We start from the raw sequence: 115343 nt of genomic DNA, 5'->3' as shown, positions 1-115343 counted from the left end.
CAAGACATATTGCTGAAATGCCGTATACGCTTCGGCTGTCGGTGTTTCGTGCCCAATCGCAATATTTTCCATCCCATCATCGCCGATGATGCCGCCCCAGAGTGTGTTATCAAGATCCAAGACAAGACATTTTTTATTTTTCCCCAGAACCCCCTTGATGATCTTCGCCAGACCAAGAGAAACCTCGGGGATCACATCGTAACTCATCGCAAGTTTATACGCATAATATTGAAAACGATCGTGCCACTTGGAGAGTCCGATACGCGATGCAAGCCCATGTAAATCATGCAGATAGAAGTTGTCATGTGTTGCGGCATAGTCGGCAAAGCTCTGATTAAGACGCTCAATAAAGCGGGTCATCCCATGAGTCGCGACCGCATCCAGACTACCGATCCCGGTCTCGTACGAAAGCTCCATATTGTTCTGCAGGATGACCGCAGAGGGATAGCGCGCAGACAGCTTCTCCCAGATCTGCATAAAGCGTTTCATCTCTGTATCATACTTCGCCGAAACGGCATCGCCGTCATCACCAAGTACGGGTTTCTCCAAAAGATTGACTACACTGGTAAAGACGATAATAATTTCCGGTTGAAACTCTTCCAATTCCGAATTTCCGAAGACAGCATCCTCATAGTACTTATTGTATTCGGATTGATAGAACTGCGGGCGAATCCCCGCCTCCAAGAGAAAAAGCTCCAAGATATTTTTGATGTCATCGGTTGTCGATCCCCCGAGGATCGCAATGCGCTTATCGGTATACCCAACCTGCTCCCGTGCCAAAAGATCCCGGCGGATGCCCTTCTGTCTGCGCATCAGCAAATCGCTGTCATACGGATAGGTAAAGATTTTCTGTAAGTCCATAAGCATACACCACCGCCTGTAATAATCGGAGCTCATTTCTCGCGAAAGGAGTCCGCGCCGTTTTTCCAATATTTTTTTGACGTTTCCGTTCGTAATAAACAGCAAAACACTACATATCTTTCAAGGCAATATCGAGCTTAGAATACCATAGAAGTCCCCCCCCCGCAAGACATTTTTAATATTTCATGTGACCCCCAAGCGGGATCGTTCTCGACGATTGTCCTGTGCCGTGTAAAGCCACATACAAATGCCAGACATTTTTGCGCAAACAAAAAGCTGCCGTACGAATCTAGGTAGGATTCGTGCAGCAGCTTCCTATGCCATAACGGTATGTCAGCGGACGAAGAAGCCCGCCAGTTTCATATTTTCATCGTAGGTAAGGCGGTAGACGACGGCGGTCGCCTTGTAGCCCACGGCGAGCTCGCAGATGACGTACCACTTGTCGCCCTCCTTGCCCGCCGTCATGAGCGGCTTTCCGACAGCGCCGCGCGGTCCCCACTTCGGTGCGAACTCCGCCTTTGCCCCCGTGACCTGCTCCGCCGTCAGATGCGGACGCAGATCTGCGGTTGCCTCCGCCTGAAGCCCGGTGATGTCGTCCTTCTCAAATCGTGTGATCGTCGCCATCACGTGCTGCTCGACGACCTGCACATCAAACGGTGCCTGCTCCTCCGCCGACTGTTCTGCAGCAGGTGCCGCCGTCTCTGCGGCATACACGGGAGATGCGGCATACGCGCCGCCGACGATCAGAGCTGCGGCAAGCGCACGCGAGAGTTTACGAAACATCATAAAATACCTCCTAAAAAACCAAAAAGAGCCTGATACATCAAAGCAGATGAATCCTACTTTACACACGAGAAGCACGCAAGCGACTCCACGCACTCGACCGTGACCTCGCGATAGAGAGCCTTGAGCCGTGCCTCAAGCTGTTCCTTCGTATCGTACGGCGGGGTGAAGAAGCCCATGCGCGTATAGAGATGCTTCACCACGAACTCCGTGCGCGGATTCCCGCCGAGCACGAAGACCGAACCCGTGAGCCGTCCGCCGGGGCGCAGCACGCGGTGCAGTTCGCTCCACGCCGCCTCCTTGTCGGGGAACGCGTGAAAGCCGTTGATGGAAACTGCCGCATCGAAAAAATTATCCTCGAACGTCAAATTTCCGACATCGCCCTCCACGAACGCGACATTGTGTACGCCAATGGCATCCGCACGCGCCCGCGCCGCCGCGAGCATCGCGGGCGAGTAGTCGAGGCAGGTGATGTCCGCATTCGGCAGCTCCGCATAGACGGGCAGCGAGAGACAGCCCGTCCCGACCGGCACTTCGAGCAGCTTTCCCTCGAACCCCTCGTGCGCCGCACGCAGGGCAAGCCCGACATAGCGGCTCACCCCGCTTCTGTCCAGTCCCCACACGAGCCGCGAAACGAACTTGCCCGACCACGTCGAGTACGTCATCATCCCGTCGTACAGATTCGCGAGCCGCCCCACCGAATGATACGCCCCTCGGATCTTCTCATACCGCCGCAGTTCTTCGTCCATCATGACACCCTTTCTCACCATCATCGGATTGTATTCTAGCATAAAATGCGTGCGGGTTCAAATCCCTTCCTTATGGACACGCTCCCGATTCGGTGGTAAAATTTAAGAAGTTACTGAATTTTGAAGGAGAGATCACCATGCACGCGCGTTCCTACCTCACACTCATCCTCGCGGCTGCACTCGCAGCACTCACGGGCTGCGGCACGGACGCGGCAAAGGAAGCACCGCCGCCGCTCGTACGCACGGTGACGGTCGGCGATGCCGCCGCGGCGGAGGGCGGTTACACGGGCACGGTACGCGGACGCTATGAAACGCGGCTCGCCTTTCAGGTCGGCGGGCAGATTCTCTCACGCAACGTGAACGTCGGCGCACACGTCCGCGCGGGCGATGTCCTCATGGTGATCGACGCACGCGATGTGCAGCAGCAGGCGAATGCAACAAACGCCGCCGTCTCCGCCGCACGCTCACGCTACGAGCTCGCACGCACGGAACGCGCACGCTACGAGCAGCTCTACGCCGCACAGGCGATCTCGGAGGCAATGCTCGACCAATACCGCACAAACGAACGCGCCGCCGAGGCTGCGTACCGTCAGGCAGTCGCGCAGGACACGGCGAGCCACAACGCACTCGGCTACACGAACCTCGTCGCGGGCGCAGACGGCGTGATCTCGAACATCACGGCGGAGGAGGGACAGATCATCGTCGCAGGGCAGACGGTCATGACGCTCACGCAGGAGGGCGAGCGCGAGATCGAGATCGCCGTGCCCGAGAGCCGTCTCGCAGAGGTCTCTGTCGGTATGCCCGCAGCCGTCGCCCTCTGGGCGAACAGTGCCGCCTACACGGGTACACTGCGCGAACTCTCGCCCGTCCCCGATGCGGCGACACGCACCTATACGGCGCGGATCGCGCTCACGGACGCGCCCGCTGACCTCCCGCTCGGCATGACGGCACGCGTCCGCCTCGGTACATCCGTCCAAGACGGTGCTGCCATCCCCCTCTCCGCGCTGTATCAGACGGGCGATACGGCGCAGGTCTACGTGGTCGAGGACGATGCTGTGCATCTCGTCCCCGTCACCGTCACGGCGTTCCGCACCAATGATGCCCTCGTCACAGGGCTGCCGCAGGGCGCACGCATCGTGACGGCGGGCGTGCACCAGCTCCACGAGGGAGAGAAGGTGCGGACGAAATGAGAAACCTCACAGAGCTCTCCCTGCGCCACCGCGCACTCGTCTGGTACTTCATCATCGTCTTTGCCGTCGGCGGCATCTTCGCCTACAATGCACTCGGCCGCATGGAGGACCCCGCCTTTACCATCCGCCAGATGGTGATCTCCGCTGCGTGGCCGGGCGCAAGCGCGGAGGAAATGCAGGAGCAGGTCACGGACAAGCTCGAACGGCGTTTTCAGGACACCCCGGGGCTGAAACAGATCCACAGTGAGACCCGCGCAGGACAGACCACGATCTACGTCCAGCTGCGCGACGATGTGGATGCGTCGGAGATTCGCCCGACGTGGCGCGACGTGCGGAACTTCGGCGAGGACGTAAAGCGCGACCTGCCCGATGGTGTCTACGGCCCCTACTACAACGACCGCTTCGACGATGTGTACGGCTCGGTCTACGCCATCACGGGCGCGGACTACAGCGATGAGGAGCTGCGCAGCATGGCGGAGGACGCACGCCGCCGCATCCTCGCCGTCCCGAGCGTGCAAAAGGTCGAGCTGATCGGCGTGCAGAGCGAGCGCGTCTACGTCGAGATCGCCCTCGAACGGCTCGCGCAGCTCGGCATCCCCCCGACCGCCATCACAGACGCACTCGCGGCGCAGGATGCGATGGCAACGAGCGGCAGCATCGAGACGGAGAGCGACACCGTACAGCTGCGTGCCTCGGGCGTGTTTGAAAACATCGAGGACATCCGTGCGCTCCCGATTGCGGCAAACGGGAAAATCTTTCGTCTCGGCGACATCGCAAGCGTCGAGCGCAAGGCAGTTGACCCATCCGAGCCGCGTATGCTTTACAACGGTGCGCCCGCCGTCGGCATCGCCGTCTCGATGGAGGCGGGCGGCAACATCCTCGCCCTCGGTGAAAACCTCAAAGAACTGACCGCCGCGATACAGCAGGATCTCCCGCTCGGCGCTGAGCTGCACGAGGTATCGAATCAGCCCGCCGTCGTGCAGCACTCCATTCACGACTTTGTCGAGACGCTCGCACTCGCGATCCTCATCGTCCTCGGTGTCAGTTTCCTCTCGCTCGGACTGCGCACGGGGCTTGTCGTCGCGGGCTGCATCCCGCTCGTCCTCGCCGGCACGTTCGTCGCCATGTATCTGCTCGGCATCGACCTGCACAAGGTTTCCCTCGGCGCACTGATTATCTCGCTCGGCCTCTTGGTCGACGATGCCATCATCGCCGTTGAGATGATGAGCGTCCAGCTTGAGCGCGGCATGGGACGCTTTGACGCCGCGTGCTACGCCTTTACCCAGACGGCGAAGCCCATGCTCACAGGCACACTCATCACCTGCGCGGGCTTCATCCCCGTCGCATTCTCCAAGGGCATGGCGAGCGAGTTCTGCGCCGCACTCTTCCCCGTCATCGGCATCGCCCTCGTATTAAGTTGGGTAGTCTCCGTTATGGTCGCGCCGCTCTTCGGCTATTATTTGATTCGCGTCAAAAAAATGGAGGAGGGCGTGCACGATCCGTACACGAGCCCCTTCTATCGGCTCTTTCGCCGCGTGCTCACAGCATTTCTCGCACACCGCGCCGCCGTCCTCGTCGGCACCGTCCTCCTCTTTGCCGTGAGCCTTGCGGCATTCCCGCACATCAAACAGACCTTTTTCCCGCCCTCGCTGCGCCCCGAACTCCTCGTGCGCCTGACCCTGCCGCAGGGCGCATCCATGCAGGCAACAGCGGCGGAGGCGGATCGCCTCGCTGACCTCCTCGCTGCGCACAGCGACAAGATCCAGAACTATGCCGCCTACATCGGACGCTCCACACCGCGCTTCGTCCTCACCGTCGATCCGAAGGCAGACGCGGCGAACAGCGCCCAGTTCGTCATCACCGCGAACGATACCGCCGCACGCGAGGAACTTGCCGCCTTGATTGCCGCCGCACGCAGCGACGAACTCTCGGGCGTACGCGTCACCACGCAGTACATCCAGACGGGGCCGCCCGCCGACTTCCCCATCATGCTGCGCGTCTCTGCACCCACGACGGACGAAGTGCGCCGCGTCGCCGAGGAGGTCGCCGCCATCACCGCCGCCGATCCCGCCGCGACGAACGTCCACCTCGACTGGACGGAGAAATCCAAGACCGTCCGCATCGACTTCGACAAGGACAAGCTGAAACTCTACGGGATCAGTGCAAAGGCAGTCAAGCAGATGCTCTACACCGAGCTGACGGGCGCAAAGGCGGCAGAGTTCTACACGGGCGACCGCAATATCGGCATCGTCCTGCGCCTTGCCGAACGCGACCGCACGAACATCGAACACCTCAGCGAACTGCCGATTGCCACAGCGGGCGGCAGCGTTCCGCTCGCACAGATCGCCCATCTTTCCTATGGCGCGGAGGACGGCTTTATCAAGCGGTACAATCTGCGCCCAAGCATCATGGTACAGGCGGAGGTCAGAGAGGGCGAGGGCAACGATGCCGCGCTGCGCATCTACAAAGCGACCGAGGAGCTGCGCCGCAGCCTCCCCGCCGGCACGACCATCGAGACGGCGGGCGCGCTCGCGGACTCCGCCGACTCCATGCACTACCTCATGCAGCCGCTGCCCGCCATGATCTTTATCATCATGACCCTGCTCATGCTCCAGCTCGGCAGCATGGGCAAGATGACGCTCACCCTCCTCACCGCACCAATGGGGCTCATCGGCGTTGCGTTTGCTATGCTCGTCACCGACTCCGCGCTCGGCTTCGTCGCCTACCTCGGCGTGCTCGCCCTCTTCGGCATGATCATCCGCAACTCCGTCATCCTCATCGACCAGATCAAAAAACATGAGGAGGAGGGTGAGCAGCCCTTGGACGCCATCATCGACTCGGCCGTCCTGCGCTTCCGTCCCATCATGCTCACCGCCGCCGCCGCTATCCTCGGAATGCTGCCGCTCATGCGCAGCATCTTCTGGGGGCCCATGGCGGTCGCCATCGCCGGCGGACTGATTGTGGCAACGGTGCTGACACTCTTGGTGCTCCCCGTCATGTATGCCGTCGCGTATCGGGTGAGGGAGTAGGTGGTCAGAGCCATCAACCACGAAAAAGGAGATCATTCCATGAACATCCACACAGACACCATGATTTCCATGACCGAAGCAAACCAAAATTTTTCCAAGGTCGTACAGCTTGTCGACGAAAAAGGAACTGCGGTCATTCTAAAGGACAATACGCCGCGCTACCTCGTTATCGACATCCGGCAACTCGGACATAGCGAAACCTTGCCGGATGCAGACGTGCTTGCCGTCTCTCGACAGCTGATGGAACAAAATAGGGCAGCTTATGAGGTGCTGGCACGATGATCCGCCTGACAAAAGGGCAGGTGCTTCAGATGCACGCAGAACTGATTGCCGCAACCGGCGGCAGCAGTGGTATCCGTGACGAAGCACTTCTCGACGCCGCCTTGGCAGCACCGTTTATGTCCTTTGGCGGCATGGATCTCTATCCGTCCCTTGAACAAAAAGCCGCACGCCTCGGCTATGGTCTCATCAAAAACCACGCCATGATCGACGGGAACAAACGCATCGGCGCACATGCCATGCTCGTCTTCCTTGCATTAAACGGCATCCGTCTGCAATACACACAGGAAGAACTCTACACCATCATCCTAGATGTTGCCGCAGGAAAAAGCCCGCAGGAAAATCTGCGGACTTGGATCGAAGCACACAAAAAGACCTAGGGAATCGCTGATAAATTCAGCTTGCGTCTCTTGATGCATCTTTTTCGTCTGCACTGTACCCTAGCATCTTCCACATAGTTTTATGCGTAGATTTTTCCTCCTTGTTCGAACGAAAAATCTACGCCAATCTAACGCCTTCATTTTATCAGCAATTCCCGTAGAAAAAATCTCCCGACCGTTTTGGCCGTCGGGAGATTTTTATGTGCTGCATTCAATTTTTCTCATACGGATGGATAATCAGCGCACCGTCCTTGTACTCGCCGATGTAGATGTCCTTCACTGCGTAGCCCGCCGTGCGCAGTTCGGCGTTGAGCCAGACGCGATCCTTTTCGATGAGTTCGAGGATGTCCTCGTCCACCTGTCCGTCGAGGATGAGCGGATAGCGCGCATTCTGCTCACCGTACTGGATGACGGTGAGCTGTCCGTTCGGCTCGAGGACGGCACGTTTCACGTCTTTGATGTAGTAAACCCCCGCCATGCGGAGTTTCAGCGTGATGTCATGCGCGAGCATCCCGTGCCGCATACACTCATCCATGAGGATCTTGCCGCGCTCGATCAGCACGGCGGGACTGCCGTCGACGAAGTCCTTGATCGCACCGCTGTTCATCTTGAGATATTTCAGAACCAGCACGAGCAGCGTCCACGCGACGAGCTCGAGGAGGAAGTCAATCACGGAGATGTCACTGTTGTAGATAACACCGCCGATGATGCCGCCGAGCACGTAGTTCTGCACCTGATCGGTCGCGGACGTGGGGGCGAGGTTGCCCTTGCCGAGGAGGTTGATCTGCACGATGAGACAGAGCAGACCGAGCGCGAGTTTTGCGAGTACCAGTGAGTAGTCGATCATCTCAGTCCTCCTTATCTACGATCTGTATATCCCGCCGCAGGAGGTGCGTGCGTTCATACTGAAACGAGGTGTATTCCGCATTGAAATGAATCACGTAGAACGTCCCCTGCACATCAACGAGCATCCCCTGTTTCAAATACGTCGAGTTGGTGCGGATCTTCTGCACGGGCACGTCCAGATCCATGCTGAGGCTGTGGAGGAACTGCGCCATGCGCGAGGTCGCCTCCACATCGCTCTTCGTACGGTTGTAGTCGTTCCACTGCACGCCACCGAGGAATGCGACCGTGAGGAACAGAATGACGATGAGGTCGCGGTAGCGCGTCGCAAGGCGGTTGCGCAGATACTTCACACTCACGAAGAGAAGCGCAGCGAGCGCGAGGAATGAAAGCGCATACCAGACATTATCGCCGAACTGGCTGTGCGCCGTGATATAGTCATAGGTATAAAAATTCAAGAAATCCCCTCCTTTTCCGCCTGTAGATTACTACGGGCGGTACAGCGCGTCAAGTGTTTCATCGTGCAAATATGTATTCTGTATGCGATTTTGTTTTCCCTGCTCCATCTGCTATAATATTGAAATTATCCGCAGAGATAACGGAGGCGCAGACCTCCGCAGCGGATAATGGAACAGTTTTCTGTGTATGATGGGATGTTCTTCCACATCCCGGCGGGAGTTGAACGCCATGAAGGGTGAGCTGTATATCAAGGAAAAGCGGTGCAAGGGCTGCGGGATATGTGCAGCGTTCTGTCCGAAGAAGGTGCTTGAGGTGAGTCTGCTCGGCAAGATCACGCCCGCCCGCCCCGAGGACTGCATCGCGTGCGGGCAGTGCGAGATGCGCTGTCCCGATTTTGCGATATTCGTAGAGAGGAGGGCGTGAGATGGCGGAGACGAGTGCAAGGCTCATGCAGGGCAACGAGGCGGTCGCCGAGGGTGCGATTGCGGCAGGTGTGACGTTCTTCGCGGGCTATCCGATCACGCCGTCCACGGAGATCGCGGAGCAGATGGCAAAGCTGCTGCCGCGGATCGGCGGCACATTCCTCCAGATGGAGGACGAGATCGGCGCGATGGGGGCGATCCTCGGCGCGTCACTCGCGGGTGCAAAAGTGATGGACGCGACGAGCGGTCCCGGTTTCTCGCTGAAACAGGAGCTGATCGGCTATGCCGCCTGTGCGGAGATCCCGTGCGTCGTGGTAAACGTGCAGCGCGTCGGCCCCTCGACAGGACAGCCGACCGCGCCGTCGCAGGGCGATGTGATGCAGGTGCGTTGGGGCACGCACGGCGACCATCCGATCATCGCGCTCACGCCGTGGAGCGTGCGCGAGGCATTCGATCTGGCGGTGATGTCCGTGAACTATGCGGAGCGGTTTCGCACGCCCGTCATTCTGCTGATGGACGAGATCGTCGGACATCTGCGCGAAAATGTCACGCTCCCGACGGCGGACGAACTGGACATCTATCCGCGCCGTCTGCCGAAAAAGACGCGCGCCGAGGGCTATCAGCCCTTTGCCGTCGGTGATGATCTCGTGCCCGATGTGGCTCGTTTCGGCGACGGCTACCGCATCCACGTCACGGGGCTTCTCCACGATGAGACGGGCTTTCCCTCGGGCAGCCCTGCCGTCACGGAGCAGCTGATCCACCGTCTCCACGAGAAAATCAATCGTGTGGGCGAGGGGATCATCCACACGGAGGAGCACTTCATGGAGGACGCGGAGTACGCCGTCGTCAGCTACGGCGGTACGGCGCGTACAGCATACGAGGCGGTACGCGCGGCGCGTGCGGACGGGATCAAGGTCGGCTTCCTACGCCTCAAGACGATCTGGCCATTCGCGGATGCCGCCGTCGGACGGCTCGCGGCTCGCGTGCGGAGCATCCTCGTGGCAGAGCTGAACTATGGACAGCTCGTGGGCGAGGTCACGCGCGCGGCGCACGGTACGCCCGTCCGCCCGTGTCTCAAATACAATATGCTGGACTTCACGCCACAGGAAATCACGGCAGCGATTCGTCAGATGAGCGAGGAGGTGCGGGCATGAGCACGGACATGAATGCACGCGCGGAGATCCGTCGCAGCTTCGAGCAGTATTTTCGTCAGAACCGCCTGCCCCACCTCTGGTGTCCCGGCTGCGGCAACGGCACGGCACTGAAGTGCATTGCCGAGGCGATTGAGGGGACGGAGGGCTTTACGCAGGACAACACCATCATCGTCTCCGGCATCGGCTGCTCCTCGCGCGGCTCGGGTTATATGGACTTTGACACGGTACATACGGCGCATGGACGCGCAATCCCATTTGCCACAGGTATCAAGCTCGCACGTCCCGAGTTAAACGTTGTTGTCATTACAGGGGACGGCGATTGCACTGCCATCGGCGGCAACCATTTCCTCCACGGCTGTCGGCGCAACGTCGATCTGACCGTTGTGCTGTTCAACAACAACATTTACGGCATGACGGGCGGGCAGTCCTCGCCAACGACCCCGCCGGGCAAAATGACGACGACCGCACCATACGGGACGATCGACCGACCGCTCGACGCGTGCCGCATCGCCGAGGCGGCGGGCGCGACCTACGTCGCACGCTCGACGGCGTTCCACGTCAAACATCTCACGCAGATGATTGCGGGCGGGCTCAAAAATCACGGCTTTGCCCTCGTCGAGGCGATGGTGCAATGTCCGACCGCCTACGGGCGCAAGAACAAGATGGGCACGCCCGCCGCGATGCTTGCGTGGATGCGCGACTCCGCCGTCATGAAGGCGGCATGGGACAAACTTCCGCCCGAAAAACGCACGCCGGAGAAATTCCCCATCGGACTGCTCTATGAGTGCGCGGGCGAGGAGTACGGCATGGCGAACGCCGAGATTCAGCGGCGTGCGGGAGGGCTCTGATATGCAGAAGGAACTTCGTCTCTCAGGCTCGGGCGGACAGGGTGTCATCACCGCCGCCATCATCTTTGCCGAGGCGGCGACTGCGTGCGGAATGAATGTCGCACAGTCGCAGTCCTATGGCCCCGAGGCACGCGGCGGCGCATCCCGCTCCGAGGTCATTGTGAGCGACGGCGCGATCTATCATCCGCACGTCGAGCACCCCGACATCGTCCTCGCCATGACACAGGCGGCGGCGGACAAGTATGCAGTTGACCTCGATCCCGCGACGGGCATCCTGATCGTTGACAGCGAGCTTGTGCCAAATGTGCCGCAGGCGGCGCACGTCGTTTCCATTCCCATCACCACGCTTGCCACCCGCGAGATCGGCAAGGCTCTCTTTGCGAACATCGTCGCGCTCGGCGCGATCACGCGTATCTCGGGGATTGTCCCCCTCGATGCGGTCAAGAACGCCGTTGCGAACCGCGTTCCACCGCACACCGTTGAGGCGAATATGCGGGCGCTGATGGTCGGATACGAGGCGGCAGAGAAGTAAGGTGCTTTTCCGAGCATGACAACCCCCGCTCACATTTTCGTATGTGGGCGGGGGTTCTTGTACTCTCACAGATCTACATCGTTGTGTTTTCGTTTCAGCTGCCGGCACGCCTCGGTGTTCATGTGGTCATAAACATCGCGTGACATATGCTCCCTTAGGAACGCTTCATAGTATGCGCCGACATTGCAGCGCAGAGGACGCTCCATATAAATGCGGCACAAATGCGTTTCATCATCATAGTATCTACACACACCATCGCCGCGATCCAGATCACGATAGATGTCGCTTCTCCCGACGGACTGACAGCAAAGCCCGCAGCGGTCACAGGAAAAACTCACCCCCGCACGCCCGGCAGACTGAACACACGAGCAGAGTTCGGGTCAAGCGTCCCGTCCTCACGGCAGAGCGGTGTGTCTATGATAAGCTTGAGTGTTTTTGCTGTCATTGCCACTGCTGCAATATGCTCCTGTTCCTCACGCGCAAACGATCTCCAGTCCGTCCCTCGGCGAGCTATAATCCCCTTCATATCACGGATCCCAAAGGAAAAATCGCCGTCCATACGAAAGAGCAGATCCGTAATCTGTTCCCCCCGCTCACGAATCGCCGCAAGTAGACTGCATGATTTGCTGCACTTTGCATTGAACTCCTCAACCTTTGCGTAGTGGGTCTTTGCCTTGCTCATCGCCTCATCCGCTTTGTTGTTCAGAAAGTACGCGCCCACGAGAAGCGCAGGGGCGGCAACAATGCCACCGAGCACCGCAGTCCCACCCGCAATGCCAAGCCCACCTGTTGCAAGGCTTCCGCCCCCGAGCCACGCAAGCGTCGCATTCGTTGCTGCCGCACCACCGAGCGTACCGATTGCCGTCCCCGTCGAGGCTGTTCCGAGCATTCCGACTGCACCATACGCGCCGAGCGCAGTGATGCCACCGCCCGCAAGACCTCCCCCGTAGCCCTTGCTGAGATCAAGTGCTGTAATCGATGCCTGTTCCAACTTGCGAAGTTGGTCACTTTGCGGGGTAAAATCACGCAGTTCATCCAAACCAACTGAGTTTTTGAACTCCACATTCTTCAGCTTTCGGAACGAATCGAGGAATACACTCATATTGTTGGACAGAATATGAACCTTGGTGCTCCCCAGTTTGTCGATTGCTGCACTTGTCGCCTGTTGTTCCCTCTCACAGCGGCTTTTTGCCGAGGCAATCAGACGATCTCCCTTCTCTCCAAGTTTTTTTGCCTCGTCCATCGTCTCCTTTGCGGCAAGTCCTCCAACAACGCCCATACCGCCAACGACAGCAGCAGCACCTAAAACCAAAAATGGAAGTGGCATAATAATATCCTCCTATAGTTCAAATGCCCTTGAATCATCGCTCATCATCGCATCAAATTCATCAAAACTATGGTACTCGATGTCTTTCCCATATGCCCCCGCAATCTGCGACAGTCCGGCAAGCATCCCGTCGATGTCTGCATTCTGCGACGCACGCTCCATCTGTGCAAAGCCCGCATCGACCTCGGAGGAACGCCATGCAAACAGCTCCGCTACCGCCGCCTCGAATGCCTCCCGCTCCGCGTTCATCCGTGCCATCGACGCATCTGCCGCCGCACGCACGCGTTCGTATTCCTCGCGTACAAGATTGGCACGATCCATTGACTCTTTGAAACTGTGATAGAGTGCGCCGGAGACTGCCGTGCCGAACATCGCCCCCACAGCCGCCCCGACAAAGGGGATCGGAATGAGCGCCTGTCCGACCGCCGCCGTATAGCCCGTCGTGACGGTACTCACGCCGCTCGCCCCGAGTTCCAGAATACACTCCTCGGTTGTGATTTCCCCGCTCGCATATTTCTTGAGCGTTTTGCCCGTTGCCATGACGGCGGTGACGACCTTGCCGGGTACATTCGATTTCACGAGATTCTGAACGAACGGCGAGGACGATGTCGACAATGTGTGTGCTACGACCGACACACCTCCGCCAATGACATAGCCGGAGACTGCCGCGCCGCCGGTATCGGCGGCAATATCCTTAAGTGCCTCTGTCGGTGTCTTGTCCCCTCGGATGACCGCCGCCATATTATCCATCGTCGAGAGTGCGGCGGTCACGCCGCCTGCCTGAATCGCCGTCTGCGTTCCTGCACGGTGAAACGCACCCGCGACATTTTCTACTTTGTCGCGGCGTATTTTCTCGTCGATATGCTCCCGTGCCTTTTTGCTGTCGCTGCGTGCGTGAGCCTTCCCCTTCTCATCGATGCGGATGCCTTTATCCTCCAGATATGCCGTATCATCGACAAGTTCTTCATTCGTACGGCTGCGCTTGGCATTGTTGACCTTTCGCGAGGTGACGCGGATATTTTCGTCACTGTTTGCCGCATCCCGCAGGTTCTCATTCGTAACCCACGCATCATCCTTGTACGTTTCGTGCACGCGTTCGATGGGGATGGTGTGATCCGCCTCCGCCAGATGTTCCTGCCAGTGCTCCCCATACTGCCCCTTCGCCTCTTGCTTGCGCAGGACAAGCCGCTCCCCCGTATAGGGGTCATGCACCTCGCCGCCCTTGAACGCCTCCGTCTTTGCCGACACTTTGGCACGGGGGCTGTCATAGAGCTTGCGGTTACCCGTATACGCGGAGGGTTTTTGATATGTTTCTCCAAGAGCCCGCAGACTCTCGCTTACGGATTCCCCCGCCTCTGTCGCCGCCGCAGCGGCCTGTCTGCGCTTTTTCTCCTCCTCCGATGCCATACTTTCGTGCCCCCATCTCAGCCGAGAATCAGTGCATTGACCCGGTCTTGTATGTCGAGATAGCTGCGGATCAGTTCCTCGGCACGCTGAATGTAGTCCGTATCCATTGCGAATACCGTACGCAGTTCCTCAACAAAACGCCGCTCATCCGCCGAGAACTCCTTGTCCACATGAGCAAGTCCGAGCAGCTCAAAGACGATGATCTTCTTCTCGCGAGCATCGCTCGATGCGGCGAGTTGCTGCATGAGTTCCTTCGGATCGCTCACAGCATCCGCGCTGTCGCTCGCAATCTCCAGTTCCTTACAATACTGCTCCACCATCGCCCTTTCATCATCGGTGAAATGCCCGTCCGCATGGCAGAGGGACTTGGTCAGAGACAGAAACAACTGCTTGTTTTTTTCGGCGATAAGATGTAAGAACATGGGATTTCCTCCTTCGATAAAACATCAGCGGCGATAAGTTACGATGCAATCATCCTCATTTCCATTTGAACTTGATTGCAATTTTATTTTAACATAGCCCCCCCTAATTGCAATACTTATTTAATTCTAATTATAATAAAACAGCACCCGGAAGATGTCCAAGTGCTGTTTTATCTTGTTTTACGCCGATCTTACTTCACGCCCGCACCGTCGAGAGCCGCGCGGACGCTCTTCTGCGCGTGGCAGAGTTTTTCCATCTCCTCATCTGCAAGGCGTACCTCGAATGACCGCACGATACCGTCCTGACTGAGCATACGAGGGATGGAGAGAGCCACGTCCCTCATGCCGTACTCACCGTTCATGACGGCGGAGCAGGGCAGAATCGTGTGCTCGTTGTAGAGAATCGCCTTGATGAAGCGGCAGGCGACCATGGCGATGCCCGTATTCGTGAAGCCCTTGAGGTTGATGACATCGTATGCCGTTTGGATGAGGCTCTGCTCGACATCATGCCGGTTGAGTTTTTTCTCAAAGTGGAAATACTCGTCGAGATGGTCGATGCCAAGCCCCGCGCAGTTCACCGTTGACCACGCGACAAAGGCATCGTTGCCGTGCTCGCCGAGGACGTAGCCGTGGATGTTCTTCGGATCCATCGCATAGTGCTCGGTGAGGATGTAGCGGAAGCGATAGGTCTCAAGCATTGTGCCGGTGCCGAGGATCTTTTCACGCGGATAGTCGAACTCGGTCGAGACGACGTAGGTCGCGACATCGAGCGGGTTCGTAATCATGATAACCATGGCTTCCTTCGTGTATTTCACGATCTCGGAGAAGATGGAGCGCATGATTTTCGTGTTCGTACTCGCGAGCTTCAGACGGTCGGGCGTCTCGCCCGGCAGGATGGAGGGTCCCGCCGTGATAACGATGAACGCCGCGTCGCGGCAGTCCTCGTACGTCCCCGGATGAATCTTGATGTTCGTGCAGTACGGTGAGGACATGGCGTGGCTCGTGTCCAGTGCCTCGCCGCGTGCGCGATCCATGTCAAGATCGATGAGCGCGATCTCCGAGGCGAGCTGGAAATCCGCGATTTTGTTGAGCACGGCAGAGCCGACGTTGCTCGTCCCAATGATAACGACTTTTCCCCTGTTGACCGACATAACGATTACCCCCTAAAAATGCAAAAAAGTCCAAACGCAATGGTATGCGCTTGGACGCTATGAACTCATGACGAACTGTGTGGAAACCAGCCGTTTCATGATGGATTGCACTTCTTTTCAGTAGGACATTGCCGCAGGATTTCCTGCGCCATCATAGTAGCACCGCAGGGAATCATTGTCAATGGATTTTTCACGGGGTTGGGCGTGTATACAAAAAGGTTTTTATTGTCGATTCACCAATATATAAGAACCCCCGCCTGCAGTCACCAACTCTAGGCGGGGTTCTTATAAACCACGTTTGATGAGGGGCTGACCGTTTACCGACAGCACCTTTTTCTATGTCCATTATACGATGTTCGGCGTTTTTCGTCAACCCTTGTCCGACGCTGCATTATAGACATCCTTGAGCAGGGTTTCCTTGCGCAGGCTGCGGCATTCGCACGCACTCTCCTCGGCGGGGACGCTGCGGATCGTCGCGAGAAGGATGTCGCCGATCATAGGCGCGTCGTCGTAGAAAATCTGCGTGAGCGTATCGTGCGACCACGGGCGGATGCCCTCGCCGTAGTTGACGACAAAGTACAGCCCCGCATAGCACGCGCCGATCTCGCGTGCGAGGTAGACCTCGGGCGCAAGGCTCTGCCCCACGATGTCCGCGTGCCCCTTCAGCATGGCAATCTCGGCGGGGCTCTCGAAATGCCGCCCATCCGTGACGGCATAGATCCCGCGGTCGAAGATGCGCCCCGTATAACGCTTCCTCGTTTCCTCAATGAGCCTCGTACGAAGTTCCGCGCAGAGCGCGTCGCGCATCACGAGTAGATAGCGCCCGTCGAGCATGACATCCTTGCGTACGGAGAAGTCAAGATAGTCGTCGGGGATGAGGAAGTCGCGCGGGTCAAGCAGCGGGTTCACCGTCCCCACGCCGCCCTCGGAGAGGATGCGCCGCACGCCCGCCTCCCGCAGTACCCAAAACACCTGCCGCGACGCATCCGCACGCGTCACACCGCTGCGCCAGCCGTGCATACGGCACGTCAGCACGCGCCGTCCCGCGACGGAGAACAGGCGGAACGCGGGGCTCTCGCCGTAGGGGGTAGCAAAGTGCAGCCCGTCCGCGAGGATCTCCACATCGTCCGCCATCGACGCACGCGGGAAGTCGCTCGACAGCGTCCCCGAACCGCCGATGATGGCATATCCCGCCGCAGGAACCTGTTGCTCTGCCATACTAAAACCTCCGTATCACGCGATAGCGCGTGTCACGCTGCGCCGGCTCCCTGCCCGCGCCGCGAATCAGATCAATCATCTTCTTAATCGACATATTGTACCGCGTCCCCGCCGCACGCACGACGTTCTCCTCAAGCATGATGCTCCCGAGATCGTCCGCGCCAAAGCCGAGCGTCAGCTGTCCGATACGCTCGCCCTGCGTGACCCACGATCCCTGTATATGCGCGACATTGTCCATGTAGAGCCGCGTGACGGCAAGCGTCCGCATATAGTCCCAGCTCGACGTCTTTTCCCCGCCGAGCGCGGTATTGCCCGGCTGAAACGTCCATGTGATGAACGCGCGGAAGCCGCCCGTCTCCTCCTGCAAACGGCGGATGTGCTCCATGTGCTCCACGCGCTCCGCCATCGTCTCACCAAAGCCGATGACCATGGTCGCAGTGGACTCCATGCCGATCTTGTGCGCCGTCCGCATCACGCGCAGCCAATCCTCGGTCATAATCTTTTTCGGTGCGATGAGCCTCCGCACGCGGTCGACGAGGATCTCCGCGCCGCCGCCGGGGAGCGAGGCAAGCCCCGCATCCTGAAGCCGTCGCAGCGTGTCCTCAATCGTAATGCCCTCCTTTTCGGCAAAGTACAGAATCTCCGTCGCCGTGAAGGAGTGGATCACGATGGAGGGATAGCGGTCACGGATCGCACGTAGCATATTTTCATAGTAGGAAAGCGGCAGATCGGGGTGAATGCCGCCCTGTATCATGACCTGTGTCCCACCTGCTGCCGCCGTCTCGCCGACCTTTGCGAGAATCTCCTCCATCGGCAGGAGGTAGCCGTCCTCCGCGCCCACCTTCGTATAGAACGCACAGAAACGGCACTCGTTCACACAGATGTTTGTGTAGTTGATGTTGCGGTCAACGATGAACGTCACCGTATCGCCGAACCGCCGCCGCCGCTCCGCATCCGCCGCGCGTCCGAGGTCGATGGGGTCGCCGTGCGTGAGGAAGTCTGCCGCCTCCCGCTCCGAGATTCTCATGCGCCCTCCCCTGCCGCAATCGGCTGATAGAATGTGTCGCGCTCCACAGGCACATAGCCCGCCTCGCGGATCATCGCGTCAAGCTCGCGCCGCGTGATGCCCGTCTGCGTCTGTGCGCCCGCCGCGTGGATGATCTTCTCCTCACCGATCGTGCCGTCGAGATCGTCCGCGCCGAAGCCGAGCGCGAGCTGTGCAATGGGCTGCGTCAACATGACCCAAAACGCCTTGAAATGCGCGACGTTATCGAGCACAAGGCGAGAAAGGGCGAGCATCTTCATATCCTCCCACGAGCCGACACGTGCGAGCTTCCGCTCCGCGCCGAGCGCCGTGTTCTCGGGATGAAACGGAAAGAGCATAAACGCCTGAAAGCCGCCCGTCTCATCCTGCAAATCACGCAAAGCAAGCAGATGGTCAATGCGCTCCTCGACCGTCTCGATGTGTCCGTACATCATGGACGCATTTGTGCGGATGCCGAGTTCGTGCGCCGTACGCATACAGTCGAGCCACTCCGCACGCGTTGCCTTGTTCGGGCAGATGATTGCACGGACGCGGTCGGACAGAATCTCCGCGCCGCCGCCGGGGAGGGACGACAGCCCCGCCGCCTGCAACGTACACAGAATGTCGCGGACGGAAGTCCCCTCCGTCTTTGCAAAGTTCACAACCTCCACGGGCGTGAACGCCTTGATGTCCGCGTGCGGAAGTGCCGCACGCACCTGCCGCACCACGCCCTCGTAGTAAGAGAAGGGGCGGTCGGGGTGCAGGGCACTCACGATATGGATTTCCGTCAGATGCGGCGTTTTTTTCGCCAGTTCCAACACGCGCGCGACATCGTCCGTTTCCATAATATAGCCGCGTGCATCGCCCTGCTCCACTTGAAACGCGCAGAGCGGGCAGTTCGCGCTGCATATATTCGTGAGGTTGATGTGGCGGTTCACCGTATAGTAGACGTTCTTCCCGCTCGCGCGCTCCTTCGCCGCACGCGCCCACGCGGCAAGCGCGAGGAGATCGTTCTCCTCGTAGAGGGCGAGCGCATCCTCCCTCGTCAGCCGCGCCCCGCGCTCGGCGGCGGCACGGGCGTTCTTTCGATCAGACATGAAAATTTGATTCCCCACAATTCAAACACATTATGAGCATCCAGCTCGTCTAAACAGGGACACTGAATCCCGTAACAAATGGCGGATTCCATACCGTTGTAAGATTCCCCGGCACACGGCAAAGAGTGCCGGCAAGCTGACTGAAGCTGCTATGATCCGCGATGCGGAAGCGGCAGAGCGACATCAGCTGCATATCGACATACGCCTCTCTCCCGCGATTCCCGTCCACAACCGTCAAACGATTATGAATCCCTGTAAGTCCCAACTCCTCCGCGTGCTCCATACAATAGGCGAGATCATCGGAAAACAGGAAGAAACGCTGAATATGAATCAGCCGAGTCAGATCCTCAATCGCCTTTCGGAAATACTCCGGCGGATGGGAACGTCCGAGCGCAGCCATGTCGCCACGCCGCACATGGATCGCCGTCGCATTCTCTGCCGCATGGATCTCCTCCGCCATGCGCGCCTGCGCTGCACGTGGGAACGGTGGAAACGAAAAGATCGATAAAAACAAATCCTGTATCCCCTCATAAAAGATAGGATCAATCCAGTATCCGGCAAAGTAAATGTTCTGCTCCCGCGGCAGTCCCAGAATACGCTCCGTATCCCTGCACGCCGCCGACATGATCTCTCCCGCAAAGAGAAAAGTCTCGGCCTCCTCCTGCTGAACGCAGCGAAGCGAAAGTCCGCCCTCCCGCAGCTGCTCAGGGATAGACATTCCGCATTCGCTGCGTTCGACCATCTCCGCCCACACATCCGGCGTAAAGTGTTCGCTCAGACGAGGCAGCACGCCCTGCGGGAAAAAGAGAGGCACCTCAAAGCCCCCGTGCACCACATCCGCGCCAAAAAAGGCAGCGTCGTCAATCACAACGCGTGCGCCGTTCTGCGCCAGATAAAGGGCAAAGATGTATTGAAACATCTGATTGCCGAGCCCTCCGTTCAGCATCACGATCCACATACAAGCCGCCGCCTTTCTCTCCTTACAACACTCCCGCAAGTGTACCAAATGCGGCAGGATTTTGCAAATTCACACCGTATTCATCCAAGTCATTATCTCCATTGGGGGTATGATACGCGTACGTTTCTTCAATCTTACCCGAAAGTCCTATTGAAGCCGTATTTCATCTATATTATCATAAAACAGGTGAATATTCCCACAACAAGAATCATGGAAAGGAGCCGATCATGACGCTTCCCCACCAATGCCCCGATTGCGGAACACCGCTCGGTTACAAGGGACTTTGCTGGCGGTGCAAGACGGCTGCGAATCGCCGTGCGGCACTCGCATGGACGCCCGAGGAGGTCGCGGCAAAGGAACAGGAGATCATCGCGCAGATCGAGGATGTTCCCGATGATTTCTGGTATCTGCTCTGCTGTCGCGGACGGCTCGTGCCGGAGATCCCACGCGCGGCACTCGCGGCGCGTTCCTTCTGGCCCTCGGCACTCTACTATCACGCCCCCGCCGATGTGCGGGACGGACTGATCGCGGCACTGATGGAGACGGATGCCGCACATGAGGCGAACGAGCTTATGATGTGCCTCGGTATGCAGGGAGATGACCGATCCCTTGCGGCACTCCTCGCACTCGAACGTGCACCGCGCCCGTGGCGCGGCAAGCTGCACGTCGATCCATCCGTCTATGCGCAGTGCGGCGGTTGGACGTTCGACGCAGAGGGACGGCGATGCACACTGAACTTCGATGCCTGCTATCCGCTCGTACACGCTGCATCGGAGGAGGAGCTCCGTCGCTCGCCCGTCCGCATCGCCCGTCCGCGAGAGGAGCACTGCCCGCACTGCGGCTGCCGCATGGCGGATGTACTCGTCCTGGACGGACGGGACGCACGGCTGCACTTCCTCGGTATCGACGGCATCCTCACGGCGACCTGCTGTCCGAACTGCGTCGCGTATGCAGAGCCGATACTGAGTCGCTACGCCCTCGATGGCGGCAGTACCGTCCTGCCCTACGAGAACACGGATCCTACCATATACATTGGCGAGGAGCTTGCCGCGATCTTTGAAAACAAACTCATCCTCGGTGCGGCATCCGTCCCACAGTTCTACGGCGCACGCTTCGAGGATGTCTGCACACTCGGCGGCTTTGCGCTCTGGTGGCAGGACTGGGAATACACTCTATGCCCCGACTGCGGGCAGCCGATGAAGTATCTCATGCAGATTCACTGGGATGCGCTGACGGACTATATGGAGGGTTCGCTCTACATCGAGTTCTGTCCGGACTGTCAGATTGTTTCCATGCAGCATCAACAAACATAAGGAGTTCCACAATGAAAAAAATTGGCCGAAATAACGCTGCGCATAAAAAGAAAGCCCCGATGCCAACGGAGGTCTATACCGAGGAAGAACTGGACATCGTCGAGAGTCACATCGAAAAGCACTTCGGCGCATACGCGAACGTCTTTCACGAGATCGTCTCGCCGGACATCCATCTGGACATCTGCATCGTCGATCCGACCGAGGAGCGCAACTACTATATGCTCGTCACCCTTGGGATGGGCGCGCACCGCATGAACGTCCCCGAAGAGCTCGCCGAATACAAGCTCGAACGCGCAGAGCTCATGATTGCACTGCCGCCCGACTGGAAGATTCACGAAAATGACGAGGAACACTACTGGCCGATCCGTCTGCTGAAGAGCCTCGCGCGTCTGCCGATCGAGGACGATACATGGCTCGGCTGGGGACACACGATCAGCAACCGGGCTCCCTATGCCGAAAACACCAAGCTGACGGCAGCGCTCCTCGTCAGTCCGCAGCGCTGCGGGCAGGACGGCGATGTCTGCGTCCTGCCGGGCGGCGACGATGTCAATTTCTATCAGATCATCCCGCTCTATCGGGACGAACTCAACTACAAGTGCGACCGCAGCGCCAAAGAGCTGCTGAACATCTTTGGCGAGCGGCACGTGGGCTTTGTCGTCGATCCACAGAGGCGCAGTGCGCTCGCGGGCGAGGACTTCGACGATCTCGTGATGGACAATGCAGAGTGGCACCTCGACAGTCTGCGCAAAAAGAAGCTCCCCGTCGATGAGATCGAGGCGTACAGCCACATGGCGGTCTACCTGCGGTGGTGCATCCTGCATGATCTGATGGCGGACTGGTTCGTCCGTCAGTATGCGGCAACCATCTCTGCCGTAAAGGAGCATCCTGCCGAGACGGATCTGCGCCCCTTCCTCCGCGACGAGCTGCACGGTATTCTGATGCGCGGCTTCTTTAACGAGGAGGGCACGGCATTCGCGCGCTACTATTACGACGGCGATGCCCCCTCCTTTCCCTCGGACATCGACGATCATGCCCTCTCCTACTTCGGCGCAACGCAGTATTACTCCGAAGAATTTGACGACGAGGCATATCTCTTTGTCCCGTTTGACGAACGGCTCTATCGCGAGATGGCGGCGATCATCGAGCGGCGATGGGACGCGTGGAAGCGCAATGGCTGCAAAACGAAAGGAAATGCGGAAATGAACGAAAATGAGGAACCAAGCGACGTTACTGTGGCGATCATGCAGTATCTGAACTGCGGCAGGGCGGACTGCTCCCTGACGTACTTCCCGCCGATGGAGGACGACGATCCGATCACGGCGGCATACGGCTATGCCGTACGGCGCGGCGTGTGCGATGGATTCGTCCCCGTGCTCATTGTACCGAGCGATACGCTCTGGGAGATTCTGACGATGAATGCGGGGGCAGAGAAGGGGGATTTCGAGGACTACGATTTTGATGCGGAAGCGGTGAAAAAATACCGCGAAAAAATTCTGTCGGAATCTCTGCCGGACGGCAAGGCGACTCTGACGGAGCGGCTCGGTGAGCGGTTTGAACAGAACCGCGCGGAAACATCCGATGAAGAGGAATCTGCCGCCGACTGCTTTATCAGCTACTGGGACTACGAAACGCAGGAGACGCAGCCGCTCATTCTCGCCAAGATTCCCGTCAAGAATCCGTGGGAGGTCTTTGCCTATCTGCCGTTCGGCGGGTGGAACGACTGCCCCGATACCGCCGCGCTGATGGCGGTGTCGAAATACTGGCACGAGCAGCACGGTGCGATGCCCGCCGTCCTCACCTATGACACGCTTGAGTACAGCGTACCCGCGCCCATTGCGCCCGCGCACGCCAAAGAACTCGCAGTGGAACAGTATGCGTTCTGCGCCGACATCGTCGAGCAGGGCGCACCTGGTACAACCGTCGGCAAGCTCGCAGAGCGTCTGAAAAAATCAAACATCTGGTATTTCTGGTGGGATTAATTATGACACTACTTGAACAGTGCCAACGCTGGCACGAGAACGAAGAATATCAAAAGATCATCACAGAGATCGAGGCTCTGCCAAGCGAGGAGCGCACACCGGAGCTCGACAGCGAGCTTGCCCGCGCCTACAACAACGCGGCGGGCGCAGAGGATCGCGCCTATTTTGAAAAGGCGATCGGTCTCCTCGCGCCGCACGCAGACTATTTCAAGGGGGATCATCTCTGGAACTTCCGCATGGGCTATTCCTACTACTATCTCGACCGTGAGGACTGCGCCCTCCCCCATTTTGAGGCGGCGCTCGCCGCGCTCCCGGACGATGCGGACACCGAGCGTATGATCGAGAGTTGTCACAAGGGGCTTTCCCTGCCGTTCTTTCAGCGACCGTTCCGCATCCGCGTGCAGGAGGCGTGGGCGGCGTTCGAGAACATAGAGGCGGATCTGCGCGCGCTGATGGACGCGGAGGAGGATCGCGGTGAGGAGCTCATCGCGCGGTGCGAAGCTGTCCTGCGCATCGCCCTCTCCGATGCAGCCTTCGAGATGGGATGCGGCGGGGAAAAATACGAGCTGATCCTAACGCCCGAAGGTACGCGTGTGAAACTCTTTCCGCTCGTCTATTTCGCGCGCCATGCCCCCGCCTCCGTGCGCGAGCACTGGGACATCCACGTCGGTCGCACCGCCTCTCTTGGTGCCCTGCGTACGGGCGACTACAGCATCGAGAGGAAGGATGTCACGACCTATTTTACGCGGGAGGACAAGGGGATCGCCCTCATGGTCTACTGCGAAAAGCTCCTGCCGCTCCTGAAGGAGGACGAGAATCGCGCATGGTGGATGCTCTCCACGCTCGTCGATCAGGCGCTCGGCGAGATTGCCTCCATCCGCCTCATCCATGATTTCGAAGTCCTCGATGCGCCGCGGGAAGAGCCGTCGATTCTACTGGCGGATTTGCCAAAAGCACTGGAGGAGGCAGGGTTCTCCCTCGCGGGCGATGCCGAGGACTATCTGGAGCACTCCTATCTCGCCTACGAACGCGAGCCGCAGAACAGTTCCGATACGGACTGGCGGTTCGATGTCTACACGGGCAGTACCCGTCTGCCCGCCATCCTCAGCGCCTATACGGAAAACGATCCGGCGCTCGCGGATATGTACCATGCGGACGGGATTGCGGCGGGCTTTCTCGCCTATCCGCTGACGGATGAACTGCGCGCGGATGCGGAAGCTCCCCTCGCGTTTCGCGATGCGCTCATGACGGCAATCGAGAGGGATACCAAGGAATTGGATGCCGTGACCTTCCTCGGCGGCGCGACGGGTACGGACTGCGGCTATCTGGACTTTCTCGCGTGGGATCTGCACGCCGTCCTCTGCGCCGCCGACGACTTCCTCCAAAAGACAAATCTGCCGTGGGCGGTGTTCCACTCCTTCCGACGGGACGCCAATTCCGTCAGCATCTTGGATCGCACAGAGGAGGAGAACAGCGCGGAGCAGGAAAGCCCCGCCGCCGCGAAATCCTCCCTGCTCTCCCCTGCGGCGGTCAAGAAGATGGAGGCGATGGACGACGGCTCGGAGGGCTATTTCTACAAGATGCTGTACTATCTGGAGCAGTATATCAAGAACGGTGTCATCAAGGGGAATTTCACACGCGAGGAGGCACGCGCCGATCTCGGCATCGCGCTCTGGTATGCGTATGCGTGCAACAACATTGATGACTACGAATACTACTATCGCACGACGCAGTGGATGCCGCACGCCGAGAAAAATGCCGGCGGCTGCGGGACGTTCTACTACCGCTATGCCGTCGCGCTCATGTACTGCGGGCGGCTTGAGGACGCACTCCGCGCGGCGGAGAAGGGCGCGTGCGAGGAGCCGGACTATCCGTGGACGTATTTGCAGCTCGGCAAGCTGCGTGCGCATTTCGGCGACCGTAGTGGAGCGCTCGATGCCGTGGCGAAAGGGCTTGCGCTCGTGCCGGACGATCATGAATTTTTGACGCTAAAGCGCGAGATTCATGCGGGCGCGACGATTGAGCAGATGTCCTACCACTGGATTGATCCGGACTTTGACCGCGAACTTCAGGAGGCGGCTGAAACAGGGACAGAGATGGGCGAGGATATGTACGAAAAGCAGCGTGCTATCTCCTGCATGACGGTCAGCGAGGAGGGGCTTGCGTATTTCCGGCAGCTCTTCCGCCCTGATCCGAAGAACTACAAGAAGGATGCGCCCTATTGCAGCTTCGACTATCCCGTGGGCGATACATCCGTACGGCTCGTCTTTCACATGAACGAGGCGGGTCTGTCGAAGCGCAGTCCCGCATGGCTGCGCACGCAGAAGGAGCGGCTCGATGGCGGCGCTTGGCTCAGTCACACGGATGAGGCGGGCACGGGCACACTCACCGCCGTGCATTTCGAGCTCGACAATCAGGTCACACTCGAATATCAGTACCCGTGGCAGGAGAAGAGTGTCTACATCCCATTGGACGAGGACGGCAATCCGAGGGATGAGGAGTAGAGCATACAAAAAAGGAGGCGCACGCCTCCTTTTTTGATGTCAGCTATCGTATGGAGTGGGGTCTGCCGTAATCTCAAACGGAATACGCCGGTCTTGTACGACCTTTACCGCAAACATCGTGAACGCATCAGCCATAGTCAGCCCCATCTTGCTGCAGGTCTCCTCCATGTTTCGCTTGAGATCCGCGTCCATTGAAAAACAAAGCATTTCTTCTGCCATATAAAATCTCCCCCTTCTTCATAATCCCAGTTCTTCCTCAATCAGTACCAGTTCCATCGGGCGGTAACTCATCTTCTTGTAGTGAATGGTGAGGGCGTTGCAGATGCGCTCCAGTGCAGCGCAGTCATAACAGCGCGTGCCATCCTTCGCGCAGGGCGTTTTCTTGCCCTTGCGGTGCGCGTTGCGCGGGGCGGCGATGCGGTGGATGCGCTCGATCCCCGCCTCGATGTCGGGGACAAGCTTGTTGATGCCGACGACGAAGTAGGTCTTTTCATGTCCGAAGAGCGAGCCAGCGACACGGTTGCCCGCGCCGTCCATGTTGAGAATCTGCCCCTGCTCGGTGATGGCATTTGCCGAGAGCAGGAACACATCTGTCATCAATGCCTCGCGCCCTGCGGCGAGAAATGCCTCGATGCCGCCGACGTGCCCCGCACGCGGCGGGTCGATCACCTCGTTGTGCTCGCTCAGACGCTCGTAGAGCGAGAGCGCACGCAGCGTCTCGGAGTCGCCGAAGCCGACACGCTTGCCGCGAATCTCAGCGGCGAGGTAGTCCGCCGCCGCTGTGCGCCCCTCGAACCGCGAAACGTCGTAGCGATTCCGTCGGAACGCCTCCATCGTGCGCACAATGCGCTCCTCATAAACTGTGTCGGACATTGTTCCCACCTCCTTTGTAACTCCATATCCCCTGATGCCAATGTGTCACGAAGCGAACCCGCTCCCGCTCAATACACCTCGATGATATTAAAGTTCGAGTCGCACGCGGCGGGTGTGCGTCCGATCTCACGGATCACGCGGATGATGTGATCCTCCGAGAGGGCGCGGGGACTCTTCGCGCCCGCGTCGTGGAGAATCGTCTCCTTGTGCACCGTGCCGTCGATGTCGTTCGCACCGAAGCAGAGCGCGACCTGCGCCACAGGCACGGTCAGCATCACCCAGTACGCCTTGATGTTGCGGAAGTTGTCGAGCATCAGACGCGAGATCGCAATCGTCCTGAGATCGTCCCACATCGTCGTCTGCCGCACCGTCCGCCCCAGTTCCGTATGCGACGGCAGGAACGGGAACGGAATGAACGTCTGGAAGCCGCCCGTCTCATCCTGGAGATCGCGCAGCCGCATCATGTGCTCCACGCGCTCCTCGATGGTCTCGATGTGGCCGTAGAGCATGGACGCATTCGTCTTGATGCCGAGCGCGTGCGCCGTGCGGTGCGTTTCGAGCCATTCGTCCGCCGTCGCCTTGTTCGGACAGAGCTCGCCGCGCACGCGGTCAGAGAGGATCTCCGCGCCGCCGCCCGCGATGGACTGAAGCCCCGCCGCACGCAGACGCAGGAGCACCTCGCGCACCGTGAGCCCCGAACTCTTTGCAAAATGCGTGATCTCAACGCCCGTAAAGCCCTTCAGATAGAGCGTAGGGAACGCCTCGTGCAGGGCGTTCAGCCGCTGCAAATAGTCCTCGAACGTCCACGAAGGATGCAGCCCGCTCACGACGTGCAGCCCCGCCAGATGCGGATCGCGCATCGCATCCGCAACGTGCGCCACCGCTTCCTCCACGCTCATCTCGTATGCGCCATTGTCCTCTGCGTCGCGCCCGAACGCGCAGAACTTGCAGTGTGCGAGGCAGATGTTCGTGAGGTTCACATGACAGTTCACATTGTAGTAGACAATATCGCCGCACTTCTCCTGCCGCACGCGGTCGGCGAGCATCCCGATCCATGCGATGTCACGGCACGCAAAGAGCCGCAGCCCGTCCTCCCGCGTCAGCCGCTCACCGCGCTCAATCTTCTTCTCAATCTCTAGGTATGCACCGGTCAATCTGCTCTCTCCCAAAGAATCGCTGATAAAATGTGGTCTGTCCGATTGGTACAGATTTTCGTCCTGTCAAACATCCGCCGCCCACCAAATGCTCTGCGACGGATCGGCGGAAGCCGGACGCTCATTCGCTTTCCGTCTGCGCCGCCCCGGTCTGCTGTGCGATTGCATCGCAGACGCAGCCGCCCGCCGCTTTTACTGCGCCGCGCTTGCGTGCCTTGTGCGCCTCGTAGCGGCGTTTGCCCTCCTCAAATGCGGCGCGCGCCGCCTCGGTGTCAAGCGTCAGTGGCGGCACGGCCTTCGGACGCGCGTTGCGGTCAAGCGCGACCATGGTAAAGTACGCCGAAAGCCCGAGCTGCGGATCGCCGCCGTCGTCCAGATCCTCGACAATGACGTTCACCGCGACCTCCATCGAGCTGTGCCCGACATAGACGATGTCCGCCGTCACAACGACGAGATCACCGATGCGGATCGGCAGGTGGAACTCCAGCTCGTCCACGCGTGCCGTCACGACGTTCGCGCGTGCATAGCGCCGCGCCGCCGCGTACGCCGCCGAATCCATCAGCTTCATGATCTCGCCGCCGTGCACATTCCCGTTCGGGTTCGCCTGACTCGGCATCATCACCTCACTGATGACGATGCGGCTGTCCTTCATCTTACATTCCCTCATTTATATTCCTCCATTGAATTGTACATTGTTATGAGGTACTACTGTAGCACGCCATTCTGAAAATAATCCGTTGCCTTTGCCACACACTCTTGACATTTTCGTGCATTTCGGTGATATAATTCGCTTAGGGAAATGTGGATCATCCGACAAAGGGGGATTTTACTTGTATTTGGAGCACATCACATCGCCGGCGGACATCAAGAGCTTTACGGCGGAGCAGCGCAGAGCGCTCGCACAGGAAATGCGCGACGCACTTCTGAGACGCGCGAGCATACACGGTGGGCATTTCGGTCCTGACTTTGGCATCATCGAGACGATCATCGCCCTGCACACCGTCTTTGACTCGCCGACGGACAAGATCGTCTACGACGTATCCCACCAGTCCTACCCGCACAAGATGCTCACGGGTCGCGTGGGGGCGTACCTCAACGAGCAGCACTACGACGATGTCTCGGGCTACACGAACCCGAAGGAAAGTCCGCACGACTTCTTTAACATCGGTCACACCTCCACCTCGATCAGTCTCGCCTCGGGGCTGGCGAAGGCGCGTGACCTCGCGGGGAGAACAGAAAATGTGATCGCCCTGATCGGCGACGGCTCGATGTCGGGCGGCGAGGCACTTGAGGGGCTGAACGTCGTCGGCGAGATGAATACAAACTTCATCATCGTGTTCAACGACAACGGGCAGTCCATCGCCGAGAACCACGGCGGGATGTACCGCAAGTTCAAGGAGCTGCGCGAGACGGGCGGCACGGCGGAGGACAACCTGTTCCGTGCGATGGGGCTCGCCTACCGCTATGTCGCGGACGGCAACGACTGCGAGGCACTGATCGCCGCATTCTCCGAGGTCAAGGACAGCAAAAAGCCTGTCGTCGTCCACATCCACACGAAAAAGGGCAAGGGCTACAAGTTCGCCGAGGAAGATCCTGAGACGTGGCACTATCGGTCGGCTTTCGACATTGCGACGGGCGCGCTGAAACATCCGTACACCGACCCGTACCAAGAGGCGACGAAGGACTTCCTCAAGGAGCAGGCAGAGACGAATCCGAACTTCGTCTTTCTCGCGGCGGGCACGATGGGCGGCATCGTCCTCAGCCCCGCCGAACGCGCAGCACTTGGCAGTCACTATGTCGATGTGGGCATCGCCGAGGAGCACGCCGTGGCGATGGCATCGGGACTCGCACGCAGCGGCGCACGTCCGATCTTCGGCACGTACAGCACCTTTTTTCAGCGCGTCTACGACCAGATGGCGCAGGATGTCTGCATCAACAACAACGCGGCGGTATTCCTCTCCGTCGGCGCGTCCATGTACTACATGAACGACGTGACACACCTCGGCTTCTATGACATCCCCATCTTCTCCAACATCCCGAACCTCGTTTTTCTCGCGCCCGCCGGGCTCGACGAGTACAGGGCTGTGCTGCGCTGGGCGGTCGCGCAAACACGGCATCCCGTCATGATCCGTATGCCGGTCGGCGGCTATGACGAGAGCCCGTACCCCGTGCGCACGGACTACAGCGACCTCAACACATATCAGGTTGTCACAGAGGGTGCGGAGGTCGCCATCATCGGCGCGGGGAATTTCGCGCAGCTCGCCTCGGCAGCTGCGGCGGAACTGGAAAAGGAAGGCATTCGGGCAACCGTCATCAATCCGATCTTCCTCTCGGGGCTCGACACGGCGCTCCTCGAACGCCTCAAGGAAAAGCACCGCCTCATCCTCACCATCGAGGACGGCATCCTCGACGGCGGTTTCGGACAGAAGATCGCCGCGTACTACGGCATGGACACGCAGATCCGTGTCCGTAACTACGGACTTACAAAGGTATTCCACGACCGCTACGATGCCGCAGAACTCGCGCGGGCGCATCATCTCACCGCCGCGCAGATCGCAGCGGATACGTTGACGGCATGGAAGGGCTGATTGCGCTATGGTGATGCTCCTAAGCACACCCTAGTAGAGCAAATGAGTAAAGGGAGCGAAACGCCCCCTGCGGACTTCTTTCGGAGGGGTGCAGCGCGTTTAGTCCGCAGGTATTTAGACGAATAAGCACACGGTCACTTGCGCAACGAGGTGTTTGCGTGGAGCGTCACAATGCACAAAGGATAATAATAGGAGATTTTATGAAAAACGTTTTGATTATTGCAGGACATCCCGAACTGCGGGACAACTCATTTGCGAACAAGATCATCCTAGAGGATCTGGAAAGGATGCTGCCCGCCGCGACAGTTGACCGCCTCGGCGACCTCTATCCCGACTATCGGATCGACGTGGAGGCGGAGCAGAAAAAACTTGTCGCCGCGAACATCATCGTCCTTCAGTTCCCGATCTTTTGGTACAGTATGCCCGCCCTCCTCGCAAAGTGGATGGAGGATGTATTCGTCCACGGGTTCTCGCACGGCGCGACGGGCAAGGCGCTCACCCACAAAAAACTCCTCCTCTCCTTCACCACAGGCGCGCCCGCGAGCGCATACGACGCCTCGTTCCCCGTGGAGGCGATGGCGGAACGCTTTGTCCGCACGGCGGGGCTCACCGGCATGGACTACGTCGGTTTCATCTACACGGGCGGGGTATCGTACAGTCTGCGTGCAGACGAGGAAAAGCGCACGGAGATGGCGGCTGCATCGCACGCCCATGCCAAGCGTCTGGTTGAAAAGCTCCAATCGCTCGCCTGAATCCACAACTTCATCACGGACTGCCGTCACGTGCGGCAGTCCTTTTTGCTGCCTTTCTCTTTATTTTTTCCTTAATGATGATATTTTCTTAGAATTTATGCTATAATAATGTCAACTACCACACAGTAATGGAGGGCTTTTCCCTTGTATCTTGAGAACATCAATGAGCCTGCGGACATACGGGGCTATACGGCGGAGCAGCGCCGCATCCTCGCGCGCGAAATGCGCGAGGCACTCATCAAACGCACAAGCCTCATCGGCGGGCACATCGGGCCGAACCTCGGGATCATCGAAGCGACCATCGCACTCCACACGGTGTTCGATGCACCGCGCGACAGGATCGTATTCGATGTCTCCCATCAGTGCTACCCGCACAAGATGCTCACGGGGCGTGTCGGCGCATACGTCAACGAGGCGGAGTACCACGATGTTTCCGGGTTTACCAACACCGACGAGAGCGCACACGACCTCTTTAACATCGGGCACACCGCGACGGGCATCAGCCTCGCCTCGGGGCTGGCCAAGGCGCGCGACCTCGCGGGCGGCACAGAGAACATCGTTGTCGTCATCGGCGACGGTGCGCTCTCGGGCGGCGAGGCACTGGAGGGGCTGAACGTCGTCGGCGAGATGGGCACGAACTTCATCATCGTCTTGAACGACAACGACCAGTCCATCTCCGAGAACCACGGCGGTATGTACCGCAAATTCAAAGAGCTGCGTGAGACGGGCGGCACGGCGGAGGACAACATCTTCCGCGCGATGGGGCTCGCCTATCGCTACGTCGCGGACGGCAATGACACGGAAGAACTGATCCGCGTGTTTTCCGAGGAAAAGGACACGGATCGCCCCATCGTCATCCACATCCACACGCAGAAGGGCAAGGGGCTCTCCTTTGCCGAACGCGATCCCGAGGGCTGGCATCGCCATGCGCCCTTTCACATCGAGACCGGCATGGCGAAAAAGGAAAGCACACCTGATCCGTACGCCGTCGCGACCGTGGATTTCGTCCTCGAAACGGCGCGGCAGAATCCGAACTTCGTCTACCTCTCGGCGGGCATCGTCGGCGGCATCAACCTCAGCCCCGCCGAACGTGCACAGCTCGGCAGCCAGTACCTCGATGTCGGCATCGCCGAGGAACACGCCGTGGCGATGGCATCGGGGCTTGCACGCGGCGGCGCACGTCCGATCTTCGGCACATACAGCAGCTTTTTTCAGCGCACCTATGATCAGATGGCGCAGGATGTCTGCATCAACCGGAATCCCGCCGTTTTTCTCGCGACGGGTACATCGCTCTACCGCTCAACGGACGTGACCCACCTCGGCTTCTACGACATCTCGATTTTCTCCAACATCCCGAACCTCGTCTACCTCGCACCGACCAGTGTGGAGGAGCACATCGCTGTCCTGCGCTGGGCTGTGGAGCAGACCACACATCCCGTCATGATCCGTATGCCGTTTACAGGCTATGCGGAGAGCCCGTACCCCGTACGCATGGACTACAGTGAGCTGAACCGCTCCATCGTCGTCACCGAGGGCAGGGATGTCGCACTCATCGGTGTCGGCAACTTCGCCGCACTCGCATCCGAGGCGGCGGACGAACTCGCGCACGAGGGCATCCGTGCGACCGTTGTCAATCCGCTCTACCTCTCGGGACTGGATGCGGATCTGCTCACATCCCTCGCCGCGAACCACCGCCTCATCCTCACCATCGAGGACGGGATTTTGGAGGGCGGCTTTGGGCAGAAGGTCGCGGCGTTCTACGCAGACAAGCCCGGCATCCGCGTCAAGAACTACGGGCTGCCGAAGGCGTTCTTCAACCGCTACGACCCCAATGCACTCGCACGCGAGTACCACCTCACCGCGCCCCAGATTGCGGCGGACGTACTGCGGGAGCTGCGGTAAAGGAAGCCGCTCAAAAAACACTTGCATTTTTCTCCGCGGTGCAGTATAATGTCCCTTGTCAGTCACGGGGACGTAGCTCAGCTGGGAGAGCACCAGGTTCGCAATCTGGGGGTCGAGAGTTCAATCCTCTTCGTCTCCACCATCATTGACATTCTCAGGAGGTATCCGATGGATGCCTCCGTTTTTTGATAGGGAGGCATCGCCATGTTTCACAAAATGCGCCGCACGGCGCAACAGCTGACCTACGAGGAGGCGGAGGCGGTGCTCCTGCGCGGCTCGGCGGGCGTGCTTGCACTCACAGGCGACAAGGCGTTCCCCTACGCCGTCCCCCTCAGCTACGTCTACGACGGCGCGCACATCTATTTCCACAGTGCGACCGAGGGGCACAAGATCGACGCGATCCAACGGAATCCGAACGCCTCCTTTGCCGTCATCGATCAGGACGAGGTCATTCCCGAGAAGTACACGACCGCCTACCGCAGCGTCGTCGTCTTTGGCAGCGTCCGCATCATCGAGGACGAGGGAGAAAAACGCAGTGCCGTCCGCAAGCTCGCCGTGAAATATGCACCCGAACAGACGAACGCACAGCACGATGCCGCCATCGACAGTGCATGGGATCGATTCTGCATCCTCGAAATGAGCGTCGCCCACATGACGGGCAAGGTCGGGAGCGCACTGGTTGCGAAAAAGTAAAAGACATATGAAAAAGCAGTCACATCGAACGTGACTGCTTTTTAAACGAGTGCCGTCCCGATCGTCATGATCCATGCGGGTACGGCTCTCTGACACTTACCCATCAGTTCCCGCGCCTGTGCACGCAGCACAGGCGCGCGTTTTCCCGTCCCCTTTCCTATTCTCTTTATTCCCTCGGGTAAGTTTTTGAAGTTTGCCCCCCTGCCAGTTGGTCGACTTTCCATTGAGCGAAAAATCACTGAACGTTGTCGGAAATCAAGCGGCTTCCAGAACGGAAAATCTCTGAAAGCTCTTGTAGATTTGGCTTTCACAGTGTATAGAAACAATCCCCTTTGATCATTTTCACGCATTAGTCATCGGGATCCTCCCCGCCCAGTGCGGCAAGCCGCTCCTCCGCACTCTGCGCCGGACATTCCTCAAACATGCGTTTCTCATGCAGCCCCGCAATCGTCCACAGCGGTGCGGCACATATCCCGTCGCATCCGTATGGTCAAGCATGCCATCGGCGAACTTTGCCAGACCGTCCACGCGCCTGCGCATAAAAAGGACGGGACTCGTCTGCACAAACAGACGCTCCCTGCTGCTTTTGGGCGGACATTGCCCGTCGAGCAGAAACATACTCGTAGGAGAGAGCAGACGAATATCTGCTCCGTTTTGTGCTTCCCCACGACGAATCTATGTGCTATAATGAATTCGACGACTGGTGAATGTCGGTTTACTCCCTTTCGGGGGGTGATGTGCGTGACGCTTTTTGAAAAGCTATCGCTTCTGATTGCGGCGGCAACGCTCGTGGTCAACATCATATTTCTGATTACTAAGTAGGCAGAAAAAAGAACCGCACGTGCGGTTCACGTCGGCTCCTCTTTCAAGAAATCTAATTTCGCAGGAGAGACCGGCGGTACCAATCACCGGTCGTCCTTTTGTATTCTCATTATACCCGCCCGCATAAAAATTGTCAAGAAATCGCTGAGAAAAGGAAGTCCGTCGGATTGGTGCAGATTTTTCATTCGGTCAAGGAGACCAATCAGACGCATCGCAAAGGCTATGTGGAGGATTTGCCGACAAAAAGCGAGCAAAAAAGATACGCTAAGATGGTGCGGCTGAATTTATCAATGCTTTCCTGTGAAGAAACGATGTGCTATAATGTTCGTAAGTGGCTGGTAAAAAGCTGGTTTTCTCTCTGGTTCGCAGGGAGGTGATGTGCATGAGTTTATATGAAAAACTATCGCTCGTGCTAGCGGCGGCAACGCTCGTGGTCAACATCATATTTCTGATTACGAAGTAAACAGAAAAAAGAACCGTGCGTGCGGTTCACGTCGGCTCCTCTTTCAAGAACATAAAATTCTGCGGAGAGACCGGCGGATCCAATCACCAGTCACCCTTTTGTATTCTCATTATACCCATCCGCATAAAAATTGTCAAGCAAGGAGGTACACGATGAAGGAGATCGAACGTCTCAGAGAAATCCTCACAGAGAGCCGCCGCGCGGTGTTCTTCGGCGGGGCGGGGATGTCCACCGAGTCGGGGATTCCCGACTTTCGCAGCGCGGGCGGCATCTACAGCGAGACGCTACATCAGGAGTTCAGTCCAGAGCAGATGGCATCACACACATTTCTCATGGCGCATCCCGCCGAGTTCTTCGACTTCTATCGGCGGCGGTTCGTCTATCTCTCCGCTGCGCCGAATGCGGGACACTACGCGCTCGCGGAGCTGGAGCGGCAGGGACACCTCGCCGCCGTGGTGACGCAGAACATCGACGGGCTGCATCAGGCGGCGGGGTCGCAGACGGTCTACGAGCTGCACGGCTCGATCCGCCGCGCCCACTGCATGGACTGCGGCGCACATTACGCACTCGACTACATCATGGAGCACACGCCCATCCCCTCCTGCAAATGTGGCGGCATCGTCCGCCCCGATGTCGTTCTCTATGAGGAACGTCTCGACAACGACACCATCGCGGGCGCAGTCGCCGCCATCCGCGCGGCGGACACGCTCATCATCGGCGGCACCTCGCTCATCGTCTACCCTGCGGCGGGGCTCATCGACTACTTCCGCGGCGAACATCTCGTGCTCATCAATCGGAGCGCGACGAGCGCGGACGCACGCGCGGAGCTTGTCATCCGCGACCCGATCGGAACGGCGCTGCACGCGGCACTGCCGCCCGCATAACCGTATCCGAGCCCGTTCCACCGCTCCGGCAGCCGACTGACGAGCGGCACTCGACCTCCTCCATGCAAAAAAAGACTTCCGATCTCTCGGAAGTCTCCTGTTTCAAATGGAGCTGATTATAGGACTTGAACCTACGACCTGCTCATTACGAATGAGCTGCTCTACCAACTGAGCTAAATCAGCATTGCCTTAAGGCGATAGTGGTATTATATCCAAGGACAGTGCTTCTGTCAACCCCGAAAACAAAAATTTTTCCACACGCGCAGACGGAGTAAAACGCGCCGCCCTCCGCAACAAATCAAAGCCCCCTCTCATTCCCTTTTTACCGTTCCTTAACCCACGTTTGGAACAATACAGGCAGGAGTGAACATCATGCTGAAAAATATTCTGTGCGCGGCGGTCTGCGTGCTCACGCTTGCCGCCCCGCCGTCCATCGCCGCAGCCGCCCCCGAGATCATCGAGACGGAGGGCGTATACACGATGGGCGACAACGATACGCCGAAATCCGCACGCGACGCTGCCCGCGCCGAGGCACTGCGGACAGCCTCGGAGCGCGCAGGGCTCTACATCGAAAGTGCGAGCGAGGTGGAGGGCTCCGCGCTGACCCGGGACGAGATCCGCACCGTCGCCGCCGCCGTTCTGCGCGTCGTAGAGGAGGATGTGACCCCCGCACTCGTCGGGGATGTCTGGCGTTATCACGTCCGGCTCGTCTGCTCCGTCGACACCGAGGGAATCGACCTCAAAGCCCTCGCGGAAAACAAGGCGGAGCTGGATCGTCTGCGGCAGGAGCGCGATATGCTCCGCAGTGCGAACGCCGCCCTGCAGAGCCGCGCCGAGCAGCGCACACAGCCGCCGACGGTACTCTACGTTTACGGAGATGCTGCACGCGACGGACAGCCGCCGCAGTCCCCCGCCTTTCAAGTCTACGGAGAGGCTGCGCAGCGCAGCACGCGCACCGCAAACGGGGACAGAACCGTCGCCGTCTTTGCCGATGCCGAGGATATGATTCTGCGCGGCGAAACGGAGCACGCCGTCGCCGACCTCTCCTTCCTCCTCGGCGATCCCTCCGTCACAGGGGAGGAGCGGGCATACGCCTACCTCCTGCGCGGGTGCGCCTACTACGCACAGCGCATGAACCGCCTCGCGCGGGCGGACTTCGACGCGGCGGAGCGCACCCCGCATACAGGTGGACGCTATCCCATCTGGCGGCTGCACGAATACCGCGGCAGGATCGCCTACGCCGAGCAGCGTTATGACGAGGCGGCGGACGAAGTCGCGGCCGCATGGGACGCCTCGGACAAGACAGACGAGGAGCTGCGGTCGCTCGTGCGCCGCTACGAGCGCCGTGCCGCACAGCAGCAGCGTCACCGCACGCACGGGAACGGTGGCACATACAGCGATACTCTCTGAGAAACAGCGACTTCTTTCCTCTGTACGCACGCCGAAATTTGTGGTATGATAAAAATGCAGAAAACACGCGCATCTTTTCACCGAAGAAAGGAGAACGCATCCCTATGAAGAAAATTCTCATGGCGCTCATCCTCTGCCTGGCACTCACGCAGACCGCGCTCGCCCAGACCGTCACCGTCGACGGCGTGGGCGTTGACCGCGACTCCGCCATGCGCGACGCGGCACGCACGGCAGTCGAGCAGGTCGCCGGCATGTACATCGACGCGAATACCGTCGTTTCGGGTTCATCCGTCGAGTTGGACGAGATTCTCTCGCACGCACAGGGCTACGTCCAAAACATCAGCGTCCTCAGCGAGTCCGTCAGCGGCGGCGAGTACCGCATCCGCGCAAGCGTTGACGTCAACACCGACCCGAACTCGGCGTTCATGAAACGCATGGATGCCGTCATGCGCCTCTCCGATCCGCGCATCGGCGTCGTCATCCTCACGGACGATACGGACAGCCACGACTTCTACGAAGCACCCGCAACGCGCGGGCATGACACCATCCTCGAAACCGCGCTCAACGAGCGGCTTCTCACCGTCGGTTTTAAACACGTCGTCGACGTGAGCCTCCTCTCACAGTTGCAGGACTCGTCCATCCTCAACGCCGTTTACCGCGGCGACAGCCGTCTCCCCTATGACGGCGATGCCTCCGCACGCCCGATCGACTACCTCGTCATCGGACGCAGCCACGCCGACGGCTATCACGTAAAGCTCCCGAACAATCGCGGCGGCTACGTCGAGACACAGATGTCCTCGGCACGCACCCTGCTCGACCTCAAGATCATCTCCTTTGGTACGGGGACGATCATCGGCACCTACTCCGTCGAGGGGCAGGGCGTTGAGAACACGCCCGAACTCGCCCGGCGCAAGTCGCGTCAGGCAGCCGCCGTCAAGGCAGCGGAGAAGCTTGAGCAGCAGTTCCTGCGGGCGGCGGCGAGCGCATTCTCCGGCGTCCAGCTCACCGTCCGCGCCAATGACTACGCCCTCGTCGAGCAGCTCGTACGCGAGCTCAAGGGAATGCGCGGCGTACAGGACGTCTATGTCCGCAGCACGAACGCGGGCAAGACGATGATCGACATCGCCTCATCCCAGCAGCCGTTCACCATCCTCCAGATGCTCCAGCGCGAGACCAACCTTTCCATATTCGTGGAGAGTGTCAGCAGCAGTGAGCTCAAGATCACCCTGCGCTGAAAACGTTTCTGTAAAAAGCCGCACGATTTCATCATCGTGCGGCTTTTTTTGAAAAAAAATTCTGCCCCGCCCATGAGCAGTTCCATTCCCAAAACCCGCATAAATCCCGCCATTACGCCAAACAATTCAGAAAACAGGACGTTTGAACCTGTTGCATCCTACAGTTCCTATTTCCCCGTATTTGTGTTAGAATAATAGACGACATCTACGATGGCGACAACCATGCACCTGCGGCGGCCTGCATCCGTGTTTTCTGCGCATTGTCCTTCCGTCCGGCCGTGCAGCGCATCCGGGAAGTCACGGGATCTGTATAAGGAGGAATTCTATGTTTAAGAAAATGCTGGGCATCCTCGTCCTCATCGGCGGACTGATGACGGGTTCCGTCTGCCATGCGGGACTCTATGACAATCCGACCGTGGCGATCATGCCGTTCCAGAACAAAGTGCCGTACAGCTGGGACGGTTTCGGCGACCGCTCCGGCGTTGCGACCGAGGCGCTCATCAACCTCATCACCGACCGTCCCGACGTCTTTCAGGTGATCGAGCGCATCGAGCTGCAGGATCTCGTGGATGAGCAGAGCCTCGGCATGACCGGACTCGTCTCCCCCGACACCGCCGCCATGGTCGGCAACATCAGCGGCGCGGAGTACAAGATCTTCGGCGCGGTCACCAACCTCTCGGCAAAGAATAACACGATGGGGCTCGGCGACCTCCTCGGCGGCTTTATCGGCAGTCAGGCGAGCGTCACCGCGAACGTCACCATCCGCGTCGTCGAGGTCGCAACGGGACGCATCGTCCTCGTCGGACAGGGCAAGGGCAGCTCGAAACGCGTGTCCGGCGGTGCGGCAACGGAGGACGGCATCATCATGATCGGCTCCACGGGAGTCAGTGAGGAAATGGCATTCAACGCCATCGTCAAGGCGACCAAGGATGCCGTCAACGGCAAAGAGGGCATCTTTACCAAGATGGGCGTCAACGACAAAAAGAGCCGACGCTAATCATCCTGCGGAACGATAAAGGAGCGACAACAATGAAGAACCTGAAGAAAAAAGCAATGGTCAGCGCCATGGCAGGCGTATTCGCACTGAGCGCGGGCTATGCCGCGACACCGGACACACTCCTCCCCTCCATTTCCCTGATGCAGAGCGTCGAGGCGGCTGCGCAGTGGAACGAGGGCAGAATCACGGCAGAGGGCTTTGGCACACCGCCGGCAAACGCCTACGGCGCAAAGGCAAACATCATGGCACGCCGCGCCGCCATCGTGGATGCACAGCGCAACCTCGCCGAGCAGGTGAACGGTGTGCAGGTAGATGCCGAAACCACCGTTGAGAACTTCGTCATCAACAGCGACATCGTCAAGACCAAGGTCAGCGCACTCATCAAGGGTGCCGTCGTCGTCGAGGAACACGCCATGCCGGACGGCAGCTATCGCGTCGTCATGTCTATGCCGCTCTACGGCGCACAGGGACTTGCCTCCGCCGTCATGCCCGCCATCCGCGACATGAACCCGCCCATGCCGCCCCCGCCGGTCATCTCCGCTACCATCACCACACAGATCCAAATGAGCGGCACCTACACCGGTGTCATCATCGACGCAGAGGGCATGGGCTTAAAGCCCAGCTTCTCCCCCGTCATCTATGACACGAGCGGCCGCGCCATCTACGGTGTCAGCAACATCAACTACGATCGGGCCATCGAACGCGGCATGGTCGGCTACGCGGGCAGCCTCTACGACGCACAGACGCTCCCGCGCATCGGCGGCAGCCCGCTCGTCGTGAAGGCAGTGCAGGTGCGCGGCGGCAACAACTCCGCCAACCCCGTGAACGTTGTCGTTTCCGTTGACGACGGCGACCGCATCCTCGCAGCGAACCAGCAGAGTCAGATGCTCGCAAACGGCGCAGTCGTGTTTGTGCGCTGACAGCGGCAAGCAATACAAAGAACGCATACAAAACCCCCGAGGGAATGTCCCTCGGGGTTTTGTATGCAGTTTTATGAGATCAGGGTCTCCGCTTTTTCTTCGGATAGGGAAGCTCCTCGTACATGGCTTCCACGAGCTTTTTCAAAAGGTCTTTGTTCTCGACATCATCGACGAGCAGCATCTCCTTCGCCCCCGGATAGGGCAGCTCATGCGCGGCCTCCGGCAGAAGCTTCACCGCAGCAGCAGTCGGCTTCACGAGAAAGCGGTCGTCGTAGATGCCGCCGAACACTTTGCCGCGGAAGTAAAGGATATACTGGCGCATCATGGCACGATAGGCAATGTCCTCCTGCGGGAGCTGCGCAAGGATAAAGTCCAGATAGTCTCTGCTGGATGCCATAGCAAACACTCCCCTCAATAGCTCGGATACAGGCCGTCCCAGACGACGCGGCGGTAGTTCGTGCGGTCGGTGTCGCCCTCGGTGGAGATGCAGAGGATACGGGAGTCCTTCGTGAGGCCGATGGCATCGCGCAGGTAGTCGAGGCTGCGGTTCTGCATGAGTTCGGCGACGAGACCCGTGGTGACGGCACCGCTCTCGCCCGAAACGACGCGCGGATCATCGTCGAGCGGGTTGCCGAGGATGCGCATTCCCTTTGCCGCGACCCACTCGGGCACGGAGATGAAGTGATCGGCGTGATCCCGCAGGATCTCCCACGCGATCGGGTTCGGCTCGCCGCAGGAGAGCCCCGCCATGATGGAGCTGATCTCCCCCGTCACGATGTGGCGCTCGCCGTCGCTGGCCGCCGCGGTGCGATAGATGCAGTCCGCGCGGTTCGGCTCAACGATGGTGATGATCGGACGGTTCTCACCGTAGCGCGCGGTAAAGTATCCCGTGATCGCCCCCGGCAGCGACCCGACACCCGCCTGCAAAAAGATATGCGTCGGCATCTCATCGTACTGCTCCATCGCCTCATGCGCAAGGGTCGTATAGCCCTGCATGATCCAACGCGGGATCTCCGTATAGCCGTCGAACGCCGTGTCCTGCACGAGCACCCAGCCCCGCTCCTTCGCGAGGTTCGCCGCATGACGCACGGTATCGTCGTAGTTGTACGTCGTAAATGCCGCCTCCGCGCCGAGCCCGCGGATGTTCGCCAGACGCTCGGTCGAGCCGCCCTTGGGCATAAAGACGTGGGCAAACAGCCCGAAGATCTTCGCCGCCCACGCGATGCCGCGCCCGTGGTTGCCGTCCGTCGCCGTCACGAGCGTGACCTTGCGCAGCTGTTCACGGTACTCCGGCTTCGTGAGGTTCTCATAGGTCGTCGCGCTCTCAGAGAGCCCCAGATACTGCGCGAGATAGCGCGCAACGGCATAGCTCGCCCCGAGCCCCTTGAACGCGTTCAGCCCGAACCGCCCGCTCTCATCCTTGACCGCGAGCCGTCCGAGCCCGAGCCCCGCCGCAAGCCGTTTGAGGTCGGCAAGCGGCGTCGGCGCATAGTCCGGCAGCCCTTGATGAAACGCGACTGCACGCGCCGTCACGTCCGCGCCGAATGCGGAGACATCCGAGAGCGTGCCGCCCGTATGCGCGAGATGTACCGCCTTGATGGATTCATTCATCGTAGATTCCTCCCTGCCATCATCGTCCCAAATTTACTTTTATTATAACACACGCACACATCGTTGGTAAGGGAATCGCAACAGACATTTTTAGATATTCATTTATTTTTCTGAAATTTCTGCTTGACAATTTTTCTCACCCCCCCGTATAATAGGATTTAATCTCAATAGTGAGATGGGCAGGACGAACGGTTGCAGACACAATGCACACATTGGAAACACAGGCAGTCCGTCCTCCCGCAGTTGCAAAAGGAGGAATTTCCCATGAAGAAAACGTTGGTATCCGCGCTCAGTGCGGCACTCGTCGTCGGCGCAGCATCGACGACGTTCGCGGCGGCAAATCCGTTCAGCGATGTGCCGCGCGACCACTGGGCGTACGATGCGGTGACGCAGCTCGCCGCCGACGGTGTGGTCGAGGGCTACGGCGACGGCACGTACCGCGGCGACCGCAGCATCACGCGCTATGAGATGGCGCAGATGACGGCAAAGGCGATGGCAAAGGAGAATATGCCCGTCTCGGATCGTGCGCTCGTCGACCGCCTCGCTGCGGAGTTCGCGGATGAGCTCAACAACCTCGGCGTACGCGTCGCGAACCTCGAAAAGCACGCGGATATGGTGAAGTGGGAGGGCGTGCTCGAATACACCTACACGAGTTCCCGCTTTGAGAACTCTGCACGGGACATGAAAAGTGGAAAAAATCGCAAGAAGGTCAACGCGGACAACCTGCTCTTCCGGCTTGAGCCGACGGCAGAGGTCAACGACCACTGGTCGGTACACGCGCGTCTTGAGGCCGAGACCAAGATGAACAAGGATGCCGCATGGGATGTCAATGAGGACAAAGCCTCCTCGGACGACAGGGTGTCGCTCAAACGCGCATGGGCAGAGGGCGACTACACGAACTTCAACGTGAAGTTCGGTAAGCTGGAAATGCTCTCGGCAGAGGCGTATGCAAAGCCGGGTGCGCTCATCTTTGACCGCGAGTTCTCGGGCGCGGAGGTCTCCTTCGGCAAGGATCTGCAGGTCAAGCTGCAGGCGGGGCGCATGAACGGCGGCGATGAGCTCGGGAACGATCCGGCGGCAAACTATCAGGGCGCAGAGCTCCAGTACAACGGACGCTTTACCGCGGGGGTCGGCTACTATCGGATGAATTCCGAGGGCTTCGCCCCGATGCTCAAAGACCGAAAGCACACGATGCAGATCTGGGGGCTGAACGCCGCCTACCGCTTCGACAAGAACAGCTTCCTCTCGGCGGCATATGCACACAGCAAGGACTTCCGGATGGTCATGGCGGATTCCATGCCCAACAAGTCCTATCAGGTCACCTACGAGTACAAGGGTGCGGAGCCGGACGACAAGGGCTCGTGGGGCGCATACGTCTCCTATCGTCAGCTCGCCGGCGCATCCGTTGCACCGACGGGAGACGGAGCCATGGAGGGAACGCGCGGCATCGAGATCGGCACGGAGTACACGCTGATGCCGAACGTCGTCCTCTCGGCGAAGTATTTCCGCGGCAAAGACCTGTACGCAAAATACCTCGGGATAAATCAGGACAAGGCATCGAGGATCTTCGGCCGCGTCGAGTTCTTCTTCTGATTGCACCGCTTCACACACAAAAAACCGCAGTCCTCGGGCTGCGGTTTTTTGCTGTGCAGATTTTCATAGATTCCCTAAATCCCCTGCGGCGCCGAAATCCCCTCCTCGGGATAGAGTGCATGACCGATGATTTTGAGTGCATCTCCCGTCCGCACCTCGGGGGAATATACATATTCCAAGAGAAGCGGGCAGATGCGTTTGGTCTTGACCACCTTCAGGCTGTTCAGCGAGCGGTCGCTTTGAATCCGCGAAACAACGCGCGCGGCATCCTCCGGGCCATAGCAGACGACAAAGAGGACATCCGGATCAATGGCGATTAATGTCTCTCGATCAATCATGGGAGCCGTTGCAGGAATCTCGCCGCCAAGGCGGGTGACCATATCACCCGCCAGCCGCGTTGCATCATAGGAAGCAATCTCCTTTCCCATAAATTCGATCACGAGCACCTTTTGCTTCGGATGGCGGACACTCAACGCCCGGATCTCATCCATCGTCCGATAGACATCTGCGATCATCTGCGCGGCTCTGGCTTCCTCCTGCAAAATCTGTCCCAACCCATACAGGAATCGCATTTCGCTTTCGACGCTTTCCTGCGAATGCACACGTCCTGCCGGATCATTGGTATTCCACGGAACAAAGGTGACGACGCCGCGCCGATTCCAAAACTCTGTGCTGATGAAGCGTTTGTCCGTAAACATGCACTGCTGCGCAACCAACAGATCAGGCTCCAGCGATATAAGATATTCCGGACTGATTTGTCCATACGGAACCGTCGGGAGGTCTTTGGCAAGCGGTCGATATTCCGGCCGCAAGAATTTCTCCAACGGATACCACGACTCTGCCGCAACGATCCGATCCGCCGCACCGAACGCCAGGAGTGTCTCAATCTCACCGGATCCGACCACCGCAATGCGCTGCGGCACGTCAGGAACATACTGGACGTTCTCCCCCACCGTCAAATAATTTTTAACGCTGATATTGACGACCGTGCGTCCGGTTTCACATACCTCCTCCCCCATCCGAGCCGAAGGCAATCCCGCGCGGATCGCATCCCCCATCGGGAGAAAACGCCCGATGAGCCACACCAAAATGCCCAGAGATACGCCCCATAAAAAGAGTTTCCTAGAAATCATATCCAATGCTTAAAACGAGGCTGCGCGGGCCGTCCAAGGCGACGGTATCACTGCCGCGCGCACACCAATATTTCCGGTTGAGTGCATTGAACACATGCAGTCCGACACGCATGGCGTTCCCGTCCGCAAGCAGTTTTTCATACTGTACGCCCAGATCCAGACGGTACCATTCCGGCACCTTCGCTTTGTTGGCGGAGGTCAGATAGGATGCCCCCGTGTAGGTCAGCCGGCCAAACGCAGACCAATGCGGATCGGCGTTGTACTCCGCCGTCAGCGTCGCGTTCCACTGCGGAGCGGCAGGAACTGTCCTGCCGTCGTTGACCCCGCCTTTCTGCTTTGCCTGCAGGTACATCAGACCTCCGATGAGGTTCCATTTGGGCGATACCTCGCCAAATACGGTTACCTGCGTGCCGTGGTTCTGTCTGCGCCCATGATAGCGATAGATCTTGCTCGCATCGGCATACGCATTTTCCTGTTCCAGTGAAAAAACACTGAAACTGCCGGCAATTTTTTTCGTATCCCATTTGACGCCGGCCTCATATTGTTTGGTCATCTGCGGCTTTAGATATTCCCCGCCGTTTTTGTATCTCCTCGGAACGAAATAACCTCGACCAAGCCCCTCAATATAGTTTGCATAGACTTTTGTCGCGGGGTTGAGCGCATACATCACGCCGAAATTCGGACTGACTGCCGAGGTGGAACAGGACTCTGTATAGTCCTTGCCATTATGTGCACGGAAAATTTTTTCATTCTGGTACCGCAGCCCAAGCAAAAACGTCCATTTGTCATCATCTGTAACCAGACGATCGGTCACCGTGACCCCGCTGAGGATCGTCGCTCCGCTGTAATACCATGGTTCCAAAATCGGATCCAACGGTGTCGTATGGCCGGTGATGGAATTGTCGTAAATATTGCCCCGATACGTTCGGTACACGCCATGGGCATCCTCACCGTACCAATCCTGCCCGCCGCCATTCTCCGACATGCGATCCACCCGGAGTGCGAGATGATGCGTGAGCGCCCCTGTGTTCACCTTGCCGCGCACACCGGCATCGAAACTCATCCGCCAAAAGGCGATGGGAACCTCCTCCATCCCCGCCTCAAAATTCCCCTGATCGTCGATCAGCGACGGATAATACGACTCATAACAGGAATTCCAATCCTCATCATGGTACCCGGCATGGAAGAATGCCGACCAGTCTTTGGACATCTCATGATCGACGGCGAGCGTGAGGATGTTATTGTTATAGCGGTAGCGCGACCACGGCAGCTGAAAGTTCGCATCTCCCGACGGCGGCGCCGGCAGATCGTATCCGTTCAGATCCAAAGAAAAGGTCGGCGCATTCTGATTGACATAGCGATAGCCGTAGAGCAGCTGCGCCTTCGTCTTGTTCCCGCGATAGTCAAGATTCATGAAGATATTGTGATACGCCATCTTCTCATGATGAAACTCCGTATTGCCATCCGCTGCATCCACATTGACGCGGACACCCCACTGTTTCTCCCGCCCGAAACGTGCGCCGAGATCCAGCGCGTGTTCGTAGTGGCTCTTGCCGGAAAATGTCTCGGTAAAGGAAATCCGCGGCTTATCCTCTGCGACCTTCGGAACGAGATTGATCGAGCCGCCGACGCTGCCGTTCATCGAAGATCCATGCAGAAGCGTGTCCGGACCTGAGACGATCTCCACGCGCTCGACAAAATTCATCGGTATGGACGACTGCGACAGCATCCCCGAAACGCCGTTCAAATAGTAATCGTGCGGACTGATATAAAAGCCACGGATGCGCACATCATTATAGGTTTTGTTGCCGGCCATTGTCACCGTCGGATCCATGGTCGCAAGCTGCACCAATGTATTCCCCGGCTGTTTTACCTGAGAAATGGATTTCTGCGTCAACGTGAGCGTATTGAACGGAACATCCATAAAATCCGTATTCCCCATCGCCCCCAGACTATTTTCCCGCGCAGTATAACCGCCCGCATAGACATCCACGTTTCGCTTGCCGTGAATCGTAATCGCAGGAAGCACATATTCATCCATCTTCTTTTCCTCCTGCGGATCGGCATATGCCTTGCCGACGCTGAGGAAAAAACTCCCTGCCGCACAGAGCGCCAAGGATTTTTTGAACAGGTTCCGATAATTTTTCATGCAAACACCATGCTTTCCTAAAAACACATACTTCGTTCATAAAAATACACGGATGCTGCCCATTGCGATTCATTTCTCTTTTATTTTTCTATTATTTTCAAGGATATTATAACATATCACTATTCTGAGTAAAGCAATATTATGCATGATTCTTTTTTATGATCCGCCAAACTAAAATGCATAGCTTCATGAGCATACGTGTATTTGATCCGTAATGTGCAAAATACACATAAATCATTTCGAAGCTGCCGACCATGCCAAAGGTTTTTGCATATTCCTGCAAACGGAAACAATTCTTGACAGGAATGTTATACTGTAAAAAAATCTTTTGTTTTATAGAAAGAATCTCGATGCAAAAAGAATCATTCAATGTCACGGGCATGACCTGCTCGGCGTGTTCGGCGCGGGTGGAACGCGCCGTAAAGAAGATGGAGGGGACGGCGGATGTCTCCGTCAACCTCCTCACAAATACGATGACGCTCGCCTACGATGCAGCCGTCACAAACCCCGCCGCGATCATCGCCGCCGTCGAGGACGCGGGCTACGGCGCGAGCGTGAAGGGTGCGGGGGCACAGGGAAACGCGGAGCGCGGAGGAAGCACATCGCCGACCGGTACGGAGGCGGCGGAGAAGGAAGTCCGCGCCATGCGGTCGCGGCTTCTCACATCCATCCTCTTCCTCCTGCCGACGATGTATCTTGCGATGAGCCCGATGCTCGCGATGTGGGGCATACCGTATCCAGCCGGCTTCAAAGAGGTGTTCTGGGGCGCGGAGAATGCGCTGACATTCGCACTGGTGCAGTTTCTGCTCATCCTGCCCATCATGTATGTGAATCGCCCATACTACGTCAACGGATTCCGCAATCTCCTCCATGGTGCGCCGAATATGGATACGCTCGTCGGGATCGGCTCGATGGCATCGGCGCTCTTCGGTGCGTTCGCGATGCTGCGCATGAGCTGGGGGCTGGGACACGGCGATCTCGCGCTCGTGACGGCGTACAGTACGAACCTCTATTTCGAGTCGGCGGGCATGATCGTCACCCTGATCACGGTTGGCAAATTCCTTGAGGCGCGGGCAAAGGGGCAGACGACGGGCGCACTCCGCGCGCTCATGCAGCTTGCGCCCGCCGAGGCGACGGTCGTGCGCGGCGGTGTGGAAATGACCGTCCCTGTAGCAACACTTGTCTGCGGGGAGCTGTTCATTGTACGCCCCGGCGCACGCATTCCCGTCGATGGAACGGTCACAGAGGGCGCGACAAGCGTCAACGAATCCGCCGTGACGGGAGAATCCATGCCCGTTCCGAAAACGGTGGGCGATGCCGTAACCTCGGGCACGCTGAACGTCGAGGGGACGATCCGATGCACCGCGACGCGCGTCGGCGAAGATACGACGATCCGTCAGCTCATCCGTCTGGTGGACGAGGCGAGCGGGTCAAAGGCACCGATCGCCCGCCTCGCCGACCGCGTCTCGGCGGTCTTTGTCCCCGTCGTGATTGCGATTGCCCTCACGGCGGGCGCGATCTGGCTCATGATGGGCGCGACCGTGGAGTTCGCATTCTCCATCACGATCTCGATTCTCGTCATCTCCTGCCCGTGTGCGCTCGGGCTCGCCACGCCCGTCGCGATCATGGTCGGCACGGGGCGCGGCGCGGCGCACGGCATCCTCATCAAGTCAGGCGCGGCACTGGAGACGGCGGGCAATATTGATACCGTCCTCATGGACAAGACGGGCACGCTCACCGAGGGGCACCCGCAGCTTGTGCGAATCCGCCCCGTCGGGATGGATGCCGATGCGCTTGCCGCACTTGCGGCGGCACTTGAGCAGGGCAGCGAGCACCCGATTGCAGCAGCGATTACGGGCTATGCTGCGGAGAGGGGGCTGACCGTCCCCGCCGCTGCGGATTTTGCGGCGGTATTCGGCAAGGGTGTGCGTGCGCGTGTGGCGGGCGTGGACTGTGCGGCGGGCAATGCGGCGCTCCTCGCCGAGCTCGGCATCCCGCTCGCGGACGCAGTCGAAACGGCGCGTGCGGAGATGGCGGAGCGCGGCGAGACGGCACTCATCGTCGTACGCGCGGGGCGCATCGCCGGCCTCCTCGGCGTGCGCGATGCCGAGAAGCCGACGAGCGCGGCGGCGGTCGCGCAGATGAAGGCGATGAACCTTACGCCTATCATGCTGACGGGCGACGACGAGCGCACGGCACGGGCGATTGCCGCACGGCTCGGCATCACGGAGGTGATTGCGGGCGTTCTCCCGGCGGACAAACGCGCTCATGTGGAGCGTCTGCAGCGCGAGGGACACCGCGTCGCCATGATCGGCGATGGCGTGAACGATGCGCCCGCACTCGCGGCGGCGGATCTCGGCATTGCCATCGGCGCGGGCACGGATGTCGCCATTGAGAGTGCGGATGCTGTGCTCGTCCGCAGCGACCTCCTCGATGCGGTGCGTGCAATCCGCCTCTCGCGCAGCGTCATGCGGAACATCAAGGAGAACCTCTTTTGGGCGTTCTTCTACAACGTCATCGGCATCCCGCTCGCGGCGGGCGTACTCTACCCCGCCTTTGGCATCAAGCTCTCGCCCATGATCGGGGCGGCGGCGATGAGCCTGTCAAGCGTCTGCGTCGTGCTGAACGCCCTGCGTCTGCGCCTGTTCGCCATCGCGCACGAGCCCGTGGCGGAGACGGCACACACGCGCCATGAGATAACGGTAAGCCCCATCGCCTCCGCGATGGATGAGATACATGAAGAAACGGCGGACACTGCCGCCGCACAGGGAAAGGAAGATTTTACCATGGAAAAGACCATCAATGTCAAGGGCATGACCTGCCCGCACTGCGTCAAGCACGTCACGAAAGCGCTCAGCGGCATGGACGGCATCTCGGATGTCGTCGTCAACCTCGAAGCGGGTACGGCGACCTTCACCGCCGCCCGCGACATCCCCGACATGGAGCTCGCCGCCGTCCTCGATGATGCGGGCTACGAGATGGGCTGACCTTTTCAGCGCAAACAAAACGGTCATGCGGGAACACTCCTGCATGACTGTTTATTTATTTTATGATGTTTTCGATGTCCCTGCCTGCGTAAAAAATACGGAGAATCGTGATCGTCGCCCGATCCTCATCCACGCGATAGAACACATAGTAATTGTCCACAGGCATTTTACGAAGCCCCATCGACATCCACGGCTCCCAATCGAGCGTCGGGTGCCGACGAGGAAAGCTGTCCAGTGTGCGGACAGCACGACGAATCCGCGCCGTCTGATTCTGCGCCGTCGCTTCCGCCTGTAACTCCCATGCAATATAGCGATAGATTGCCCGCAAGTCCTCATAGGCGGCGGGAGAATACTGCACACGATAACGGCTCATCTGCCAAATTCCCGTGCCAGTGCCGCATCCACCTCATCCGGTGTCATTCCATTGCCGTCATGCAGGGAATCCATGCCTTTTGCAAGCTCGCAGTCCAACGCTGCGCGGGGCATCCCGCCAATGGCGACGGGTCTTTTCGTGGGTGGCATCACGTTCCATACCTCTGTAGATTCCGTCCGATGATCAAGTGCGGCTGCATTCCACATATCCGTCACCATCCTTTCGTTTCTATTCTAGCATCTTTGATGCACACTGACAACCACTCTTAAAAATCACACGCGAACGGAGGAAAATACATACATCTGTCGAACGTAATGTGTAAAACATCGCATGAGGAAAGGTGATGCCCTATGAAAAAAATGATTCCGCTCGTTCTCGCCGCATTTGCCCTCATCGTCTGCACGCCGCCGAGCGCGGCTCTGGCAAAGCCGTTCCCGATCTACGACTATTTGCAGAAGATCGAAAATACGGATTGGATCGTCGCCGAGACGCTGCGCTGGACACCCGAGTCTGGCGCGAACCTCAAGGGATACTATGTGTTTCGCGATGCGGATGTCCGCGTCGTCACCGTGGGCGGACGCAGGATCATCCAGCTGCCCGTCCACATCCTGCGCGGGAAGAATCTGAAGCATTTCAGCAGATTCCTCTTTTCGGTCGATCCCAAAAATCAGCTTTGGGGTACGGACAACCCGATCAAATGGGAGAAAATCAATGATTTTGCGCCGCAGCACAAGCCCTTTGATCCCGTAACGCAGAAATGGGCGGTGGACTTCTCCGGCATGGCACAGATGATCATGCAGCACGTCAAGTTCGACCGTCCCGATCTCTATAAGCAGCTTAATGTGACGTGGTGAATACATACATATCCTCTGTCCCGAAATGCCCATACACGCACATGGGCGTTTTTTATGGAGATTCCCAAAGTATACTGGATATATTTGATTTACAAAATGACAGATTTATTCTACAATAAGAAAATCAATCTGTGAGGTGACGATGATGGAGGAAAAATTTGGCGCGTCGCGACGCTCGGTGTTCATGGCGGGCATACATGACGGCGTGCCGATTGCGCTCGGGTATTTCGTCGTGGCGTTCACGCTCGGCATTCTCGCCAAGACGGCGGGACTGACCCCGTGGCAGGGCTTCGTGACGAGTGCGGTCAACATCGCCTCAGCGGGCGAGTATGCGGGCTTTACCGTGATTGCGGCACAGGCACCCTACCTTGAGATCGCCGTGCTGACGCTCGTTGCGAATGCACGCTACTTCCTCATGGCGGCGGCGCTGACGCAGCGGTTCGCGCCCGAGACCCCGCTCCTCCATCGGCTTGCCGTGAGCTTCGGCGTGACGGATGAGATCTTCGGCATCACGGTCGCGCGCGGCGGTGCGCTGAACCCGTACTACAACTACGGGGCAATGGCGATCTCCGTCCCCGCGTGGGCGGCGGGTACGTCGGCGGGCATCCTCGCGGGCGGCATCCTCCCCGCTGCTGCAGTTTCCGCACTCTCGGTCGCACTCTACGGGATGTTCGTCTGGGTCGTCCTCCCCGCCGCGAAGAAGAGCCGTCCCATCGGCGGCATGGTGCTCGTGAGCTGCGTGCTCTCGCTCGCCGCGACCTATGCGCCCGTGACGTGTGCGCTCTCGGGCGGCACGCGCACGATCCTCCTCACACTGCTCGTTGCAGGGGTCGGCGCACGGCTGTTCCCCGTGAACGAGGAACAGGAGGACGCGCATGACTGATACATGGATCTACATCGCCGTCATGAGCGCGGTGACCCTCGCGATCCGCCTCGTTCCTCCGCTCCTCCTGCGACGCGAGATCAAGAATGTGTTCGTGCGCTCCTTCCTGTTCTATGTTCCCTATGTGACCCTCGCCGTCATGACCTTTCCCGCGATTGTAGAGGCGACCCGTACCCCCATCGCGGGCGCGGCGGCATTCGCATTTGTCCTCTACCTCGCATGGAACGGCGCGAGCCTTTTCCGCTGCGCGGCGGGGGCATCCGTCATGGTACTGATCGTGGAGTTTTTTCTGTTGTAAATGATGGCGGACGCACATTTTTGTGCGCCCTTATCTTTTTGTAAAACAACACGTATATACTGACCCCAGAAAAGGAGGTGCGTGCATGGAGTTCCGCTGCTGGATGGGCGTGACGATCGAGGGGAAATCCTACATCATCGCCGAGAAGATCCGCTACAAGGAGAAAACATCGGACGATGTATGGACGGAGTACGGTCTTGTTACACGTGAAAGCAACGACCGCACATGGCTGAGCATTGCAGACAACGGGCTTTCGTGCAGTCTTTCCGCTCCTGTGGGGAAAAAGATTCCGAAGGGCTACCGCCTCCGCGACAGGGGAACGGAGGTGGTCACCGCTGTCTGGGGCGATACGGATGCGGCAGTCGGCGACGAGGCGGCATACGAGCAATACGAAACAGCGGACGGGAAGTTCACGTTCTTTATCGAAAACTGGAGCGGGAAGAAAAGTGCCTCGATGGGACGGAAAATCGCCGCCGCCGATATTGCCCCCGAAGCACCGCCGCCCGCCGATCGCCTACGGGCGATGACGCGGGCAAAGCGGGCAAGGATGCTGAACGGCATCTGTATCGGCATGGTCAGCGTGCTCATCTATGTAGGTGTCACGGTAGGTGGCACGGCTCTTTTCTTTGATTCGATCGGAGACGGCGATTTCAGCGCACGCGACTGGCACGATTTCCGCAGTATCGTGAACCTCCCCTATGCCATGCACGAACGCCTCAGCGATGCGCCCTACTACACGGAGCAGCAGGAGGAGGACGGCGCACGGGTTTACACGGCGCAGGTCGATGCAGGCATCGCCGCTCTGGATCTCATCGAGGGCGTGGACGGCAGGGTGAAGGACGCGTACGAGGATCTCGGCGATGCGGAGCACCCGATCATCATTCGCACACAGGAGGAGACCGCACGCATTACGAGCGCGGCGGACGGCACGGCGTACATCGTTGTGACGGGAGCAAGCCCCGACCGCGCCCCCGCCGCCGACCAGCTCCAACGAAATCATACGCTCGTCCGCTACGCCGAACGCGTCCGCACGGGCGACACGCACGGACGGGCGATGGTGGTGCAGTAGTCCGCGCACCACCACTTGACCGCACATTAAGGGAAGCACTGATAAATTCAGCACTGCCATCTTGGCGTATCTTTTTCGCCCTCTCATCGTCGACAAATCCTCCACATAGCCCTTGCTATGCGTCCGGTTTGTCTCCTTGACAGGACAAAAAATCTGCACCAATCTGAGAGTCTATTTTATCAGCGATTCCCATTTCCGCTAGGAGGTGATGCCGTGGATTTTGACTGTTGGACCGGCATCAAAATCGGAACGAAACCATGTACCATTGTGGGAAAGATCCGATACAAGGAGAAAACATCGGATGATGTATGGACAGAGTATAAGCTTATCACGAATGACACCAATGCACACATCTGGCTGAGCATCACAGACGATGGACTCTCATGCATCATCTCCTCCTCTGCGGGAAACAATGTGCCAAAGGGCTACCGTCTCCATGACAGCGGCACGGAGGTTGTAACAGGGGTCTGGGGCGATACGGATGCAGCGGTCGGCGATGAGGCGAGGTATGAGCAATACGAGAGCGCAGACGGCAGGAACACCTTCTTTGTCGAGTATTGGAACGGCAGTCGCAGCAGTTCGCAGGGAGGAAAGATCTCCGCTTCCACAATCATCGCGGACACGGACACGGATACGAGTAAGCGGCAGAAAGCACGGGCGATGTATCGGCGATCGAGGCTGCGCAACTCCCTCATCGAGCCGGTTGCAGGTCTTGCCGGAGCCTGCATCATCCTGCTCCTATCCGTCGCTCCCGACTTCGACACGCGGGACTACTGGCACGCGTTCCGCGATTTCGTGAATCTCCCCTATGTCATGCACGAACGCCTCAGCGATGCCCCCTACCACACGGAGCAGCAGGAGGAGGACGGCACTCCGGTTTACACGGCGCAGGTCGATGCAGGCATTGCCGCTCTCGATCTCATCGAGGGTGTGGACGGCAGGGTGGAGGATGCGTATGAAATGCTCGGTGATGCGGAGCATCCGATCATCATTCGCACGCGGGAGGAGACCGCACGCATTACGAGCGCGGCGGATGGCACAGCGCACATTGTCGTGACGCAGGCAAGCCCCGACCGCGCACCTGACGCCGACCGGCTTCAGCGCAGTCATACCCTCCTCCGCTACGCCACGCTCGTTCGCACGGGCGATACACGCGGACGGGTGGAGGTGGTAACAGAAACGCCGTAACAAGAGGTGCTTTGCCGACATTTTTTCTTTGAGGTGTATCGCACGCGAAACACAGCTGCATAAAGGAGAACCCACATGATTGATCTGTCCGTACTGATGCTTACCGTATTCTATGCCGGATTCGGCGTCCTGCTCATGATCGTGTCCAACATCGTGATCGACTGCTTCATCCCCGGCGACTTCGCCGAGGAGATTCGACGCGGCAACCGCGCGGTCGCGTGGCTGTCGGCGGGCTCGTTCATCGGCATCGGCGAGATTCTGCGCGCCGTCATTATGTCCTCCGCGTGCGAGACCATGCCGGCGGACTTTGTGCAGGGCGTTGTCGCGAGTGCGGTCTACGCTGCCGTCGGCATCCTCTGCTTCATCGCCGGTTTCTTCGTCATCAACGCGTGGCACCGCAAATACAAGCTTACCGCCGAGATCCAGCGCGGCAACACGGCGGCGGGCATCTTCGTGTTCGGGGTCTTCGTCGGGCTGTCGCTTGTCATCAGCGGCGCGGTTCACTAAATCAATTGTCAGCACATATCGTGGAGCATCATACAAATACAATCCATCTTAGAAAGGATGTGAACGATGGAAAACATGGGACGCAAAGCCGCCATCCTCGCCGCCGCATTTGCCTCGGTCGGCGCACTCGGCGCAGCGTATTTCTATCGTCATGACATCGCATTTTCCATATGCGATGTCGTGCATCCCGAGTGGAACGCAGGCGAGGCGCGGCTCGCCGACGCCTATGACCGCCGCTACACCCTGCTCAACAACGGCGACGGCACGGAGACCGCGCTCTATGACGACAGCACTGCCGTCACCTTTCGCCACGACGGCGCGGGCGACCTCGTCTGGCTGTTCGGTACGGCGAGCCTCCTCGCCCCCCTCGCACCGAACTATTTCGCCTTCCACGGATTTTCCTATGCGGGCGGCACGATGGATCTCGCGCAGATGACCTACCGCACAAACGCGCCGCTCTCACCGCTGCCCGAAAAATACACCGTATCCGGCACGGGCACTCATGCGCACGGATCAGGTCACGTCTTTGCGGGGCGCAGCTACAACGAAAAGAAAAGCGAAAAGTCGCGCGAGGTCAGCCGCAGATCCGGCTTCGGGCAGGCAGGGCTCCGCTCCTCGGGAGGTTCGTAACGTGAACAGCACGCACAAAGAAACCTACATCGACGCACTTGACCCGACCATCTTCACCTATATCCAATACGGCGACTATGCCGACCGCTACCCAACACATACCGTGCAGGAGTTTCCGCAGAGATTCTATGACGAACTGCGGACGGCATCAGCGGGGCTCTTTCACATCTTCTGCAAGGCGGCGCAGGTGCTGCAAAACGCCCCCGACGATTTCGCGCGTGCCATGGATCTGCCGCGCGAACTCCTCCCCTATCTGCGCGTCCCGAATGCGTTCGGACTGCCGACATGGCTCTCCCGCTTCGACTTCGTCCTCGATGCGAAAGGGCGTATCCGCATGGTCGAGATCAATGCGGATACGCCCTGTTTTATTGTGGAGTCCTTCTATGCAAACGGCATCGCGGCAGCGTATCACGGACGGTGCGACCCGAACGCGGGGATGCGGGCGCAGCTGCGGGACTTCCTCGCGCAGCTGCACGCGCGGCTCTGTGCGCCCGCCGTTGATCTCTCCCGACGGACGATCCAAGATCGCCCCTTCGTTTTTTCCTGCTTTGACGACTACCCCGAAGATCTCGCGACGACGCTGTTCCTCATGCGCCTGATGCAGGAGGGCGTGCCGCACGGCGACATCCGCTTCCTCTCGTTCTACGAGATGGAGATCGACGAGCGGGGCATCCCTCTCGCAGACAATGCATATACATCTGCGCTCTATCGACTGCATCCGATGGAGATATTGATTGATGAGCGCACGCCGGACGGAGAACCGCTCGGCGCACTGTTTCTCGATTTGTATAAGGAAGGAAAATTTGCACTGATGAATCCGCCCGAGGCGATTCTCCTGCAAAACAAATCTTTTATGGCACTCGTCTATGCGCTCGCCCAAACAGAGCAGTTCCTGACCGCCAAGGAGTGTGCTCTCATCCGCCGCTATCTCGCCCCCTCGTATTTCGAGGAGGATTTCGCCGCGCTCATGGACGGCACATACATCCGCAAGGAAATCTGGGGACGCGAGGGGAAGAACGTCCGTCTGGTCGAAAAACGGGACGGACACGCAGAAACAATCCACGAGAAGCAGCCCGACAACGTGGACGAAATCATCTGCCGCCCAAGCCGCGCGGCGATGTATCAGAACTTTGTCCGTCAGCCGCGCTTTGTCCATACCGTCGATGCGGGAACCATCGAGGGGTATCTTACACTTTCGTGTTTCATGCTCTTTGGCACGCCCTCCGCCGTCGGCGCACGCTTCTCCCCCGCCGCGATCGCGGGCACGGAGGCGTACTTTCTGCCGCTTGTCGTGGAACCATAGGCAAGAAAAAAGACGGAAAGGCAACGTGCCTATTCCGTCAATCGAAACTTTGTGCTATACTGAATATGTGGCTGACGATCGTAGGTTTTCTCCCGCAAGGGAGGTGATGTGCATGAGCCTGTATGAAATACTTTCGCTCGTGCTAGCGGCGGCAACGCTCGCGGTCAACATCATATTCTTGTTCTCTAGGTAGACAAGAAAAAAGAACCTGTCGTAAACAGGTAACGAAGGCTCTTTCTTCAAACACAAAGATTCTAGGGAGAGACCGACGGAACCACTCGTCAGTCACTCTTTTTGTGTCTTTATTATACCCGCATCAAAAAAAACTGTCAAGCCTCTCTGCGCCGCCCCCACCAGCTTCCCGCGAGGAAGAGGACGAGCGAGGCGGTGATGCCGACGGCGATGGGGTGCAGCCCGAGCGGTTTGAATCCCGCCGCCATCGCGACGCAGTAGATGAGCGTGCCGCCGCCCATCGCGGCGAGTGCGCCCGTACGGTTCGCCCATGTGGTAAAGAGCCCGAACACGAGCACCCAGAAAAACGCCGTCTCCAGCCCGCCGAACGCAAACATATTGATGAGCCAGATCAGCGACGGCGGCGCAATGGCAAGCACGAACACGATGATGCCGAGCGCGGCGGTGACCCCCATCGAGAGGCGGCGCAACGTCCGCTCGGGGACGAACCTGCCGCGCTGCTGCTGATGGTGGAGATAGACATCCTTTACCACCGCCGACGAGGCGACGATGAGCACGCCCGAGATGGTGGAGATCGACGCTGCCAAGGGGCCGATGATGGCAAAGCCGAGCAGCTCGGGCGGCATGACCTGCGCCATCAGCTGCGGGATAACACTGTCCACGCCGCCAAGTGCCTTTGCATCGACACCGAGCACGCCGCGCCCGAGCACGCCGACGAGGTTCACAGCGATGTTCATAAAGGCGATGACGACCGTGCCAATGATCATCGCGCGGTGCATATCGCGGCTGCTCCGATAGCTGATACCGCGCACCACCGACTGCGGCAGGGCAATCGTGAGCGCACCGACGAGCAGCCACTGCGAGATATAAAGGGAAACGGGCATACGTCCCGCCGCCGTCGGCGTCAGCATCTCGGGATGTGCGCTGCGCAGATGCGCGAGAATCGCCGCAAGCCCCCCGCCCGCTTCGAGCACATAGTAGAAAAGGAGGACGATGCCGAGCATCATAACAATCGCGCAGCAGGTATCTGTCAGTGCAACGGCACGGAAGCCACCGATCGACGTATAGACGACGACCACGATGCCGAACAGCACCAGACCGAGCTCGTAGCTGTAGCCCGTGACGGCGGCAAAGAGCTGCGCCCCGCCGACGAACTGTGCGACCATGGACGCGGCGAAGAAGATCACAATGGCAAACGCCGCAAGTGCGGCGAGCACATCCGACTGATAACGATGTCGGATGATGTCAACGATGGTGACGGCGTGGATGCGCCGCGCGAGCCGCGCGACCTTCTTGCCGAAGATGCCGAGCACGAGAAAGATGGTCATGGTCTGAATGACCGCCATGTAGATCCAACCGAAGCCGATCTCGTACGCCATGCCGGGACCGCCGACAAACGAACTGACCGAGCTGTACGTCGCGACCATCGTCATCGCGAGCACGAACGCGCCGAGCGTCTGCCCGCCGACGAAGTAGCCCGCGAGGAATCCGCCCGCATGGCTCTGCCGCCGCACATAGACACCGAGCGCGAGCATCCCCGCCATAAACGCCAGCAGCGGCAGGAGTACCATGAGATTGCCGTTCATCGTGCCGCCCCCTCTCCGCGCTCATCGAGGGGAACATCCTCCGCCGCACACGCCAGATACACGGCGAGCACCGCCCCCACGGCGAGCACCCCGACACTCGACGTGATCGCCCAGAGCGGGAAGCCCGCAACCGTCACATCCACCTCGGCGAGACCGAAGCCGAGCGCCGTCCAAAGTACGGCAAAAAGCACACCTGCGGCAGCGGTCCGCCTCGCCTCACGGGCGATGGCGGCCGCCGCCTTTTTTTCATCCTGCATGATGAAACCTCCTATGAAATTAGACTTCCGCCGTCAAAGGCACAGGGCTCTTTGCGGCATATTAAGGAAGCACTGACAAATTCAGCACCGCATTGGTACATCCTTTCCGCGCCCTCTTGATCGACAAATCCTCCACACAGCCCTTGCTATGCATCCGGCTTGTCCTCTCGAACGAACGAAAAATCTGCACCCGTCTGAGGGTCTGTTTGATCAGCGATTCCATAAACATAACTCCGCCCTATCCTATCATATCCTGCACATCCATGCAACATGGCCAACGATTCGATGCTTTTTCTGATCAATTCTTCCCATTTTATAAAAAAACGATAAAACAACTTGATTCTTTTCTTGCGATGATATAAAGTTTAATTATCCGTGCGTGAACAGGATTTATAGGAAGGAAATGGGTACATTGAGTATCAAACAAAAGCTTCTCCTCGTGGGCACCCTGATGGCACTGCTCGTTGCGGCGATCTGCGGCATCGGCTACTACAAGGCGCAGGATGCCCTGTTGGAGAGCACCTCAAACGAGATCGAGGCGACACTGGACAAGGAAGCCGCCACCGTCGAGGGATGGCTGATCGACAAACAGAAACAGGTGCAGAGCGGCGCCAACCTCATCGCCCTCATGGGGGATAACCCGGTCACCCTGCAACAGGAGATCATGCAGTACCCCCTGCACGACAAGGACATCCTCAGCTTTTACTATGGCGGGGAGGACGCCCGATTCATCAGCGGACTGGCGGGCAACGTCACAGGACAGCGCGACCCGCGCGAACGCCCGTGGTACAAGAACGCCCGCGCAGCGGGCAAGCCGATCTTCACCGAGGTCTACGAGGACGCACGCACGAAAAAGATGGTCGTCTCCGTCGCAGCCCCCTACGAGGCCGGCGTTGTCGCGGCGGACATCAGTCTCGACACACTCTCTGAACGCATCGCTCATCTGAAATACCACGGCGAGGGACAGGGCATCGTCGTTTCTCCGAGCGGGCTCATCATCGCTTCGACCGAGAATCTGACCATGAAAAAAGCGGATGACAATCCCATCCTCAAAGCGAATCTGTCCACAATGATACAGAACCAAAACGGCTACTTCGCCGCGGAAAAGGACGGCGAGCAGCAAATCATCGCCTATGCGACCGTCCCCGCGACGGGGTGGATCATCGTCATCTCCGTCCCCGAGAGCGTCGCCTTTGCACAGCTCGCAAGCCTCAAGATGACCTATGCAGGCATGAGCCTGCTCGGCATCCTGCTCGTCGTAGGGCTGATCCTCGCCCTCCTGCGCTTTGCCGCGACCATCACGGACACAACCGACCGCCTCATGCACCACGTCGGTGCACTCGCCAAGGGCGACCTCAGTCAGCCCGATCTGCCCGTCGCCTCACAGGATGAGCTTGGACAGCTCAGTGCGAACTTCAACACCATGATGAAGAACATCCGTGGTGTCATCCGACAGGTCGCGGAGACCGCAGAACAGCTTGCCGCCGCCTCCGAACAGCTCACAGCGGGCGCACACCAGATGGCGGAGTCCGCGACCGAGATCGCGGGTACCGTCGCAACCGTCGCCGACGGCACGGGGCGCCAGCGCGAGAGCATCGCCGACGCAAAGCAGAACATCGGCAGCGTTTCCGGCGACATCGAGCGCGTCACAGAAAAGGCGGCACGCGTCGCCGACAACTCTGTGGCGACGGCGGGTGCGGCAGAGAAGGGCGAAGCCCTCATGAACGACGCCATGCAGAAAATGACAGGCATCGAGCAGAGCGTCCTGCGCTCCGCCGAAGTCGTCGAAAAGCTCGGCGAGAGTTCCAAGCAGATCGGCGAAATCGTCGAGACCATCTCCGCCATCGCCGAGCAGACCAACCTCCTCGCCCTCAACGCCGCCATCGAGGCGGCACGCGCGGGGGAGACGGGACGCGGCTTCGCTGTCGTCGCCGAGGAGGTTCGCAAGCTCGCCGAGCAGTCCCGCGAGGCAGCCGAGCAGATCAAGGAGCGTATCCAGAGCGTTCAGCATGACACCGCACAAGCGGTGACCGCAATGCACAGCGGCACGACCGAGGTGCAGGAGGGAACGTCCGCCATTCACGAGGTCGGTGCGCAGTTCGAACACATCATGCGCATGGTCGACGAAATCAAGGAACAGATTGCGGACATCAGCAGCTCCATGCAGACCGTCACCGAGGGAACGGAACGGATCATCCAGTCTGCGACCATGGTCGATGAGCTCACGGAAAAGACGGCAGACCACATGCAGAACATCTCCTCCTCGTCCCAGTCGCAGTCCGCTTCCAGCGAGGAGATCGCCTCCGCCTCCCAGTCCCTCGCGACCCTTGCGACCGACCTGCAGAACGCCACACACAAATTCAAACTCTGAAAACAGCAGACACTGCCGCACGGAGAGAGATCCCGTGCGGCAATTTTGTTTTCATAAAGAATATTTGCAGATATGCTTATATTGTGTTAAGATAATGTAAATATAAGAAAACTCTCATAAAGTTATCGTTGCAGCATCGGGAAGTGCAGCGATTTCTATAAGAATGGCAATTTGGGCGGGTATGATCCCGCCTATATGCGTTTGATACATCTCATTTTGGGAAGGGAGCTGAGGGTATGAGTATCAAACAGAAGCTGGTTCTCATGGGCACACTCATGGCGCTGCTCGTAGTATCCATCTGCGGAATCGGGTACTATACGGCACAGACGTCGCTGATGGCGAGCATCTCCGAGGAGCTTGAGGCAAGCCTATCCGTGCAGGCGGCGAAGGTGGACGGCTGGCTCGCCAAGCGCGGACAGATCGCCGAGAGCACGGCGACACTGCTCTCCATGTATGCGGATCGGCCGGAACTCTATGAGCAGAACATGCTGAGTCTCGCCGCAAATGACAAGGACGTACTCGACATCTGCCATGGTACGGAGGACAGCCGCTTCATCCGTTGGGCGGAGGGCGACGTGAGCGCGCTCGTCAACCCGCATCAGCGCAAGTGGTACAACGATGCCAAGGCAAAGGGAAAACTCTTCTACACCGAGGCATATGAGGACATCTCCAATCATCAGACAGTCGTCTCCGCCGCCGTCCCGTACAACGGAAATAACGGCGCGGTGCGCGGTGCGGTCTGCGTCGATATATCCCTCGCGACCCTCGACACGCGCGTCAAGAATCTGAAATACCACGGCGAGGGCGAGGGCATCATCATCGAGCCCTCGGGACTCATCATCGCATCCAGTGAGGGCATGGCGATGCACAACGTCGAGGAGAACCCCGTCCTAAAGGAAAACTTCTCCGCGATGTTGCAGAACAAGAACGGCTATTTTGCCACGGAAAAGGACGGCGAGCAGCAGATCATCGCCTACACGACCGTCCCATCCTCCGGCTGGATTGTCGCCATTGCCGTGCCCGAGCGCGTCGTCTTTGCACAGCTCGCAAATCTCAAGATGACCTATACAGGCATGAGCGTGCTCGGCATCCTGCTCGTGGCGGGCATCATCATCGCCCTCCTGCGCTTTGCCGCGACCATCACAGGTGCGACCGAACGCCTCATGAATCACGTCGATGCACTCGCCAAGGGCGACCTCAGTCAGCCCGATCTGCCCGTCGCCTCACAGGATGAACTCGGGCAGCTCGCCGCGAACTTCAACACGATGATGAAGAACATACGCGGCGTCATCCGTCAGGTCGCGGAGACCGCAGAACAGCTCGCCGCCGCCTCCGAACAGCTCACGGCGGGCGCACACCAGATGGCGGAGTCCGCGACCGAGATCGCGGGTACCGTCTCCCATGTCGCGGACGGCACGGGTCGCCAGCGCGAGAGCATCGCCGACGCAAAGCAGAATATCGGCAGCGTCTCGGACGATGTCGGACGCGTCACGGACAAGGCGGCACGCGTCGCCGCCGGCTCGGCATCCACCGCCGAGGCCGCCGAAAAGGGCGAAGCCCTCATGAACGATGCCATGCAGAAAATGACGGGCATCGAGCAGAGCGTCCTGCGCTCCGCCGAAGTCGTCGAGAAACTCGGCGAGAGCTCCAAGCAGATCGGCGAAATCGTCGAGACCATCTCCGCCATCGCCGACCAGACCAACCTCCTCGCCCTCAACGCCGCTATCGAGGCAGCGCGCGCGGGCGAGACGGGACGCGGCTTCGCCGTCGTCGCCGAGGAGGTCCGCAAGCTCGCCGAGCAGTCCCGCGAGGCGGCGGATCAGATCAAGGAACGCATTACAGGCGTGCAGCACGACACCGCACAGGCAGTCGCCGCCATGCAGAGCGGGACAAGCGAGGTACAGGAAGGTACGGCCGCCATCCGCGCCGTCGGCACACAGTTCGAGAACATCACGCGCATGGTCGACGAGATGAAGGAGCAGATCGCAAACATCAGCAGCTCCATGCAGACCGTCGCCGAGGGAACGGAGCGGATCATCCAATCCGCGACCATGGTCGATACGATCACGGAGGAAACAGCGGAGAATATGCAGAACATCTCCTCCTCCTCCGAGTCCCAGTCCGCCTCAAGCGAGGAGATCGCCTCCGCCTCCCAGTCCCTCGCAACCCTTGCGACCGACCTGCAGAACGCCACACACAAATTCAAACTCTGAGAAATCACCACGAAGAAACCGTCAAAAACACCCCGCAGCGGCGCTGCGGGGTGTTTTTATGTGGCATAGCACGAATAAATTATTTTGTATTTTATCCTATTTTATTATTATTTGTTTCTATTTATTGTTATTTATCAAAAAAAACCCACAACGCTGTTGCAAAAGTCACAAGTTATCTAAAAAATCGCAAAAAAATAGGGGGCATATGCCCCCATACCGCAGGTCATCCGTTTTCCCCGTCGCTCCACGTCGTGTCCGTAAAGAGGTCGAGCGACTCACCCGGCAGCGCACGCTGCGCGGAGATCTCGAACGGGACGCGCTGCTCGCGCACACACGCGATGGCAAACATATTGATCGCCGTAGACATATTCATACCGACGGCACCGCAGAAATTTTCAAAATTCTTCTTGAGTTCAGCGTCCATGCGAATACTGATGCTGGTCTGTGCCATGTAGGACATCTCCTTTACAATTCCATTACCTTTACTAAGAATAGCATATTTCGCACGGAGTTGCAACCCCCACGCACGCCCGCAGTTTCCGCAGCAGGTTCGCCTTGCTCTTGCTGATCGCACTCGCCGATGTTCCGAGGAGGACGGCGATGCGGCGAAGCGTGAGGTCGCGGAAGTAATGCAGGGAGAGGATCTTCTTCTCGCGCTCCGTGAGCCGGTGCATGGCATTCTCCAGCAGCCCGCGCACGAGGAGGCGCAGATCCGCACGCTGTGTCATGTCCTCCGTACCGCCACAGCGTTCCCATGCGTCGCGTGCGTCCGCGCTCTGCTCGGGGTGACAGGTGCGCTCCCAGAGCCGCCGCTCGCGGCGGAACTCCGTATACAGCGCGTTGTGGACGCGTGCCCGCACGAACCCTGCGAACGGTGCGCCGTGCTTCGGATCGTAGTCGTGCAGTGCCTCGATGAAGGCAAGCACGGCGATGTTCTCCGCATCTGCCGCAAGGGCGGCGTTTCTGAGATACGAGATATGCGATTCGTTCACGATCAGCCCGCGATAGCGTGCGAGCATTTCACTCATCGCCTGCGCCTCACCGCGCACCGCACGCCGGATGAGCACATCCTCCTCCGCCTTCGTCAGCGGCTCGTACTGCGTGCGCTGCACCGTCATATCGTTCTGCCCGTTCTTCATATGATATTCCTCCTTCAAACATTCGTTTCGTTCAAAGGAATTATAGCAAAAAGAAACATACGATGCAAAACGCACATCAGTGTGATGGACAGAGAATCATACATCCGAAAAGGAGCACGGATGTTGTGTTCGGGCAAGGTACAGCGCGGTGTTCTGCGGAACATCGGGCGGGTGTTGTGCGGGGAAACACAGCGTCAAGACTGCGATGCTGCAAAAAGGCATACATCCATAAAAAAACTGCTGCACGAGCAAAGACCCATGCAGCAGGAATGAACCATTCTCATTCGTTCTCGTCAGCGGACAGCGATGCAATCGCCGCATTGATGAGCTTTTCATTGATCGCCTGAATGCAGGAGATGACGAAATCGCGCTGCCCGAGGCGGAACGGCACGAGATGATGCAGCCGCAGCATATGCGACCCGTCCGGCATCTCCTTGTTGAACAGCACCGCAACCTCCTCCCGCGCCATCTTATCCTCAAGAACGGCATGCAGGTGTTTGTCGCTGTAAAACGTCCGGAACAGCTTGCGCTCGGGCGGGATCACGCACTCCTCGGCGTAGTGCTCGACCACTTCCTCAAAATGTGTGTACTCCTTGATCAGCGGCGGTTCCGTCACCGCGCGATAGAGCTGTCGGATCTTCTTGCTGGCGAGATCAAAGAGATCCACACGGTCGTAGAGGCCGACGATCTGATTGAGCGCCTCCTGCACAGAGCCCGCCGCCGGGGAAAAGCGCGAAACGTTCACGGTCGCCATGAGGAATACCGCGCGTGTATCGTCCGCATCGCGCGTCACGAGGCGCAGACGCACGGAGTTGAAGGAGTTGCGCGTGATGAAGTCGGTATAGACCTCGCGCCCCGTGCGATCCGCCTCCGCCATCATGCGTGCGATCATGCGGCGGTTCTGGCGCATACGGCGCTCGTAGTGCGGCGTATGCGCACTCTCCTCGTCCAGCTCGATGCTGCGAAGGAACGCCTTGAACATCCGGCTCTGGTAGAGATAGCGGATCTCGCCGTTCTCCTCCTCCAGAATCGCCAGCGAGAGCGCGTCCCCGATCTCTGGCGACCCGCGCCGCTCGAACGCCTCCCCCGAGAGCACATTGATCGATCCGATCTCCGAGTAGTAGCCGGCGAGGCGGAAGGGTTCCACCGTCGTCTTTGCTGCCGGACCGTGACAGTAGGCAATCGCCTGATCGAGCGGCATGGGCGGGCTGAACAGATACCCCTGCAGCTTTTCGCAGCCGATCTCGCGCAGGAATTCGAGCTGTTCCTCCGTCTCAACGCCCTCGGCGAGGGTGTGCATCCCGAGCTCCTTTGCCATGTTGACGATGGAGCGGATGACAATCGCGGATTTCGGATTCGTTTCGAACGAGCGCAGGAAGTTCATATCGATCTTGAGCACGTCGAACACATAGTCCTTGACGTTGTTCAGCGAGGAGTAGCCGCTGCCGAAGTCGTCCATCCAGACCTCGTAGCCCGTCGCACGGAATCGTGCGATCTCCCCCTGGAGGAACTTCTCATCATCGTTCATCGCCCCTTCTGTGACCTCGATGTTGAGCAGGGAGCGCGCCACATCGTAGCGCAGACGGACATCCTCGACCGCCTGCACCATGTCCATCAGACGGAAGTCCGCACGCGAGAGGTTCACCGAAACGCGCAGGAGCTCCCACCCCGGCACCTCGCGGCGCATCCGATCAATCGACTGACAGACCTTCTCGATGATGTAGAGATCCAGCTGCGGCGAGAGGTGCGCGTCCTCCAAAACGGGGACGAATACCCCCGGTGAGATCATGCCGTGTACGGGATCCTTCCAGCGTGCGAGCGCCTCGAACCCGCAGATCTCGCGTGTCATCGCACGGATCTCCGGCTGATAGTAGACCTCGATGTAGCCCTCGATCAGCGCCTCCTGGAAGCAGCGGATGATGTGGCTGCGGAAATTCAGCGCCTCCTCCATCGCGGGGTTGAACTCCGCCCACGTCATATCGTAGGTGTTCTTGATGCTGTTGCAGGCGATCTTCGCGCGATCCATGATGAGCGCGACATCCTTCACATCCTTCGGCGGGCGGTAGATGCCCGCCTTGACCTCCATCGGCAGCCCCAGATCGTAGACGCGGATCCGCTCGTGAATGAACTGGATGCAGTCGCCGGGGTTCTCGCTCTGCGTCGCCACGGCAAAGTGGTCGTCGTTGAAGCGTGCAACGAGGTTCCCCTCGAACGTCTCGCGCAGGAGATCGGCGACGTAGCGCAGCAGACGATTGCCCTGCTGGAAGCTGTACCGCTGGTTAAAACTCTTGAAATTCTCAATGTCAAAATAGATAAAAATCAGCGGTTCCGCCAATTCATCCTGCAAATGTACCGACGCATGGCGCATAAACTGCATCATGTTGAGGAGTCCGGTTACCTGGCAGAGATCATTCTCTCCATACTTTTCCAACAAAATGAGTCCCCCCATTCCTTGCACGGTTCCCCTCAGAAGGAGATCCGTGCAAACTCCTCAACCACATCGCGCAGGCTCATGCCGCTCGTTCCGCTAAGAAGCCCGCCGCGCTGACCGGGTGCCGACTTCATCCGTGCGGTAATGGCCTCATAGAGATCATCCTCGATCGAGCCGGGTACCAGCTGCTCCCAGTTCTTCGGGTCGTAGACACGCTCCTTGACGGCGTTCTCCGGCCGTCCCGAGACCTCCAGTTCCGCGAGGAACATGATCTGGCGGCGCTGTGGACTGATGTAGTAATGCTCCAGAAAATATTTTGCCGGGCGGATCTTCCCATCCTCCGCCACAGTCTCCCCGGCGGTATTCTCCACGAGGCGCACCCACGCGTCGATCATATACTCGTCGCTGCTGTAGGGGCGCGGCACCCAACGCGTGTTGCGGACATCGAGAGCGTAGATGAACCCGTTGTCCGAAAAGAGGGTCTTGTAGCGCGATCCCCGATCACGCCGCTGCCGCTCCTTCTTCTCCGAACGTGCCGCCAAGGCGGCGGCACGTTTCTCCGCCTTGGCAGCGGCGACCGCTTGCCTGCGCTCCTGTACAGCGGCGGCGCGTGCCGCCTTTTTCTCGGCGCGTGCCTGCTGACGCTCCGCCCGTGCCGCCGCGCGTGCCGAAACCGCAGGTGCGGCGGGCGCAGGAGTGCTTTCCACAGCACTTCCGTGCGCCGTCACGTCCTCCGCCGCAGGTTTGATCTGCACAGCGGGCGCGGCGGGCGGCGCCTGTTCCTGTGCTGCCGCCGCTTGCGCCTTCTCCTGTGCACGCGCATTCATCCGCTCTGCCCGCGCCGCCGCACGCTCCGCCTGACGCTGTGCGCGTGCAGCCGCCTTGGCGGCACGCTCGGCATCCCGCGCCGCCTGTATCTGTGCCTCATCCGTCTGTGCCGCAGACACCGCATGGGGTGCCGCCGCCTCCGCGAACGGTGCAGCTGCAAGCAGCAGTGCCAATGCGCCGAGGGTCAGTCCTTTCCATCGCTTCATTCCGTCATCCCCTTGTCGAACAAACTCCCTGTATCATCAAGCAATGTATTCCGCAGATCGTTTCCCTTTCCACTGTCGTCGTTATGAAAAACCGCATAGGAAATATACCGATACCTATACTCACCCCATATTTTCGACACAAATCATATAAATCCTCTAAAGAAGTCACTGATAAAACGGCTCTTTTCCTATGGCAGCGGTTTTTGTTCCGCCCGCCCCGGCCGACGCGGATATGCCTTCGGTGTCGGACGCTCCTTGCGTACGGAAAGAATCGCACGGACATCCGTCCGCCCCGGCAGCTGCACGGGACGCGCGGCAATTGCGCCGCCGCCAAGGATCGCCGCAGCGCGTTCCCCCTCCGCCATCTCCTCAGCATATGCGCGCCCCTTGAGCGCGAGCACCGTCCCGCCCGTGCGCACCAGCGGCATGGTATACTCAAGCAGGACGGGCAAACGCGCCACCGCGCGGCTCACGGCAATATCATAGCGCCCACGGTGTTCCTTCTGCCGTGCCGCCTCCTCCGCGCGTGCGTGAATGCAGCGCGTATTCGTGAGCCCCATCGCCGCCGTAACGTCGGTGAGGAACCGAACCCGCTTTTGCAGCGCATCCATGAGCGTCACGCGCAGGTGCGGCGCATAGACCGCGAGCGGGATGCCGGGCAGCCCCGCCCCCGTGCCAACGTCGATGAGCGTGTGCGCCGCGCCAAAGAGCGACGCGTCGTACGCCGTCAGACTGTCAATGATGTGCTTGACCGCAACGTCCTCGGGCGCGGTGAGCGCCGTGAGATTGACGTGTGCATTCCGCTCGACGAGCATTTCATTGTAGCGGGCAAACTGCGCGATCTGTTCCGCTGTCAGCACAATCCCCGCCGCAGCGGCACACTCCTCCAGGATGTCCGCAAAAGAAGCCATTGAAATCACCTCTTATCTTTTTCTCATTATAGAGTATCTGCGCGCATTGGTCAATGGATTCGCGCTCTTTTTTCTACAACTTTTGTCCCAAACAGAAAATATATCTGTCCATGGAATCGGTGGAAGGACACAGAAATGCCCGCCCCCACGTCATGCGGAGGCGGACACAGGTCTTTCATCCCATGTTTATTCATTGTTCACGAGAGGATCGCCCCCGAATCAGCACGAGCGCAACATCGTTTACATTCGTCCCTGTAGGGCCTGTTATGATGAGGCCGCCGACCGCGTTCAGCGCAGGATAGGCATCGTTCTCCGCAAGTGCCGCCGCCGCACTCCTGCCCTCGCGGGTGAGTGCCGCCGCCGTCCCGCCGTCCACGTAACCGCCCGCCGCATCCGTCGGGCCGTCCGTGCCGTCGCTGCCGACACTGAACACCGCAACATTGTCAAGCCCTGCGATGCCGTCCGCCGCCGCGAGGGCGAGCTCCTGATTGCGTCCGCCGCGCCCCTTGCCCATGAGGCGCACGATGGTCTCGCCCCCCGCAATGTATGCCGTCGAAACACAGTCCGCCGCGTGCGTCCGCGCGATGCACGCGAGGAACTGTCCCGCCGCACGAGCCTCCAGATCGAGCCGATCGGTGAGAAGGACGGGCGCATAGCCGCGCCGCTCTGCCGCCGCCGCAGCCGCCGCGCACAGTTCGCGCACGCTGCCCGTGATGTGCGCCTCCACATTCGGCAGGGAGAACGGCAGGGGCGTGTCGAGAAGTGCGCGTGCCGCAGGAGAGAGCCGCAGCCCGTATTTTCGTGCAATGGCGTGCGCATCTGCCGCCGTCGATGCATCGGGGTGCGCAGGGCCTGAGGCGATCATGTTCAGGGGATCGCCGAGGATGTCGCTGAGCACGATGGAAAAGACGTGTGCGGGGGCGCAGTGCGCCGCGAACCTGCCGCCCTTGACCGCACTCATGCGCTTGCGGATCGTGTTCATCTCCACGATGTCCGCGCCCGAGGCAAGCAGCTGCTCCGTGAGATCCATGAGCTCTGCGGCGGGAATCAGCGGTTTTTCAAAGAGTGCGCTGCCGCCGCCCGACAGCAGAAAGAGCACCGTATCCTCCGCCGTGAGATGCTCCGTCAGCCGCAGAGCCTCCTCCGTCGCCGCAAACGAATTCTCATCGGGTACGGGATGCCCTGCCTCCATGCAGGTGACGCGCGGAATCGCCTCCATGACATGATCGTATTTTGTAATCACAATGCCGCAGTCGATGCGCTCCCCGAGCGTGTCCGCCGCCGCACGCGCCATCTGCCACGCCGCCTTGCCCACCGCGACGAGGACGATGCGCCCGCCGCCAAACGTGTGCCCCGCGAGTGCACGCCGCACCGCCGCATCGGGCAGAATCGCAGCGAAACTTTCCTTTATCATACCGTCCGCATCCGCACGCAGATTCATGATGATCTCTCCTTTCCCGGAATCGTTTTTCCTATCATAGCATATGCACACTTGTCAAGAAAGCGCGCGCCTGTTATAATAGACACAGAAAGAAACGTCCTATGACGGCATCTTTCCGAAATTACGTTTTGTTTTTCAACAACCGCTCACTCCGTCAAAAGCTGGGCGGTTATTTCTTTTTGTTTATCGCGCGTATATAAAAAGACGAACCACATCCGGATTGTGGTTCGTCTTTTCATTCGGCATGTGCCAGCTTTCTAACATCAACGAGTGGAAGAACCATAGGTCCAACGCCGGCCGTCATTGTGATATTGGATATGGCGGCACGTAAGAAGGGAAACATCACTGCTACACCATTTACTTCCAATAGTTTTTTTGCTTGGTCTTCGGGCGTATTCGGGGAAATATGAAATTCTCCATGCATCGTCGCTGATACCATCGGAAATTGTTCATTATTTTCCGCATTCACTTCGCAAGATAGTCTGATATCCCCTTTCAAAGTTGAATCGTCTTCTTTATTCAACGCAATTGCTATTCGAAATTTTGTTGAAACAGATCCTACCGCTTCACCCTCATCTTCATTGCCATTATTTCCATGATAGGAAAAGGACAACTTCTCGAACATATATCCCTGAAACTGTATTGCCGCATGGCACGATGTAAGCGATTTTTCACTCATGCCGCGTCCCCCCATTGCGGAAGTACATCACCCATCTTTGGAAGATCAAATTGATAACGTGGTTGTTTTTTCATGATAATTTGTTGCTCGATAACCGGCGTGATCTCTTCTGCTGTAGAAAAATGAAAACGCGGCGGTTTCGGTAGAGCGATACTGATAGAGACCGTATTTTCTTGGACAGAACCTATTTTTTTTAAAACTCTAATGAGTTCCTCCGCAGACATCTCTTCCAAAGCATGCAGAGCATCCTCTTTGAATTTCTGCGATAACATATCAATCACCTCTCTGTGGAGCCACATGACACCTTATGGTATCTTTCATAATACAAGATGGTTGTTTTACACAAACTTGGATATGTACTTGCGCATAGCCAAATCCTTCTGTACGGTTTCTTTTCGGAATATCATAGGCTGCGCGGACGAGTGCATATGGACGATTTTCAAATAAGAAATCCAAAGCATATCCTTCTTTGTGTGTCCAGTATATGTTGTTGGGGGAGAGGGTACTTGTAATTTTCTCTCGTATCCTTCTCTCATATTCTTCAAGGAAATTTCGATCTTCATCGATCGTTAAATCTACCGTATGCATATTTTCCATAACACATATCTTTGTAAATAAAACTTGAATGGTTTCGTCCGATAGTTTTTTATATGCCTTTACAAATTTATGTGCTTGGATTGGATCGTTTTCAAAGAAATATACGCCCCGCCCCAACCATTCATCCGATCCTGATGCTTTATAGGTACGTGTCGATAATATTTTCTCAGCACTTTCTTTTGAAGTGCCATGGTAACACGCTAAGAACTTATCCATAAAGTAATTCACCAATACCGATACACTTTTACGATTACTTTACACGACTATTATTATATTTTGATTATAAAATGCTTTCTTGTAGTAGCCAAAGTGCGACCATTCCCCCCCCTTTTCGGGGGGGAATGGCATCGCCACGAGCTTGCTCCTACCCAAAGACGTTTCAGGTACAGGATACGATAAGCAGCCAATAAACACAAACAAATTTTCGCCCGTGGACGCGTTGCATCCACGGGCTTTTTTATACCGAATGTCCCCTCAGTTCACAACATTCGTCGGCTTGCCTTCCATAAACGCACGCACGTTGTCCGCCGTCATCTGCATGATGCGCTCACGCGCCTCCTTGGTCGCCCACGAGATATGCGGCGTGATGATGCAGTTCGGTGCATGGAGGAGCGGATTGTCTGCCGCAATCGGCTCGGACGAGGCAACGTCAACCGCCGCATAGGCGACCTTGCCGCTCGTGAGTGCCGCCGCGAGATCCTCCTCCACGATGAGCTGTCCGCGCCCATTGTTGACGATGATGACACCGTCCTTCATCTTTGCGATGTTCGCGGCGTTGATGATGCCATCGGTCTCGGGTGTGAGCGGGCAGTGCAGGAAGATAACATCCGATTTCTGAAACAATGTGTCAAGCGGCACATAGTCCGCGAGCGCCCGCCCCTCCGCGCGTTCGGAGCGGCTGTAGGCGAGGACATGAACGTTCATCGCGGAGAGGATACGTGCGACCGCCTGACCGATGCGCCCAAATCCGATGATACCCGCCGTCTTGCCGCTCACCTCGATGAGAGGTTTTTGCCAGTAGCAAAAGTCAATGCTCCGCGTCCATTCACCCGCGTGTACGGAGCGGTCATGATGCCCCACCTGCGAGCACGCCTCAAGGAGCAGGGCGATTGCATACTGCGCGACGTTGTCCGTTCCGTAGACAGGCACGTTCATGACAGGGATGTCCTTCTCACGTGCATACGCCGTGTCCACAACGTTATACCCTGTCGCGAGTACGGCAATGGCTCGGAGGTTCGGGCACGCGTCGATGACGGCACGTGTGAGCGGCGTCTTGTTCGTGACGGCAATCTCCGCGTCGCCGATGCGCTCGGCGATCAGCGGCGACTCCGTGAGTGCGGTGCGGTCATAGACCGTCAGCTCTCCAAGCGCCTCAAGGGGTGCCCAGCTGATGTCCCCCGGATTCTCCGTAAAGCCATCGAGTACCACTATTTTCATCGTATTTCCTCCTACCTGCGAACAACAAACTTGCATACGTCTGCACGTGCCACGCAAACGCCTCGTTGCGCAAGCGATCACGCGCTTGTATGCTCAAATACCGGCGGACTTCTTAAACGCGCTACGCTTGAACGAAAGAAATCCGCCGGGGCATACCGCGCGTTTTACTCGCTTGCTCCACTAGGGTTTGCTTTGGCACTTTGCAGACGTTTTCCCTCCATAGAAAGATACCGTCGTCATCCTATTCAATATGCAGCGGCTCTTTCTGCGTCGGCGGCGGGAATGCGCGGTCAATCGCGGCGCAGTCCTCCTCCGTCAGATCAAACGCATCCGCGCCCGCGTTACTGACGGCGTGTTCCCGCCGCCCCGTACGCGGAATGGCAATCGTATTCCCGTCACGTATTGCCCACGCGAGTGCGATCTGCGCCGGTGTCGCGCCGTACTTCGCCGCAATTTCAGCGAGCACACTGCTCCAGAGGAGGTCACAGCCGAGCCGCCCCACCTGTGCGAGCGGGCAGTACGCCATGAGGGCGACGTGGTGCTCCCGCATCCACGGGAGGAGGCTGTAGTCGATGCCGCGCGAACCCATGTGGTAGAGCACCTGATTCACCGCACAGTTCGTGCCGCCATCAATCCGCCACAGCTCCTCCATATCCGCCGTATCGAGGTTCGACACGCCCCACGCGCGGATCTTGCCCGCTGCACGCGCCTCCTCCATCGCCGCGACCATCTCCGCAAGCGGCCGCTCGCCGCGCCAGTGATAGAGGTAGAGATCGAGATAGTCCGTCCCGAGGTGGGAGAGACTGTGGTCGAGCGACTGCATGAGCCGCGTGCCGTACGCGTTCGACGGCATGACCTTCGACACGAGAAAGAGCTTCGCGCGGTCATACGGACGGATCGCCTCGCCGACAAGCATCTCCGAGCGGCCGTCGCCGTAGTTCTCCGCCGTATCAATGAGAATCATCCCCGCCTCGATCCCCGCACGCAGCGCGTCAATCTCGCGTGCCCGTGTGCCCTCCGCATCGCCAAGATACCAAGTCCCCTGTCCGAGCGCGGGAACAGTCCCCCCGTTTGACAGTGTTACCGTATGTTTCATCGCGGTATCCTCCTTACCCGTCAGAACGGCATATAGGAAATATGTCCGCTCCATTCTTCTTTTTTCAATTTTACACGAATTTCGCCGATGAGGAAAGACGTTGCAGGATTTTCTTTGACATACACAAATACCCCGACAGCACGCAGCCATCGGGGTATTTTCACGTCCAAAGGAACGAATCAGAACATATAGTTCACGCCAACGAGGAAGGAGCGTCCGACGGTGTAATAGTTGCCGCTGTTCGTATAGTCACGGCGATTGAAGAGATTGTCCACATCGAATGTCCCGGTGAGGTCAGGGGTGAAGCGATAGGCGACATGAAGATTCGAGGCAAGCAGATTGCCCGAAATTGGCATAAAGCGTACGCGCTCATTACTCGTACTGTTGTAGCCGCGGTCGCCCCAGTAGCTGAGACTGAGCGCCGCCGAGAGGTCGCGGTTCTCGTAGTTTACGCCGGCAGTCAGCTGATAGCGGCCGAGCGCGCGCACGAAGGGCTGCCCATCCTTGTACTTGCGCTCGGGATTGCCGACGGTAAAACCGGTGTTGAACGTGACGTGTGCATCGGCATCCTGTGCATAGGACACCTCCAGTCCTGTATTCTGATAGGATGCTGCGTTCGTCTGGTAACTCCTGCCGTCGCTGCCCTTCACACTGACAATCTGATCGCACACATCTGTATGGAACACAGTCGCTGTAAAGCGGCGGCCTTTGCCGTCATACTTGTACCCCACCTCATAGTTCCACCCGGACTCCGGTTTCAGATTCGGATTGGGAACCATGACAACGCTCGCATAGTACAGGTTGCGGAAATTCGGCATACGGAAAAATTTGCCCACACTCGCATAGACGGCGCTGTCACGACTGAGGCGCGTGGTCACCTGCAGCTGCGGAAGAAAGGCGTCATAGTCGCCCGCCGAGGACTTCACCCAATCCTGACGCATGCTGACAATCGCCGCCGTCACGGGGCTGAGGTCACGATCATACGAGGCAACGAGCGAGTATTCATTCATGCCGTAGCCGCCGAACTTTGCATAGGGTTTTAGCGTACTGTCGCTCTCTGAATACTTTCGATACTTCTGATTCTGATTGACGTAGGTCTGCCGCTTCGCCGAAATACCGACGAGCGTCGTACTCACATCGTCCTTCCAGACCTTCTTCACCTCCGCGCCGTACTGGCGGTGATGGCTCTTCTCCCACTCTACGGTGCTCGGATTCACGATAAACCAATCGGGGTTCGAGATCGAGCGGAAATTGTAGTACGCACTGCCTGACCACCCCTTTTTATCCTGATAGCCGAAATTCGCAAAATGCTCATCGTCGTCGTACTTGAAATACTTGAGGAGATTCCCTGCAGCGTCGTTGTAATGAATGGAGTGATTCTTGCCGCTGTACATATAGGAGAGGCGCATCTCGTCATTGATCTTGTACGTGAGGTTGACGTGATCCTTGCGGCTCTTGCCAAATCCGACCATATAGGGGGTCTGTGTCCCGTTGATCTTCAGCTTCCCCATCGTATCCGTCAGATTCCCCGTCGCACCGTAGTACGAACGGCTGACGGCGATGCCAACCTTGCCGAGGTCGATGGTCGCCGCATAGTCGCGCTGCCCGCGATCCCCCGCCGCCACACGCACCGAGTTCTTATAGGTCTCCTTCGTGATGACATTCACAACACCGCCAAACGCCTCCGAGCCGTAGAGTACGGAGCCGCCCCCCTTCACGATCTCCACACGCTCCACAGCGTCGAGGCTCATCATGTCGAGATGGCTCACGTTATTGAACGAAGCGGGCACACCGTCGATTAGGACAAGTGTCCCGTTCTCAACACCACGCAGGTTTACGCCCGCGTTGCCCGTGATCCACGTCTGTCCGTCGGGGCCCATATTGGTAAAGTGCACGCCATTCTTGAATTTCAGTGCGGAGATCACATCGCGCGCGCCCGTCTTTTTCAACTCTTCTGCCGTATAGACCACCGTATCGGCAGGCGTGTCGAGTGTCGGCTTCTCATAGCCCTGTGCTGTCACGTTGACCGCAGTCGTCTCATAGCTCTGCGTCTCCCCCTCTGCCGCCTGCGCCGCAAGCGGAAACGCACAGAGTACGCATGTCATTCCTGCCATCCATCGTTTCTTTCCCATAAGGTCCTCCTAAAGGAATCGCTGATAAAATGAAGTTCGTCAGATTGGCGTAGGTTTTTTCGTCCGATTGAGAAGGCAAACCGGACGCATAGCCAAAGCTATGTGGAGGATTTGCCGACAAAAAGCGGGCAAAAAAGATGCGCTAAGATGGCGTGGCTGAATTTATCAGTGCTTCCTAAAATATATTCCTATTGTTCCGCGACCGTCAAATGCCGCCCCACGGGCGGCTCGATCAAATCCCCATAGGCGAGGTGCGCGATGTCCTGTGCCCCGAACACCATATCCTGCGAGGCGTTATAGATGTAGCCCTCACGCGGGCGCACAATCCGCTGCGTACGGATCGCCTTCACCGTTTGGAGCGCAGGATCGTCCAGATATTCGCGGTTGAACTTCTCGATGTCGTAGCTGCCGTGGTCGTTCCAGACCGGCACGATCAGGACATCGGGATTCACCGCGAGAATGTGCTCCTTCGTCAGCGACTGCCCCGCCGTGAGTCCGATCTCTGCCGCGCCGTTCGTAACGCCCGCCATCGTGCAGAGCGTATCGAACAGCCCACCGCGATTCCCAAACGTCGGCGACATGGAGATGACGAGCACCTTTTTTCGCCGATCGGTTGGAATCCCTGCAACACGCTCCATGAGTTCTGAACACGCCGTGTCATAGGCGGCGAGGAGGGCAGCGCCCTTTGCCTCCTCACCAAGCGCGGCTGCGACAAGCTGCACTGCCGCATGAACCTCCTCCGGCGTGCGCGGCTTCCGGCACGCGACGACGCGGATGCCGAGATCGCGCAGGGTATCCCCCACAGCCGCATCTTTCCCCGCATCCAGAAACACAACATCGGGATGCAGGGCAACAACCTGTTCCGCCGACGGCTGATTCAGCTTCACAGGAATCGTCTCCGCGATGGAGACGATGTTCGAGCTGTTCGGGTCATCCGCGAGATGGTCGATCCCAACAAGATGTTCCGACGGCAGCATCCCCAATACAATATCATCAAGCCAGAGCCCATAGTTCAGAACGCGCACAGGCTTTTGATCAAAAGCGACCGTCCTTCCCTCAGCATCCGTCACCGTATAGCCGCCCGCACGCTCATTCTGCACGCCCCCACAGCCGAGCGCAGAGAACAGCAACGCACACGAGAGCATCAAAACGAATATGCGCATGAACCCCTCCTATCCATCCTTCAACAGCCGCACGTGCTTCGCCCCGTCCTCGACGGTGACACGCGTATGCACGCCGTACATTGCCGCGATATGCTCCTCGGTCAGCACCTCCTGCGCCCGCCCGTATGCGAATACATGAGCGTCCTTCAGCATGAGGATGGTGTCGCAAAAGAGCGAGGCGAGGTTGAGGTCGTGGATGGTCATGAGGACGGCGATACCGTCCCGCCGCGCGATCTCCGTGATGAGGCGCAGGATAAAGAGCTGGTGATAGAGGTCGAGGCTCGCCGTCGGTTCATCGAGGATGATGAGCCCTGTTTCCTGCGCGAGTGCGCGCGCGATAAAGACGCGCTGCCGTTCGCCCCCGCTCATCTCCCGAATGCTGCGAAAGGCGAAGTCCGAAAGTCCCATGCGCTCCATCACGCGAAACGCAATCTGCTCATCCTCCGCGCGGTAACGATAGCCCGCATACGGCAGCCGCCCCATGAGCACCGCTTGCAGTGCCGTCATGCCGAATGCGGCATTCGTATACTGCGGCACATAGGCGACCCGCTGCGCGATCTCTCCTGCGGAAAGCGCGGCGAGATCCGCGCCGTCCACCTGCACTGTCCCCGCAGAAGGATGCAGGAGCCGGGCAATGCACTTGATGAGCGTCGTCTTGCCCGTGCCGTTCGGGCCGAGCAGCCCGAGCACCTCGCCCGACGCGATGCCGAGAGACACATCGTCCAAGATACGCCGCTCCGGGCGATAGCCGAAGGTGAGATGCACCGCACAAAGACGCATTGCTGCACTCATGTCGATGGCCTCCCCCCGCGCAGGATCAGATGGATGAAGAGCGGCACGCCGAGGAAGGAGATGACGATGCCCACGGGGATCGTCACGGGGTAGAGGATGAGCCTCCCGACCGTATCCGACACGAGGAGAAGCGCCGCCCCGAGCACCGCCGTAAACGGCAGATAGAAGCGGTGATCCGTTCCGATGAGGAACCGCGCCATATGCGGCGCGATCAGCCCCACGAAGCCGATCACGCCCGTAAAGCTGATGATCGTCGCCGTCATAAAGACTGCGACCAGACCCGCAATCGTACGCAGACGCACGGGGTTCACTCCGAGACTGCGTGCCGTCTCATCGTCGCTCACCGCCATCACATTGAGCGGCAGGGCATAAAACAGAGCGACGACGCCCCCCAACAAGACGATGGGGCTACCCATGGCGACATACTCCCACGAGGCGCGATGCAGCGAGCCAAACGTCCACTGAATGACTGCCGCGAGCTTGTGCTCCTGTGCGAAGAACTCGAGCGTCGCCGTGAGCGCGCTGAAGAAATAGTTCAGCGCGATGCCGACGAGCACAATCGTGGTCGGACTGAGCCCCGAGCGCTGTGCAATCCCGTAGACGATGACGCCGCACGCGCACGAGAGCAAGAACGCCGCCCCGATGATGCCGAGGTCGCTGTCGAGCGCCGTCCCCGCCGCGAGCACGATGCAGAGCGAGGCGCCGAGCGCCGCCGCCGAGGAGATACCAAGCGTGAAGGGGCTGACGAGATAGTTGCGCGTCACGGACTGCATGAGCGCCCCCGCGAGTGCGAGCCCCGCGCCTGCGATCAGGGCGAGCAGGACGCGCGGCAGACGCAGCAACAGGATGATCTTGTTCATCGCCGCGTCTGCGCCCATCGCAATCGTTCCGTCAAAATACTGCGCAATCGCGTCCACGGTCTGAAACGGCCCTGCCTCCTTCATCCCAAGCGTTGTAAACACATAGGCAGCGATGAGTGTCAAGACAGCGCCCGCCGCAATCATGAGATATTTGCGCCGCCCGCGCGCGTGATATTCCTGTGCCAGCATCGCCTACTCCCCCGTCAGCGGAAACGCGGGGTAGGTATGCCCCTCGACATACGGGAGGTGCTGATATTTCTCCACCCAGACCTTGAATACCTCCTCGGGATGGAGGTCGGGCAGCAGCTCGGGGTAGAGGAATTTCGCAATATACATCGTCCCGACGAGCTTTGATGCGCCGCCGTGCGCATAGTGCGAAAGCAGCAGAATGCGCTGATTCTTCACCGCGTCGATCGTGTCCCATCCCACGCGGCTCTCGAGCTCGTGCAGGATACGCGCATGATCCTCGGGGCTCGGCGGAAGGTAGGAAGCGCGCACCTTTGGCTCGGACACCTTCACGATGTAGGCGGGGTTCCGCTCGATCACCGCCTCGGGGTTCACCTGCGGATTCTTCGCGTCGCCAAAGATATTGTCCGCGCCCGAATACGCCACCATGTCGTAGAAATAATCCCCGGGCACAGTCGTATTGCCCTCCGTGCGGTACTCAAAATAGAGCCGCTTCTTCGGCACGTTCGCCGTTCTCTGGCGGATATAGTCCAGCTGTTCCGTAAAGAACGCCGCAAGCTCCGCCGCCTCCGCCTCCTTGCCGAAGAGCCGCCCGATCAGTGCGCAATTCTCCTGAAATGCGCCGGTATAGTAGGCATCCACAACGATCACAGCGATTCCAAACGGCGAGAGTTTCTTCTCCGCGTCCTCCCAGCTGCCGTTGCCCGTCAGAATGAGCGCCTGCGGCTGCAGCTCGATGATCTTTTCATAGTTGAGATTGGTCTGATTCGCGCCGATCACCTGATCCTGCGTGAACCGCCCGGGGAAGGCGGAGGGGTTTTGAAAGATATAGCTATCGACGCCGACCACCGTGTCGATCGCCCCGACCGCATTGATGAACTCGACGTTGTAGGCATTCGACACGACAACGCGCGTCAGCGGATAGGGTATCGTCACCTCCCGCCCGATACTGTCCGTGACGGTGATCGTCTCCACGCCCTGTGCCGCCTGCTCTTCCCCCTTGCCGCAGCCCACGAGGACGAGCAGCAGGCAGAGTGCGATGCCGCATAAAAATATTTGTATCCTCATCTTCATCTCCTTCCACCGTATCAATAAACAAACGAAATAATACAAAAGCCCCACGTCATCGTATGCCAAAACGACGTGGGGCCACCCTCTTACAGGCTGACCGAAGCCGAGAACATGAGGGTGCGCGGCATCGAGAGACCGAACGTCGTCGAACCGCCCCTGCCCATCCAGTAGTTCCTGTCAAGTGCATTATAGCACATAAAGCTCAGTTCGAGCGGCATGCCGTCGAGCTTCGTGTGATACTTCATGCCGAGATCCAGCGTCACATAGGAGGGGATCTCCGTGCGGCCGTTCGGGCCGGCGCTGTCGAGGTGCGCATTCCCCACCCAGTTGAGGCGTCCCTGCACGCTCACCTTCTCATCTGCCTGATAGGTGAAGCCGAGGACGCTGCTCCACTTTGCCGTGCCGTTGACAAACCAACCATCCTTCGTCCCACGCTGCGTTTTGTCGCGCGTGGCATCGAGATAGAGGAATCCGCCCGTGACTGTCCACTTCGGCGCAACCTGCCCGTTTGCCGTCATTTCGACACCGCGATAGACATTTTTCCCATCCGCAGAGAAATACTTATTGGCACCGACCCACGTATCAAAACGGTTCGGCTCGTCGATCTCAAAGAGTGCGAGCGTCGTCATCAGCCCTTTGTTCGCATACTTCACGCCAATCTCGTTCTGCTTGCTGCGCACCGGAGCGAGCACGGCGCCGACGTTTGCATAGCTCGCGTCCGTTACAACGTAGCCGCGCGAGAAGCTCTCCGTATGCCCGTAGTAGACCGCCGTATTTGCCGTCGGCTTGTAGGTCAGCCCCCACGTTGGGAGGACATTGTCGTTGCGGATGATCTTCTTGTTCGTCAGGTTTTCAAAATGCTCGTGCTTGCGCGTCGCTGCCAGCATGACATTCCACTTGCCGAAGGACATCGTGTCCATTATGGAGACACCCGTATTGACTTCGTTCCACTGGGCGACCTCCGGCATCATCTGCGGCAGGGGGTAGAAGCCCGGGCGGAAGATGATCCCGTCGTAGAGATTGCCACCATACAGCCCTGTTTTGCCCGTATTTCCCTTGTTCCAGTAGTCTGCCTTGGAGCGATCCACCGAGACTGCCCACTGATGCTGCACCGTGCCTGTCCTGAATTTGCCCGAGAATCCGAGCTGCAGATAGGAATTATTCGCGGATTCGTTCTGTGCATTGGAGCGGTTGCGGCTCGTGAAATTACCCGCTGTGTCGAAGTTCAAATTCGCGCCCGAGTTCATCTTGTCCCCGTCACGCCACGTGTATCCCGCATTGAAGAAGACCTTCAAATGATCGTTCAGCTTGTGCTCGTGGTTGAGCGTTGCAATCTGACCGTACATCCATTTCCACGTCTCGGGGAAATCATAGCTCATCTTCGACTCGGGTGCGGAGGGCAGGCTGCGCCCGTTTCCACTGTAGGTGAACCAGCGCTGCGCGCCAAAGACCTTATAGTCCCAGTTCCCGAGGAAGATGTTCGTCGTGCTGTTCTTCCCCTGATGGTCGATGTTGAGGAAGACATCCTGCCAGCGGATCTTCGACCCCGGCAGCGACAGCCCGCCGTCGAGCATCTCCGCGTTCACGCGCACGCCCCACGCGTTGTTCTTGCCGAAGCGGCGCGCAATATCGAGATACTCGCCGGCGGTCGAGCGCCCCGAGATCACCTGCGTATACTTCGTCACGGGTTCGCTGCCCGCGCGCTTCGTCACGACGTTGATCGTCCCCGGCGCAGGTGTCGCGCCACCGTTCGTTCCGTTGTTCGACATGCTGACGCCGTTAACCGCCGCATTCGGCCCCGAGGTGATGTCCATGCGCTCGATGATGTGCGCGGGCGGCATTGTGTACTGGGAGAACATGCTGGGCACGCCGTTCAGCAGGAAATGATTGCCGTTCATATTGATCCCGCGCATCGAGAAGTCCGAGTACATCGGCGAACTCGTACTGGTGCGGATGGACGGATTGTTCAGTAGCACATTTGCCAGCGGCTGACTCGGATCGCTGTACGTCTTGATCGCTTTCTCCGTCATGCTCTGCATGGAGTAGGGAATGTCGAGCACATCCACATCTCCCATAATGCCCATGCGCGCGGTCTTGCTGACGAGTCCGCCCCCGATCTCCGCCTCCTCCGTCTGCGCCCCCTCAACGGTAACAGGCGCGAGCTCATAGGAGTCCATCGCCTCCGTCCTCTCTGCGGCACTTGCTGCGCCCATCCACATCGAGCCGACGGCCGCAAGTGCGACCGCAAGCGCCAGCTTTCGTTTCGTCATGTCCATTTCCTCCTTGATTCTTCTCTTACAGGCGGATCGTCGCGGACAGCATATAGGTTCTGCCCGGATTCAGCATGAGGCCGCCCTCGCTCCACTTTACGGTCGTGGTTGACCAGTACATCTTGTTGAATACATTGTAGACCATGAAATTCAGCGCCATCGGACACCCGAACGCCTCGGTCTTGTACTGTGCGCCGAGGTCAAACCGCGTCCATGCGGGTACTTCGATGCGGTTCAGACTGTCCGCATAGGATGTGCCGAAATGGTGCATACGCCCGTAGATGTTCAGCCCCTTCGCCTTGGTCTCCCAGTCGAGCGCGAGGGTCGCATTGAACTGCGGCGTCCCAAAGACCTGATTGCCGTCCTTCCGTCCCCCCTGCGTACGCTCATACTCCGCATTGAGGATCATGAAGCCGCCCATGATATTGAGGCGCGGCGCTACGTGTCCGAACACGTTCCACTCGATGCCCTGACTGCGTGTCATGCCGTCCATCACATAGTAGTTGCTCGCGTTCACGATTGCGGTCGGCTGATTGATGCGGAAGAGGCTGAGGGTCGATGCCCAGCTGCCCATATCCCATTTTGCACCGAGCTCATACTGCTTCGTCTTGACCGGCGGCATGACATCATCCTTGTTGATGACGGTGCTCGGCGGCGAGGACACCGTACCGAGGGACTCGGCATAGTTCGCATAGATCGCCGTGCGCGGGGAGAGTTTGTAGAGCGCACCGAAGGTCGGCGTATTCGCACATTTCTCATAGGACTTGGTCTCCGCGCCTGTGGTGCGGCTGAGTGAGCGCGTATGGATGGTCTGGTGGCGCACGCCCGCAACGAATTTCAAACGCCCGTCCTTCGTTGCAATGCTGTCCGTAAAGACGAAGCTGCGGTAGTTTGCCTTGCTGCCGACATACCACTGCCCCTCGGGCGCACGCGGCGCTCCGGGGTCGGTGATCAGCCCCTGATAGATATTGCCCGTCAGATGCGAGGTCGTTCCCGGCGCATAGTTCGACCGGCTGTGCTGCGAGAGATAGTCATAGCCGACGGTGAGTGTGTGATCCAGGATGCCGCTCGTAACGTCGTATTTCAGCCCCGTCATAAAGGCACGGCGATCCGTCTTGCCCATCGTGGAGCTGCCGGATATGTCGAGCGTGTAGTCGCCCGCGTCGTTCTGCAGGAACGGCTTCGCCGTGATGTAGCCCGGCCAGTCACGGTGCATGATGCCCGCCTTCGCGTAGGCGGTCAGATGTCTGCCGAGCTTCTGCTCGTGCTGCAACAGATAGACGCGGTGCGTATGCGAGAGCAGCGCCCAACGTGGCATAAAGTTTTTCACAACGGAGTTCGCCGCGGGCAGACGCGTGACACTCGTCCCCCAGTTCGCGTCCTTGATGCGCAGCACCTCGGGCATCCCGTGGTTCACCTCGGTGTCATAACCATAGAGGAAGGAGCTTTTGCTCTTTGCATCCTCGTGATCGATGTTCACGTAGAGATCCCTGCCGTGCAGATCCTCGCCGCTCATGGTCGTGCGCCCGTTGTGCGTCTCGGCATTGATGCGGATCCCCCACTCCTGATTCTTCCCGAAGCGCTGCCCCCAGTCGATGCCGTGGGAAAAATACCGGCTGCTCGCATACGATGTTGTGATGTCGAGATTCGGCTTCGCCTCCGCTTTCTTCGGCACAAAGTTGATAAAGCCCGAGGCGGACTGTTGGAGACCGATGCCGCTGACAACGGCGTTCGGCCCCGCGATGATCTCCATGCGGCCGATGTAGTTCGTCGGCTGGTTCTGCATCATAATCATGCCCGGTACACCATCGAGCAGGATGTCATGTGTGTTGAACGGGATGCCGCGGATCTGCAGCTCGACATTGTTGTTCGTCGAGGCGCCGCCCACCATGACGGACGGGTTGTTCGTCGCCGCATTGAGGAAAGCACGCGTCGGGACGAAGCTCTTCTTCAGCGTTTCGTCCGTATAGGAGACGACGTTCACGGGCGCCTCAAGCACATCCCCGCTCCCGAGCGCACCGAGCGATGCGGTCTCCGCCGTCATGGCATCGGTCTCTGCGGCACGTTCCCCCTCCACCTCGACGGGCGCGAGCTCATAGCTGTCGAGCGTCCCATCCGCGTGGGCAGTTGTCTGCTCTGCGGCGTAGGCAGAGGCACTGACGGTCATGAGCGCCGTCATAATTGCTGCGGTCAGCTGTTTCTTTCTCATATGTTCCAATTCCTTCCTTGCCCCCGGCGGCGCAGTGCATTTCACAGCACCTTCCCCACCTCCAAAACATAGATCTCATCGGCAAAGTATCTGAGCAGCGGGCGATCGTGCGAGATGAGCAGCATCCCGAGCTGCCGTTCCTCCCGCAGCCGCATGAGCAGTTCCATGATCTGTGCCTGAATGGAGACATCGAGCATGGTGGTCGGCTCGTCGAGCAGCAGGATCTGCGGCTCTGTGGAAAGTGCCCGCGCGATCGCCGCACGCTGGAGTTCCCCGCCCGAGAGTTCGTGCGGCTGCCGCGCAAGCACGCGCTCCGTCAGCTCCACCGCCGCAAGCCCGTCCGCAATACGCTCCCGCACGGTGCGTCCCTCCGCGCACAGCGCAGGATGAATCGCAAAGACCTCCGCGAGACTTGCACCGATGGTCAGGCGCGGATCAAATGCCTGCTCCGGGTTCTGTGCAACGAGCTGCACGCGCCGCCGAAAGGAGCGCATATCGGCGCGTGCAAGCGTCCATAGATCGCGCCCGTTCCATTGAACCGTACCGCCGTCGGGGCGGATGAGACCGAGCAGCGCCCGCACGAGCGTACTCTTGCCCGCGCCGCTCTTCCCCTCAAGCCCGACGGCACGCCCCTCCGCAACGGAAAGGGTGCATCCATCCAGAATCCGCATCATTTGCCCCGTCGCACGGTCCCGCATGAACTTCGTCACGCCCTCTGCGGTAAGCACGGCGGAAGTATGCCGGGCGGCGGCAGACGGTTCGCCCACACGTACAGGCACAGTGTCCGCATTCTTCTTCGCCGCAAGGAGCTCCGGCTGCGCTGCAAAGTACGCAAGCGTATACGGATGCGAGGGATGTTCCCACACATTCGTACCCTGCTCCACAATCCGCCCTTCCTGCATAACGACAACGTATGCGGCAAGCTGCCGTGCGAGCGGAATATCGTGGGTGATGAGCAGGAGGGAGGCATCCGCACGCGCCGCGAGGAACTTCAGATTGTCCGCGACCATCTGTCGGACGGCGGGGTCGAGCCCCTTCGACGGCTCATCCGCGAGGATCCACTCCGGCTCGCCCACGTCCGCCATCGCGCACAGGACGCGCTGCAGCATCCCGCCCGAGAGTTCGTACGGATATGAGGCGAGGACACGCGCAGGATCGTCGAAGCCGAACCGCGCGAGGAGCGCCTCATACTGCGCCGCCGTCCACGCGCTCCGCCCCGCGCCGCGCCGCACATCCGCCATCTGGCGTGCGATGCGGTGTACGGGGCTGAGTGCCGCACGCGGCAGCTGGGGAACGATGCCCCAACGCTTCCCCCAGTATCGGGTACGCAGCTCCCGCGAGCCGAGCGCGGTCACATCCACCCCATCATAGAATACCCGCCCCGCCGTCTCAGCGTCTGCGGGCAGTGCGCTGAAGAGCGCCCGTCCGAGCGTGGACTTGCCGCTGCCGCTCTCGCCGATGATCGCCGTCACGCCGCCGGCGGGAAGGGCAGCGCTGACATGATCGAGCGCGGCAGAGGATGCAGTACCGCCCTTATAACGCACAGTCAAATCATGGACAACAAAGCCTTTTTGCTGCATCATCGTCATCCGCGCACCTCCTGCCGTACGTCAAAGCGGCGGCGCAGCAGCTGTCCGACCATGTTGAGCGAGCTGACGAGCAGAATGATCGCGCCGCCCGGTACAATGATGAGGTGCGGTGCCTGCCGATAGTAGAGCATGGCATCGCTGATCATCGTGCTCCAGTCCGGTGTCGGCGGCTGCACGCCGAGCCCGAGGAAACTCAGCCCCGCGATGGCGAGCACGCCGCGCCCGAGGCGCAGGAAGCCGAGTACGAGCAGCGTCCCGCCGAGCGCGGGCAGAATGTGATGCAGGATCATCCGCCCGTCGCCGCAGCCGAGCACGCGCAGATGCTCCACATACGGCTCTGCCGCAAGACGCATAACCTCCGCGCGCACAATGCGCGAAAACCCCGCCCACGAGCCGACGACGAGTGCGAGCAGCAGTCCCGTGACACCCGGCCCCACGAAGCCCGCAACCGCCACCATGAAGCTGATGCCGGGGATGCCTTGAAAGACATTGCTGACCATCGTCAGTACGTCATCCGTCCGCCCGCCGAAATAGCCCGCGAGAACGCCCACGAGCGTTCCGATGCCAAGCGCCAGTACCGTCGAGACGAGCGAGAGCAGGAGCGCACTGCGCCCACCGTAGAGCATACGGCTGAGGAGATCGCGCCCGAGTGCATCCGTCCCGAGAAGATGCGCCGCAGACGGCGGCTGCAGACGGATCGCCATATCCGGCTCGAACGGATTCATCGGCGCGAGCTGCGGAGCGAAGATCCCGGAGAGGATCATCCCCGCAAGGACAAGGAGGGCTGCACAGCCCGTCAATCGCTCCATTACTCCCTCCCTCCGAGTACAATGCGCGGATCCATGCGGGCAAGCACGAGATCCACCGCGATGGTCACGAGCACATAGATCCCCCCGAGGAGGAGCACGTACCCCTGCAGCAGCGGATAGTCGCGGTAGTGAATCGCCTCAAGTGCGAGCGAGCCGATCCCCGGCAGTGCAAAAACAGTCTCCACGATGATCGCCCCGCCGAGCACCGCCGCAAAGAAGTTCCCGAGCATCGCCGCCACGGGAACGAGGGCGTTCGGCAGCGCGTATGTGAGCAGCACGCGCGCCTCAGAGAGCCCCCGCAGCCGCGCCGTCTGCGCATAGAACGAGGCAAGGGCATCGCGCAGCTGACTGTCGAGGAGCTGCGCCGCCATCGCCAACGTCACAAGCGCGAGCGCAAGCGACGGCAGGATGTAGCCCTGCGCCGTATCCACGCCGTTCGTCGGCAGGACGTGCAGCCATACGCCAAAGACGAGGATCAGCAGAACCGCCATGAGAAAGGACGGTGCCGCGAGCATCACCTGCGTCACACCGCGCACCAGAGCCTCAACAACCGTGCCGCGCATACGCGCCATGAGCAGCCCGAGCCCGATGCCACCCGCAACCGCCCAGCCGAGCGCTGCGGCGGCAAGCGCGGCGGTCACGGGCAGACGCGCGAGAAGTGCATCAAAGACGGGCATCCCCAGATGAAAGGACATACCGCCGTCCCCCTGTAGGATACGCCAAAGCCAAATGCCGTACTGCACATAGGGCGGCGCATCGAGACCGAGATAGGCGTGCAGAGATGCAACCTCCTCTGCCGACGGGATCCCCATCCCCGCTCCTTCCAGCATGATCTCGGCGGGATCTCCCGGGGAGAGCTGCGCGAGGAGGAATGCGAGGAGACTGATGCCGAGGAGCACGGGCACGCCGCCGAGGAGGCGCCGCACGATATAGCGCTGCAATGCGTTCATCTCCATGCCACCTCCGCAAGGGACACCCCGTAGCGCAGCGCACGGTAGCCCGTGAGCCGCGCCGCGTTGTAGACCACGATATTTTCGTCATAGTAGAGCGGAACGAGCGGCTGTTCCTCCACACTGATCGCCTGTATGCGGTCAAAGACCGCCCGCCGTTTCCCCTCGTCCGGCTCGGTGCGCAGCGCGGTGAGGAGGCGGTTCACCTCCGCATTGTCGTAGCCGAGCGAGAGCGCCTTGTTGCGCGGCCCCTGCGGGGAGAAAAACCCGTCGAACACATAGAGCGGGTCGCCGTTCGGCAGCCCCTGCTGAGAGCGGGCAATATCATAGTCTCCGCGCCGCATACGCACCGTCATCATCGGCGACTCAAGCGCCTCAATGCGCACATCAAGTCCCAGATCCGCAAGCCAGTAAGCGATGAGTTCCGCCTCCCCCTTTGCAATCGGATCCGCTCCGTTCACACAGTAGACAATCTCCCGCCGCCCGTCCCCAAGCACTTCATGCGCGAGGCGTTTTGCCTCCTCCACATCCTGCACAACAGGGAACTCCTTGTAGAACGGGCTCGCAATGCTCAGGAGATTCATCGTCGGCGTCGCATAGCCGAGGTAGAGCGCATCCACGAGGAGGCGGCGGTCGAGCAGCAGGCTCACCGCGCGGCGCATACGTACATCGTCGAACGGCGGACGCGTCCCGTTCATCGCGAGATAGCGCACCATGATCGAGCGGCTCGTCGAAATGGCAAACCGCTCATCCTGCGCCAGCTCGTCCGCGAGCACGGGCGGCATCGCACCGAGATCGAGCACCCCCATGATCTCCTCCGCCTTGAGCGCGGCAAAGCGCACATCGGGGCTGGGGATGCTGCGCACCATGATGCGGTGCGCACGCGCCTTCTCCCCGTAGTAATCCTCGTTGCGCTCCAAGAGGACATAGCGATCCTTCACATTTTCGACAATGCGGAACGGGCCTGTCCCAATCGCCACCCCCGCAAAATTTCCATCGTCCGCCAGACACGAGGGCGCATAGACGGGGCTGCCGAAGTTCATCATGTTGTAGAGTTGGTTGATGTTCGGCTGCGCAAAGGTCAGTCGGAGCGTAAGCGTATCCAGCGGCTCCGCGCTGACGAGCCCCGGATAGTAGTTCTTGCGGCTGCGCGAATAAAACGCCGTCGAGCGCGGCTCCTTCTCCATCCATGCGAGGTTGTCCGCGACCACCTGCGCGGTCAGTGGCGTGCCGTCGTGAAACCGCACCCCCTCGCGCAGATGAAACACCCACACGCGCCCCTCGTCCAACATCTCCCACGATGCGGCAAGGCAGGGGGCGGGCGCACCCGTCTCCTCATCCGCCGTGACGAGCGGCTCCCAGACACCGAGGATCTTGCTACAGTAGTAGCCGTCGTTCACGCCCGGCGCGAGCTGGCGGTATGCCGCGAGCACGATGGTATCGTCCGACGCGTCCCCCGCCGACGCTCCGCCCCGCTCCTGTGCGCCCTGTCCGCAGCCTGCAAGCGAGAGCAGAACCACGAGCAGCATGAATATGCGCAGACAGCGCATAACGCCCCTCCCTTCCTTTTAAGAACAACAAGAAGAGCAGAAATATTTCTGCCCTTCCTGTTCATGCTATGTCCTTAAAGATCCATCGACATCGTGAGCGCAATCGTGCGCGGCGTGGAGAGATAGAGGCTCTCCGCCGCACGCGAGGCGATCCAGTACTCCCGATCAAGCGCGTTGTAGAGCGTCAGCCCGAACGTCGTCGGGGTCGTGCCGATCTGTGTCCGATACGTCATGCCGAGATCGAGCACAGCCGTGGACGGCACCTTGAACTTCTCATTGCACGTCCACGCGCTGCCCGCATACGAGAGGCGCCCGAACGCGCTGAACTTCTCGTCCGCCGCATAGCGCACCATGAGCGCCCCGTTCCAGTTCGGCTGTCCGTCGAGCGTCCTGCCGTTGTTCTTGCCGTCCTTCGTCTTTTCGGAGGTCGCACGCAGATAGGAAAGCCCTGCCGCGAGCGACCATTTCGGCGCAATCTTGCCCGTCACGCCAAACTCGATGCCGCGATGGCGCTCCTCGCCGTCCTGCAGCTGATACTTGTCCGCCCCGCGCATGACATCGATGTTGTTCGCCTGTGTGATGTCAAAGAACGCGAGGGTATACAGCATATCCCGGTTCGCATACTTCACGCCGATCTCGTTCTGCTTCGTCTTGGCGGGCGGCAGAACCTCGCCGCTGTTCTTATATTTGCTGCTGACCACCGAGCCGACGTCGAAGTACTCCGCATGACTGACATAGACGGATGTATCCTTCGTCGGGCGGTAGGTGAGGGCATAGGTCGGCGTGGTCGCACTCGAATCCACGCTCGTCTTTACCTGCCCCGTATTCAAATCGTATGCCTTCACATTCGCCGCATGGTGATGCACGCCGAGCAGCACATCCCACTTGTTGATCGTGATCGTATCGACGAGCGAGATGCCCTTGATCGAGGTCTTGTTGTTCATCGCCTCCTCGTATGCCGTCGTCGGAGCCGTATGCTGATTCAGAACGCCCGTATAGATATTGCCCGTACCGAGTTTATAGACGGTACCGCCCTTCTTTGCCGCCTCGCGTTCCCGCCATGCGCGATCCACCGCAAGGGTCAGATCGTGCTCCGTCTTTCCCGCGCGGAGTTTTCCGTTCACCCCCATCTGGATGTAGTTCGCGCGCTGCGGGGTCGTCGTCGTCTGCTCCTCAAGATCGAAATCGCCCGCGTCATTCTTGATGACGAGCGCACTGTAGCGGTACATGACATTCTTGTTCAGCTTGTTCTTGAGGTAGCCTGCGTTGACGAAGCCCTTCCACGCCTCCGAGAATTTCTGCTCGTGGTTGAGAATCGCCATCCAGCCGTAGCTCTCCTTGTCCATGCCGTCAAACGCATAGTTGCGCGATGCCTTCGGCACGGCGGGGAGATGTGTGACACCACTGCCAATCTTGAACCAGCGCTGACCGCCGGCCACCTGATTCTGACGGTAGCCCGTGAAGAAGTTCGTCTTGCTCTTTGCGTCCTCGTGGTCGATATTGACGTAGATGCTCGCGGACTTCACCTTCTGCCCGTCAACCGCCGTCTCGCCGTCCACCTTCTCCGCCATGAGGCGTGCGCCCCAGTCCTTGTTCCCGCCGAAGCGGCGTGCGAGGTCAAAATACGCCCCCGCCATGCTCTGCCCAGAGTGCGTCAGCGTCAGACGCGTGATCGGCTCCTCGCCCGCACGCTTCGTCGTAAAGTTGATGATGCCGCCCGCCGCATTCGTTTCATAATGCGTTCCCGTAGACGCAATGCCGCTGTTCGGACCGGAGATCACATCCGCCTTCTCCACGGCATACATCGGCGCGTTGAACTGCGTGAACATCCCCGGCACGCCGTTGACAAAGGTATTCGTCCCGTTCGAGCGGAATCCGCGGTGCTGGAAATCGTTGTGCAGAACGCTGCCCACGGGGCGGATCGACGGCGAGACCGCAAGCACGCTGTCGAGCGGCTGGCTCGGATCGCCGAACGACTTGATCGTCTCCTGTGTGATGTTCGTCGTCGTGAACGGCGTCTCCATCGTGTCCTTGCTGCCGAGGAAGCCGACACTGCCCTCACGCGCGACAAAAACGCCCTCCGGCCCATCCTCCTCCACCGCTGCCTCGCGCTCCCCCGCGACCTCGACGGGCGCGAGCTCATAGGTGTCGAGCGTCCCCCCGTGGGCATCCGTCCTCTCTGCGGCGCTTGCCGCACCCATCCACATCGAGCCGACAGCCGCAAGCGCGACCGCAAGCGCCAGCTTTCGTTTCGTCATGTCCATTTCCTCCCTGCTGCGCGGGTATCTCCGCCCGTGCGCTCCTCCATGCACATCCCCATCTTCATCGTGCGCTCATATACAAAAGCCCCGTCCACGGCAGACGGGGCTTTCCCACACGAAAAAAGCCTGCCGTCCTGTCCATCGCAGGATGCAGAGGAGAGCGACGCTCCCCCACGGGGCGCAGCACTCCGGCGCACGAGATTCGGTAGGTCTTCCGGCTCTGCATCATCGTCCGCCTCACCTTCCCGGTTTCCCAGTGGTCGAAGCGCGCACACACGGCTTCCTGAGGTTTTCTCTGCATTACGGCGGCGGGACCGCATCGGCTTATGAAGTCACGGCATTGCCGCGCTTCCCGATTTCCCTGTTACACTCTTTCGAGTACCGAACCTGCTTATGAAGTTTGGATTTCAGTATAAGTGAATGCCGCTCTGTTTGTCAATCGTTTTTCGTTCCACATAAATGGTATGATATATATACGAAAGGAAAACATAACCGCTATTTATGTTTTTAATGTCAAAGTTTCATAGGTCGTTCGTCCGTTTTTGGCAGGAAAAACCAAAAGAGAGAGAGAATTATAAGAATTCGTCAAAAGAAAGTCTCTGAAATTTCCAAGGGAGACTAATCGGATCACCGCGATCCGCAACGAACTGTATGAAGGAGATGTATTCATGGATGCAGCAATGCTCACACTTGGGGTTCTCGGCGTGGCGGCGTTCCTCTTCGCCACCGAGATCATCCCGCTTGCCGTGACGGCGATGGGCGCGGCGATCGCGCTCGGACTCTTGGGGGTGCTCACCCCCGCACAGGTTTTCTCCGGGCTCTCGAACTCCACCGTCGTCCTGTTCGCCGGTATGTTCATCATCGGTGCGGCGATGTTCCAGACGGGGCTCGCGCAAAAAATCGGCATCGCCGTCGTCAAAAAATCGGGCAATGACGAACGTGCATTGATGGCGGCACTGATGCTCATAACGATCATCCTCTCGTCCGTGTCCTCGAACACGGCGACGGTCGCCTGCCTCATGCCCGTCGTCATCCAGATCTGCGCCGCCGCGCGGCTGCCCGTCTCACCGCAGCTGATGGCGCTCGCCGTCGCGGCGAACGTCGGCGGTACGATCACGATGATCGGCACGCCGCCGAACATCCTCATGAGCGCGACGCTCGGCGCGAGCGGGCTCACGCCGTTCGGCTTCTTCGAGTTCGCATGGATCGGCGTCCCGCTCTCGATCATCGGCATGATCTATATGCTGACCATCGGGCGCAAACTCTGCCCGCGCCGGCTCGTGGACAGCGAGGCCGTTACGGGTGAGGAGGAGGAGGCAAAGGATCCGCGCAAGATGATGATCTGCGCCGCGATCCTCGTCGGTGTCGTCATCGCCATGGTGCTCGAAAAGCAGATCAACGTCCCCATGCAGACCTCCGCCATCATCGGCGGTCTCCTCTGCGTCCTCACAGGCTGCCTCACGGAGAAACAGGCGTATCAGGGCGTGGACTGGACGACCATCTTCCTCTTTGCGGGGATGCTCCCGCTCGCCAGCGCCATGGATCACAGCGGCGCAGGCAAGCTCATCGCGGACTTCGTCGTCGGGCTCATCGGCAGCAGTCCCGCGCCCATGGTCATCGTCACGGCAATGTTCATCCTCTCCTGCGGCCTGACGCAGTTCATGTCGAACACAGCGGCATCCGCGCTCCTCGCGCCGATCGCGATCTCCATCGCCCAGACCATCGGTGTCTCGCCGTACCCTGTCGTCATGGCAATCGGCATCGCAGCATCCTGCGCATTCACCACACCGGTCGCAACCCCGCCGAACACGCTCGTCCTTGGTCCCGGCCAGTTCCGCTTCATGGACTACGTCAAGGTTGGTCTCCCACTGGTCTTTGTTTCGCTGATCACCTGCCTTGTCATCATCCCGCTCGTCTGGCCGTTCTGATCGGAAACACCGACAGACGCCCCCTACATATAAACGGCGGCAGGCGCATTGCTCCGCATCGTGCACGACCGTGAACCATAGGAACTGAAAAACAGTACTGTTCATCAATGACAGGTGTATCCGTCCGATATGCCTGTCATTTCATTGTGCATCCATGAGGAGAGATCTACCATGAAAAAAGAAGAAATGCTTCAACATCTGAAGGCACTCGATCCCGCCATCTTTACCCTGCTGCAGGACGAGATCTGCCGCCAACGCTGCACGCTCTCACTGATCCCGACCGAGAGCGCCATCTCTCCGCTTGCCGCCTTCCTTGAGGGAAGCGCACTCGCCAACAGCACACTTGATACATACGGCGCAGCGCATACCTCCTCCATCGAGGAGCTGGTACGCACACGCGCACAGGATCTGTTCGGCAGCGAGCACGCCGTCGTGCGCCTCGGGGGCATCGCCGCCGCCTCGCGTGTCGCATTTCTCGCACTGCTGCACCCGGGGGATACCGTCCTCTCCTTTAACCGCAGGAAGGAGGAACACTGCGCGGGACTGAACTATCATTTTGAGAGCTTCGGCATCGACCCCGTCGCACAGCGCGTGGACTGGGACGAGGTCATGCAGCTCGCCGAGCGCGTGCGCCCGCGCCTCATCATCTTCTCCCCCGTCAGCTATCCGTGCATACCGAACTACGAACGGCTCACCGAAGTCGCGCGTGCCGTGGGCGCCTATCTCTGGGTGGACATCGGACAGTGTGTCGGGCTCGTCGCGGCGGGGCTCATCCCCTCGCCCGTCGCGTGCGCCGATGTCGTGAGTTTCCCGACGAACGATGCCCTCCGCGGACCGGACGGCGCCATCCTGCTCTGCAAAAAAGAGCTCGCCGCACGCATGGATGCCGCCGTCGCAAATACAGGACACAGCGCCCTGCACATGAACCACCTCGCCGCCCTCGGCTTTGCCCTGCACGCAGCCGCACAGCCGAAGTTCCGTACCTACAGTGAGCAGGTGCTCTCCTCTGCCGCCGCACTTGCCGCCGCCCTCCGCGAACGCGACATCGAACTCCTCGCGGGCGGCACCGAGACCCACCTCCTCCTCGCTGCGCCCGCAGCGGGCGTTGATCTCATGGAGTCCGTGCGCAGCCTCAGACGCATCGGGGTCTATGTAAAGCCCGACCGCATACCGACCATGCGGTCGGAGATCCTGCTCTCGGCACTGCGGCTCTCGACCGTCGGCGCAGTCACACGCGGTCTTGCCCCGGCAGACATGGCACTCGTCGCCGACGTACTCGCGTGCGTTCTCAGCGGAACATGCACAGACCGCACGGAGGACCGCCTGCGCATGGAGGTCGCAAAACTCCTCATGGACAAGCCCCTCTTCTCCGAGGCGTGGATGAACGAGGTCTCTGCACACGTCGCCGCCGCCCCGAGCAGCGTCCATGACCATGCCACGGGCGAGCGTATGTCCATCCTCAAAAATCTGCTCCGGTAGCACACCGCCCTCTCCCGCGTGCGCGGTATGCGCCCATGCGGGAGCTTTTTATTGCGGGAGGCGCTGCGCTGCTGCATGGTTTACAACATAAAATATTCAGAAACGTCAACAAATGCGTGCCCAAAGCGGTGAATTTGTGTTATACTAAACGAATAAGAATGAGCGCTGTGCGGGGCTGATCCCCCCATTTTACGGAAGAGGAGAATGATCCATGAAACGTGAAGAAGTCGTCAGCCACCTGAAGACATTTGATCCCGAGATCTACAACCTGCTGGAGGAGGAGCGCCAGCGTCAGCGCTATACGCTCTCGCTCATGCCGAACATGAACGCCATGTCGCCGTTCGCGAAGTACCTTGAGGGCAGCATCCTGACGAACAGCATCTTTGACCGGAGGGACGACACCCCGACGGGCGGACTGCACCTCGCCGGGATCGTCCGCCAGCGCGCCATGGATCTCTTTCGCTGCGACCACGCCATCGTCCGCCTCGGCAACATCGTCGCCGCCTCGCGCGTCGTCTTTCAGGCACTGCTGGAGCCGGGCGACACCGTCCTCTCCTTCAACCTCAGGAAAAAGGATCACGTCGCGGGACTCTCGTACAAATTCGAGAACTACGGCATCGAACCGGGCTCGCAGGAGATCGACTGGGGTGCGGTGCGTGCGCAGGCGGAGCGCGTAAAGCCGCGCCTCATCATCTTCTCCCCCGTCAGCTACCCGCGCACCATCGACTACCAAATCCTCTTTGAGATCGCGCAGAGCGTCGATGCCTACTTCTGGGTTGACATCAGCCAGTGCGTCGGGCTCGTCGCCTCAAAGCTCATCCCATCGCCCGTGCCGCTTGCCGATGTCGTCACCTTCTCCACGCGCGACTCGCTCCGGGGGCCTGACGGCGCCATCCTCCTCTCGAAACAGGAGCTTGCCGCACGCATGGATGCCGCCGTCATCAACACGGGGCATGAGTCGCTGCACATGAACCACCTCGCCGCGCTCGGCGTCGTCCTGCGCGAGGCAGGCAGCGAGAGCTACCGCACCTACGCCGAGCAGGTCGTGCGGAACGCGCAGGTGCTTGCGCGTACCCTCGCCGACCACGGAGCATCCGTCCTCTGCGGCGGCACCGACACCCATCTCGTCCTCGCCTCCACCGCCGCCGGCATCAATATGCGCGAGGCAGTCAAGGCGATCGGACGCATGGGGATCCGCGTCAAACCCGACAGCGTCCCCACCATGAACTCGGGGCTCTTCCTGCACGCCCTGCGCCTTTCGACCTCCAGCCCGACCACGCGCGGCATGGCGGAGCAGGACATCGCCTACATCGGCTCGCTGCTCGCTAGGCCGCTCACCACCATCCTCACCCCCGAGGAGATCGAAGCGACCCGTCAGGAGATCACCGACCTCGTCAAGGACGCGCCCATCTTCGACGACGAGTGGATGGGCGACTCCGAGGAGTGAGCACGCGGATTTCGACATTTGCATATTTGCATACAGCATAGAACACGCCCCTCCGAATCGTCGGAGGGGCGCAGCTTCGTTGCAGAGGTATTTGTTTGATGTTATACTATGAAAAGGGAGGGAGCGGCCATGGCAACAGCGCAATTACAACATCACGCGGATGAATTTCATACCAACAGCAAACCTGTATGCGTTCCAAGAACGGATGATATAATGAGCAAAGAGGAACGAAATGTAAAACTTGAACACAGCTATGCACAGAGCCTTGCCGCAGCAGGGCGTTCCTATGGAGAGGTATTTGATGAAATAGAGCGAGGTCTCACGAGATGAACATCTATGAGATCATCATGACGCCCGACGCCATCGACGACCTCAGAGAACTATGTGACTACATTGCAGATGTTTTGCACGCTCCCGATGCGGCACTTACCCATATCCGAATGCTCCGCACAGAGATCGGAACGCTCGCAACCATGCCGGAGCGTCATAAATGCGTGGACGACGAACCGTGGGGGTCGTACGGCATTCGTAGAATTGCGGTGAAGAACTTTGTCGTATACTATCGCATTGACGATGCTTCCCACCGTGTCTATATTCTGAATATCATCTACGCCAAACGCGATCAGATGCGTATGCTTGCACAGATAAAAATGGATTGATGCGATAACAGGCTCCTCCGAGAAATTGGAGGGGCGTGTTTTGTTTTCATCCATTTTCATATAAATAAAAAACTTTTCTTTTTACATATTAACATTGAGCATTGTATCCTGTATAATCACCCCCGCACCGTCAACGGACACCTGCGGACAGTGTCACAGCACGGACAAACGCGGGGCAGGCGGGAGAGACCGCCGTCGCGCTTCGCAGCGCACAACGCGAACACGAAAACACCGAACGGCATCCCCTAACGCAGGGTGCGGCTGCAGACAGCACCGTATACCATCCTGCCGCAGACATATGCCGCGTCAATTCCCCGTCCGCACGCACACATCCAAAATCCAAAACACGCGTCGCCCTTGCAAATGATATATATTCGTCCGCAGCCCCCAATGGGGGTGCTGCGCGGGAGGCGCTGACCTCAGTGCTTTCCAAAATTGGGAGTCCCCTGCCTCTGCCGGAGCAGCCGAAAACGCCCGCCCACGAACGTGCAAACATTCGTGGGCGGGCGTTTTTTTGTGGAAAGGAATCGCTGATAAGATGTAGTCCTTCCGCTTATCATAGACTTTTTCGTCCAAACAAGGTGGAAAACGAGCCACAGAATGGCACTCTGTGGGGGATTTTCTGCCGAAATACGGGAAAATGACATATCAAGATGGAAATATTGAATTTATCAGTGATTCCCTAAGCAGCATCCCGATAGTCCATAATAAAGATCTTGCTCGCAATCTTCTCAATGCGCTCCAAGATCTCGTCAATTTTCTCCATGACGGAAGCAGAATACAGGGTTTCACCGCATTGAGAGCAGACACAGCAGGGCACATTTTCAATGATGACGTAGCAATGTGCAAGTGCGGCAAAGTATGTGCCTGTGCCCTCTTTCATCGTCCCGTCCTTACAAATTAGACAGTTCATCGTTCTGCCCCCTTCTCGTTTTGAAATCTTCACTCCACTTATCCACATCAGGAAAGTAGGCGGTTATAATACGGCTCGATGCCCCCTCGTCACTCATAACGACATGAATATGCCGTCCATCCAAACTTTTCCCTAATATAAGGCAACTCGGATATGGGAAATCATTCGGATACTGCTCGATGATTTCGCCCGTATGTACTGCATTCCGCACATCCCTTGCTCGAATCCCACGCTGTCTGAACCGCTCCGCCGAATGCGCCGTCATAAAAACCATATCGGTATCATAGTAAGTGCACAGCTGTTTAATCGTTATCATTCCTCCACCCCGATGATTTCCTTCCATATATACCCCTCGCGTACGCCCGAGTCGCTGTAGAGGATGTCCACAGCGGCGAAGGTGTCAGCGAGGGTATGGGCGATCACCATGCCGGGGATGATGGTGTGGAGGCGGTCGGGGGCGGAGCGCAGGAGGACGGCGGTATCGCACTCGCTGAGTTTCTGCCCGCTGCCGAACCGCTCGATCATCGCGGGGAGATGCGCGACGCGCAGGAGGCGCGGTGTTTCCTCGGGATAAAGCAGCCCGTGCATACGGCTCGCACTGCTGAGCACACCGCCCATGCCGACCATGTGAGCGGCACGCAGACGGCGCACGTCGGACGCATCATCCAAAACGCGTTCCACCGCCGCGCAAATCTCCGCGCACTCCGCAGAGGTCGGGAGCAGCCCCGCAACGTACGCCTTGCTCAGGGCGAGCGAGCCGAGGGGCAGACTCCACCGTCCCCGCATCTCATGCGCGCGATAGTGGATGATCTCGGTGCTGCCGCCGCCGATGTCCACCATGATGCCGTCTGCGTGGGCGATGCTTGCGGTCGCGCCGATAAAGTCGTACGCCGCCTCCTCCGCGCCGCTGATGATGCGGATGTGAACGCCCGAGCGGCGCGTGATCTCCTCGGTCGCGGCGCGGCTGTTTTTCGCGGAGCGCAGCGCCGCCGTCGCAAAGGCATGGACGTGCGGGATGGCGAACGTCGCGATGAAGTCCATGAATCCGCGCAGGATCTTGACGGTCTTTTCGATGCCCTCGCGCACGAGCCGTCCGTGGTCGAGGTAGCCCGCAAGCCCGACGGTATGCTTGCGCTTTAAGAGCAACTCAAAGGAGCGGCCCTCGATCCGATAGACCGCCATGCGGATGGTGTTCGACCCGATGTCAATGATGGCGTGCAGCATAGGCTATCGCTTCAGTCCGCTGCCGGGCACGGGGATGACGGTGCGGTAGTTGTCAGGCATCCCGTCCGCGAAAAAGGCGCGTGCGCCCGCCAGTGCCGCCGCCGCCGTGAGTTCGGCGTAGAGGCCGCGCCGATTGAGCTTCTTCGCCGCCTTGAGGATGTCGCTGTCCTCGACGGCGACCGCATCGCCCCCGCTGCGGCGCAATGCCTTGAGAATGTCCTCCAACCGCTGTGGCGCACCCACGCGGATGGTCTCGGCGATGGTGTTCTTGCGCGGGGTCTCAGGCAGATCGTGAAACGCCTCCACGACGGGCGCACATTTCGTACTCTGCACACCAACGAAATGCGGCAGCCGCCCGAGCTCGGCAAATCCTTGGTAAAGCCCGAGGAGAAGGGAGCCGTTGCCGATGGGGACGAAGATGTAGTCGGGAACGGCATCGCCGAGCTGATGATAGATCTCGTGTGCCATACTCTTGATGCCGTCGGCAAAGAGCGGATTGTAGACGTGGGAGGCGTAGTAGTCGCTGCCCAGCTCCGCACGCAGCGTACTGCCCGCATTCATGCGCCCGTTCGGCACACGCACCACCTCCGCGCCGTACGCCGTGATCTGCCGCACGCGCTCGGCGGAGATGTCGTCGGGGACGTAGACGCGGCACGCCATGCCCGCTGCCGCCGCATACGCCGCGACCGCCGCGCCCGCATTGCCCGCCGAGTCGATGGCGACGCGTTCGATGCCGAGATACGCGAGCTCGCCGATGAGACGTTTCGCCCCGCGATCCTTGAACGAGCCCGTCGGCTGGCGATCCTCCATCTTAAGGTAGAAGCGGCTCCCCTCGATGACGAGCGGCAGGAGAGGCGTCTCGGTCTCGCCGAGCGTCACCGCCTCATGGCGGTCACCCGCATCCATCGCGCTCCGATACAGACGAAAAAGCCCCCCGCATTCGCACAGATAGCTGTGCGTTGCGATGGGGTATTCTTTTTTGCAGTGCTCACAGTAGAAGTGCATGACGGCTCCTCCTTTGGAACATATGAGGTTTCAATTTTAGGAATCACTGATAAAATGAAGTCCGTCAGATTGGTGTAGATTTTTTGTCCTGTCAAGGAGACAAACCGGACGCATAGCAGAGGCTATGTGGAGGATTTGTCGACGCAGAGAGGGCGAAAAAGATGCACCAAGATGATTGGGCTGAATTTATCAGTGCTTCCTTTATCATAAGAATGGCGTGAAACACCGCTATGCGTACTCCATGCAATCCCTAGTGGAGCACTGCATAGCTACTGCGCCTTTCCCTCCGCCTTCATCCCTTCATCCGTCGTGTCCTCCGTGAGCGCGTGGTTGCCGAACATCGTCGTCAGCGTCTCACGCGTGAAGCCGTAGGCGGGGCTCGAAAAGTCCTGCCGCGGGTCGTAGCGGTTGTTCGGTGCGCCGAGCAGCCCGCAGACCGTATCGTACATCATATCGTTGGTGAAATACGCATCCCTGCGTCCCGCAAGGGTCGCTGCGCGGTTCGGGAGGGCGGCGCGGTACTCCGGCGAGAGGTAGATGAAGAACGGAATGCGCACCATATCAAAGCTGAACACATCGGGGTTGTGCGAGATCTTCAGATTTTCCCCGTGATCGGAGAAATAGACCATCGCGCGGAGGTTCAGATTCTTCTCCGCATAGCTGAAGATCTGCGAGAGAATGTAGTCCGTATAGAGAATGCTGTTCGCGTACGACGGTGCGCTGGTCATCGCCGATTCGCCGTCCTCGGCGGCGAACTTCGCCCATTCATCGGGATAACGGTTGTTGTAGTAGATGTGGCTGCCCATCAGATGCAGGACGATGAAGTTGTTCTCGTGCGGATCAATGCGCGTGAGATACGGCAGCAGCGTTTCGTCAAATTTCGTGGTAAAGGTATAGGAGTCGTCCGTCCACTCCGCCACGTCCGCCGTCTTTGCCACCATCGTGATCGCACTGTCGAACTGCCCGTAACGTCCCTGATTGCTGAACCAATAGGTATGGTAGCCGATCTTCTTCGCCACATCGAGCAGCGATGCCGACTCAAAGAACTCCTTGTCGTTGTACTGGCTCTTTTCCGTCAGTGCACGCTCCAGGACGGGCACGGTCTGCGTCCAGCAGGAATAGGTGTGCGGATAGACATAGAAGCCCTCGCGCTCCGCCGCCATCTGCTCCATCCACGGCGTATTCTCGTACGGGAAGGACGGCGTGTAGTAGTGCATATAGTTGCGCGAGGCGGACTCACCGATGACGAAGATCACCGTCCCCGGCGCACGCGCCGCGAGGGTGTTCTCCATATCTATAATGAGCGAAGCATATCGCTCGTCCTGGTGCAGCCCATACGACTGTGTTTCCTCAACGTACGTCGTCACGTCATTGTAAAGCCCTGCAATCGAGCACTCGGGAATCAGCGTGATATGCACCCCCGCCGCAACGAGCATCACGAATACAAGGCTGCCCATGCGCGAGCCCTCCGCGCTCGGATAAATGCGTCGGGCGAACACCAGATAGCTGCGGTATGACAGATAGATGAGCAGCAGCAATACAAGCACAACAAGCACAGCGGGCAGAACCCCCACCGTCGACTCGATGTAGTCCCCCGCCTCGTGCCAATTCGTCAGATAGAGCGCCATGAGGGACGCGGGGCTGAGTGCGTGCCAGACCGTCATATAGTAGGCGATCTGGGTGAGCGGGATGAGTGCCATGAGAAAGCCGATCACGGAGAGCAGCGCCGCTGTCAGGCGTTTGCGCCCGAGATGAAAGAGCACGCCGCCGAGCGCGGCAAGCATGAGCATCTGCGCCGTCCCAATGAGGAAGTCGTAGAAGATCAGCGAGCGGTACCAGTCCCTCTGATACGTCCACACATAGAGGAGCGGAAAGGTCACGCACCAGAGCAGCCCCGGCACCATCGCCCCGATCATGCCGCGTGAGAAGAGCGGCACGCCTGTCCCGTACTGCATGAGCATGAGAACGGCGAGGACAGGAAGGAGCGCGGGGAGAAAATACTCCGCGCCCATGTCCTGTCCCATGTTGATATAACACGCGATCAGCGTCAGGAAGTAGACCCCCGCCGCCGCCGCTGCGCGAATCCATTCATTCGCGCGCTCCGTCGATAGATTCATCGTATCCTACACTACTCCATGATAAAGATTTCGAGGTTCTGCCGCCCGAACATCAGCGCCTCGGCGTGCGTATCAAATGCAACATCAATGCAGTTGCCGCTGATCGCATAGCCGATGTCCTCCGCGACCGCCTCTCCATAGCCCGGGATGAACACCCGCGTACCGAGGGGGATCACCGCCGGATCGACGGCGATCACGCCGCGCCGCACGAGCGTTCCGGTCGCCGTGTGATTGCCGTTGCCGGGATCGTGTGCGCTGTACGCCGTCGCGGACACATAGAGCGCCCGCCCGCCGCCGCGGCTGACCGTCTGCTCCGTCCGCTCCTCGTGAATCCCGAGCGCGACGGGATCGTACTCCGCACCGCCCGAGAGCACGCGGTACGTCGCCGCACCGCAGATGCCGTCCACCGTGAGTCCGTGCGCCTTCTGGCAGTCCTCAATCGCCGTGCGCGTCAGAGGACCTGCAACACCGTCCGCCGCGCCGTCGAGATAGCCCCCTTGGATCAGCAGCTCCTGTACGTGCTGCACCACCGCGCCGCGCATCCCTTCCTTTACGAGAATGTGCGCCGCCGCAGCGGGCGCATGGAGCGCCGGCAGTGCCGTAACGGCAAGCATCGTCCCGACGGTGAGCGCTCCCTGAACGCGCCGCAGCGGTCTGCGCAGCCGAACCTTCCACATGATCTTTTGTGCTGCCAAAAGGAGTTTTCGTACCATTCCATCGCGCTCCCTTCACTTCTTTTCTCTCTCGATCACATTTTTAAGGATGGGAATATTTTACTATAAAAACAGGGCGTACGTCAAACGCGGGCAAGCACAATCGCAGGAGCGCGGTCGACCAGCCCATCCTCCGCCGCATACTGATAGAACAGGCGCAGCCCCGCGAGCGTCGCCGCATCGAGCCGCCAGACCACCGCGCTGCCAAGGTACTCCCGCAGCTGCGCCCGCGTGAACCGCCCGTCCGCAAGCACCTCGGTGATCGCCTCCTCCTTCACCGCATTCCAGTCGCGGAACGCCCGCACAATCCGCGCGTGTACCATCTGCAGCGCCGCGGGATGCGCCTCGGCAAAGGCACGCGCCGCCGCCCAGATGCCGAACACCATGCGTGCGCCCGTCAGCCGCTTCCACTCCTGCGCGAGGTCATAGATGTAGACCCCCTCGGGCGGATGATGATAGAGTTCGAGCGCATCGTCCCCGATGAAAAGAGCACCCGCCGCCCCCTCGGGTACGGGATCGGACGGCACAAGTGCCCGCGTTTCGTACTGCGGTGCGGCATCGTACGCACGCCGCAGGATGATCTTGAGGAGGGCGTGCGAGGACGCGGACTTGTCCGAAAGCAGGACACGCGCGTTTTTGATCTGCTCCGCAGGAACGCGGCTCACGAGAATCACGCTGCGCACATCGCCGTCCGAGGCGATGCACACATCGGGCAGGACGAGAAGATCGTCCGCATGACGCGCATACGTGATCGAGGACACCCCCGATACATCGAGATTCCGTGCCTCCAGCCGCCCGTTCAGCTGCGCGGGCGTCGCACGCAGGACATCCAACCCTTCCGCAGCCCCGTGCGCGAGCGCGTACGTCAGCGGCAGCACATTCAAAAACGCGATATGACCCAGACGCGGTACCATGCGCATCCCCTCACTTTCTCTTGTCCTATTATAATCCTTCTGCACAGAAAAATACAGTATCTTTTGAACCTTGCTCCGTGCAACGGGCAATAAAAAAGACAGCAACGCGCCGTCTTATGTGATATAATGCAGAGAGTGCTGCCGCACGGCAGGCGGTCAATCCGAGCCCAAAAACTCACTGCAAGAGAAAAGGAGCACGTACGATGAACGAAATCGAACTCAAATACGGCTGCAACCCGAACCAAACGCCCGCACGCGTCTATGCAGAGGGCGGACTGCCCTTCACCGTGCTGAACGGTCGCCCCGGCTACATCAACCTGCTCGACGCGCTGAACAGCTGGCAGCTCGTGCGCGAGCTGCGGGCGATGTCGGGTCTGCCCGCCGCCGCCTCGTTCAAGCACGTCAGCCCCGCAGGAGCGGCACTCGGCCTCCCGCTCTCGGAGACACTGGCGCGTGCGACCCATGCGCCGCAGGGCGATCTCTCGCCTGTCGCGTGTGCCTATGTGCGTGCGCGCGGCGCGGACCGCATGAGCTCCTACGGCGACTTTGCCGCCGTCTCCGATGTCTGCGACGAGAGCCTCGCGGAGTTCCTGCGCGGCGAGGTGTCCGACGGCATCATCGCGCCGGGCTATACGGAGAAAGCACTTGAAATCCTAAAGAGCAAACGCAAGGGCAGCTACCTCATCCTCCAGATGGACGAGAGCTACGCGCCGCCCGCACTGGAGCGCAAAGATGTGTACGGCGTGACCTTCGAGCAGCAGCGCAACAACGTGGCGATCACAGAGGAGTGCCTGAGCGACCGCCCGACGGCGAACAAGGACATCCCCGACGCGGCACGCCGCGACCTCCTGCTCGCGCTCATCACGCTGAAATACACCCAGTCCAACTCCGTCTGCTACGCCGTCGACGGACAGGCAATCGGGGTTGGTGCGGGTCAGCAGTCGCGCGTCCACTGCACGCGCCTCGCGGGCAACAAGGCGGACATCTGGCAGCTGCGCCAGAGCCCGCAGGTGCTCGCCCTCCCGTTCCGTGAGGACATTCGCCGGCCCGACCGCGACAACGCCATCGATGTCTATGTAGCGGGCGACGAGGACGACTACGCGCTCCTCGCAGCGGACTGGCAGCGACTTTTCACAGAGAAGCCTGCACCGTTCACGCGTACGGAAAAGCGTGACTTCCTCCGCACCATCCATGGCGTTTCCCTCGGCTCGGACGCGTTCTTCCCGTTCGGCGACAACGTGGAGCGCGCCCACCAGAGCGGTGTCTCCTACATCGCGCAGAGCGGCGGCTCGATCCGCGACGACAACGTCATCGAGACGTGCGACAAGTACGGCATCGCGATGGCGATGACCCACATCCGCCTGTTCCATCACTGAGCGCGGCATCCGATCCGCAGATCTCAGCCTCCCCCGTGCAATATGGGGGAGGCTTTTTCATTGTACTGAATCTTTTTCGCATTCCATTCCCATATACTGTTCTACAATTGAATATTTTTATTTGATTTCTCTATCAGAATTTTGCTATCATTCCGTTATCCATTCGATAACAGTTTTCATTTTCTGTTTTACAGGAGGTATACGGAATGACCCGATCAACCCGCCGCCTTGCCCTGCTCGGCATAGCGCTCGGCACAACATCTTTGGGCGCACACGCCTACGCGGCAGAGACGGTACAGACGGATATGCACGAAACGATACCCCCCGCCGCCGACGGGATGTATGAGTTCACCCTTGACGAGGTCATCGTCACGGGCTATCGCACGGCAGCGCCGCTCACCCTCTCCACCGACCCGCAGCGTCCGCGCCAGCCCATCCCCGCTGCCGACGGCGCAGGCTACCTCAAGACCATCCCCGGCTTCTCCGTCGTCCGCAAGGGCGGGCTCGGCGGCGATCCGATGATGCGCGGTATGGGCGGCTCGCGCATGGTGATGGATATGAACGGCGGCATGATGTCGGGCGGCTGTCCGAACCGCATGGATCCCACGGCGACGTACGCCTTCCCCGAGACGTTCAGCCGTATCATCGTGAACAAGGGGCCGCAGAGCGTCCGCTACGGCGCGAGCGTTGCGGGCAGCGTCGTCTTCGAGCGCGAAACGGAGCGTTTTGAAAAGCCCGGCGTGCGCGGCAATGTCTCCGTCCTCGGCGCATCGAACCACCGCTTTGACGAGCTGACCGATGTCACGGCAGGGGGAAAAGAGGGCTACGCACGCATCATCCAGACGCGCAACTATGCACGCGACTACGCGGACGGCGACGGTCACCGCATCCACTCGGGCTACGGCCGCCACAGCCTTACGGGCATCATCGGACTTACGCCCGACCCCGACACCCTCTTTGAGGTCTCCTACGACCGCAGCCGCGGCTGGGCGAAATACGCGCGCATGATGGACGGCAGTCAGTTCGACCGCGACAGCTACGCCGTAAAGTTCGAGCGAGCCCATCTCTCGCCGATCGTCGAAAAGCTCACGCTGAATTTCAACCACGACACGATTGATCACATCATGGACAACTACAGTCTGCGCCCGGCGGGAATGCCTGCGATGGGCACGGATGTAAGGCGCGAGCAGTACGGCATCCGTGCCGTCACCGACCTGCGCTTCTCCCCGCAGACGAGCGCCGCCGTCGGCATCGACCTGCGCCGCGACGCGCATTACTTTGCGGAGGCGCACAAACACCTGAAGGGTACGCCGAACAACGACATGGACATCGACAGTTTCGGCATCTTCCTTGAGTACAGCCGCGACCTCACGGAGCGCAGCCGTCTGCTCACGGGGCTGCGCTACGATAAGACCGAGACGGACTACCACAATGCCCGCTTCCGCAACGGCAGGGGGGTGCTCATGCGCGACCTCGTTCCCGGCAGTGCGAGCGATCACGCCGTCAGCGGTTTCGTCCGTTGGGAAAACACCGCAAAGAAGCAGCCGCTGACGTTCTACGTCGGACTTGGGCACGCAGAGCGTCCCGCCGACTACTGGGAGGCGTACCACACATGGGCAGCATACAGCAACCGCGTGAACAGGCAGACCGCCTCGCCCTCCGCGACACGTCCCGCCACAGAGAAGAATACGCAGCTCGACCTCGGCTGGGTCTATACGGGCGAGAATACGAATGCAAGTCTCTCCCTCTACTACGCGCACATTGACGACTTTATCCTGCGCAAGCCGCAGATCGGCATGGGACCCATGGCACGCACCCCCTATGCCAATGTGGACGTGCGGCTCTACGGCTTCGAGGCGGAGGTGACGCGCACCGTTTCCCCGCTCTGGACACTCGGCGCATCGCTCGCCTACACGCGCGGCGACGACCGCACGAACGATGCCCCGCTCCCGCAGATCGCCCCACTGGAGGCGAATCTCACGGCGAAGTACAGCCACAAGAAGGCGGAGGCAAATGCGGTCTGGCGGCTCGTCAGCAAGCAGAACCGCTATCATAGGGACTACGGCAGCGTCACGGGCACGGACTACGGTCCGACGGGCGGATTCGGCATCCTCTCGCTCAGCCTCGCCTATCGTCCCGACGAGAACCTAACGTTCTCCCTCGGCGTGGACAACCTCTTTAACAAGACCTATGCCGAGTTCGTCAACTACAGCGAGGCACCAATCAGCGCCCTCGGTGTCGCGGGCGGCGGTCACATCACCGAACCGGGACGCACGCTCTGGTTTAAGAGCAACTATAAATTTTGACACATATTTCCGACGAAGCTGCCGCATCGTGCGGCGGCTTTTTTTCTTCCCCTTTTCGTCCCTCTGTGCTATAATGAATCATTATTAGGACGCAAAGTACGGGGAGGTGATTGGTCGTGATCGAAGCGGCCAAGACATTCGAGGAATATATCAAGAAGGAAAACATCACGGGGTTTCAGATCCGTGAGGCGGGCGACGAGCGCAGCACAACGATCTTCGAGAGCGAGATCGAGGTGGAGGGGCGGCGGCTCCCGATCGTCGTCATCATCGACGCAACCGCCTATGCGACCATCCGCATCCGCCTCGCGCAGAACGCCGTGGACGATACGAACGCGATGCTGCTCACGGGCTGGCTCATGCGGCAGAATCAGGACAGCCGCCTCGTCAAGTTCTACCTCACCTCCGACACCACGATCCTCGCCGATGTCGTCGTTCCGCACAATCCCGACGCATTTGATCCCGAGGTCATGGTGAGCGTCCTGCGCGTCTTTATCCGCGACATCACGAAGCTCATGCCCGATCTCGCCATGCTCCTGCCGGAGGAGTAAGTCACACGCATCAGATACGGCCCCAAACCGAACGGTTTGGGGTTTTTTTGTAAAAATTTTTATTGTGCCTATTGACGTTATGTTTTTTGTGTGCTATACTCCTTTTGTAATAAAGTTAATTACAAAATGTTTTATGGAGGTATGGAATATGAAAATTGCAGTTGTGGCATCCAATGGAAAGGCAAGCCGGGCAATCATTGCGGAGCTGATCGCACGCGGCCATGCGGTGACAGGCTTTGCACGGAGCGAGAACAAGAGCGCGGCACAGAATTTCGTGCAAAAGGACATCATGGCACTCACAAAAGAGGATCTGGCGGGTTTTGATGCCGTCGTTGACGGATTTGGCGCGTACACTCCGGAGACGCTGCCGCTGCACACGCAGACGAGTCAGCACCTCGCAGATCTCGTGGCGGGCACGACGACGCGGCTCTACATTGTAGGCGGTGCGGGCAGTCTCTATGTCGATGCGGCGCATTCGGTGCAGCTGCTCGATACACCGGAGTTCCCCGCTGCGTTCTACGCACTGGCGAAAGCGCAGACGGAGGAGCTCGCGGCACTCCGCTCCCGCACGGATGCAAAGTGGGTCTTTGTCAGCCCTGCGGCGGACTTCCGAGCAGATGGAGAAAAGACGGGCAAGTACATCCTCGGCGGCGAGGAACTGACGCTCAGTGCCACAGGCGAAAGTGTCATCAGCTATGCGGACTATGCGGTCGGCATGGTCGATCTGATTGAGAGCGGGGCACATGTGGGGGAGCGTGTGTCGCTGGTGCAGAAGTGAGTATTTGACATATGGTTCGTTCTTGGTGAAATTCTTGCGTTCCGGTTTGAGTGATGAAAATGAACGTAACGGTGATACCGTAGTGGTGCAGTCCTAAGCGAACCCTAGTGGAGCAAGCGGAAAAAAGGCACGTTCTGCCCCCTGCGGATTTCTTTCGTTCAAGCGAAGCGCGTTTGAAATCCGCAGGTATTTCGGCAGATAAGTGCCTGACCGCTTGCGTAACTAAGTGTTCGCATGGACGCACCACGCTGTTATTATGATGAGGAAGTATTCCCATGTCTCTTTCACTGATTCAAAAACTCAATGCCATCCTCCTCTCCGAACTGCCGGAGTACCGCGCACAGTCAGCGCAGGTGGAGAATACGGAAAGGGCGCAGCGGGAACTCCTCCGCGCACTGATGAATGTGCGCCCGCCGCGCCCGCTCTCGGCAGAGTTTCTGCGGATGCAGGATGCGCTGCTGTCCGCCGAGCGTGAGGCGCGCGGCGTGGTGGACGTGATGACACTTCCCGCCGTCCCCTCGGACGCACGCATTGTGTTATGGCAGGGCGATATTACAAGGCTCAATGCCGACGCGATTGTAAACGCGGCAAACTCCGCGCTTCTCGGTTGCTTTATCCCGTGTCACCGTTGTATTGACAACGCCATTCATTCGGCAGCAGGACTTCAGCTGCGTGCAGCGTGTGCGGAGCTGATGGAGCGGCAAGGGCATCCAGAGCCGACGGGCGCGGCAAAGCTCACAGCAGGGTACAATCTCCCCGCGCGACACGTCCTCCACACGGTCGGGCCGATTGTACACGGTGCACTGACGGAGGAACACCGACAGCTCCTCGCCTCCTGCTACCGCTCCTGTCTCGCGCTTGCGGCGAAAAACGGGCTGAAGTCCGTCGCGTTCTGCTGCATTTCGACGGGCGAGTTCCACTTTCCAAATGCAGCGGCAGCGGAGATCGCCGTGCGCGAGGTACGGGACTTCCTCACCGTGCCGTCCTCCATCGAGCGCGTTGTGTTCAATGTGTTCAAGGACGCAGATCTGCACATCTACGAGAGGCTTTTATTATGAAGGAAATCATCACACAATTAAAAAACGCCCTTCGCTATGCCGACTGCATTCTGATCGGCGCGGGGGCGGGACTGTCCGCAGCAGCGGGATATGACTATGTAGGGGCACGTTTTCTGAAATACTTTTCGGATTTTCACACGCGCTTCGGCATCGAGGACATCTACAGCGGCGGATTCTATCCGTTCCCGTCGCGTGAGATGTTCTGGGCATGGTGGAGCAGGAGCATCTGGATCAACCGCTATGCGCCGATGCCCGCGAGCGACGTTTATCCAAATCTGCTGCACCTCGTAGAGGGACGCGACTATTTCGTACTGACGACGAATGTAGATCATGCCTTTCAGCGTTCGGGCGTTGCGAAGGAACGCATTTTCTATACGCAAGGAGACTACGGTCTCTTTCAGAGCAGCCGTCCCGCAGGTGCGTCGGCAGGGAAAACCTATGACAACGAGGAGAGCGTGCGTGCCATGCTCACGGCACAGGGCTTCGCGTTCGCAGAGGACGGGACGCTCCTGCCGCCCGAGAACGGTGCGCCCGCGATGGTGATTCCGAGCGACCTCATCCCCTACTGCCCCGACGACGGCATGGAGATGGCAACAAACCTGCGCGCGGATGCCTCCTTCGTCGAGGATGCGGGCTGGCACGCGGCGGCAGCGCGATACACGGACTACCTCACGCACACGGAGGGTCGGCGGACGCTGCTCCTCGAACTCGGCGTGGGGATGAACACGCCCGGCATCATCAAGTATCCGTTCTGGCGCATGACGGCAGAGCGTGCGGATGTGACGTTCGCCACGGTGAATCTCGGCATGGGATATGTACCGCCCGAGATCGCCCCGCGCAGCATGATCATCAACGGAGACATTGCAAAAACATTACGCGAGCTTGTATCATGACACAAGAAAAGCTGCCTGATGGCAGCTTTTTTGTGTGTTGCATATGTTCTTGTGCGTCCTAAGGAATCGCTGATCAAATGAAGTCTGTCCAAAACGAAATATTTTTCATTTTATGAGATAGACAAAATATATATCAAATATTTTATGAAATATAATTGCATTTTACTCGGAACCGTGCTATATTGAAGAAGATTTCAGAACAAATATACAGAAGGGGAGTATCGCAATGCGTATCATTTTTACAGATACCTATAAGAAGATGAGCGAGGAGGCGGCAAAGATCCTTGCGGGACAGCTCTGGATCAAACCGGACTCGGTGCTCGGGCTCGCGACGGGCAGCACCCCGGTGGAACTCTATCAAAATCTCGTCTGGCTGTACAAGACCGTTGGGCTGGACTTCTCGCAGGCGACTTCGTTCAATCTGGATGAATACGTCGGGCTCGCGGAGGACGATCCGCAGAGCTACCATCGCTTCATGCACGAGAACCTCTTCGACCATGTGAACATCCGCAAGGATCACGTATTCTTCCCGAACGGGCTCGCCGCAGACAGCGCGGCGGAGGGCGAACGCTACGAGGCGGCGATCACGGCGGCGGGCGGCATCGATATGCAGCTGCTCGGGATCGGACGCAATGCTCACATCGGCTTCAACGAGCCGGCGGACGCGTTCACACGCATCACACACAAGGTCGCACTCAAGGAGAGCACCATCGCGGCAAACGCACGCTTCTTTGCCTCTGCCGCAGACGTTCCGCGCGAGGCGATGAGCATGGGCATCGGCACGATTTTCCGCGCACGCCACATCGTCCTGCTCGCGAGCGGTGCGGAGAAGGCGGAGGCGGTGCGCGATGCGGTCGAGGGCGCAATCACGCCGCGTGTTCCCGCCTCCATCCTCCAGCTGCACCCGAGCGTGACCCTCATCGTCGACCAAGAGGCAGGTTCGCTCCTCAAGGCAGAAAAGAGTGATTCCTGATGAACGTCATTCAAAACGGCATCCTGATTCTGCCCGATGAAAACGGACGCTTTGCGGCGCGGACGGGGCTCGTCCTCTGCTACGATGCACGGATCACGCGCATTGTCCCCGCAGCGGAGTTCTCCGCCGCCGCAGACGATACGGTAATTGATGCGGCGGGCGCATACGTCGCGCCCGGCTTCGTGAACGTCCACATCCACGGCGCGGACGGCGCGGATACGATGGACGAGGATGCGGAGGCACTCGGGAAAATTGCTGCATTCCAAGCGCGTACGGGCGTGACCTCCTTCCTGCCGACCACGATGACCTGTGCCTACGACGCGGTGGAGCGGGCACTCGACCGCATCCGCCGTGGAATGGCGGAGGAGCCGCACGGCGCACGCATCCTCGGCGCACATATGGAGGGGCCCTTCATCAGCCCCGCGAAAAAGGGCGCACAGGACGAGCAATACATCCTCCCACCCACGTTTGAGAAGATCGCCCCCTATGCCGATGTCATCAAGATCATCACCGTTGCACCGGAGATGATCGCCGAGGACGGCTTTATCGAGAGCTGCCGCACACACGGCATCATCGTTTCCCTCGGACATACGGCGGCGGACTACGAAACGGCACGCGCGGCGATTGCACGCGGCGCGACGCACATCACGCACCTGTGCAACGCGATGACGGGGCTGAACCACAGACAGCCCGGCGTGCTCGGCGCGGCGCTCGACAGCGATGCGAACTGCGAGCTGATTACGGACAACGTACACGTCCATCCCGCCATGCAGCGCATCATCTACGCGGCGAAGCGCGGCGCACACATCATCCCCATCACGGACTCCATGCGTGCCTGCGGTCTCTCAGACGGCATCTCGGAGCTCGGCGGACAGAAGGTCTACGTCAAGGGAACACGCGCAACCCTCGCCGACGGCACGATTGCGGGCAGCGTGCTGCGCATGAACGACGGGCTGCGCATCCTCCGTGAAAATCTGGATGCATCCATCCCCGCCGTTGTGGAGATGGCGACGCGTACCCCCGCCGAGGAACTGAACGTATATGATAAACTCGGCTCACTCAGCGTTGGAAAATACGCGGATCTTGTGATTTTCGATGAGGATTTCCGAATCCGGCGGACAATCGTCGGCGGCACAAGCTGTTTTGTCGAAGCGTAAAAAATGATGATACTCCAAAGCAACCCCTAGTGAAGTAAGTGCGTAAGCATATCCGCACGCGCTCACTTGCACAACAAAGCGTTCGCGTTGAGTATCATATAGCGAAACCAAAACAATACATTTAACTATAAAATATTATACTATAAATTACAATAAATAATAATAAATTGGAGGCATTTTTATGGATTTTTTCTCCGCCGTGAAGGGAAAACTCATCATCTCCTGTCAGGCACTCCCCGATGAGCCCCTGCACAGCCCGTTCATCATGGGACGCATGGCGCGCGCGGCAAAGGAGGGCGGAGCAGTCGCCATCCGTGCGCAGAGCGTTGCGGACATCGAGGAGATCCGCGCCGTCGCACAGCTGCCCGTCATTGGTCTCATCAAGCAGAACTACGCCGACTCCCCCATCTACATCACGCCGACCATGCGCGAGGTGGAGGCACTGATCGGAACGGGCTGCGAGATGATCGCCCTCGACATGACCGACCGCGAGCGTCCGCAGAAAACGGATGTGCGTGACCTCGTCGCACGCATCCATGCGGCACACCGCCTCGTCCTCGCCGACATCTCCACCTACGAGGAGGGCCTGACGGCGGCGGAACTGGGTGCGGACGCCATCTCCACCACCCTCTCGGGTTACACTCCGTACAGCCCGCAACTCGCAGGGCCCGACTACGAACTCATGCGCCGCCTTGTCAAGAACACGACAATCCCCGTCTTTGCCGAGGGGCGCATCAACACCCCCGAGGAACTCAAAGAGGCGATGCAGACAGGCGTATTCGGCGCGATCGTCGGCTCCGCCATCACGCGTCCCCAGCTCATTGCGCGCCGCTTCACCGACGCGATTGCATAAAAACAAACAGCGACTATGAAGAGGAGCAAAGCCCTAAGCGAACCCTAGTGAAGCAAGTGAGAAAATACTGACCTGTCCAAGAAGCAAGTCCGTAGGACGAAGCTGATTGGGAAACAGGTCGTATGGGAAAACGTCCCAAGAACACGAGCGATAGCGAAGTGCGATTGGATGACGTTGACCGCTTGTGCGTTTCGCCCCCGACGGATTTCTTTCGTTCAAGCGAAGCGCGTTTAAGAAGTCCGTCGGTATTTAGGCGAATAAGCACACGATCACTTGCGTAACGAGGCGTTCGCGTGAGCTTGCTCCTCACCTAACCATTTCTAAGGAGGAAATCATCATGAGAGAACTCAAAGGCCTGTATTCCGCACTGCTCGGCGCATTTCACGAGGACGGCTCGATCAACGAGAAGGGACTGCGCCAGATCATCCGCCACAACATCGACCACAACAAGATGGACGGGCTCTACGTCGGCGGCAGCACGGGCGAGAACTTCATGCTCTCCACCGACGAGAAGAAGCGCATCTTCGAGATCGCCAAGGACGAGGCGAAGAACGACATCACCCTCATGGCGCAGGT

105 protein-coding genes, 2 tRNA genes, 1 pseudogene and 1 riboswitch (2 of these 109 cut by a window edge) are annotated in these 115343 nt (G+C 59.1%); of the genes and pseudogenes, 50 read left to right on the top strand and 58 right to left on the bottom strand.

Going from position 1 to position 115343, the window contains the following annotated elements:
- The 3 genes from QU667_RS00805 to QU667_RS00795 all read right to left on the bottom strand — a co-directional run.
- A protein-coding gene (locus tag QU667_RS00805) for an HAD-IIIC family phosphatase (RefSeq protein ID WP_304987455.1) crosses the window boundary here: on the bottom strand, positions 1–861 show its beginning. The gene continues 939 nt to the left of window position 1, outside the view; the window shows 861 of its 1800 coding nt (coding positions 1–861); it begins with the start codon at positions 859–861; the stop codon falls past the left edge of the window.
- 333 nt (positions 862–1194) lie between these two features.
- Entirely contained in the window at positions 1195–1647 is a 453-nt protein-coding gene (locus tag QU667_RS00800) for a DUF3887 domain-containing protein (RefSeq protein WP_304987454.1), read from the bottom strand.
- Between the two features lie 53 nt (positions 1648–1700).
- On the bottom strand, positions 1701–2396 hold the full coding sequence (locus QU667_RS00795) for a class I SAM-dependent methyltransferase (protein WP_343749061.1): 696 nt from the start codon (positions 2394–2396) through the stop codon (positions 1701–1703).
- A 134-nt stretch (positions 2397–2530) separates the two neighbouring features.
- Here QU667_RS00795 and QU667_RS00790 point away from each other — a divergent pair, with 134 nt between their 5' ends.
- From QU667_RS00790 to QU667_RS00775, 4 genes are read left to right on the top strand one after another with little or no spacing between them, the layout of a single operon-like run.
- Positions 2531–3583 carry an efflux RND transporter periplasmic adaptor subunit gene (locus QU667_RS00790; protein ID WP_304987452.1) on the top strand — a complete coding sequence of 351 codons (1053 nt, stop codon included), beginning with the start codon at positions 2531–2533 and terminating at the stop codon, positions 3581–3583.
- The gene (locus tag QU667_RS00785; RefSeq protein ID WP_304987451.1) at positions 3580–6612 is read left to right on the top strand and encodes an efflux RND transporter permease subunit; all 3033 of its coding nucleotides are present in this window, start codon (positions 3580–3582) and stop codon (positions 6610–6612) included. The genes QU667_RS00790 and QU667_RS00785 overlap by 4 nt, the downstream gene beginning before the upstream one ends.
- Before the next feature lie 39 nt (positions 6613–6651).
- Positions 6652–6894, top strand: a complete 243-nt coding sequence (locus QU667_RS00780) for a type II toxin-antitoxin system prevent-host-death family antitoxin (RefSeq protein WP_106627565.1) — start codon at positions 6652–6654, stop codon at positions 6892–6894.
- A complete protein-coding gene (locus QU667_RS00775) occupies positions 6891–7271 on the top strand; it encodes a type II toxin-antitoxin system death-on-curing family toxin (RefSeq protein WP_304987450.1) in 381 nt (126 codons plus the stop codon). Before QU667_RS00780 ends, QU667_RS00775 begins: the two co-directional genes overlap by 4 nt.
- A gap of 211 nt (positions 7272–7482) precedes the next feature.
- On the opposite strand, the gene QU667_RS00770 is transcribed toward QU667_RS00775, so the two are convergent.
- Positions 7483–8118, bottom strand: a complete 636-nt coding sequence (locus QU667_RS00770) for a DUF421 domain-containing protein (protein ID WP_304987449.1) — start codon at positions 8116–8118, stop codon at positions 7483–7485.
- 1 nt (position 8119) lies between these two features.
- Positions 8120–8572: a DUF3290 domain-containing protein gene (locus QU667_RS00765; RefSeq protein ID WP_304987448.1), complete on the bottom strand. Its 453-nt coding sequence runs from the start codon at positions 8570–8572 to the stop codon at positions 8120–8122.
- Positions 8573–8801: 229 nt separating this feature from the next.
- On the opposite strand from QU667_RS00765, the gene QU667_RS00760 reads away from it, so the two are divergent.
- From QU667_RS00760 to QU667_RS00745, 4 genes are read left to right on the top strand one after another with little or no spacing between them, the layout of a single operon-like run.
- Complete coding sequence (locus QU667_RS00760; protein ID WP_304987447.1) at positions 8802–8996, top strand: 4Fe-4S binding protein; 195 nt, start codon at positions 8802–8804, stop codon at positions 8994–8996.
- Position 8997: 1 nt separating this feature from the next.
- Positions 8998–10149, top strand: a complete 1152-nt coding sequence (locus QU667_RS00755) for a 2-oxoacid:acceptor oxidoreductase subunit alpha (RefSeq protein ID WP_304987446.1) — start codon at positions 8998–9000, stop codon at positions 10147–10149.
- Positions 10146–10997 carry a thiamine pyrophosphate-dependent enzyme gene (locus tag QU667_RS00750; protein ID WP_304987445.1) on the top strand — a complete coding sequence of 284 codons (852 nt, stop codon included), beginning with the start codon at positions 10146–10148 and terminating at the stop codon, positions 10995–10997. Before QU667_RS00755 ends, QU667_RS00750 begins: the two co-directional genes overlap by 4 nt.
- A gap of 1 nt (position 10998) precedes the next feature.
- Complete coding sequence (locus tag QU667_RS00745; RefSeq protein ID WP_304987444.1) at positions 10999–11529, top strand: 2-oxoacid:acceptor oxidoreductase family protein; 531 nt, start codon at positions 10999–11001, stop codon at positions 11527–11529.
- A gap of 65 nt (positions 11530–11594) precedes the next feature.
- Here QU667_RS00745 and QU667_RS00740 read toward each other — a convergent pair whose 3' ends face one another.
- The 9 genes from QU667_RS00740 to QU667_RS00700 form a co-directional block, all read right to left on the bottom strand.
- Positions 11595–11867, bottom strand: coding sequence for a YkgJ family cysteine cluster protein (locus QU667_RS00740; protein ID WP_304987443.1), 273 nt, complete (start codon positions 11865–11867; stop codon positions 11595–11597).
- On the bottom strand, positions 11864–12856 hold the full coding sequence (locus tag QU667_RS00735) for a hypothetical protein (RefSeq protein ID WP_304987442.1): 993 nt from the start codon (positions 12854–12856) through the stop codon (positions 11864–11866). Before QU667_RS00735 ends, QU667_RS00740 begins: the two co-directional genes overlap by 4 nt.
- A gap of 12 nt (positions 12857–12868) precedes the next feature.
- On the bottom strand, positions 12869–14263 hold the full coding sequence (locus QU667_RS00730; RefSeq protein WP_304987441.1) for a hypothetical protein: 1395 nt from the start codon (positions 14261–14263) through the stop codon (positions 12869–12871).
- 17 nt (positions 14264–14280) lie between these two features.
- On the bottom strand, positions 14281–14685 hold the full coding sequence (locus QU667_RS00725; protein ID WP_304987440.1) for a hypothetical protein: 405 nt from the start codon (positions 14683–14685) through the stop codon (positions 14281–14283).
- Between the two features lie 191 nt (positions 14686–14876).
- Positions 14877–15836 carry an L-lactate dehydrogenase gene (locus QU667_RS00720; protein ID WP_304987439.1) on the bottom strand — a complete coding sequence of 320 codons (960 nt, stop codon included), beginning with the start codon at positions 15834–15836 and terminating at the stop codon, positions 14877–14879.
- A gap of 369 nt (positions 15837–16205) precedes the next feature.
- On the bottom strand, positions 16206–17054 hold the full coding sequence (locus QU667_RS00715; RefSeq protein ID WP_304987438.1) for a phosphorylase family protein: 849 nt from the start codon (positions 17052–17054) through the stop codon (positions 16206–16208).
- A 1-nt stretch (position 17055) separates the two neighbouring features.
- Positions 17056–18081: a cyclic dehypoxanthinyl futalosine synthase gene (gene mqnC, locus QU667_RS00710; protein WP_304987437.1), complete on the bottom strand. Its 1026-nt coding sequence runs from the start codon at positions 18079–18081 to the stop codon at positions 17056–17058.
- Positions 18078–19175: a radical SAM protein gene (locus tag QU667_RS00705; protein WP_304987436.1), complete on the bottom strand. Its 1098-nt coding sequence runs from the start codon at positions 19173–19175 to the stop codon at positions 18078–18080. The genes mqnC and QU667_RS00705 overlap by 4 nt, the downstream gene beginning before the upstream one ends.
- Before the next feature lie 49 nt (positions 19176–19224).
- Positions 19225–20133: an alpha-1,2-fucosyltransferase gene (locus tag QU667_RS00700; RefSeq protein WP_304987435.1), complete on the bottom strand. Its 909-nt coding sequence runs from the start codon at positions 20131–20133 to the stop codon at positions 19225–19227.
- Positions 20134–20360: 227 nt separating this feature from the next.
- Here QU667_RS00700 and QU667_RS00695 point away from each other — a divergent pair, with 227 nt between their 5' ends.
- Genes QU667_RS00695 through QU667_RS00685 form a run of 3 tightly spaced genes read left to right on the top strand, consistent with a single transcriptional unit; the run spans position 20361 to position 25929 of the window.
- Complete coding sequence (locus QU667_RS00695) at positions 20361–21446, top strand: hypothetical protein (protein WP_304987434.1); 1086 nt, start codon at positions 20361–20363, stop codon at positions 21444–21446.
- Positions 21447–21457: 11 nt separating this feature from the next.
- Positions 21458–23425 (top strand): suppressor of fused domain protein, encoded by a 1968-nt coding sequence (locus tag QU667_RS00690; protein WP_304987433.1) that lies wholly within the window; start codon positions 21458–21460, stop codon positions 23423–23425.
- Between the two features lie 2 nt (positions 23426–23427).
- A complete protein-coding gene (locus QU667_RS00685; RefSeq protein ID WP_304987432.1) occupies positions 23428–25929 on the top strand; it encodes a tetratricopeptide repeat protein in 2502 nt (833 codons plus the stop codon).
- A 39-nt stretch (positions 25930–25968) separates the two neighbouring features.
- Here QU667_RS00685 and QU667_RS00680 read toward each other — a convergent pair whose 3' ends face one another.
- The 4 genes from QU667_RS00680 to QU667_RS00665 form a co-directional block, all read right to left on the bottom strand.
- Positions 25969–26148, bottom strand: coding sequence for a type II toxin-antitoxin system RelB/DinJ family antitoxin (locus tag QU667_RS00680; protein ID WP_304987431.1), 180 nt, complete (start codon positions 26146–26148; stop codon positions 25969–25971).
- Positions 26149–26166: 18 nt separating this feature from the next.
- On the bottom strand, positions 26167–26802 hold the full coding sequence (locus QU667_RS00675) for an LUD domain-containing protein (RefSeq protein WP_304987430.1): 636 nt from the start codon (positions 26800–26802) through the stop codon (positions 26167–26169).
- A gap of 68 nt (positions 26803–26870) precedes the next feature.
- A complete protein-coding gene (gene mqnE, locus QU667_RS00670) occupies positions 26871–27956 on the bottom strand; it encodes an aminofutalosine synthase MqnE (protein ID WP_304987429.1) in 1086 nt (361 codons plus the stop codon).
- 121 nt (positions 27957–28077) lie between these two features.
- Positions 28078–28623 (bottom strand): acyl-CoA thioesterase, encoded by a 546-nt coding sequence (locus QU667_RS00665; RefSeq protein WP_304987428.1) that lies wholly within the window; start codon positions 28621–28623, stop codon positions 28078–28080.
- A gap of 163 nt (positions 28624–28786) precedes the next feature.
- Here QU667_RS00665 and QU667_RS00660 point away from each other — a divergent pair, with 163 nt between their 5' ends.
- The 7 genes and pseudogenes from QU667_RS00660 to QU667_RS00630 all read left to right on the top strand — a co-directional run bounded on the left by QU667_RS00660 (position 28787) and on the right by QU667_RS00630 (position 36060).
- Complete coding sequence (locus QU667_RS00660) at positions 28787–30544, top strand: 1-deoxy-D-xylulose-5-phosphate synthase (RefSeq protein ID WP_304987427.1); 1758 nt, start codon at positions 28787–28789, stop codon at positions 30542–30544.
- Positions 30545–30744: 200 nt separating this feature from the next.
- Entirely contained in the window at positions 30745–31296 is a 552-nt protein-coding gene (locus QU667_RS00655) for an NAD(P)H-dependent oxidoreductase (protein WP_304987426.1), read from the top strand.
- 144 nt (positions 31297–31440) lie between these two features.
- On the top strand, positions 31441–33198 hold the full coding sequence (locus tag QU667_RS00650) for a 1-deoxy-D-xylulose-5-phosphate synthase (RefSeq protein ID WP_304987425.1): 1758 nt from the start codon (positions 31441–31443) through the stop codon (positions 33196–33198).
- A gap of 66 nt (positions 33199–33264) precedes the next feature.
- A tRNA-Ala gene (locus QU667_RS00645) sits at positions 33265–33340 on the top strand.
- A 62-nt stretch (positions 33341–33402) separates the two neighbouring features.
- A complete protein-coding gene (locus QU667_RS00640) occupies positions 33403–33891 on the top strand; it encodes a pyridoxamine 5'-phosphate oxidase family protein (protein ID WP_304987424.1) in 489 nt (162 codons plus the stop codon).
- A 989-nt stretch (positions 33892–34880) separates the two neighbouring features.
- Positions 34881–35009 (top strand): annotated as a pseudogene (locus QU667_RS00635) (secretion protein HlyD); the annotation flags it as partial.
- A gap of 319 nt (positions 35010–35328) precedes the next feature.
- A complete protein-coding gene (locus tag QU667_RS00630; RefSeq protein WP_304987423.1) occupies positions 35329–36060 on the top strand; it encodes an NAD-dependent protein deacylase in 732 nt (243 codons plus the stop codon).
- Between the two features lie 107 nt (positions 36061–36167).
- Here the strand turns inward: QU667_RS00630 and QU667_RS00625 are convergent.
- A tRNA-Thr gene (locus tag QU667_RS00625) sits at positions 36168–36243 on the bottom strand.
- Between the two features lie 189 nt (positions 36244–36432).
- Here QU667_RS00625 and QU667_RS00620 point away from each other — a divergent pair.
- The 4 genes from QU667_RS00620 (at position 36433) to QU667_RS00605 (ending at position 40622) form a co-directional block, all read left to right on the top strand.
- Entirely contained in the window at positions 36433–37470 is a 1038-nt protein-coding gene (locus tag QU667_RS00620) for a hypothetical protein (protein WP_304987422.1), read from the top strand.
- Positions 37471–37574: 104 nt separating this feature from the next.
- Positions 37575–38705 (top strand): hypothetical protein, encoded by a 1131-nt coding sequence (locus QU667_RS00615; protein WP_304987421.1) that lies wholly within the window; start codon positions 37575–37577, stop codon positions 38703–38705.
- A 325-nt stretch (positions 38706–39030) separates the two neighbouring features.
- Positions 39031–39702, top strand: coding sequence for a CsgG/HfaB family protein (locus QU667_RS00610; RefSeq protein WP_304987420.1), 672 nt, complete (start codon positions 39031–39033; stop codon positions 39700–39702).
- Positions 39703–39734: 32 nt separating this feature from the next.
- The gene (locus QU667_RS00605; protein WP_304987419.1) at positions 39735–40622 is read left to right on the top strand and encodes an LPP20 family lipoprotein; all 888 of its coding nucleotides are present in this window, start codon (positions 39735–39737) and stop codon (positions 40620–40622) included.
- Between the two features lie 79 nt (positions 40623–40701).
- Here the strand turns inward: QU667_RS00605 and QU667_RS00600 are convergent, their stop codons facing one another.
- Both QU667_RS00600 and dpaL read right to left on the bottom strand, forming a co-directional pair.
- Positions 40702–41019 carry a TfoX/Sxy family protein gene (locus tag QU667_RS00600; RefSeq protein WP_304987418.1) on the bottom strand — a complete coding sequence of 106 codons (318 nt, stop codon included), beginning with the start codon at positions 41017–41019 and terminating at the stop codon, positions 40702–40704.
- A gap of 14 nt (positions 41020–41033) precedes the next feature.
- A complete protein-coding gene (gene dpaL, locus QU667_RS00595) occupies positions 41034–42233 on the bottom strand; it encodes a diaminopropionate ammonia-lyase (protein WP_304987417.1) in 1200 nt (399 codons plus the stop codon).
- Between the two features lie 264 nt (positions 42234–42497).
- On the opposite strand from dpaL, the gene QU667_RS00590 reads away from it, so the two are divergent.
- On the top strand, positions 42498–43826 hold the full coding sequence (locus tag QU667_RS00590; protein WP_304987416.1) for an S-layer homology domain-containing protein: 1329 nt from the start codon (positions 42498–42500) through the stop codon (positions 43824–43826).
- A 74-nt stretch (positions 43827–43900) separates the two neighbouring features.
- On the opposite strand, the gene QU667_RS00585 is transcribed toward QU667_RS00590, so the two are convergent.
- Positions 43901–44959 carry an ABC transporter substrate-binding protein gene (locus tag QU667_RS00585; protein WP_304987415.1) on the bottom strand — a complete coding sequence of 353 codons (1059 nt, stop codon included), beginning with the start codon at positions 44957–44959 and terminating at the stop codon, positions 43901–43903.
- The gene (locus QU667_RS00580; RefSeq protein WP_304987414.1) at positions 44949–47108 is read right to left on the bottom strand and encodes a TonB-dependent receptor; all 2160 of its coding nucleotides are present in this window, start codon (positions 47106–47108) and stop codon (positions 44949–44951) included. The genes QU667_RS00585 and QU667_RS00580 overlap by 11 nt, the downstream gene beginning before the upstream one ends.
- 350 nt (positions 47109–47458) lie before the next feature.
- Here QU667_RS00580 and QU667_RS00575 point away from each other — a divergent pair, with 350 nt between their 5' ends.
- Positions 47459–50095, top strand: coding sequence for a heavy metal translocating P-type ATPase (locus QU667_RS00575; RefSeq protein ID WP_304987413.1), 2637 nt, complete (start codon positions 47459–47461; stop codon positions 50093–50095).
- A 55-nt stretch (positions 50096–50150) separates the two neighbouring features.
- Here the strand turns inward: QU667_RS00575 and QU667_RS00570 are convergent, their stop codons facing one another.
- Together QU667_RS00570 and QU667_RS00565 are read right to left on the bottom strand one after the other, a co-directional pair.
- Entirely contained in the window at positions 50151–50468 is a 318-nt protein-coding gene (locus QU667_RS00570; protein WP_304987412.1) for a type II toxin-antitoxin system RelE/ParE family toxin, read from the bottom strand.
- Positions 50465–50686: a hypothetical protein gene (locus QU667_RS00565; RefSeq protein WP_304987411.1), complete on the bottom strand. Its 222-nt coding sequence runs from the start codon at positions 50684–50686 to the stop codon at positions 50465–50467. Before QU667_RS00565 ends, QU667_RS00570 begins: the two co-directional genes overlap by 4 nt.
- Before the next feature lie 132 nt (positions 50687–50818).
- Between QU667_RS00565 and QU667_RS00560 the strand changes: the two genes are divergently transcribed.
- The 8 genes from QU667_RS00560 (at position 50819) to QU667_RS00525 (ending at position 57200) form a co-directional block, all read left to right on the top strand.
- Positions 50819–51322, top strand: coding sequence for a hypothetical protein (locus QU667_RS00560; RefSeq protein WP_304987410.1), 504 nt, complete (start codon positions 50819–50821; stop codon positions 51320–51322).
- Positions 51323–51464: 142 nt separating this feature from the next.
- A complete protein-coding gene (locus QU667_RS00555) occupies positions 51465–52205 on the top strand; it encodes an AzlC family ABC transporter permease (protein WP_304987409.1) in 741 nt (246 codons plus the stop codon).
- A complete protein-coding gene (locus tag QU667_RS00550; RefSeq protein ID WP_304987408.1) occupies positions 52198–52503 on the top strand; it encodes an AzlD domain-containing protein in 306 nt (101 codons plus the stop codon). Before QU667_RS00555 ends, QU667_RS00550 begins: the two co-directional genes overlap by 8 nt.
- 85 nt (positions 52504–52588) lie before the next feature.
- Positions 52589–53572: a DUF4178 domain-containing protein gene (locus QU667_RS00545; RefSeq protein ID WP_304987407.1), complete on the top strand. Its 984-nt coding sequence runs from the start codon at positions 52589–52591 to the stop codon at positions 53570–53572.
- A 213-nt stretch (positions 53573–53785) separates the two neighbouring features.
- Entirely contained in the window at positions 53786–54760 is a 975-nt protein-coding gene (locus QU667_RS00540) for a DUF4178 domain-containing protein (RefSeq protein WP_304987406.1), read from the top strand.
- Positions 54761–54835: 75 nt separating this feature from the next.
- Positions 54836–55267 (top strand): DUF350 domain-containing protein, encoded by a 432-nt coding sequence (locus QU667_RS00535; RefSeq protein WP_304987405.1) that lies wholly within the window; start codon positions 54836–54838, stop codon positions 55265–55267.
- Positions 55268–55333: 66 nt separating this feature from the next.
- Complete coding sequence (locus QU667_RS00530) at positions 55334–55897, top strand: hypothetical protein (protein ID WP_304987404.1); 564 nt, start codon at positions 55334–55336, stop codon at positions 55895–55897.
- A 1-nt stretch (position 55898) separates the two neighbouring features.
- A complete protein-coding gene (locus QU667_RS00525) occupies positions 55899–57200 on the top strand; it encodes a glutathionylspermidine synthase family protein (RefSeq protein WP_304987403.1) in 1302 nt (433 codons plus the stop codon).
- A gap of 329 nt (positions 57201–57529) precedes the next feature.
- Here the strand turns inward: QU667_RS00525 and panF are convergent, their stop codons facing one another.
- Both panF and QU667_RS00515 read right to left on the bottom strand, forming a co-directional pair.
- On the bottom strand, positions 57530–58978 hold the full coding sequence (panF, locus tag QU667_RS00520; RefSeq protein WP_304987402.1) for a sodium/pantothenate symporter: 1449 nt from the start codon (positions 58976–58978) through the stop codon (positions 57530–57532).
- A complete protein-coding gene (locus tag QU667_RS00515) occupies positions 58975–59235 on the bottom strand; it encodes a DUF997 family protein (protein WP_304987401.1) in 261 nt (86 codons plus the stop codon). Before QU667_RS00515 ends, panF begins: the two co-directional genes overlap by 4 nt.
- Positions 59236–59647: 412 nt before the next feature.
- Between QU667_RS00515 and QU667_RS00510 the strand changes: the two genes are divergently transcribed.
- Positions 59648–61606 carry a methyl-accepting chemotaxis protein gene (locus tag QU667_RS00510; RefSeq protein ID WP_304987400.1) on the top strand — a complete coding sequence of 653 codons (1959 nt, stop codon included), beginning with the start codon at positions 59648–59650 and terminating at the stop codon, positions 61604–61606.
- A 236-nt stretch (positions 61607–61842) separates the two neighbouring features.
- Entirely contained in the window at positions 61843–63819 is a 1977-nt protein-coding gene (locus QU667_RS00505; RefSeq protein ID WP_304987399.1) for a methyl-accepting chemotaxis protein, read from the top strand.
- Between the two features lie 223 nt (positions 63820–64042).
- Here QU667_RS00505 and QU667_RS00500 read toward each other — a convergent pair whose 3' ends face one another.
- From QU667_RS00500 to QU667_RS00380, 24 genes are all read right to left on the bottom strand, one after another.
- On the bottom strand, positions 64043–64270 hold the full coding sequence (locus QU667_RS00500) for a type II toxin-antitoxin system RelB/DinJ family antitoxin (protein WP_304987398.1): 228 nt from the start codon (positions 64268–64270) through the stop codon (positions 64043–64045).
- A gap of 34 nt (positions 64271–64304) precedes the next feature.
- The gene (locus tag QU667_RS00495; RefSeq protein WP_304987397.1) at positions 64305–64958 is read right to left on the bottom strand and encodes a sigma-70 family RNA polymerase sigma factor; all 654 of its coding nucleotides are present in this window, start codon (positions 64956–64958) and stop codon (positions 64305–64307) included.
- A gap of 280 nt (positions 64959–65238) precedes the next feature.
- Positions 65239–67407, bottom strand: coding sequence for a putative bifunctional diguanylate cyclase/phosphodiesterase (locus tag QU667_RS00490; RefSeq protein ID WP_304987396.1), 2169 nt, complete (start codon positions 67405–67407; stop codon positions 65239–65241).
- Between the two features lie 17 nt (positions 67408–67424).
- A complete protein-coding gene (locus QU667_RS00485; protein WP_304987395.1) occupies positions 67425–68423 on the bottom strand; it encodes a hypothetical protein in 999 nt (332 codons plus the stop codon).
- A 188-nt stretch (positions 68424–68611) separates the two neighbouring features.
- Complete coding sequence (gene rsmG, locus QU667_RS00480; protein WP_304987394.1) at positions 68612–69334, bottom strand: 16S rRNA (guanine(527)-N(7))-methyltransferase RsmG; 723 nt, start codon at positions 69332–69334, stop codon at positions 68612–68614.
- A 190-nt stretch (positions 69335–69524) separates the two neighbouring features.
- A complete protein-coding gene (locus QU667_RS00475; RefSeq protein WP_304987393.1) occupies positions 69525–70775 on the bottom strand; it encodes a glycerate kinase type-2 family protein in 1251 nt (416 codons plus the stop codon).
- Positions 70776–71010: 235 nt separating this feature from the next.
- Positions 71011–71454, bottom strand: coding sequence for a protein-export chaperone SecB (locus QU667_RS00470; protein ID WP_304987392.1), 444 nt, complete (start codon positions 71452–71454; stop codon positions 71011–71013).
- Positions 71451–71735, bottom strand: coding sequence for a hypothetical protein (locus tag QU667_RS00465; RefSeq protein ID WP_304987391.1), 285 nt, complete (start codon positions 71733–71735; stop codon positions 71451–71453). The genes QU667_RS00470 and QU667_RS00465 overlap by 4 nt, the downstream gene beginning before the upstream one ends.
- Positions 71728–72267, bottom strand: coding sequence for a hypothetical protein (locus tag QU667_RS00460; RefSeq protein ID WP_304987390.1), 540 nt, complete (start codon positions 72265–72267; stop codon positions 71728–71730). The genes QU667_RS00465 and QU667_RS00460 overlap by 8 nt, the downstream gene beginning before the upstream one ends.
- 258 nt (positions 72268–72525) lie before the next feature.
- A complete protein-coding gene (locus QU667_RS00455) occupies positions 72526–73488 on the bottom strand; it encodes a D-2-hydroxyacid dehydrogenase (RefSeq protein WP_304987389.1) in 963 nt (320 codons plus the stop codon).
- A gap of 241 nt (positions 73489–73729) precedes the next feature.
- Positions 73730–74584: an aldo/keto reductase gene (locus QU667_RS00450; protein WP_304987388.1), complete on the bottom strand. Its 855-nt coding sequence runs from the start codon at positions 74582–74584 to the stop codon at positions 73730–73732.
- A 179-nt stretch (positions 74585–74763) separates the two neighbouring features.
- Positions 74764–76716, bottom strand: a complete 1953-nt coding sequence (locus QU667_RS00445) for a TonB-dependent receptor plug domain-containing protein (RefSeq protein WP_304987387.1) — start codon at positions 76714–76716, stop codon at positions 74764–74766.
- A 188-nt stretch (positions 76717–76904) separates the two neighbouring features.
- Positions 76905–77879 carry an ABC transporter substrate-binding protein gene (locus QU667_RS00435; protein WP_304987386.1) on the bottom strand — a complete coding sequence of 325 codons (975 nt, stop codon included), beginning with the start codon at positions 77877–77879 and terminating at the stop codon, positions 76905–76907.
- Between the two features lie 9 nt (positions 77880–77888).
- A complete protein-coding gene (locus QU667_RS00430) occupies positions 77889–78671 on the bottom strand; it encodes an ABC transporter ATP-binding protein (RefSeq protein ID WP_304987385.1) in 783 nt (260 codons plus the stop codon).
- The gene (locus QU667_RS00425; protein WP_304987384.1) at positions 78668–79720 is read right to left on the bottom strand and encodes a FecCD family ABC transporter permease; all 1053 of its coding nucleotides are present in this window, start codon (positions 79718–79720) and stop codon (positions 78668–78670) included. Before QU667_RS00425 ends, QU667_RS00430 begins: the two co-directional genes overlap by 4 nt.
- A 3-nt stretch (positions 79721–79723) precedes the next feature.
- Complete coding sequence (locus QU667_RS00420) at positions 79724–80785, bottom strand: ABC transporter substrate-binding protein (RefSeq protein WP_304987383.1); 1062 nt, start codon at positions 80783–80785, stop codon at positions 79724–79726.
- Positions 80786–80874: 89 nt separating this feature from the next.
- Positions 80875–83058 (bottom strand): TonB-dependent receptor, encoded by a 2184-nt coding sequence (locus QU667_RS00415; RefSeq protein WP_304987382.1) that lies wholly within the window; start codon positions 83056–83058, stop codon positions 80875–80877.
- 25 nt (positions 83059–83083) lie between these two features.
- The gene (locus QU667_RS00410; RefSeq protein ID WP_304987381.1) at positions 83084–85267 is read right to left on the bottom strand and encodes a TonB-dependent receptor; all 2184 of its coding nucleotides are present in this window, start codon (positions 85265–85267) and stop codon (positions 83084–83086) included.
- Between the two features lie 41 nt (positions 85268–85308).
- A complete protein-coding gene (locus QU667_RS00405) occupies positions 85309–86856 on the bottom strand; it encodes an ABC transporter ATP-binding protein (protein WP_304987380.1) in 1548 nt (515 codons plus the stop codon).
- The gene (locus tag QU667_RS00400) at positions 86853–87665 is read right to left on the bottom strand and encodes an ABC transporter permease (RefSeq protein WP_304987379.1); all 813 of its coding nucleotides are present in this window, start codon (positions 87663–87665) and stop codon (positions 86853–86855) included. Before QU667_RS00400 ends, QU667_RS00405 begins: the two co-directional genes overlap by 4 nt.
- Positions 87665–88615 (bottom strand): ABC transporter permease, encoded by a 951-nt coding sequence (locus QU667_RS00395; RefSeq protein ID WP_304987378.1) that lies wholly within the window; start codon positions 88613–88615, stop codon positions 87665–87667. The genes QU667_RS00400 and QU667_RS00395 overlap by 1 nt, the downstream gene beginning before the upstream one ends.
- On the bottom strand, positions 88612–90144 hold the full coding sequence (locus QU667_RS00390; RefSeq protein ID WP_304987377.1) for an ABC transporter substrate-binding protein: 1533 nt from the start codon (positions 90142–90144) through the stop codon (positions 88612–88614). Before QU667_RS00390 ends, QU667_RS00395 begins: the two co-directional genes overlap by 4 nt.
- Before the next feature lie 95 nt (positions 90145–90239).
- On the bottom strand, positions 90240–92423 hold the full coding sequence (locus QU667_RS00385; RefSeq protein ID WP_304987376.1) for a TonB-dependent receptor: 2184 nt from the start codon (positions 92421–92423) through the stop codon (positions 90240–90242).
- Positions 92420–92623: a hypothetical protein gene (locus tag QU667_RS00380; RefSeq protein ID WP_304987375.1), complete on the bottom strand. Its 204-nt coding sequence runs from the start codon at positions 92621–92623 to the stop codon at positions 92420–92422. The genes QU667_RS00385 and QU667_RS00380 overlap by 4 nt, the downstream gene beginning before the upstream one ends.
- Positions 92614–92827: riboswitch (cobalamin riboswitch) on the bottom strand. (Overlaps the previous gene by 10 nt.)
- A gap of 267 nt (positions 92828–93094) precedes the next feature.
- Between QU667_RS00380 and QU667_RS00375 the strand changes: the two genes are divergently transcribed.
- The 5 genes from QU667_RS00375 to QU667_RS00355 all read left to right on the top strand — a co-directional run bounded on the left by QU667_RS00375 (position 93095) and on the right by QU667_RS00355 (position 97939).
- Positions 93095–94354 carry an SLC13 family permease gene (locus QU667_RS00375; RefSeq protein WP_304987374.1) on the top strand — a complete coding sequence of 420 codons (1260 nt, stop codon included), beginning with the start codon at positions 93095–93097 and terminating at the stop codon, positions 94352–94354.
- Between the two features lie 171 nt (positions 94355–94525).
- Positions 94526–95833 carry a serine hydroxymethyltransferase gene (locus tag QU667_RS00370; RefSeq protein ID WP_304987373.1) on the top strand — a complete coding sequence of 436 codons (1308 nt, stop codon included), beginning with the start codon at positions 94526–94528 and terminating at the stop codon, positions 95831–95833.
- 211 nt (positions 95834–96044) lie between these two features.
- Entirely contained in the window at positions 96045–97280 is a 1236-nt protein-coding gene (locus QU667_RS00365) for a PLP-dependent aminotransferase family protein (protein ID WP_304987372.1), read from the top strand.
- Positions 97281–97409: 129 nt separating this feature from the next.
- Complete coding sequence (locus QU667_RS00360) at positions 97410–97610, top strand: hypothetical protein (protein WP_304987371.1); 201 nt, start codon at positions 97410–97412, stop codon at positions 97608–97610.
- On the top strand, positions 97607–97939 hold the full coding sequence (locus tag QU667_RS00355; RefSeq protein WP_304987370.1) for a type II toxin-antitoxin system RelE/ParE family toxin: 333 nt from the start codon (positions 97607–97609) through the stop codon (positions 97937–97939). The genes QU667_RS00360 and QU667_RS00355 overlap by 4 nt, the downstream gene beginning before the upstream one ends.
- Positions 97940–98621: 682 nt before the next feature.
- Here the strand turns inward: QU667_RS00355 and QU667_RS00350 are convergent.
- The 4 genes from QU667_RS00350 to QU667_RS00335 are packed head-to-tail and all read right to left on the bottom strand — an operon-like array spanning position 98622 to position 101081.
- Entirely contained in the window at positions 98622–98852 is a 231-nt protein-coding gene (locus QU667_RS00350; RefSeq protein ID WP_304987369.1) for a type II toxin-antitoxin system MqsA family antitoxin, read from the bottom strand.
- Positions 98833–99168, bottom strand: a complete 336-nt coding sequence (locus QU667_RS00345; RefSeq protein WP_304987368.1) for a DUF4258 domain-containing protein — start codon at positions 99166–99168, stop codon at positions 98833–98835. Before QU667_RS00345 ends, QU667_RS00350 begins: the two co-directional genes overlap by 20 nt.
- The gene (locus QU667_RS00340) at positions 99165–100076 is read right to left on the bottom strand and encodes a Ppx/GppA phosphatase family protein (RefSeq protein ID WP_304987367.1); all 912 of its coding nucleotides are present in this window, start codon (positions 100074–100076) and stop codon (positions 99165–99167) included. The genes QU667_RS00345 and QU667_RS00340 overlap by 4 nt, the downstream gene beginning before the upstream one ends.
- A gap of 3 nt (positions 100077–100079) precedes the next feature.
- Positions 100080–101081 carry a pyridoxal-phosphate dependent enzyme gene (locus QU667_RS00335; protein ID WP_304987366.1) on the bottom strand — a complete coding sequence of 334 codons (1002 nt, stop codon included), beginning with the start codon at positions 101079–101081 and terminating at the stop codon, positions 100080–100082.
- A gap of 78 nt (positions 101082–101159) precedes the next feature.
- On the opposite strand from QU667_RS00335, the gene QU667_RS00330 reads away from it, so the two are divergent.
- Positions 101160–101291 carry a secretion protein HlyD gene (locus QU667_RS00330; protein ID WP_304988367.1) on the top strand — a complete coding sequence of 44 codons (132 nt, stop codon included), beginning with the start codon at positions 101160–101162 and terminating at the stop codon, positions 101289–101291.
- A 59-nt stretch (positions 101292–101350) separates the two neighbouring features.
- Here the strand turns inward: QU667_RS00330 and QU667_RS00325 are convergent, their stop codons facing one another.
- From QU667_RS00325 to QU667_RS00315, 3 genes are all read right to left on the bottom strand, one after another.
- Positions 101351–103198 carry a phosphoethanolamine transferase gene (locus tag QU667_RS00325; RefSeq protein WP_304987365.1) on the bottom strand — a complete coding sequence of 616 codons (1848 nt, stop codon included), beginning with the start codon at positions 103196–103198 and terminating at the stop codon, positions 101351–101353.
- A gap of 11 nt (positions 103199–103209) precedes the next feature.
- Positions 103210–103911: a peptidoglycan-binding protein gene (locus QU667_RS00320; RefSeq protein WP_304987364.1), complete on the bottom strand. Its 702-nt coding sequence runs from the start codon at positions 103909–103911 to the stop codon at positions 103210–103212.
- Positions 103912–103994: 83 nt separating this feature from the next.
- On the bottom strand, positions 103995–104825 hold the full coding sequence (locus QU667_RS00315) for a menaquinone biosynthesis protein (protein ID WP_304988366.1): 831 nt from the start codon (positions 104823–104825) through the stop codon (positions 103995–103997).
- Between the two features lie 203 nt (positions 104826–105028).
- Here QU667_RS00315 and QU667_RS00310 point away from each other — a divergent pair, with 203 nt between their 5' ends.
- The 10 genes from QU667_RS00310 to QU667_RS00265 all read left to right on the top strand — a co-directional run.
- Positions 105029–106201, top strand: a complete 1173-nt coding sequence (locus tag QU667_RS00310; protein WP_304987363.1) for a phosphoribosylaminoimidazolecarboxamide formyltransferase — start codon at positions 105029–105031, stop codon at positions 106199–106201.
- A 206-nt stretch (positions 106202–106407) separates the two neighbouring features.
- Complete coding sequence (locus tag QU667_RS00305) at positions 106408–108507, top strand: TonB-dependent copper receptor (protein WP_304987362.1); 2100 nt, start codon at positions 106408–106410, stop codon at positions 108505–108507.
- Positions 108508–108623: 116 nt separating this feature from the next.
- A complete protein-coding gene (locus tag QU667_RS00300; RefSeq protein ID WP_304987361.1) occupies positions 108624–109055 on the top strand; it encodes an LktC family protein in 432 nt (143 codons plus the stop codon).
- A 148-nt stretch (positions 109056–109203) separates the two neighbouring features.
- Entirely contained in the window at positions 109204–109833 is a 630-nt protein-coding gene (locus tag QU667_RS00295) for an NAD(P)-dependent oxidoreductase (RefSeq protein WP_304987360.1), read from the top strand.
- Positions 109834–110108: 275 nt separating this feature from the next.
- Positions 110109–110891 carry a protein-ADP-ribose hydrolase gene (locus QU667_RS00290; RefSeq protein WP_304987359.1) on the top strand — a complete coding sequence of 261 codons (783 nt, stop codon included), beginning with the start codon at positions 110109–110111 and terminating at the stop codon, positions 110889–110891.
- Complete coding sequence (locus QU667_RS00285; protein WP_304987358.1) at positions 110888–111784, top strand: SIR2 family NAD-dependent protein deacylase; 897 nt, start codon at positions 110888–110890, stop codon at positions 111782–111784. Before QU667_RS00290 ends, QU667_RS00285 begins: the two co-directional genes overlap by 4 nt.
- Before the next feature lie 226 nt (positions 111785–112010).
- Positions 112011–112757 (top strand): glucosamine-6-phosphate deaminase, encoded by a 747-nt coding sequence (gene nagB / locus QU667_RS00280; RefSeq protein ID WP_304987356.1) that lies wholly within the window; start codon positions 112011–112013, stop codon positions 112755–112757.
- Positions 112757–113914 carry an N-acetylglucosamine-6-phosphate deacetylase gene (gene nagA / locus QU667_RS00275; RefSeq protein WP_304987355.1) on the top strand — a complete coding sequence of 386 codons (1158 nt, stop codon included), beginning with the start codon at positions 112757–112759 and terminating at the stop codon, positions 113912–113914. Before nagB ends, nagA begins: the two co-directional genes overlap by 1 nt.
- A gap of 181 nt (positions 113915–114095) precedes the next feature.
- Positions 114096–114767, top strand: a complete 672-nt coding sequence (locus QU667_RS00270) for an N-acetylmannosamine-6-phosphate 2-epimerase (RefSeq protein ID WP_304987354.1) — start codon at positions 114096–114098, stop codon at positions 114765–114767.
- A 337-nt stretch (positions 114768–115104) separates the two neighbouring features.
- On the top strand, positions 115105–115343 hold the start of the coding sequence (locus tag QU667_RS00265; RefSeq protein WP_304987353.1) for an N-acetylneuraminate lyase. It continues 637 nt past the right edge of the window; the window shows 239 of its 876 coding nt (coding positions 1–239); the start codon lies at positions 115105–115107; its stop codon lies beyond the right edge, outside the window.

This window comes from Selenomonas dianae (assembly GCF_030644225.1).
Lineage (GTDB): Bacteria > Bacillota > Negativicutes > Selenomonadales > Selenomonadaceae > Centipeda > Centipeda dianae.
The sequence above is the reverse complement of the archived record's forward strand: the minus strand, read 5'-3'. Positions and strand labels throughout refer to the sequence as shown.

Coding starts and splice junctions, on each gene's coding strand:
- QU667_RS00800 (WP_304987454.1), bottom strand. CDS start 1,647: ATGATGTTTCGTAAACTCTCGCGTGCGCTTGCCGCAGCTCTGATCGTC.
- QU667_RS00795 (WP_343749061.1), bottom strand. CDS start 2,396: ATGATGGACGAAGAACTGCGGCGGTATGAGAAGATCCGAGGGGCGTAT.
- QU667_RS00790 (WP_304987452.1), top strand. CDS start 2,531: ATGCACGCGCGTTCCTACCTCACACTCATCCTCGCGGCTGCACTCGCA.
- QU667_RS00785 (WP_304987451.1), top strand. CDS start 3,580: ATGAGAAACCTCACAGAGCTCTCCCTGCGCCACCGCGCACTCGTCTGG.
- QU667_RS00780 (WP_106627565.1), top strand. CDS start 6,652: ATGAACATCCACACAGACACCATGATTTCCATGACCGAAGCAAACCAA.
- QU667_RS00775 (WP_304987450.1), top strand. CDS start 6,891: ATGATCCGCCTGACAAAAGGGCAGGTGCTTCAGATGCACGCAGAACTG.
- QU667_RS00770 (WP_304987449.1), bottom strand. CDS start 8,118: ATGATCGACTACTCACTGGTACTCGCAAAACTCGCGCTCGGTCTGCTC.
- QU667_RS00760 (WP_304987447.1), top strand. CDS start 8,802: ATGAAGGGTGAGCTGTATATCAAGGAAAAGCGGTGCAAGGGCTGCGGG.
- QU667_RS00755 (WP_304987446.1), top strand. CDS start 8,998: ATGGCGGAGACGAGTGCAAGGCTCATGCAGGGCAACGAGGCGGTCGCC.
- QU667_RS00750 (WP_304987445.1), top strand. CDS start 10,146: ATGAGCACGGACATGAATGCACGCGCGGAGATCCGTCGCAGCTTCGAG.
- QU667_RS00745 (WP_304987444.1), top strand. CDS start 10,999: ATGCAGAAGGAACTTCGTCTCTCAGGCTCGGGCGGACAGGGTGTCATC.
- QU667_RS00735 (WP_304987442.1), bottom strand. CDS start 12,856: ATGCCACTTCCATTTTTGGTTTTAGGTGCTGCTGCTGTCGTTGGCGGT.
- QU667_RS00730 (WP_304987441.1), bottom strand. CDS start 14,263: ATGGCATCGGAGGAGGAGAAAAAGCGCAGACAGGCCGCTGCGGCGGCG.
- QU667_RS00725 (WP_304987440.1), bottom strand. CDS start 14,685: ATGTTCTTACATCTTATCGCCGAAAAAAACAAGCAGTTGTTTCTGTCT.
- QU667_RS00720 (WP_304987439.1), bottom strand. CDS start 15,836: ATGTCGGTCAACAGGGGAAAAGTCGTTATCATTGGGACGAGCAACGTC.
- QU667_RS00715 (WP_304987438.1), bottom strand. CDS start 17,054: ATGGCAGAGCAACAGGTTCCTGCGGCGGGATATGCCATCATCGGCGGT.
- mqnC (WP_304987437.1), bottom strand. CDS start 18,081: ATGAGAATCTCGGAGCGGGAGGCGGCAGACTTCCTCACGCACGGCGAC.
- QU667_RS00705 (WP_304987436.1), bottom strand. CDS start 19,175: ATGTCTGATCGAAAGAACGCCCGTGCCGCCGCCGAGCGCGGGGCGCGG.
- QU667_RS00700 (WP_304987435.1), bottom strand. CDS start 20,133: ATGTGGATCGTGATGCTGAACGGAGGGCTCGGCAATCAGATGTTTCAA.
- QU667_RS00695 (WP_304987434.1), top strand. CDS start 20,361: ATGACGCTTCCCCACCAATGCCCCGATTGCGGAACACCGCTCGGTTAC.
- QU667_RS00690 (WP_304987433.1), top strand. CDS start 21,458: ATGAAAAAAATTGGCCGAAATAACGCTGCGCATAAAAAGAAAGCCCCG.
- QU667_RS00685 (WP_304987432.1), top strand. CDS start 23,428: ATGACACTACTTGAACAGTGCCAACGCTGGCACGAGAACGAAGAATAT.
- QU667_RS00680 (WP_304987431.1), bottom strand. CDS start 26,148: ATGGCAGAAGAAATGCTTTGTTTTTCAATGGACGCGGATCTCAAGCGA.
- QU667_RS00675 (WP_304987430.1), bottom strand. CDS start 26,802: ATGTCCGACACAGTTTATGAGGAGCGCATTGTGCGCACGATGGAGGCG.
- QU667_RS00665 (WP_304987428.1), bottom strand. CDS start 28,623: ATGAGGGAATGTAAGATGAAGGACAGCCGCATCGTCATCAGTGAGGTG.
- QU667_RS00655 (WP_304987426.1), top strand. CDS start 30,745: ATGAAAAACGTTTTGATTATTGCAGGACATCCCGAACTGCGGGACAAC.
- QU667_RS00640 (WP_304987424.1), top strand. CDS start 33,403: ATGTTTCACAAAATGCGCCGCACGGCGCAACAGCTGACCTACGAGGAG.
- QU667_RS00630 (WP_304987423.1), top strand. CDS start 35,329: ATGAAGGAGATCGAACGTCTCAGAGAAATCCTCACAGAGAGCCGCCGC.
- QU667_RS00620 (WP_304987422.1), top strand. CDS start 36,433: ATGCTGAAAAATATTCTGTGCGCGGCGGTCTGCGTGCTCACGCTTGCC.
- QU667_RS00615 (WP_304987421.1), top strand. CDS start 37,575: ATGAAGAAAATTCTCATGGCGCTCATCCTCTGCCTGGCACTCACGCAG.
- QU667_RS00610 (WP_304987420.1), top strand. CDS start 39,031: ATGTTTAAGAAAATGCTGGGCATCCTCGTCCTCATCGGCGGACTGATG.
- QU667_RS00605 (WP_304987419.1), top strand. CDS start 39,735: ATGAAGAACCTGAAGAAAAAAGCAATGGTCAGCGCCATGGCAGGCGTA.
- QU667_RS00600 (WP_304987418.1), bottom strand. CDS start 41,019: ATGGCATCCAGCAGAGACTATCTGGACTTTATCCTTGCGCAGCTCCCG.
- dpaL (WP_304987417.1), bottom strand. CDS start 42,233: ATGAATGAATCCATCAAGGCGGTACATCTCGCGCATACGGGCGGCACG.
- QU667_RS00590 (WP_304987416.1), top strand. CDS start 42,498: ATGAAGAAAACGTTGGTATCCGCGCTCAGTGCGGCACTCGTCGTCGGC.
- QU667_RS00585 (WP_304987415.1), bottom strand. CDS start 44,959: ATGATTTCTAGGAAACTCTTTTTATGGGGCGTATCTCTGGGCATTTTG.
- QU667_RS00580 (WP_304987414.1), bottom strand. CDS start 47,108: ATGAAAAATTATCGGAACCTGTTCAAAAAATCCTTGGCGCTCTGTGCG.
- QU667_RS00575 (WP_304987413.1), top strand. CDS start 47,459: ATGCAAAAAGAATCATTCAATGTCACGGGCATGACCTGCTCGGCGTGT.
- QU667_RS00570 (WP_304987412.1), bottom strand. CDS start 50,468: ATGAGCCGTTATCGTGTGCAGTATTCTCCCGCCGCCTATGAGGACTTG.
- QU667_RS00565 (WP_304987411.1), bottom strand. CDS start 50,686: ATGGTGACGGATATGTGGAATGCAGCCGCACTTGATCATCGGACGGAA.
- QU667_RS00560 (WP_304987410.1), top strand. CDS start 50,819: ATGAAAAAAATGATTCCGCTCGTTCTCGCCGCATTTGCCCTCATCGTC.
- QU667_RS00555 (WP_304987409.1), top strand. CDS start 51,465: ATGATGGAGGAAAAATTTGGCGCGTCGCGACGCTCGGTGTTCATGGCG.
- QU667_RS00550 (WP_304987408.1), top strand. CDS start 52,198: ATGACTGATACATGGATCTACATCGCCGTCATGAGCGCGGTGACCCTC.
- QU667_RS00545 (WP_304987407.1), top strand. CDS start 52,589: ATGGAGTTCCGCTGCTGGATGGGCGTGACGATCGAGGGGAAATCCTAC.
- QU667_RS00535 (WP_304987405.1), top strand. CDS start 54,836: ATGATTGATCTGTCCGTACTGATGCTTACCGTATTCTATGCCGGATTC.
- QU667_RS00530 (WP_304987404.1), top strand. CDS start 55,334: ATGGAAAACATGGGACGCAAAGCCGCCATCCTCGCCGCCGCATTTGCC.
- panF (WP_304987402.1), bottom strand. CDS start 58,978: ATGAACGGCAATCTCATGGTACTCCTGCCGCTGCTGGCGTTTATGGCG.
- QU667_RS00515 (WP_304987401.1), bottom strand. CDS start 59,235: ATGCAGGATGAAAAAAAGGCGGCGGCCGCCATCGCCCGTGAGGCGAGG.
- QU667_RS00505 (WP_304987399.1), top strand. CDS start 61,843: ATGAGTATCAAACAGAAGCTGGTTCTCATGGGCACACTCATGGCGCTG.
- QU667_RS00500 (WP_304987398.1), bottom strand. CDS start 64,270: ATGGCACAGACCAGCATCAGTATTCGCATGGACGCTGAACTCAAGAAG.
- QU667_RS00495 (WP_304987397.1), bottom strand. CDS start 64,958: ATGAAGAACGGGCAGAACGATATGACGGTGCAGCGCACGCAGTACGAG.
- QU667_RS00490 (WP_304987396.1), bottom strand. CDS start 67,407: ATGGGGGGACTCATTTTGTTGGAAAAGTATGGAGAGAATGATCTCTGC.
- QU667_RS00485 (WP_304987395.1), bottom strand. CDS start 68,423: ATGAAGCGATGGAAAGGACTGACCCTCGGCGCATTGGCACTGCTGCTT.
- rsmG (WP_304987394.1), bottom strand. CDS start 69,334: ATGGCTTCTTTTGCGGACATCCTGGAGGAGTGTGCCGCTGCGGCGGGG.
- QU667_RS00475 (WP_304987393.1), bottom strand. CDS start 70,775: ATGAATCTGCGTGCGGATGCGGACGGTATGATAAAGGAAAGTTTCGCT.
- QU667_RS00470 (WP_304987392.1), bottom strand. CDS start 71,454: ATGAGTGAAAAATCGCTTACATCGTGCCATGCGGCAATACAGTTTCAG.
- QU667_RS00460 (WP_304987390.1), bottom strand. CDS start 72,267: ATGGATAAGTTCTTAGCGTGTTACCATGGCACTTCAAAAGAAAGTGCT.
- QU667_RS00455 (WP_304987389.1), bottom strand. CDS start 73,488: ATGAAAATAGTGGTACTCGATGGCTTTACGGAGAATCCGGGGGACATC.
- QU667_RS00450 (WP_304987388.1), bottom strand. CDS start 74,584: ATGAAACATACGGTAACACTGTCAAACGGGGGGACTGTTCCCGCGCTC.
- QU667_RS00445 (WP_304987387.1), bottom strand. CDS start 76,716: ATGGGAAAGAAACGATGGATGGCAGGAATGACATGCGTACTCTGTGCG.
- QU667_RS00435 (WP_304987386.1), bottom strand. CDS start 77,879: ATGCGCATATTCGTTTTGATGCTCTCGTGTGCGTTGCTGTTCTCTGCG.
- QU667_RS00430 (WP_304987385.1), bottom strand. CDS start 78,671: ATGAGTGCAGCAATGCGTCTTTGTGCGGTGCATCTCACCTTCGGCTAT.
- QU667_RS00425 (WP_304987384.1), bottom strand. CDS start 79,720: ATGCTGGCACAGGAATATCACGCGCGCGGGCGGCGCAAATATCTCATG.
- QU667_RS00420 (WP_304987383.1), bottom strand. CDS start 80,785: ATGAGGATACAAATATTTTTATGCGGCATCGCACTCTGCCTGCTGCTC.
- QU667_RS00415 (WP_304987382.1), bottom strand. CDS start 83,058: ATGACGAAACGAAAGCTGGCGCTTGCGGTCGCACTTGCGGCCGTCGGC.
- QU667_RS00410 (WP_304987381.1), bottom strand. CDS start 85,267: ATGAGAAAGAAACAGCTGACCGCAGCAATTATGACGGCGCTCATGACC.
- QU667_RS00405 (WP_304987380.1), bottom strand. CDS start 86,856: ATGACGATGATGCAGCAAAAAGGCTTTGTTGTCCATGATTTGACTGTG.
- QU667_RS00400 (WP_304987379.1), bottom strand. CDS start 87,665: ATGGAGCGATTGACGGGCTGTGCAGCCCTCCTTGTCCTTGCGGGGATG.
- QU667_RS00395 (WP_304987378.1), bottom strand. CDS start 88,615: ATGAACGCATTGCAGCGCTATATCGTGCGGCGCCTCCTCGGCGGCGTG.
- QU667_RS00390 (WP_304987377.1), bottom strand. CDS start 90,144: ATGCTGCTCGTGGTTCTGCTCTCGCTTGCAGGCTGCGGACAGGGCGCA.
- QU667_RS00385 (WP_304987376.1), bottom strand. CDS start 92,423: ATGACGAAACGAAAGCTGGCGCTTGCGGTCGCGCTTGCGGCTGTCGGC.
- QU667_RS00375 (WP_304987374.1), top strand. CDS start 93,095: ATGGATGCAGCAATGCTCACACTTGGGGTTCTCGGCGTGGCGGCGTTC.
- QU667_RS00370 (WP_304987373.1), top strand. CDS start 94,526: ATGAAAAAAGAAGAAATGCTTCAACATCTGAAGGCACTCGATCCCGCC.
- QU667_RS00365 (WP_304987372.1), top strand. CDS start 96,045: ATGAAACGTGAAGAAGTCGTCAGCCACCTGAAGACATTTGATCCCGAG.
- QU667_RS00360 (WP_304987371.1), top strand. CDS start 97,410: ATGGCAACAGCGCAATTACAACATCACGCGGATGAATTTCATACCAAC.
- QU667_RS00355 (WP_304987370.1), top strand. CDS start 97,607: ATGAACATCTATGAGATCATCATGACGCCCGACGCCATCGACGACCTC.
- QU667_RS00350 (WP_304987369.1), bottom strand. CDS start 98,852: ATGAACTGTCTAATTTGTAAGGACGGGACGATGAAAGAGGGCACAGGC.
- QU667_RS00345 (WP_304987368.1), bottom strand. CDS start 99,168: ATGATAACGATTAAACAGCTGTGCACTTACTATGATACCGATATGGTT.
- QU667_RS00340 (WP_304987367.1), bottom strand. CDS start 100,076: ATGCTGCACGCCATCATTGACATCGGGTCGAACACCATCCGCATGGCG.
- QU667_RS00335 (WP_304987366.1), bottom strand. CDS start 101,081: ATGCACTTCTACTGTGAGCACTGCAAAAAAGAATACCCCATCGCAACG.
- QU667_RS00325 (WP_304987365.1), bottom strand. CDS start 103,198: ATGAATCTATCGACGGAGCGCGCGAATGAATGGATTCGCGCAGCGGCG.
- QU667_RS00320 (WP_304987364.1), bottom strand. CDS start 103,911: ATGGTACGAAAACTCCTTTTGGCAGCACAAAAGATCATGTGGAAGGTT.
- QU667_RS00315 (WP_304988366.1), bottom strand. CDS start 104,825: ATGGTACCGCGTCTGGGTCATATCGCGTTTTTGAATGTGCTGCCGCTG.
- QU667_RS00310 (WP_304987363.1), top strand. CDS start 105,029: ATGAACGAAATCGAACTCAAATACGGCTGCAACCCGAACCAAACGCCC.
- QU667_RS00305 (WP_304987362.1), top strand. CDS start 106,408: ATGACCCGATCAACCCGCCGCCTTGCCCTGCTCGGCATAGCGCTCGGC.
- QU667_RS00295 (WP_304987360.1), top strand. CDS start 109,204: ATGAAAATTGCAGTTGTGGCATCCAATGGAAAGGCAAGCCGGGCAATC.
- QU667_RS00290 (WP_304987359.1), top strand. CDS start 110,109: ATGTCTCTTTCACTGATTCAAAAACTCAATGCCATCCTCCTCTCCGAA.
- QU667_RS00285 (WP_304987358.1), top strand. CDS start 110,888: ATGAAGGAAATCATCACACAATTAAAAAACGCCCTTCGCTATGCCGAC.
- nagB (WP_304987356.1), top strand. CDS start 112,011: ATGCGTATCATTTTTACAGATACCTATAAGAAGATGAGCGAGGAGGCG.
- nagA (WP_304987355.1), top strand. CDS start 112,757: ATGAACGTCATTCAAAACGGCATCCTGATTCTGCCCGATGAAAACGGA.
- QU667_RS00270 (WP_304987354.1), top strand. CDS start 114,096: ATGGATTTTTTCTCCGCCGTGAAGGGAAAACTCATCATCTCCTGTCAG.